This is a genomic window from Pseudomonas sp. A34-9 (assembly GCF_029543085.1).
Lineage (GTDB): Bacteria > Pseudomonadota > Gammaproteobacteria > Pseudomonadales > Pseudomonadaceae > Aquipseudomonas.
Map to the genome: position 1 here is coordinate 3,229,088 of NZ_CP119967.1, position 115,343 is coordinate 3,344,430.

Sequence of the window (115,343 nt, forward strand, 5' to 3'; positions counted from 1 at the left end):
GGTCTGCCGCAACGCGCGCTCGATACCGCGATCCGCGAAGGGCGCTTCGAAGGCGAGGGCTGGCGGGTGCGCAAGGACGGCACCAATTTCTGGTCGCACGTGGTGATCGATCCGATCATTGATCCCAACGGCAAGTTGCTCGGTTACGCCAAGATCACCCGCGACCTGACCGACCGCAAAATGGCCGAAGAAACCCTCAAGCAAAGCGAGCAGCAGTTCCGTCTGTTGGTGCAGGGCGTTACCGATTACGCGATCTACATGCTCAGCCCCGAAGGCCGGGTCAGCAACTGGAACCAGGGCGCCCAGCGGATCAAGGGTTATCTGCCGGAAGAAATCATCGGGCAGCACTTTTCGATTTTCTATACCCCTGAAGACCGTGAACTCGGCGAGCCGCAACGGGCGCTGGAAATCGCCACCCGCGTGGGCCGCTTTGAAAACAAGAGCTGGCGCATGCGCAAGGACGGCACGCGGTTTCTGGCCCATGTGGTGGTCGATGCGATTCGAGGCGATACCGGCACCTTGCTCGGCTTTGCCAAGATTACCCGTGACATCACCGAAGCCCACCAGGCGCAGCTAGCCCTGGAGAAGACCCGTGAAGCGCTGTTCCAGGCGCAGAAGATGCAGGCCATCGGTCAGCTCAGCGGCGGCATCGCCCATGACTTCAATAATCTGCTGACGGTGATTCTCGGTAATCTGGAAATCGTGCAAAAACGCCTCGGTGACGATGCGAAAGTCAGCCGCCTGCTGGAAAACGCCACCCAGGGCGCACTGCGCGGCGTGTCACTGACCCAGCGCATGCTGGCGTTCGCCCGCCGTCAGGAATTGAAGACCGAGTCGGTCGATATCGCGCAACTGGTTCAGGGCATCACGGGTTTGCTGCGCAGCTCCCTCGGGCCGGGCATCCGTATCGATACGCGGTTCCCCGCAGATCTGGAGCCGGTGCTGGCGGACACCAATCAGCTGGAACTGGCCTTGCTCAACCTGGCGACCAACGCCCGCGACGCCATGCCCGACGGCGGTACGGTGATCATCTGCGCTGAACCGCAAGTGGTGCTTGAACTCAGTCATTCGGATCTGCCAGCAGGGCGTTATATCTGCCTCAGCGTGATCGACAGCGGGGAGGGCATGGATGCGCATACCCTGGCCTCGGCCAGAGATCCGTTTTTCACCACCAAAGGCCTGGGCAAGGGCACCGGGTTGGGCTTGTCGATGGTCCACGGTTTTATCGAACAACTCGGGGGCCGCTTCATTCTCAAGAGCGAAAAGGCCCATGGCACCACGGCTGAACTGTGGATTCCGGTGGCCGTCGAGGGCATGGTCAACAAGCCGCTGCCTCTGCCCGCCGCGCCGGTGGTGGTGCCAAGACTCAGCGTGCTGGTGGTGGACGACGATTCGCTGGTGTTGACCAGCACCAGCCTGCTCCTCGAAGACCTTGGCCATCGGGTGATCGGTGCGACGTCCGGTGCACAGGCGCTGGCGCTGTTCGATCAGGGTGAAGTCGTCGACCTGATGATCACCGACATGGCCATGCCGCAGATGACTGGCGCGCAACTGGCCCACGCGGTGCGCCTGCTCAAACCGGATCTGCCGATCATCCTCGCCACCGGTTACGCCGAACGCCTGGAAGGCTTTGCCGCACAACTGCCACGTCTGCCCAAGCCGTTCACGCAAATGAATCTGGTGGCGATCATTGCGCAATCGATGAACTGAGGCGCCGGTCAATCCGGCTGAACTTGCGCGGCAACGGGGGCTTCTAAAGGCTTTCCCCACCCCGGAGCGTGCATCTTTTGCCTCGCATACTGACTGAGCCCACCGCTGAAGAAAGCCTGACCGAACATGACGCGAAAATGTTCGGCTCACCCAAGGAACGGCTGGATTTCTATCGCCGGGAGATCCAGTACGAAACCAGCATCCTCGCCAACCGCACCGATGCCTATCTGGCGGCGCAATCGTTTCTGGTGATCGCCTTTGCGTCCTGCATGGCCAACCTCAACCCAGAGTGGGGCAAGTTGTTCACGCTGGTGGTGCCACCGTTTCTGGCGCTGCTCGGGTTGCTTAGCTCGCTGAACGCCTGGCCGGGGATTCGTGCGGCGTACGACATCATCGATCATTGGCATTTCAAGCAGAGCCATTTGCTGCACAGCGAGCCGTTGATGGGCCTGGCGTACGACGAATCGCCGCTGTTCAGCGAGATGGAGTCGAGCCACAAGGGCTATCGCAAGTCGCTGCTGTTTTCGCTGCGCACGCCTTGGATCTTTGCGACGTTCTGGGTGTTACTGGGGAGTTATGCAGTGTTTATTCAGGTGACCAATCCGGGCGGGTGACGGCAGGTATGGAAAAGCCCGGCTTGTGTAGTCGGGCTTTTTTATTCGTCTGGATGGCTGCGGTGCACATTAGATCGATCCCCCTCACCTGATCTGGCTTAATGATTCTGGACACCCCTGAAGGGCGTAATCTACGCCCAACGACGAGGTGTAATTTTGACTAGACGGTACTTTTCGACAGATTTCAAACGGGACGCGGCTTGCTTGGTACTGGATAAAGATTATTCAGTAAGTGAGGCCTGCGAAGCGATGGGGGTGGGCCCGACCGCTCTGCGCCGCTGGGTTGAGCAGTTGCGCCAGGAGCGCAACGGCAAGACGCCCGAAAGATCCAAGGCCATGACACCCGATCAACAACGCATTCAGGAACTGGAAGCAAAAATCCGACGGATTGAGCGTGAGAAAGAAATCTTAAAAAAGGCTACAGCTCTCTTGATGTCGGATTCCCTCGATCGATAAGGCTGGTCGAGGAGTTAAGCGAGCAATATCCAAGAACCGAGTTGTGTGGTGTGTTTGGAATCAACCGCAGCAGTTTTTACGACCGGTTGAAACAGGGCACAAAAGTTGATGTTGAACGCGATCGCCTCAAGATCAAGGCTGTTGAACTGCATCAGCAAAGTCGCGGTTCGATGGGCGCGCGAGGCCTGTCAGAGGCGTTGCGTAACGAAAAGGAGTCTGTAGGTCGCTACATGGCTCGTAGCCTGATGCGCGAAATTGGATTAAAGAGCCAGCAACGGCGCAGGCATCGTTACAAACCCAGCGGCGCGGAGGCTCAATACGCCCCTAACCATTTGGAGCGTAAATTCAACGTCGAGGCGCCCAATCAAGTGTGGTGTGGCGACGTGACTTACATCTGGGCGGGTACTTACTGGGTTTATCTGGCTGCGGTACTTGATCTGCATGCCCGACGCATCGTCGGCTGGGCGATGTCCCGAAGCCCGGATTCAGCACTAACCTGTCAAGCCTTGAAGGTGGCTTTCGAGTCGCGAGGACGGCCTGAAAACTTAATGTTCCATTCGGATCAGGGCTGTCATTACAGCAGCAAAATGTTCCGTGAAACGTTGTCGGACATGCGGATAAAACAAAGCATGAGTCGACGGGGAAACTGCTGGGATAACGCTCCGATGGAACGTTTCTTTGGCAGTTTGAAATCTGAATGGATACCCAAGGCCGGCTACCGAAACGAAGACGAAGCCAGTACCGATGTGTTGCGCTACCTGACCCACTATTACAATCGGATCAGGCTGCACAGCCACAACGGTTATAGGACTCCGGTAGCCATGGAGGCCCTGGCGGCATGAGAAATGAACAAAACCCTATAACTGTGTCCAGTATCGTTTGACCAGATCAACCCCAACCCTCTCCCCCAAGGGGGGCGAGGGGGAAGGGAGCAGATCTTCGTTGTATTGAAAATCTGCGTTCGACTCGGTATCTCAAGTCGGCGTATCTCGACCATTCACCGCGGTCAGTTCCCTCTCCCTTTGGGAGAGGGCTAGGGTGAGGGGCTGTCAAGGTTCACTCCGCAGTGAGCCGGTCCTCGTTTTATTCAAAATCTGCGTTCGACTCGGTATCTCACGTCGGCGTATCCCGACCATTCACCGCGGTCAGTTCCCTCTCCCTCGGGGAGAGGGTTAGGGTGAGGGGCTGTTCTGGCTCACTCCACGGTCTCAAGTTCTCGACGCAACGCCACCGAATTCTGCGACGACATCGGAATCGGCGGGAAGTCTTCGTTCAACACGCACAAATGGTCGATGGCATCTTCAAACATCGAATCGGCTTTCTTGCGCAGCGCGCGGTAGCGCTCAAACTGTTCAATATCCAGATCAGCCACATCGAGCAGCGCATTGGCCGCTCGATTGAGGGTGTGGGCGTTATCGAACAATTGACGATTGCGTTCCAGAGCCAGTGCTCTGCAAGCCTTGATTTGCGCAGGAGTCGAGCATTCTTTCATGACCGTGACCTTATCCTTCAAAGATTCCATTTCACTGGCTTGACGCCGCAGGGGAACCGAACCTGCCGGGCCCCGCCGGACCTGTCTGGCGAGGGGTTATACGTGTGACTGCCGGCCAGTAATCAGGGATCCATTTTTTTACAGAAAAATCTTCGATCAATTAGTCGATAAAACCCGGGATTAAAAATCAGGTTTTTTGTTTCTTATGCTGCTCGTAGCGAGCGAGGATCGGTTGTGTGCTGATGCCGTGAAGCAAAATGCTCAGCGCCACCACCGACAAGGTCAGGTCGGTACACACGCTGGCCACTGTGTCGGTCAGCCCGTGGTTCAAGGCATAAAACAGATAGAACAGGCTGCCGATCCCGCGAATGCCGAACCAGCCAATCAACAGCCGTTGCCGCCCTTCCAGTAACCTGCCCCAAGGCATCAACGCGACGCAGGCCGGGCGGATCAGGCAGAACAACACGCCGCCGACCCACAACGCACGCCAATCCCAATGCGCCACCAGCACCACGCCAAGCAGGGTCACCAGAAACACTTCCATGGCCCGTTCGACCAGACCACCGAACGACAACATATCGCCCATCATGATGCCGGCGGCGACCTGGCTGCTTTCCAGCCGTTCGGTGTCGCCGTGCACCGCGTGCTGCGGTTCGACGTTCTGATGCCCGACCACCGGCTGCACCAAATGCTCGGCGGGCGGCTGGCTGGCGCCGGTGGATTTGACTTCGACCTGACGCAAGCCGAGGCCGGCGGCGAATACCGAGAGAAAGCCGTAGCCGCCAATGGCTTCGGCGACGACGTAGGCCAACGCGATCAGCGCCAACGCCAGATAATCGTTGGGGCTCAAGGTGCTGTCGTCATTGTGGATGCGCAGTGAAAGGGTCACGCGGCCGATACCGCGGCCCATCCAGTAACCGGTCAACAGCCCTGCGGGCACCGCCCACAACACGTTGCGCAACACCCAGCCCTGCCACTCGGCGGCCGAACCGTCACCGTGAAGCAGCAATAGCCCGAGAATCACAAAAGGAAAGGCGATGCCGTCATTCAGCCCGGCCTCACCGGAAAGGCCGAATCGAACGCCGTCGACATCCCGCGCGTCGTTGACCTGCACCAGTGCGGCGAGCACCGGGTCGGTCGGGGCCAGAATCGCGCCGATCAATAACGCCGGCCCCCACGGTAACTGCAAACCCCAATGCAGCAGCAAGCACACCCCGGCGATGGTCAGCACCATCACCGGTCCCGCGAGGCCGAACGCAATGCGCCAGCGCTTGTCGCGCAGCGGCAGACGCAACTTGAGCCCGCAGACAAACAACGAGAACAGCACCGCCACTTCCGTCAGGTGCTCCATCCACAACGAGGCGTTTTCCAGCGACAGCTTCAGCAGATCGAGGCCGCTGGGGCCGATGCCGACCCCCAGCAGCAAACAAACGGCCGACGTCGTCACTGGCATCCAGCGCAGGTATGACGAGGTCAGTGCCAGGGTCAGCAGCACCGCGCCGAGGACCGCGACCCACACGACAAAACTCATGATGTGCCGCCCTCAAATGGTCGATGTGACGGCAATCGCACCGTGTTCAATGGGTCTTCAGCCTTACTGTAGGCGTTGGCGAAGGGATCATCACAGCATCGGCTTACCGCCCGTCACGCCATAGCGCTGGCCGGTGATGTAACTGGCTTCGTCCGAGGCCAGCAGCACGTAGATCGGCGCCACTTCCACCGGTTGGCCGGGGCGGCCGAGCGGGGTGTTGCCGCCGAAATTCTGCACTTCATCATCGGGCATGGTCGAGACGATCAGCGGCGTCCAGATCGGCCCCGGTGCCACGCAGTTCACGCGAATCTCTTTTGGCCCGAGCATCTGCGCCAGACCGCCGGTGAAGTTGGCAATCGCGCCTTTGGTGGTGGCGTAGGCGAGCAGGGTCGGTTTGGGCAAGTCGGAGTTGATCGAACTGGTGTTGATGATCGACGCGCCGGCACGCATATGTTTGATGGCGGCCTGACACAGCCGGAAAATCGCGGTGATGTTGACGTCGAAGGTCATCACCCATTCTTCGTCGGGGATTTCTTCGAAGGTTTCGTGGGTCATCTGGAACGCGGCGTTGTTGACCAGCACATCGATGTGGCCGAAGCGTTCGACGGTTTTGTCGACCAAGGCCTGGCAGTGGGCTTTCTGCGCGATATCGCCCGGCAACAGCAGGCATTGGCGGCCGGCCTGTTCGACCCAGCGTGCGGTTTCCTTGGCGTCTTCGTGTTCATTCAGATACGCCACCGCCACGTCGGCGCCTTCACGGGCAAAGGCAATCGCCACGGCGCGGCCGATGCCGCTGTCGGCGCCGGTGATCAGAGCGATCTTGCCGGCGAGTCGCCCGGAGCCGACATAGCTTTGCTCGCCGCAGTCGGGATAGGGCTGCATTTTACTTTGCGAGCCGGGCACGGCTTGGGCTTGGGCGGGAAAGGGCGGTTTTGGATAATCAGTCATCGCGGGTCTCCGAGGTCTCAAGGCGGGTATGGGTGGTTGACCCGGTGTGTTTGCCGTGAGTTCGATCGGATTAAGACGCGACGCAAATTCTCTGTAGGAGCTGCCGAAGGCTGCGATCTTTTGATCTTGCTTTTAAAAGATCAAAGTCAAAAGATCGCAGCCTTCGGCAGCTCCTACAGGGGGGGGATGTGCTGCTCTTAGGTAGTGCGTTGTGTCAGGGCGTGTTCCATCCGGGCGATACCTTCTTCGAGCAACGAACGCGGGCAGCCGAAGTTCAGGCGCACGAACTGCCGGTGTTGATCACCGAAGTCCAGACCCGGGCTCAGACCCACTTTGGCCTGTTCAAGGAAGAACTGCTGCGGGTTGTCCAGGTCCAGCGCCGAGCAATCCAGCCAGGCCAGATACGTGCCCTGTGGGACATTGATGGTCACGCCCGGCAAGCGGCTGCGCACCGCGTCAACCAGCCAGTCACGGTTGCCCTGCAGGTAGGTTTTCAGCTCGGCGAGCCACGGCCCACCTGCGCTGTAGGCCACGCGGGTGGCTTCCATGCCCAGTGGATTGACGCTGTCGACCATGCCGCAACGGGCGTGGTTGACGCGTTCACGCAGGGCGGCGTTCTGGATGATCATGAACGAGGTCTTCAGGCCGGCAATGTTGTAGGCCTTGCTTGCCGACATCAGGGTGATGGTGCGCTCGGCGATCTCCGGGCTCAGCGACGCGGTCGGAATGTGCACGCGACCGTCGAAGCACAGCTCAGCGTGGATTTCGTCGGAGATGATCCACGCGTCCTGCGCCGCACAAATGTCCGCCACGGCTTGCAGTTCTGCACGGGCGAACACTTTGCCGATCGGGTTGTGCGGGTTGCTCAGCAGCAGGGCGCCGCCACCGTTCAGCGATTCACGCAGGACATCCAGCGGCGTCAGGTAAGTACCGTCAGCCTGCGGGACGAACTCCAGCTCAACCTTGTTCAACCCCCAATGCCCCGGCGCGTGGCGCAACGGCGGGTAATTCGGCACTTGCACCACGACATTCTGTTGCGGTTGCACCAGCGCTTTCAAAGCCATGTTGAAGCCGGACTCGACGCCCGGCAGGAAGATCAGCTCTTGCGGTTTGACCTTCCAGGCGTACTTGTTCCAGAGGTCGGCGACGATGGCTTCACGCAGGTTGTCCTGCGCCACGCTGTAGCCCACCAGCGGGTGCAGCAAGCGTTGCTGCAGCGCCTCGATCACCACCGGCGGCGCGGCGAAATCCATATCAGCGACCCACATCGGCAACACGTCGGCCGAATAGCGGCTCCACTTGGTGCTGCCGGTGTTATGGCGGTCGAATACCTGATCAAAATCGAAAGTCATGCGCGGTCTCGTGAAGGCGGGAATGGTCCTGTCGGGCATGATAAACCCACAACCCCTGTAGGAGCTGCCGAAGGCTGCGATCTTTTGATTTTGTTTTTAAAGAGCAAGATCCAAAGAACGCAGCCTTCGGCAGCTCCTAAACAGATTTGTGTGTTGCCCGACAAACGGCCGACGGTCGGTTTTCACACAGATCATGTGGCCTTTGTCTACAGTGAAAAGGTCGGCACTCGTTTGCCGCCACCGTGATTGTCCAGACAAAACCCGGCACCAGTACCGGGTCCCACCTGATCAGGAGTGCACGATGGATCTCAGCCGTCGTCAGTTCTTCAAGGTCGCCGGTATCGGCCTTGCAGGCTCGAGCCTGGGCGCGTTGGGCATGGCCCCGACGCTGGCCTTCGCCGAGCAGGTGCGCCACTTCAAGCTTGCCCACACCCATGAAACCCGCAACACCTGCCCGTATTGCTCGGTCGGTTGCGGGTTGATCATGTACAGCCAGGGCGATACCGCGAAGAACGTAGCGCAAAGCATCATTCACATCGAGGGCGACGCCGACCACCCGGTCAACCGCGGCACCCTCTGCCCGAAAGGCGCAAGCCTTCTCGACTTCATTCACAGCCCGGGCCGCTTGCTCTACCCGCAAACGCGCAAGCCCGGCAGCAGTGAATGGACGCGGATCAGTTGGGACGAAGCGCTCGACCGCATCGTCGACCTGATGAAAACCGACCGCGACGCCAACTTCATCGAGAAAAATGCCAACGGGCAAACGGTGAATCGCTGGCTGAGCACCGGTTTCCTCGCCGCGTCGGCAGCGTCCAATGAAGCCGGCTACATCACCCAAAAGGTGATTCGCAGCCTCGGCATGCTGGGGTTCGATAACCAGGCGCGTGTCTGACACGGCCCGACGGTGGCAAGTCTTGCCCCGACGTACGGCCGTGGTGCCATGACCAATACCTGGACCGATATCGCCAACGCGAATCTGATCCTGGTGATGGGGGGCAACGCAGCAGAAGCGCATCCGTGCGGCTTCAAATGGGTGACCGAGGCCAAAGCGCACAACGCCGCGCGGCTGATCGTCGTTGACCCGCGTTTTACCCGGACTGCTTCGGTGGCCGACTATTACGCGCCGATCCGCACCGGCACCGACATCGCCTTCATGGGCGGGTTGATCAATTACCTGCTGACCGAGGACAAGATCCAGCACGAATACGTGCGCAACTACACCGACGTGTCGTTCATCGTCAAAGAAGGCTATGGCTTCGAAGACGGGATTTTCAGCGGCTACGACGTGGCCAAGCGCAGCTATACCGACAAATCCGGCTGGGGTTACGAAATGGGCGAGGACGGCTTCGTCACCGTCGACCCGACCCTGCAACACCCGCGCTGCGTCTATCAATTGATGAAGCAGCATTACAGCCGGTACAGCATCGACCTCGCCAGCCAGATTTGCGGCATGCCGGTCGATGCCATGCAGAAAATCTGGGACGAAATCGCCACCTGCTCGATCCCGGGCAAGACCATGACGATTCTCTACGCCCTCGGCTGGACGCAGCACTCGATCGGCGCGCAGATCATCCGCAGCGCGGCGATGGTGCAACTGCTGCTGGGCAACGTCGGCATGCCCGGCGGTGGCGTCAACGCCTTGCGCGGTCACTCGAACATCCAGGGGCTGACCGACCTTGGCTTGCTCTCCAATGCGCTGCCGGGCTATCTGACGCTGGGCAGCGACACCGAGCAGGACTACAACGCCTTCATCAAAAAACGCACGCAAGTGCCGCTGCGCCCGGGGCAATTGTCCTACTGGCAGAACTACAGCAAGTTCCACGTCAGCCTGATGAAGTCGTGGTACGGGGCCAACGCTACCGTCGAGAACAATTGGTGCTACGACCATTTGCCGAAACTCGACATCCCCAACTACGACGTCCTGAAGATGTTCGACCTGATGAGCCAGGGCAAGGTCAACGGCTACTTCTGCCAAGGCTTCAACCCGATTGCTGCATTACCGGACAAAAACCGCGTGATGGGCGCACTGGCGAAATTGAAATGGCTGGTGGTGATGGATCCGCTAGCCACCGAAACCTCGGAGTTCTGGCACAACGTAGGGCCTTACAACGATGTGAAAAGCGCCGAGATCCAGACCGAAGTCATTCGCCTGCCCACTACCTGCTTTGCCGAAGAGGACGGCTCGCTGGTCAACAGCAGCCGCTGGCTGCAATGGCACTGGAAGGGCGCCGACGGACCGGGCGAAGCGCAGACCGACATCCGCATCATGGCCGAATTGTTCCTGCGCCTGCGCAAGCGTTATCAGGCCGAGGGCGGCAAATTCCCCGATCCGCTGCTGAAACTGACGTGGCCGTACAAGATCCCTGACGAGCCTTCGCCGGAGGAACTCGCCAAGGAAATCAACGGCAGCGCTGTGGCCGATTTCACCGACGCCACGGGTGTCGCGGTCAAGGCCGGCTCGCAATTGGCCGGGTTCGGTTTGCTCAAGGATGACGGCAGCACCGCGTCCGGCTGCTGGATCTTCGCCGGCAGTTGGACCGAGGCCGGCAACCAGATGGCCCGCCGCGACAACGCCGATCCGTACGGCATGCATCAACATCTGGGCTGGGCCTGGGCCTGGCCGGCCAACCGACGGATTCTCTACAACCGCGCTTCGGCAGACGTCGCCGGCAAACCGTGGGACCCGAAAAAACGTCTGGTGTGGTGGAACGGCAAGGCCTGGGGCGGCACCGACGTGCCGGACTACAAAGCCGATGTGCCGCCGGAAGCCGGAATGAACCCGTTCATCATGAACCCCGAAGGCGTGGCGCGGTTCTTCGCCGTCGACAAGATGAACGAAGGGCCATTCCCCGAGCATTACGAGCCGTTCGAAACGCCGATCGGCATCAATCCATTGCACCCGCAAAACAAGAAAGCCACCAGCAACCCGGCGGCGCGGATCTTCGATTCGGTCTGGGAAACCCTCGGCGAGGCCAAGGACTTCCCGTACGCCGGCACCAGTTACCGGTTGACCGAGCATTTCCACTTCTGGAGCAAGCACTGCAAGTTGAACGCGATTGCCCAACCGGAACAGTTCGTGGAAATCGGCGAAGTGCTGGCGAAAGAGAAGGGCATTGCCGCCGGGGATCGCGTGCGCGTCAGTTGCAAACGCGGCTTTATCGAAGCGGTGGCGGTGGTGACGAAACGGATCCGGCCGCTGCAAGTCAACGGCCAGGTCGTGCATCAGATCGGCATCCCGCTGCACTGGGGCTTCACCGGCCTGACGCGTCACGGTTACCTGACCAACACCCTGGTGCCGTTCCTCGGCGATGGCAACACACAGACCCCGGAATCCAAGTCATTCCTGGTCAACGTGGAGAAGCTCTGATGGAGAATCTTTAAATGGCCAGCCAAGACATCATTGCCCGCTCGGCCACCACCACGGTGCCGCCGTCGGTGAGGAATCAGGAGGCGGTGGCCAAGCTGATCGACACCACCAAATGCATCGGCTGCAAGGCCTGCCAGGTCGCCTGCTCGGAATGGAACGAGCTGCGCGACGAGGTCGGCCACAACCACGGCACCTACGACAACCCGCAAGACCTGAGCGCGGAAACCTGGACCTTGATGCGTTTCACCGAACACGAAACCGACGCCGGCAACCTCGAATGGCTGATCCGCAAGGATGGCTGCATGCACTGCGCCGAGCCCGGTTGCCTGGCGGCGTGCCCGAGCCCCGGCGCGATCATCAAGCACGCCAACGGCATCGTCGATTTCGATCAGGATCACTGCATCGGCTGCGGTTATTGCATCACCGGTTGCCCGTTCAATATTCCGCGCATTTCGCAGAAAGACCACAAGGCCTACAAATGCACCTTGTGTTCGGATCGGGTGGCGGTAGGGCTGGAACCGGCCTGTGTGAAAACCTGCCCGACCGGGGCCATTGTGTTCGGCACCAAGGAAGACATGAAGGAACACGCCGCCGAGCGCATCGTCGACCTGAAAAGCCGTGGTTTCGAAAACGCCGGTCTGTATGACCCGGCAGGTGTTGGCGGTACGCACGTGATGTACGTGCTGCACCATGCCGACACGCCGACGATCTATGCCAACCTGCCGCAGGATCCGGCGATCAGTCCGTTGGTGGGCCTGTGGAAAGGCATCAGCAAACCGCTGGGCTTGCTGGCCATGGGTGCGGCGGTGCTGGCCGGGTTCTTCCACTATGTGCGTATCGGGCCAAATCGCGTCGAAGAGGATGAACATCCGACACCACCTGACACCTCAGTGCACGTCGTCGATCCGGCGGTGCACACCTTCGATCCACGCGGGGAGGACCGGCCATGAGCAACAAGACGATCCTGCGTTACACCGCCAACCAGCGCACCAATCACTGGCTGGTGGCGATCCTGTTTTTCATGGCCGGGCTGTCCGGGCTGGCGTTGTTTCATCCGTCGCTGTTCTGGCTAAGCAATCTGTTCGGCGGCGGGCCGTGGACGCGGATTCTGCACCCGTTCCTGGGCGTGCTGATGTTCGTGTTGTTCCTCGGTCTTGTGTTCCGTTTCTGGCGCGCGAATTTCTTTATCGACAACGATTGGAAGTGGTTGCGCCGCATTGACCGGGTGCTGGTCAACGACGAGGAAACCGTCCCGCCGGTGGGCAAATACAACGCCGGGCAGAAGCTGTTGTTCTGGACTTTACTGCTGTGCATGCTGGGTTTGTTGTTCACCGGGCTGGTGATCTGGCGCGCCTATTTCAGCGCGTATTTCGGCATCAGCGTGATTCGCTGGGCGATGCTCCTGCACGCGCTGGCCGGGTTCATTCTGGTGCTGAGCATCATCATTCACATCTACGCCGGGCTGTGGATCAAGGGCTCGGTCGACGCGATGATGCATGGCTGGGTCAGCCGCGCCTGGGCCAGGAAACACCATGAACTCTGGTATCGCGACATCACCCGCGACGAACGCCAACCGGACGTGCCGGAGCGACCGATCACCAAAAAGGGCTGACTTTTGCCAACCATTCTGGAACCCGGGGAAATTGAAGCGGCGGCGAGTTCGCCGCCATTTCTGCATCTGCCGCCGCACAATCTGTTCACGTTGCGCGCGCAACGGCTGGAGCAATTGGCCGCAGGACATCCGCTGGCCGAGTACCTACGGCTGATTGCCGGATTGTGCCGGGTGCAGCAGCAGGTATTCGACGATCCGCCGTTGACCGCGCCGTTTGATCAGCAACGGATCGAGGCGTGTCAGCAGCACGGTTTGCCGCCGTTTGCCGCCGATACGTTAATCCGTGAAGACGCATGGCAGGCGTATCTCGATGCGCTGTTGCAACGTTATGTCCCTGATGAGCAACCCGCCGTCGTCGATGCGCTGACGACGCTGCGGGTCGCCAGTTCCGGCCAGTTACGGTCGTGGGGCGTTGCGTTGGTCAGCGGCCAGTATTCGATGGTGCCGGCGGCGTTGGTGCCGTTCCTCGGTGCGGGCCTGCAAACGGCGTGGAGCCATTGGTTGCTCAGCGCGGCGAATCTGCAACTCAAACCCGCTGACAGCCTCAGCCAATGCCCGGCGTGCGGTTCACCGGCGATGGCCGGGGTCATTCGTCATCGCGGCAAGCACAACGGTTTGCGTTATCTGGTGTGTTCGCTGTGTGCCTGCGAATGGCATGTGGTGCGGGTCAAGTGCGTGTATTGCGAGTCGAGCAAAGGGCTTGATTATCTGAGTGTCGAGGATGATCGCCACGCGGCAAATCAGGCACCGTTAAGGGCGGAGGTCTGTCCGGGCTGTCACAGCTATCTGAAGCTGGTGTATCTGGAAAACGATGCCGATGCCGAGGCGTTGTCGGCGGATCTCGGCAGTTTGTTGCTGGACATGCGACTGGCGCAGGACGGTTACCAGCGTCTGGCGCCAAATCTGTTGCTGGCTCCGGGAGACGAGTGATCACAGCGTCTACACTCTTGTTTTTCACTGCGGGGCGCAGTGAACTGTCTCCAGGAGTGGCTGATGTCCCTGCGGTTACCTTCCATTGATGGTTTGTTGCGTCACCCGGCGTGTGTGCCTTTGCTTGAACGTCACGGACGTGAGTCTCTGCTGGCGAGTTTGCGGCAGTTGCTCGATGAACTGCGTTCCAGTGTGTTGACCGGGCAGTTATCCGCCGTCGAAATCAGCCCTGAAGTGCTCGCCGGCCGCGTCGGTGAACGCCTGGCCCGGCAGCAACGCAGCAACGTGCGCCGAGTGTTCAACCTCACCGGCACGGTGCTGCACACCAACCTCGGTCGCGCCTTGTTGCCGGACGCAGCCATCGACGCGGTGCAAATGGCCGCGCGTTATCCGCTCAATCTGGAGTTCGATCTGGCCAGCGGCAAGCGCGGTGATCGTGATGATCTGATTGAAGGCCTGATCCGCGAACTGACCGGCGCTGAAGCCGTCACTGTGGTCAACAACAATGCCGCCGCCGTGCTGCTGACGCTCAACAGTCTGGGCGCGCGCAAGGAAGGCATCATTTCCCGTGGTGAGCTGATCGAGATCGGCGGTGCCTTCCGCATTCCCGACATCATGGCCCGCGCCGGCGTGCGCCTGCATGAGGTCGGCACCACTAATCGCACCCATGCCCGTGATTACGAAGCAGCGATCAACCCACGCAGCGGTTTGATCATGCGCGTGCACGCAAGCAACTACAGCATCGAAGGCTTTACCGCTCGGGTGCCGACCCCTGAGCTGGCCGAGCTGGCCCATCGTCAGGGTTTGCCGCTGCTGGAGGATCTGGGCAGCGGCAGTCTGCTCGATCTGCAACGCTGGGGGTTGCCGGCCGAACCGACGGTGCGTCAGGCGCTGCTGGATGGCGCGGACATCGTCACCTTCAGCGGCGACAAATTGCTTGGCGGGCCGCAGGCCGGGTTGATCGTCGGGCGTAAAGAGCTGATCGCGAAGATCAAGAAGAATCCGCTGAAACGCGCGCTGCGGGTGGACAAGTTGACCTTGGCGGCGCTGGAAGCGGTGCTGGGCTTGTATCGCGATCCCGATCGCCTCGCTGAACGTTTGCCGAGTCTGCGTTTGCTGACCCGTCCGCAGTCTGACATTTTCGCCCAGGCTTCACGGTTGCAGCCCTTGATGGCTGAGCTGTTGGGCGAAAGCTGGCAGGTCAGTGCAGTCGAGGCCTTGGGCATGATCGGCAGCGGCAGCCAGCCGGTGGCGCGCTTGCCGAGTGCGGCATTGTGCATGCGCCCGCAAGTTTCCAAGCGTTTGCGCGGGCGCTGTCTGTTGAATTTGGAAACAGCGCTGCGCGCGTTGCCGATCCCGGTGCTCGGTCGTATCGACGACGATGCGCTGTGGCTGGATCTGCGCCAACTCGACGATGAGCCGGCGTGGCTCAGGCAATTGCCGCAGTTGCAGGTCGATTCATGATTGTCGGCACGGCGGGGCACATCGACCACGGCAAGACCGCGCTGCTGCAAGCCCTGACCGGACAAACCGGCGACCGTCGCCCGCAGGAACGCGAGCGCGGGATGACCATCGACTTGGGTTATCTCTACGCCGAACTGGAACCGGGCGCGGGCCTGACCGGGTTTATCGACGTCCCCGGCCACGAGAAATTCACCCACAACATGCTCGCTGGCGCGCAGGGCATCGATCTGGTGCTGCTGGTGGTCGCGGCGGATGACGGCGTGATGCCGCAGACCCGCGAGCATCTGGCGATTGTCGAGTTGCTCGGCATTGCGCGCGCTTTGGTGGCGATCACCAAATGCGACCGGGCCGAGGCGGGCAGGGTCGAAGAGGTGCAGCGACAGGTGCTGGACCTGCTCGCCCCGGGGCCGTTTGCCGAGGCGCCGATCTTGACCGTGTCGAGCCTGAGCGGGCAGGGCATTGCGGCACTGCGCGAGGTGTTGCTGCAGACGCAAAGTGCAGTGCACGAGCGCAGCCGTGAAGGTGGCTTTCGCCTGGCCATCGACCGCGCCTTCAGCGTTGCCGGTGCGGGGATTGTCGTTACCGGGACGGCGTTGTCGGGCGCGGTGGCCGTCGGCGACAAACTCATCCTCGGGCCGTCCGGGAAAACCGTACGCGTGCGCGGTTTGCATGCGCAGAATCAACCCGCCGAACACGCCGTCGCCGGCCAGCGAGTGGCGTTGAACCTGACCGGCGAACGCCTCGAACTGGCGCAGCTCCATCGCGGCCAGTGGCTGCTGAGCGAATGGCTGCATGCGGCGACGCAACGGGTCGACATCGACTTTCAACTGCTGCCCGGCGAACGTACCTTCGAACACTTTCACCCGGTGCACGTGCACCTCGGCACGCAGGATGTCATCGCTCGGGTGGCCTTGCTCGAAGGTCCACGGTTGAGTCCCGGCGAGCAAATGTTCGCGCAACTGCTGATCAATGCGCCGGTCCACGCGGTAAAGGGCGATCGCTTGATCCTGCGCGACCAGAGCGCGCAACGCACCTTGGGTGGCGGCCAGGTACTTGACCCGTTCGCCCCGGCGCGACAACGTCGCAGCCCCGAACGGCTGGCGCAATTGCGCACCTTGGCTTCTGGCGACGAGTTCGAACAGGTCCTGCCCGTGCTACTCAACTACAGCGCGGGTGGCCTCGACCCGCTGCGGCTGGAACGCCAGTTCAATCGGCCGCGCTCGACCTGGGCATTAGCGGAAAACGTGCGCCTGATCGACACCCGCCAAGGTTCGGTGTTGTTCAACGTGCAGCGCTGGGCGCAGTTGAAATTCACCCTGCTGGAACAACTCGCGCAGTTCCATGAACTGGAACCCGACCAGATGGGCCCGGACCGCGATCGCCTGCGCCGCTTCAGTGGATTGACGCTGGAGCGTTCGACCTTTGTCAGTTTGCTGGATGAATTGCTCACCGCCGGATCGATTCAGGCGAGCGGGCCGTGGCTGCATTTGCCGGATCATCAGGTGCGCCTGAATGCCGAAGACGAAAGTCTCTGGCTGGGATTACAACCGATCTTCGAACAGGCCGGTTTCGACCCGCCGTGGGTGCGCGATATCGCGACAATGCTCGGTCAGGACGACGCGGTTGTACGCCTGTTGCTGCGCAAACTGGCGCGGCTCGGGTTGATGCACCAAGTGGTACGCGACCTGTTCTTGAGTGACCTGCAACTGCGCCGGATGGCGGACGTGTTGTTAAAACTGGCCAGGGAAAATCCGCAGATCCAGGTGACAACCTTCCGCGATGCGCTAGGCTTGGGTCGCAAACGCTGTATTCAATACCTCGAATACTTCGACCGCGTCGGCCTGACCCGACGCCTCGGCGAATCCCGCCAGATCCGCCCTGAAAACGCGCTGGCCCACGCCGACGCGCAATAAGTTCAAGGAAGGCAATCGCGCCCGGTGGCGCGGCCGGGCTTCAAACCCGGTTGGGGACGGCATCCGTTCCCGGGCAGGTTCGACTCCGGCTGCCTTCCGCCAATTTGCCAAAAGCACAAGATCGCAGCCTTCGGCAGCTTTTGATCGTTCCCACGCAGAGCATGGGAACGATCATCAATACAAGGGGAAGGTGGTCTGGCCCTGATAACGCCTCAAACAGCAAAAGATCGCAGCCTTCGGCAGCTCCTACAGGGATCGGTGCAGGAGCTGCCGAAGGCTGCGATCTTTTGATCCACCGTATCCAGCGAATCGCGACAAATTCGCCATGACCATGCGCTGCCACCCTGAGTATGGCGATCAGTCCTTCGCGAGCGGGCGCCATGAAAAAGGGGCCGTTTCCGGCCCCTTCTGGTGTTACTGCTGCGCGACGCCCACCGGTGGTGCGTCGGGCTTTTTCGGCTTCATCAGGCTGAAGTCGATCAGCGCGCGCTGCTCGGTCTGGTACGGGTCGCCGATCAGCAATGGGCGAGCCTTGAAGCTGTCGCTGACCAGGCTCTTGCTGCGGTCGAGTTCATCGAAGCTCAAACCGGCCAGGTCGGCCCAGGTGTGGATCAGGTGCGAGCTGCTGTACGGGCGATCCAGGTCACCGGCAAAGTTCCAGTCGTGGCTGGCTTTCCACTTCGGCGATGCCCAGGCCATGAACGGGATGGTGTACATCGGCGCGGTCGGTTTGTTTTCGTTGCGGCCCAGGGTTTTGTGGCCGACCGAGTCGAACACGTCTTCACCGTGGTCGGAGAGGTACAACAGGAAGCCGTTCGGATCGGATTTGGCGTAATCCTTGATCAGGCTCGAAACGACAAAGTCGTTGTACAGCACGGCGTTGTCGTAGCTGTTGTAGGTCGGCACCTGGTCATCACGCACGCCCGCTGGCACGCCGGTACGGTCCTGGAACTTGTCGAACGTCGGCGGATAGCGGTACTGGTAGCTCATGTGCGTGCCGAGCAAATGCACGACGATCAGCTTGCGCGGTGCCGCGTCAGCCAGCGCCTTGTTGAACGGCTCGATCACGTCGCCATCGTATTGCGCGGCGTTCTGGTTGCGGTTGTTGTTCAGGTACACCTGCTCGTCGGCCTGTTCGGAGAACGTCGTGAGCATGGTGTTGCGCTTGGTCATGGTCTGCTGGTTGGTGATCCAGAAGGTCTTGTAACCGGCCTGTTTCATCATGCTGACCAGCGACGGTGTCGACAGGTAAAGATCAGGATGCTCTTCGTCAGCGAAGGTCAGCACTTGCTGCAACGCTTCGATGGTGTACGGGCGAGGGGTGACGACGTTGTCGAACACCGCCAGTTGATCCTTGAGCTTGTCCAGTTCCGGCGTGGTATTGCGCTGATAGCCATAGAGGCTCATGCGCTGACGGTTGGTCGACTCACCGATCACCAGCACCAAGGTCTTCGGCTGATCGGCCGAGGCCTCCTTGAGATTTTTCAGCGGCGGGATCTTGCTGACGTTATGCAGCATGCCCTGCATGTCCGCGAGGGTGTCCAGATAACGGTGATAAGCCACCGCCATCTGCCATGGCACTGCGGGTTCGATGCGGGTTTCGAATTTTTCGAAGCCTTGGGCGAAGGTGCCCATGCGCAGCGTCTGTTTGACCAGCGGGTAACCGACTACAGCGATTACGATCGCGGTTGCCGCCACGAGCGCACGACCTCGGGGCATGTACACCGGGCGCAGACGTGTCCACAGGAAATAGGCAAACACGGTATGGGCGAGGAACGCCGGCACCATCCACCAGGCAAAATACTGGGTCATGTACTCGCCCGCTTCAGAGATGTTCGACTCGAACATGATGAAGATGACGCTTTGCGAGAATTCCTGCTGATAGATGAAGAAATAACCCAGACTGGCCATCGAGCAGGCCCACAGCACCACGCCGATCACGGCGGCGAGCACTTTGGTGCGTTTGGGGAAGAGCAGCATCGGCGCCAGCCACAGCGCGCTCATGAAGAATGCCTGACGGAAGCCGCTGAAACCGGAGGTGCCGGTCAGCTGGATCAGCAGTTGGGTGATACCCGAGAAGTACCAGAAGAATACGAACAGCCAGAGAAGTCCGGCCCAGTCGAAACCTGTCGCAGTCGTTTTGCTGCGTTTGAACAATGCCATTCGGCGCTCCAGCTCACTCGTTACAACCACCGCCGGAACATCCATGAAGCCGACGAACGGAGGCCGTACGCACAAGTACGGCCAGAATGGGGCGGAGTATTACGAAGAGAATGTGAAAAGTTTGTGAGATGCCGTTTTTTGGCTTTCGCCAGGCGGGCAGCAGTGCAGCAAGTCGGGAACAGCGGCGGCCGTTCCCGAATCAGGCGGGGGATCAGGCGTGGGGGTGACGCTGAACGACCGGCAAAGGTTGCGGTTGCACACCTTGGGTCAACAGGCGCAGCTGCGCCAGCTCCTGCTTCAACTGGTCGCGTTCGTCTTTCAACTGGCGCAATTCATCGCGACGGATTGTCACGTACAGGGTTTGTGGCGGCATTGCTGTGTGTACTGTGCCCATTGCTCACCTCGCAAATGGCGTGCATCAACTGTAAGGCCCCCGGCTCTGGGGTGCTGACTTACTATCGGCGCCGATTTTGATTTCTTTTGCCTGTGAATGGAACTTTTTTATTTTTCAGGGTCGGTGTGTCTTCGCAACGATTCGGGGCGTTATCAGTCTGGATCGGGCACAATGCCCGGAAACTTCATCGCAACGCTCTGGACTAACCTCCATCAGTCGCGTTGGGCTATAACCAATGACACACATTTATTTGTAGTAAGGAGCATCAGCACATGCAACTCGGGATTATTGGACTGGGCCGCATGGGCGGCAATATTGCGCGACGTCTGATGCTCAACGGTCACACCACCGTTGTTTACGACCGCAATACCGCGTTCATCGATAACCTGGTCGCCGAGGGCTCCACCGGCGTCGCCGACTTGCCGGCACTGGTTGCCGGCCTGGCCAAGCCGCGTGCGGTCTGGGTCATGCTGCCGGCCGGCGCGCCAACCGAAGACACCATCAACACCCTGAGCACGCTGCTCGAAGCTGGCGACACCATCATCGACGGCGGCAACACCAACTATAAGGATGACATCCGTCGGGCCAAGACCCTGGCCGAAAAGGGCCTGCACTACATCGACGTCGGTACTTCCGGCGGCGTCTGGGGCCTGGAGCGCGGCTATTGCATGATGATCGGCGGCGACGCTGAAACCGTGCAGCGCCTCGATCCGCTGTTCGCCGCGCTCGCGCCGGGCATGGGTGACATCCCGCGCACCAAGGATCGCAAGTCCGACGACCACCGCGCCGAACATGGCTACATCCACGCCGGTCCCGCCGGTGCCGGTCACTTCGTGAAGATGATTCACAACGGTATCGAGTACGGCATGATGGCCGCGTTCGCCGAAGGCTTCGACATCCTCAAGACCAAGTCCAGCGAGCGCCTGCCGGAAGATCAGCGTTTTGATCTGAACGTGGCCGATATCGCTGAAGTGTGGCGTCGCGGCAGCGTGGTGTCCTCGTGGTTGCTCGACCTGACCGCTGATGCACTGGCCAGCGATCCGAAACTCGACGGCTTCTCCGGCTCTGTTGCGGACAGCGGCGAAGGTCAATGGACCATCGAAGCGGCCATGGAACAAGCGGTGCCGGTACCGGTGCTGTCGAACTCGCTGTTCTCGCGCTACCGTTCGCGCGGTCAGGGCACCTTTGGCGACAAGATTCTTTCGGCCCAGCGCTTCGGCTTCGGCGGCCACGTGGAGACACCGAAGAAATGACCCATACGATCCGCAGAAAATCCAAGGCAGAACCCGCACCACCGACCACGCTGTTTTTGTTCGGTGCCCACGGCGACCTGGTCAAGCGCTTGCTGATGCCGGCGCTGTACAACCTCAGTCGCGACGGCTTGCTTGACGAAAATCTGCGGATCGTTGGCGTTGACCACAACGCCATTACCGATGAGGCCTTCGCGCAGAAGCTCGAAGACTTCATCCGTACCGAAGTGGCGGCAAAGGTCGGCAAGGGCGATCAGATGCTTGATCCAGCCTTGTGGGCCAAGCTCGCCAAAGGTATCAGCTACGTCCAGGGCGACTTCCTGGACGACAGCACTTATTCCGCGCTGGCGGCGAAAATCGCCGACAGCGGCACCGGCAATGCGGTGTTCTACCTGGCCACCGCGCCGCGTTTTTTCAGCGAGGTGGTGCGCCGACTGGGCAGCGCTGGCTTGCTCGAAGAAACCCCCGAAGCGTTCAGAAGGGTGGTGATCGAGAAGCCGTTCGGCTCCGACCTGCAAACCGCAGAAGCGTTGAACGCCTGTTTGCTCAAGGTAATGTCCGAGAAGCAGATCTATCGGATCGACCATTATCTGGGCAAGGAAACCGTGCAGAACATTCTGGTCAGCCGGTTTTCCAATAGCCTGTTCGAAGCCTTCTGGAACAATCATTACATCGACCACGTGCAGATCACCGCCGCTGAAACCGTCGGCGTCGAAACCCGTGGCAGCTTTTACGAACACACCGGCGCGCTGCGTGACATGGTGCCCAATCACCTGTTCCAGTTGCTCGCCATGGTGGCGATGGAACCGCCGGCCGCTTTCGGTGCCGACGCGGTTCGCGGTGAGAAGGCCAAAGTGGTTGGCGCGATTCGTCCGTGGACGGTGGAAGAGGCGCGAGCCAACTCGGTGCGCGGCCAGTACAGCGCCGGGGAAGTCGGCGGTAAGGCACTGGCCGGTTACCGCCAGGAGGCCAACGTCGCGCCCGACAGCAACACGGAAACCTACGTGGCGCTGAAGGTGATGATCGACAACTGGCGCTGGGTCGGCGTGCCGTTCTACCTGCGCACCGGCAAACGCATGAGCGTGCGCGACACCGAGATTGTCATCTGCTTCAAACCCGCGCCGTATGCGCAATTCCGTGACACCGAAGTCGATGAATTACAGCCGACTTATCTGCGTATTCAGATCCAGCCCAACGAAGGCATGTGGTTCGACCTGCTGGCCAAACGGCCGGGGCCGGCGCTGAACATGGCCAATATCGAGTTGGGGTTTGCTTACAAAGACTTTTTCGAGATGCAGCCTTCGACCGGTTACGAAACCCTGATCTACGACTGCCTGACCGGCGATCAGACGCTGTTCCAGCGCGCCGACAACATCGAGAACGGCTGGCGTGCGGTGCAACCGTTCCTCGACGCCTGGCAGCAGGACGCCAGTGTGCAGACCTACGCCGCCGGTGAAGACGGCCCGCAAGCTGCCGAAGATCTGCTGACTCGCGATGGTCGCGTCTGGCATGGCCTGGGATGAGTGACTTGCCGAAACAACCTGTCCGTTTTCTGCTCAGTGACATGGACGGCACACTGCTGCTGCCTGATCACACGCTGAGCCAACGCACCATCGACGCCGTACGTTCGCTGCGTGAGGCGGGCGTGCTGTTCAGCCTCGCCACCGGCCGGCCACCGAAAGCCATGTTGCAGCAGATCGAGGCGTTGGGCGTCGATTTGCCGACCGCAGCGTTCAATGGCGGCACTCTCGTCAATCCGGACGGCAGTCTGCTGGTTGCGCATTACCTGCCGGCCACCACCGCGCTGATTGCGCTGGCCACGTTCGCCGATCAGCCTGATGTCGAAATCTGGGTGTTCAGCGGAGGAGACTGGCTGCTCAAGGATCCGCACGGACCGATGGTGCCGCGCGAACAACATGGCCTCGGTTATCCGCCGGTGGTGGTCGAGAGTTTCGAGCCGTATCTGGAGCGCATCGACAAGATTGTCGCGACCAGCAACAACACCGAACTGTTGATTGAGCTGGAGGCGCAACTGCTGCACAAGGTCAATGGCATGGCGCAAGTGTCACGCTCGCAACCGGTTTACCTCGACGTCACGGCGCTGGAGGCCAATAAAGGCACCGCTCTGACGACTCTGGCCGCGCATCTGGGGATTCCACTGGAACAGACCGCTGCGATAGGCGATGGCGGCAACGACCCGGCGATGTTTCATTGCGCGGGATTGTCGATTGCCATGGGGCAGGCAGAGGAGGCGGTAAAGCGTCAGGCTGACGTGGTCACCGCGCCGAACACCGAAGACGGCGTGGCCCAGGCGATCGAGAAATACATCCTCCCTCACTGATTCAACGCAAATCCTGTAGGAGCTGCCGCAGGCTGCGATCTTTTGACCTTGATTGATAAAAACAGGATCAAAAGATCGCAGCCTCGTTTCACTCGACAGCTCCTACATGGACCGGGGCGTTATTGATCAGAGCCAGTAGCTCACCGCATACCAGCCCAACAGCCCCATCACAAAGGTGTACGGCAACGCCATCCACACCATCCGCCCGTACGACAACCGCACCAGCGGTGCAATCGCCGAGGTCAGCAGGAACAGGAACGCGGCCTGACCGTTGGGTGTGGCCACGCTCGGCAGATTGGTGCCGGTATTGATCGCGATCGCCAATGTCTCGAAATGCTCGCGGCTCATGTGCCCGGCAAGAAACGCCTGTTTCACTTCGGTGATGTAGATCGTGGCAACAAACACGTTGTCACTGATCGCCGACAACAGGCCGTTGGCGATAAACAACATGCCCGGTTGTTGCTCGACCGGCAGGGCCAGCACCCACTGGATCAACGGCGCAAACAGCTGTTGATCGTGAATCACCGCCACCACGGCAAAAAACACCACCAGCAACGCAGTGAATGGCATGGCGTCCTTGAATGCACTGCCCAGACGATGCTCGTCAGTGATGCCGGTAAACGCGGTGATCACCACAATCACCATCAAACCGATCAGGCCAACCTCCGCGATGTGAAAAGCCAGGCAACCGATCAGGATCAGTGCGGCTGCACCTTGCACCAACAGCGCGGCGCGTTGGCGAGCTGTGCGTTCGGCATTGTCTTCGGCGGCGTAGTTGGCCAGCACCGTGCGAACGTTGTCCGGCAGCAGCGTGCCGTAACCGAACCAGCGCAGTTTCTCCAGCAGCACGCAGGTGACCAGACCCGCCGCCAGCACGGGCAGCGAAACCGGTGCGACCTTCTGGAAGAACTCACCGAAGTGCCAACCCATTTCGTGGCCGATCAGCAGGTTCTGCGGTTCGCCCACCAATGTGCAGACGCCGCCCAGTGCCGTACCGACCGCGCCGTGCATCAATAGGCTGCGCAAGAAGGCACGGAATTGCTCGAGGTCAGCGTGATGCAGTTTCGGCAGGTTCTGGTCGTCAGCAAACTCGCTGTCCTGGCGCGGATCGTTGCCGGAGGCGACGCGGTGATAAACGGAATAAAAGCCGACCGCCGCACTGATGATCACCGCCGTCACGGTCAAGGCATCGAGAAACGCCGACAGAAACGCCGAAAGAAAGCAGAACATCAGCGCCAGTGCCGCTTTTGAGCGCACGCCCAACAGCAGCCGCGAGAACAGAAACAGCAACAAGTCCTTCATGAAATAAATGCCGGCCACCATAAACATCAGCAGCAGGATCACCGGGAAATTGTGCACCAGCTCATCGTAAAGAGCCTGTGGCGTGGTCATCTTCAGCAGCAGTGCTTCGATCAACAACAAGCCACCGGGCATCAACGGATAGCACTTGAGCGCCATCGCCAGCGTGAAGATGAATTCGATCACCAACAGCCAGCCCGCCGCGACAGGGCCAACCGTGAACAGCACCAGTGCATTGAGGATCAGAAAACCGACGATGGTCGCCTTGTACCAGCGTGGCGATTGCCCGAGAAAATTGTGCGCGAACGCCTGGGCCATTGAACCGGACATCGGTTGCTCCTTGTCTTTAGAAGCGCGCAAGTTGCCGGATGCATGGCGGAAGATCAAGTACAGCCCGTGTTTTTCAATGGTTGAGGTAACGCGCCACCATGGCCCGGTAGTTGCCATCCAATGAATAACCGCCGACGAGGATGGCATTGTCCGGTTGCACGGCCAGCGAGTTGGCCGTATCGAGGCTGCGTCCCAGACGCGTGCGCAGCCAGCCTTTGCCATTGCCGAAGCTGTGATCGAGGCCGCCGTCACTCAGGTAACGGGCCACAATAAAATCCGCTTCGAATCCGCCAATGGTTGCACCCACCGCGATGATGCGGCCGTCCGCCATGCGCTGGGCGGCGCTCCACTGGCAGCCGCTGGGGCCGATTTCCAGCAGTTGTGGCTGGCCGCCATGGGTGTGCAGATTCGGCCGGCCATTGGTGTGCAGGCTGTAAGCCATGCAACGGATCGGGTCGCGACTGCTGCCGAAACAATGCAGTGCATCCGTCGAATCAAGCACCTGACTGACCAGGGCGCTTTGCCCGTGTGCCTTGAATGCCATGAAACCGTCCACGGCAAAACGCTCGTCGAGGCGGCCGTTGGGCAGGTAGCGCGCCAGCAAACCCTCCTGCGGAAAGTCGATAGATCCTGCAACGACGATGCGCCCGTCCTTCTGCAACAGCAGGCTGCTGAGCCAGGTGTTTAGCAGCAAGTGGCGAATCATCACGAAGCCGCGGCCGTTGAAGGTTTCATCCAGGCTGCCGTCGGGCTTGAGGCGAATCAGCATGCCGGCATGGTCGGCAAGTTCGAAGTGGTGATTGGCGATCAGCAGGATATGGCCGTCGTCCTGGACCACAAAGTCGCAGGCTTCGGCGCCCGGTACGCCCGGCGGCAGCCACGCATCCCGGCTGCCCATCGACAAGTCACCGGGCAGGCGCACTACCTGGCGGCCGTTGTCACCGAAACCCTGATCCGGCTTGCCCTGTGCGTTGAACATGGCCAGTGCCGGCAGGGTGCGATGAGCGTTTTCATAATGCAGGCCGGCGAGCAGGATGCGCCCGTCGGGGAGTGACTGGACTTTGCCGGCCGTGGCTTCAAAACCCGGGGCAAAGGAGTCGATCACGCTGCCTTGATCACCGAAGGTCAGATCGGCCGAGCCATCGGCAAGCATCCGCGCCAGGCCGAATCGGCTGCCGGTGGCGACGCCAACCTTTGCTGCGACCAGCACACGCCCCTGCGCATCGAGGGCGATGTCCTCGGTCAGGCTGGACACACTGCCAGCGAAATACACTTGAGCGACGCCGGTGGCGGCAAATGTTCTGTCGAGTTGACCGGCTCGACTCAATAAAGACGTCGAAACTGCCGGCAGCGCAAAAGTGTTCAGAGTGGACATGCACGCATCTCCTTGCGAGTTGACCTTGTACCGGGAACCGGACGGGTAACTGCATGAGCGAAACATTCAATCCCTGAACCGGGAGAAGTACAACTGTTAGAACTAACAGGTGGAGGGTCGCACTGTGCCAGAACAGTGTCTTTTTGAACCAATAGCAAGCCGGCCAAGCAATCAGCCCGGATCCGTTGGTATTAGTTGTACAGAAGTACGGGGATGTAAAAAGAAAACAACTAACAGAAGAGGGCGGATGACCTGAGTGTCATCCGCATTGCCCGAATGTTAGTGTGGCATCGACCAGGATTGCAGGCTGTAACCTTCTTCACTGAGCTCAGCGCGCGCCTGCTGCAGCAGTTGCTCGAGTTGCGCCGGATCGGAGTAGGCGCTGCTTGGGATTTGTTTGCGACCGATATGGGAATTGGTCCGGTCGATGACGGTCAGGCTGAGTTCGCCATTGCCGTCTTGTGGTGCCCAGGCTACGCACTGGAAAGGTTTGAACGCGTGGTTGGCAATCAAAAGAGCTTCGTTGATACGGAGCGGGGCGGTCATGGGTTTTTCTCTCTGTCGTGCCCAATCAAGTGATGTGCCGTCGGTTGGGCTTACCGTTCGGCTGGTACTTGTACTGATGCACCGAACCCGCGGGCGGGTCACACATGAAACAAAGAAATTTCAACTTTCTTTCATGGCATTGCTTTACGGACAGGTTTTTGAAAGCTCACTGAAAGGTTAAGGCACAAATTAGTCGATAGCTGACTATCAACTTCTGTTCTTATAACGTGTTTGCTTGTACACCTATAAGCAATCGATACAAGGCGCTGTCAAAATCTTGCTAATGTTACAGTCGGGTCTGCCAAATGACTGTTTTTACAATCATTTCTAATAATTTGGCGCCAAGGAACAGTCATGAGCGAAGCGCCTGCGTTACGACGTTTATTGGTGGTCGATCCTTGCGACGATTGCCACCGCTTATTGCCCGGATTACGCGCTGTAGGTTGGGATGTCGACAGCTGTACCCTGGAAAACGCCGCCGACCGCAGTTGTGATGTCGGCTTGTTGCGATTGCAGCCGTTTCACCTCGAACGCCCCGAAGCCGTGAAGGAACTGATCAGTCGCAGCGGCACCGAATGGATCGCCGTGCTCAATCAGGAAGTCCTGCGTTTACAAAACGTCGGTGACTTCGTTTGTGAATGGTTTTTCGATTTTCACACCTTGCCGTTCGACGTGTCACGGGTGCAGGTTACCCTCGGCCGGGCATTCGGTATGGCGCGTCTGCGCGGACAGGGCACGATTCATGTGGAGCAGCCCGAACACGAACTGCTTGGCGACAGCAAACCGATCCGCGAACTGCGCAAATTGCTCAGCAAACTGGCGCCGACCGAATCGCCGGTATTGATCCGCGGTGAAAGCGGTACCGGTAAAGAGCTGGTTGCCCGCACGCTGCACCGGCAATCCCAGCGTCACAGCAAACCGTTTGTGGCAATCAATTGCGGGGCGATTCCCGAGCACCTGATTCAGTCCGAGCTGTTCGGCCACGAGAAAGGCGCGTTTACCGGCGCCCATCAGCGCAAGGTCGGGCGCATTGAAGCGGCCAATGGCGGCACACTGTTTTTGGATGAGATCGGTGATCTGCCGCTGGAACTGCAAGCCAATCTGTTGCGTTTCCTGCAGGAAAGGCACATCGAACGTGTCGGCGGCAGTCAGCCGATCCCGGTGGATGTGCGCGTTCTGGCGGCGACCCACGTCGACCTTGAAGCCGCCATCGAGAAAAAGCGATTTCGCGAAGATTTGTATTACCGGCTAAACGTCCTGCAAGTGGTCACTGCGCCATTGCGTGAACGGCACGGTGATTTATCGATGTTGGCCAACCACTTTTCCCACTTTTACAGCCACGAAACCGGCCGTCGCCCACGCAGTTTCAGCGAAGATGCGCTGATTGCCATGGGCAAGCATGACTGGCCGGGCAATGTCCGAGAACTGGCCAACCGTGTGCGGCGTGGACTGGTGTTGGCCGAAGGTCGGCAGATCGAGGCCCGTGATCTGGGGTTGATCAGCCAGCATTCGATCGCTACGCCCATGGGCACGCTGGAAGATTACAAGACCCGCGCCGAGCGCCAGGCACTGTGCGATGTGTTGAACCGGCACAGCGACAACCTCAGTGTGGCGGCGAAAGTGCTGGGCGTGTCACGGCCGACGTTTTACCGATTGCTGCACAAGCACCAGATCCGCTAGGGCGGGGAAACGCAAAAGGCCCGTTGCGAGAGGATCGCAACGGGCCTTTTGCGTGGTTGCACACTTAGAAGTAGTACGGGAATTTCAGGCTGAAGGAAAAGTCCGGTGCGTCGTCGGTCAGACCGATCGACAAGTTCGGAACAATGGTCAGGTTGTCGGTGGCCGCAATGGTCATGCCGACGTTGAAGTAACCGGCGTTGGCGTCGCTGGACACTACCGATTGCCAATCGCCGCCATCCTGTTTCAGCTTGCTTTTACGCTGCACCAGGTCAGACATCGAGAACGACATACTCATCTTCTCGTTCAGCGCAAACGCAATACCGGCGCCGACCTGGAAGCTGTCGCCAATGCGCACTTTGCCCGGGGTTTTCTGGTTGACGGTGGAACTGATGTCGTCGAACGACTCCTCCAGGTTATGGGTGTAGGACAAGCTGCCGAACAGGACGGCCGGGTCAAACGTCTTGACCAGCGAGATACCGGGGGTGACCGACCAGACGCCGTTGCCGGTAGGCAGGGTGTCAGGCACGAACAGGTTGGTATTCGCGTCGGTCTGGCGCAGCTTGATGCCGAACGGATCCTTGCCGGTTGGCGCCTTGACCCGCAAGGTGACGACCGCATCCGGAGTATTGACCGACTCGTCGAGGAACTTGTAGGCAATACCGAAGTTGACGTCGCCGATAGTCGGATCGCGTGTGACATCCTGTTCGGTAGTGACGTTGGCTGCGCCCTGGTTGCCGCCACCCGACTGATAAGTCGAATCGCGGTAGACCACCGGTACGTTCAGGTCGAACTGCCAGCGGTTGTCGAAGTTGTAACGCCCCGTGAGGTCGAGGGTCCAGGTATCGGCCTTGATCCGGTCAAGGTTGATGTTGCCGAGAAAGATCGAGTCGAGTGCCAGAAAGCCGTTGAGGATCAACTGACGGGTGTCGTAACGCGAGTAGGTGATACCGGTTTCGAAGCTGAATTTGCCACCGCCGAAGAAGCCACTGGCTTCGTCGTACAGGTTGGACACACTTTGTGCCGGTTGCGAATCATCTGCCAGCGATTGCCCGTAAGAGGCTCCACTGCCTCCGGCTGCGCCCCCCGACGCTGCTGCGGCCCCGGTCCCGGTGGCCACTTTGGGGTTGCCTTTCATATCCGACGGCGACTTGGCCAGCCTTTTGGGTTGGGGTGCCGCCGGTTGATCTTCGACCTGGCGGACCCGTTGTTCGAGCACCGCCAAGGCCTTTTGTTGTACTTCGTATCTTTGCTTCAGCTCCAGAAGCTCTTGTTTCAGGACTTCTACGTCGGCGTCCGGTGCCGCTTGCAACATGGCTGCAGGTAGAAGAGTGCTCAAACAAACAGCGGCACGCAGTGATACTGATCGATACATGAATAAGCCGTCCCTTTAAGCCCAATGATCGAGACTCAGCGTAGTTCAATATCCAATAGTGCGTAGTGCCCTGAGTTGAGTCAGGTTGCAATCCAGTGCGCCGGCGCTCATGCCGTTATTGTTCAGGACGACGTTGAGTTGAGTCATGTTGTTGACCACGTTGGCGCTGCCCAGCAAACGGGTGTTCTGCAGCAAGCCACCCTGGGCGACCTGTTGCAGGGCTGTGCCCTGATTGCCGGCGGCCTGAATGGCCATCTGCACGCCGCCACCGGTCGCCGAAACGGCCACGCTGCCTGCGGCATTGCTGCCGCCGATGGTCTGCCCGGCCATCAGCGCCTGCCCTTGAGCGGGTACCAGTGCCGGTGCCTGATCGGCTTCTTTGACGTTGATGGCAACATTGTTATAGGCGGTATTGCTGTCGCCAGCGGCACGCACGCTTTGTGTCACGCCCTGGCTGCTGTCGAGGCCGGCGCCACCGGTGATCGTGCCGGTGCCCGTTGGCAGGGCGCTGCCGTTGCCGTGCTCCTTGATTGTTTGCACGTAGAATTCGGGTTTAATCGTTGCTGCCTGCAGTTGCATCGAGGTGGCGGCGCCGATCAGATCACCACTGGCGTTGCGCCAGGTACTGCTCATGACAATGCCGAAGCTGATAATCCGCCCCGGCATGACATAACGACCGCGTAGTTCGGACAACTCTTTGTCTTGTATCTCGATGGGTTTGAATCCTGCATTGGCATAGCCTGACGCGCTCGCGGCCAGGCAAGCGGCGACCAGCCAGTATGAGGTTTTCATTTGCTGCTCCCGGGACATCCAGCCCCATTCTTTATAATCGGCGATTAAAAGAAGTCGCTCTGTATGAACCCGAAGTCCATCAATTCAGCATCTCTGACAGGGTTGAAGTTATCCAGCTTGTTCTTGGCCGTCAGCGGTGTCGGCGGGCTGCGCAATGCATTGGTTTTGTCATAACCGGGGCCGACGATGGCGAAGACTATGCCGTTCCAACCTTTGACAAAGTCATCGTGTTTGTAGCGTTTGTGGCCCAAAACCGGGTCTCCGATGTAAACCCAATCCTTGTCCGAACGCTGCAGAACCACGAAATGCTTGTAGCCGCGAATTTCCATCAGTACCACCACCGGGATCGTTACAGCGTCTAGTTTTTCCGGCGGAATCTTGTAACCCCTGGCGCGCATGCCGATGCTTTCTATGTAGCGCTTCATGTCGAGCATGGAAAACCCTTGAGTACGAACAAGGTCCTGGTCTGCGTTGACCAGCATGCCTTTGATGATGTGCTCCTCATCGACGTCGAGCCAATAGGCCTGGCGTAACACCGTGGCCAGTGCAGCAGCGCCGCAGCTGAAATCGGTTTTCTGTTCGACGATGTCGGCAAACTTGCGCTCACGGATGCTTTGCACGTTTTTATAGATGAGTGTGCCGCCGGGGAGGGCAGCCACGGGCATCTGGGCAGCCTGGGTCAGGCCAGACAGACAAAGCAGAGCGATAAGGGCAGTCTTACGCATGATCGATACGCCTTTGCGGACTGAGGAAAAGCCCCGTTTCCGGGGCTTTCGTTTCGATCGCGATTACATGCAGGCTTTGCAACCTGCAGCGATGGACAGCGAGTTGCTTTGTTGGTTGCCAACGCCAGCGGCGTTGTTGAAGCCACCGTTGCCAGACCAGTTGTTGCCTACGTTGGTCATGTTGGCGTTGTTGGTGACAGGGTTTTTCCAGCCGTCTGGCGTCATCACTTGTTGAGTGGTCACGCCAGCCAGACCGAAGACACCCACAGCAACGAAGTCAGAGCTGGATGGTTTGCTGCCACCGTTGCCGCCATGCCCTTTGTCATTGTTGCCATAGCCGCCACCGCCGTGACCATGATCGTCATCTTTGGTGGTTGCAGTACCGGCGGCGACGAACGCGCCGGCGGCGGTAACAGTGCCAGTGAGGGTATCTTTTTTGTAGGTTTGAGTGCCGTTGTTGGCGACAGACAAGCCACTGGAGCTTTGGTTGGCGGCGGCAGCTGCCTGAGCTACGCGACCACCGGAGACAGCGATTGCCAGGTTGTTTTTCTGTTGGTTAAAGTTGCCGGCACTGTTGTTCACGCCGATGTTGCCCGAGCCGCTGTTGCCGACGTTGTTGAGGCTGGCGTTGGCGGTGCTGGAGTAGTTGGCTACGCCGTTGTTGGCGTTGACTTGAGTGGCGCTGGAAGCAGCCACTGCGGTGCCGAAGATGAAGCTTTCGTCAGCAGTCGCCAGAGCCGCGGCGTTGTCTTGTTGGTTGCCGTCGCCTGCGGTGTTGTTCGCACCAATGTTGCCGTTGGCGCCGTTGAGCGAGCCACTCACGTTGGCGTTGTTTTGGGTGCCTTGGTTAAGCACGGCGTTGCCGCCGCTGCTTTGCACGTCGAGCACTGCAGCACCGGCGCCAGCGCCGATTTGCAGGAGTTCCTCAAGGCTTGGGCCTTTAGGTGGAGGAGGCTGGTGACCGTGACCGCCATTGTTACCATGATCATTGCCGCCCGCTTGAGCCGCCATTGCCATTACTGCTGCAAGTGCGAAAACCAGTGGTTTGAGAGCCATTGTAGGTTTCATGGTGTTTCTCCATCGTGCTTATTAGTTGGTTAAGTGTTGGTACTTTCTAATTGCACTGCTTTTGTTGTTTGGGTCAGTCAGCGACCCGGATGCTCAGGGTGTTAGCCATTCGGTTCCCCACCCCGGCACTCTGGTTCACCTGGATTACCCCGCGGCTGCCGGTGAAGGCCTGATCACTTGTCGTGACCTGGCGACTGCCGGGTGAGGTACCAGTTGCTCCTGAGCTCGGTACAAGCGCCACGTTCTGTTGCGAAAGGGCACTGTCGTCAACGCTCAGCGGGGCAGCACTGATGCTGACGCGCGTCACGTTGGCCATCTGGTTGTTGGCGCCGGCACCCTGGTTCACGCCCAGAATCCCGTTGCCATTGCTGAAAGAGTTGCCGCCAATGGTGGCGCTGGCGTTCGTTGACGGATTGCCCGGGGTGTCGATGTGTTGGCGGACAATCGTAGTGGCGCTGGCCGAGGTACCGATGGCGATCGCCTTGGTGTTGGTCTGTTGCATCTGGTCGCCAGCGGCCTGGTTGACGTTGTAATTACCGCGGTACTGGATACCGGTGTCCTGAATGTTCGCGTTGTTCACTGAGCTGGGGTCGGCCGCCATGGCACTGGCGCAGCCGAAGAGGGCAAGCAGGAGCAGGGTGCGATTCATCTTATTGGCCTCCAGCCATGCGGGTCAGCGGCGCAAGACCGGTGCTCAGCGAACGATTGATGGTGTTGGAGATCGTGCCGCCGCCACCTCCGCCGTGGCCGGCACTCATCCCTGGCAGGCCATTGGGGTTGGTCAGAACGTTCATGCCGGGCAGGCTGGAACCGGGCGTCGCGATGTTGCCTCTGATGGTCGCGCCGCTGGCTACACTGGCGAAGTCACCGTCATTGAGTTCGGTGCTGTTCATCGCCTGATTGATGCGACCCGAAGGGTTGGCGTTGACAGTGGTCGGGTAGGGGTCTTTGCCGGGTGCGCTGCGACCGATGGGAATGGGCTGAACATCGCGATTGAGCACAATCACGCCGTTACCCTCTGCCTGCACGTTGAAGCTGATCAACGTACTGGCTGCTGATCCGATCAGCAGAAGGCAGGTCAAACCTTTTTGGATATTCCCCACGGCTGCAATTCCTTCTTCAGTGGGCTGGCCCTAGTCAGCGTTGTGAAGGAGAGAGCGAAAGCTGTGCCGCTTTTTAAAAGTTTATTGTTTTCAAAGGGTTGAGGAATAAACGCGCAGGTCTGATACACAAGCTGTTTCATGCTTGATACACGCACTGGCGCGCCGACCTGTCCGTTGGCTGAACAAAGCTCTGGAACAAGGGTTTGCAGCGGTGTGTATCAGCCGTGTAACAACTCGCATGACAAAGCCGTGAACAGTGCTGAAACGGGCACTTTGCAAGTCACGGAGTGTTTCAGGAACGGACACTTTGTCCCCAAAACAGGGGAAGTGGCGGGGAAGATGACCCGCTGACCGGGTTACGGCGCCAGCAATTGCTCGACGGCGGCAAATGCCTGAGTCTGGCGGTCGGCCCAATTGCCCTGAATGATCTGAAAATGCTGGTGATGGTTTTCCAGCCATTTGCGCGTCGCCTGATAAAACGCCATTCGTTCGTGCAGATCCGGCTGGCAGCGCTGACCGTCATCGGTCCAGTCGATCTGCTCGGGCGAGAGTAAAAGATGCAGGTCGTAATGCCGCCCCAGCAACTCCGATTCCAGCCAGTCCGGGCAGTCGCCAAACAGCGTCTGGCTCCACAACATATTGCTCAACAAATGGGTGTCGAGAATCAGCAGCGGCGGCTGCTGCGCCCGAGCCTGGTCTTCCCAGTGCAGTTGGCCGCGAGCGATTTCCGGGATGTCAGCCAGGCAAGTATCACGGGGATTGAGTTCGATAAAACGGCGCACGTACTCATCCACGCGCAAGCCGCCGAAGCGTTGTTGCAGGCCCGCCGCCAGCCAGCTCTTGCCGGTGGATTCGGGCCCGGTCAGCACCACGACCTTCATGTGCGCAACGCCGGGTCGGCGCGCCATTCGCGAAAGCCTTGAATCGCCAGCAGCGTGAACAGAGCGTACAGCGCAGCGGTCAGGTACAGCCCTTTATAGATGAACAGGCCGACAAAAATCACGTCGAGCACGAACCACAGCGCCCAGCATTGCAGGCGTTTCTGCGCCATCCACAGTTGTGCCACCAGGCTGAAACCGGTGAGCGCTGCATCGAGCCACGGTTGCGCGGCGTCGGTCCAGTGGGCCATGGCTGCACCGAGCAACACGCTGCCGATCGCGCCAACGCCGAGGCCGATCAGGATAGAGCGTTGATCGAGGCGCGTGACCTCACGGCCGTCATGCATCGTCCCGGCACGCGTCCATTGCCACCAGCCATAGACTTGCAACGCGGCGTAGATCACTTGCAGCAACATGTCCGAGTACAGCTTCACCTCAAAGAAGATCCAGCTATAGAGCAACACCATGACCAGCCCGATCGGCCAGCACCACGGATTCTGTTTGACCGTCAGCCAGACGGCGATCACACCGAGGGCGGCGGCAAACAGTTCAAGCCCGGACATGGGGGTTCCTTGGGGGAGTGAAAGAAGGGGGCGGATTGTACCCAAAAACGTGTAGGAGTGAGCCTGCTCGCGATAGCGGTGTGTCAGCGAAATTCATACTGGCTGAAACACCGCTATCGCGAGCAGGCTCACTCCTACAGGGGGGGCTAGACGCGGAACTGGCGCAGGAGGCCGTTGAGTTGTTCGCTCAATTGTCCGAGCCGTACGCTGGCGGCGCTCGACTGTTCTGCAGCGATGGCCGTGCTGTGCGAGAGGCCTGCGGCCTGGGTGACGTTTTGATTGATGTCCTCGACTACGTGCGCCTGCTGCAACGTCGCGCTGGCAATCGAGGCATTCAGACCATTGAGATTGCGCAATGCCTGGCCAATGGCGTTCAGACTGGCGCCGGCCAGCCCGGCTTGCTCGATGGTCAGTTGCGATGCCTTGCTGCTGTCGCCGATCACCTTCACGGCGGCTTCGGAATGGTTCTGCAAGCGTTCGATCATCGACTGGATTTCCGCTGTCGACTTTTGCGTGCGCTGAGCCAGCAAGCGCACTTCATCCGCGACCACGGCAAACCCGCGACCCTGCTCACCGGCCCGGGCCGCTTCGATTGCGGCGTTGAGCGCGAGCAGGTTGGTTTGCTCGGCAATCGAGCGAATCACCTCGAGCACACTGCCGATCTGTGTGCTTTCGGCGGCAAGGGTGCGGATCACTTCAACCGCTTGATCGATGGTGCCGGACAGTTTGTCGATCTGCTGCAAACTGCCATCGATGTTGATCTGGCCCTGTTGCGCCTGTGCTTCGGCATCGCGCATTTCGGCGGCGGCGTGCTCGGCGTTCTTCGCCACATCCTGCACGCCGTAGGTCACTTCGTTGATCGCCGTGGCCACCAGTTCCATCTGCTGCGACTGCTGCTGGCTGCGCTGCTGGGCCTGCGAAGCGTCGTTGCCCAGTTCGCTGGACGACTGGCCTAAGGCGCTGGCTGACACCTGCAAATCACCGATCACGCGACGCAGCTTGGCGGTAAAGGCATTGAAGTGATGGGCAAGCTCGGTGACTTCATCCTTGCCATGGGTATCGAGGCTGCGGGTCAGGTCGCTTTCACCGCTGGCAATGTTGGCCATGGCGTTCACGGTTTCCTGCAGCGGACGCACGATGCTGCGCGCAATCAGGATCACCAGCAATGCCATGATCACGGCAATCGCCAGGCCGATGACCGTGGCTTTGATCACCTGGCCCTGGAATTCCGCCTGTACGTCATCGACGTAAACCCCGGAGCCAAGCACCCAGCCCCACGGTTCGAACAGTTTGACGTAGGAAGTCTTGGCTACCGGCTCACTGGCGCCCGGTTTTGGCCAACGGTAATCAACCATGCCGGCACCTTTGGCTCGAGCGATGGCGACCATTTCGTTGAACACTGCAAACCCGTCCGGATCGCGGATCGCCGAGAGGTTCTGGCCTTCGAGTTTGGGGTTGGTCGGGTGCATGACCATCACGGGAGTGAGGTCGTTGATCCAGAAGTAATCGCTCTGGTCGTAGCGCAAACCGCGAATGGCCGTCAGCGCCTGTTTCTGCGCGGCGTCCTTGCTCAGGGTGCCGGCGGTTTCGAGGTCGTGGTAATAGCTCAGCAGGCCGCTGGCCGTCTGCACCACATGCTGGGTTTTCTGGGCCTTGGCGTGATAAAGATCGTCGTGGATCTGCTTGAGCATCAACATGCCCAAGGTCAGCAACATGACCACCGCCACAATCAAGATGAGCCACAAGCGTCGGCTGATCGACACACTGCGCAAGCTGTTCATAACGCTGTCACTCCGGATTCTTTTTCTTGTAATAAACGACCGCCAGCATCCAACCACGATTCCGCGTGCGGGCATACGCGACCCAAGTCGTATAACGCGGCAGCGCTATTAAGGCTTGTCTGATAGGATTTCGGCCCCGCGCGTGAAAACCTGAATCCAAATTGATATTTCACGGAATTTTGACCGTTTCGTGTGGATCCTGTGCGTGCGGAATCGGTACAGCCTTAACCAGCTACGCTGATCGCAGTGAACGCTAGAAAAATACTATCGGGGCATGCCGACGCGCATCGCTCTTTGGGGGATTGATGGATCTTTGGACGGCCTTGCAGGCACTGATACTAGGAGTTGTAGAAGGGCTGACGGAGTTTTTGCCCATTTCCAGTACCGGACACCAGATCATAGTTGCCGACTTGCTCGATTTCGGCGGCGAACGGGCCATGGCGTTCAATATCATCATCCAGCTCGGCGCGATCCTCGCGGTGGTCTGGGAGTTTCGGCGCAAGATTCTCGACGTGGTCATCGGCTTGCCGACCCAGCCCGGCGCCCGGCGTTTCACTGCCAACTTGCTGATCGCGTTTCTGCCTGCGGTGGTGCTGGGCGTGATCTTCGCCGACCTGATTCACGAATATCTGTTCAACCCGATTACCGTCGCGACCGCGCTGGTGGTGGGCGGCATCATCATGTTGTGGGCGGAAAAGCGTCAGCATGAAGTGCACGCCGAAACGGTTGACGAGATCACCTGGAAGGACGCATTGAAAGTCGGCTTTGCCCAGTGCCTGGCGATGATTCCCGGCACCTCGCGTTCCGGCTCGACGATCATTGGCGGTTTGCTGTTCGGCCTGTCGCGCAAGACCGCCACCGAGTTCTCGTTCTTCCTCGCGATGCCGACCATGGTCGGTGCGGCGGTCTACTCGGGCTACAAATACCGTCACCTGTTTGTGCCGGCGGATTTCCCGGTGTTCGCCATCGGGTTTGTCACCGCATTCATCTTCGCCATGATTGCCGTGCGCGGCTTGCTCAAGTTCATCGCCAGCCACAGCTATGCGGCGTTCGCCTGGTATCGGATTGTGTTTGGTCTGATCATTCTGGCGACGTGGCAGTTTGGCTGGATTGATTGGGCGGCGGCCAAGCCATGAGTGATTCCCGTGCACGCCGCCCTGAAGGGCGACCTTCAGGTGGCAACAACATTCAGCATCTGAAGCTAAAACTGGTGGTTCTGCTGGTGGTCTGTGCGCTGCCGATGTTCGGCTCGCTGTCGATGTGGCTGCGCGGGATTTCCTTGGTGCCGTTGGCCGCTTACGGGATCGTCAGCGTGCTGGCGTTCTTCATGTACTGGGCGGACAAGCGCAAGGCGCGCACCGATGCCTGGCGCACCCCGGAGAACGTTCTGCACGCCGTAGAACTGGCCGGCGGCTGGCCAGGCGCGTTGATCGCCCAGCAAGTGTTCCGGCACAAGACGCGCAAGGTATCGTTTCAGATTCTGTTCTGGGTGATTGTGCTGCTGCATCAGGTGTTCTGGATCGACCAGCTGTTTCTCGGCTCGAACTTGCTGACCCTGTTCTGAAAGATCACCTAAAACCCTTTGTAGGAGCTGCCGAAGGCTGCGATCTTTTGATCTTGCTTTTTAAAAGATCAAAGTCAAAAGATCGCTGCCTTCGGCAGCTCCTACAGGGATCGGTGTCAGAGCAATAAACCGATTTGGGTCTTCTTCGGCAGCTTGCTCACCACCAACTGGTGCGAGCGCTGCAACAACCCGCGCAATTCCTCAGCGCCCAACGGGTAGGGCGGATGCATGATGATCCACTGCGCCCGCGCCAGATACGGCGCCGGGTGAATGCCCGGGCGGTCGCAATGACCGAGAAACAGATCCTTGTCGACCTTGAATGCCAGTGAATCCCCACGCAGCCCCTGCAAGGCAAACATCTTGTTGCCGGCAATGGAAAACACCCGCACGCCACCCCATTTGTAATCTTCCCGAGCGCCCGGCAATGCCAGGCAGAACGCCGCCACGTCGGCTTCGCTCATCTTTCCCTTGCTCATAACAACCGCTCCCCACAGGCATTGAATGATTCGACCAGATGGTCGATCCACGCGCGCACCGCCGGCATCACCCCGCGTCGATGCGGATACACCGCTTGCAGCCAGCCGCCGGGCAACGACCACTCGGGTAGCAGCTGCACCAATGTGCCGTTGTGCAGTTCCTCTTCGCAGTACATCATCGGTAGCAACGTAAAACCCTGGCCGGCCAGTACGCAGGCTTTGCGCACAATAAAGTCATCAATGCCCAACCGTGCTTCCATGTTCAGCTCGAAACTGTTGCCCTGCTGATCGAGCAGACGCACATGAACCAGACGATCGGCCTCCAGCGCACCGAGCACCGGCAGCGTTTTCAAGTCTTGCGGATGGTTAATCGTCTGACCCTGGATAAACGCCGGGCTGGCCACCACGACCATTTGCGCCTGACGCAGGCGCCGGGTGACCAGCAATGGGTCCTCATCACCATGTTCACGCACGCGTAACGCCACATCAAAGCCTTCGCCGACCAGATCGACGCGGCGATTGAGCAGGACGACTTCGAGTTGCACCTGCGGGAATTTACCGAGAAATTCGCTGATCACCCACGGCAACATCTCACGCGCCAAACCGGTAGGGCACGAGACGCGCAGTCGACCGCGCGGCTCGCTGGACATGCTCGCCACCGCCTCATCGGCCATTTCCGCTTCCAGCAACATCGCCTGACAGTGACGCAAATAACGCTCGCCCACCGCAGTGAGGTTGAGTTGTCGGGTGGTGCGTTGCAGCAAGCGTGCGCCAAGACGATCTTCCAGTTCGGCAATGCGCCGTGACAAGCGTGACTTGGGAATGCCCAGCAAGCGCCCGGCCGCCGCAAAACCGCCGGCCTCGACGACTTTGGCGAAATAGTAGAGATCGTTGAGGTCTTGCATCGTTGAATTCCAACTGTTCTATCAGTGGGACAAACTATCGCATTTCAGGCGGCTAATCATCCATTGGTTTCTTGCGTAGGATTGTCTCCATTCCGTCGCCACCGGCGATTCCTTCCAGGAGATTCCACATGAAACTGCTGCATATCGATTCGAGCATTCTGGGCGACAACTCGGCTTCCCGTCAGTTGAGCAGCGAAGTCGTCAAAGCCTGGCAGGCCGCCGAGCCAAGCGCAGTCGTGACCTACCGCGACCTGGCCGCCGACGCCATCAGCCACTTCTCGTCGACCACCCTGGTGGCCGCCGGCACCACTGCTGAGCTGCGTAACGCCGCACAACAGCACGAAGCCGAACTGAGCGCTTCGACCTTGGCCGAGTTCATCGCTGCCGACGCCGTCGTCATCGCTGCACCGATGTACAACTTCACCGTACCGACCCAACTCAAGGCGTGGATCGATCGCGTAGCAGTCGCCGGTCAGACCTTCCGTTACACAGAAGCCGGTCCAGAAGGCCTGTGCGGCGGCAAGAAAGTGGTGATCATCTCCACTTCCGGCGGCATCCACGCCGGTCAGGCCAGCGGCATCGCTCACGAAGAATACCTGAAGCTGGTGCTGGGCTTCCTTGGCATCACCGATATCGAAATCGTCCGTGCCGAAGGCCTGGCGTATGGCGAAGAAGTGCGCAACAACGCCATGACCGCTGCCCAGGCGAAGATCAGCGAGCAACTGTTCGCCGCTGCGTAAGGCTTGCGTAAAGAACAGCTGATGTTCAGGTAACCCCCAAAAAACTCTGTATTCTGGTTCCGCAAGGGGCGAATACGGAGTTTTTTGTTTCTGGCTGTTACATAATCTGGCCCGGGTTATGCAGTCACACAATCAGCGTCTGAGTGCATTGTCGTAACGGAATACCGAATCCCCGGGGTTTCAGGCCCGCAACGCAACGGGACTTTCGATTGAGTAACAACAGGGTGGGGCATCCCATGATGCGTCTTTGTGCAGCGTTACTGATTTGCCTGCTCGGCGGCCTGAATTCAGTGCAGGCTGCGCCTGGGCGACACCCGGTGTGGAGCGTCGGCTACCACGAAATGACCTTCCTCGATCCGCTGGATCTGCAACCGATGCGCGCCATCGCCTTCTATCCCTCCAGCGACCGCGAACACATGAGCCTGCTCGAGGGCTACTCGATCGAGGCCGGCGAAGACACCAAAGTCGCCATCGGCCGCTTTCCGATGCTGATGCTCTCCCATGGCAACACCGGCACGCCGCTGGCGCTGCATGACCTCGCGACCTCGCTGGCGCGCAAAGGCTTTGTCGTGGTGGCGGTGATTCACCCCGGCGACAACTCCAAAGACCACAGCCGATTGGGCACCCTGAGCAATCTCTATGGACGGCCAATCCAGATTTCCGAAGCCATCACCGCAACCCTGGGTGACCGCATGCTTGCGCCGTACGTGAACGCCGATCAGGTCGGGGTGATCGGTTATTCGGCGGGCGGTGAGACCGCGTTGATTCTCTCCGGCGCGCAACCGGATCTGGATCGCCTGCGCCGGTATTGCCAGGAGCGCCCGGACGATCGTGACGCCTGCAATACGCAGGGTGAGCTGATCGTCGATCGCGATGACCTGCAACCGGTGGCTGATCCGCGTGTTCACGCGTTGCTGTTGATGGCGCCGCTGAGCTTGAAGTTCGGTCGTCACACCCTGGCCGACGTGCATGTACCCGTGCTGCTTTACAGTGGCGATGGCGACAAACTGGTGGCTTTCGACAAAAACGCGGCTGCGCTGGCGCGCAAACTGCCGACGGCGCCGGATTTCAAATTACTGGCCGGGGCAGGGCACTTCGTGTTTATGGCGCCGTGCAATGAAGAGCAGATTCGCGCCATGCCGGCGCTGTGCACCGATGCCGATGGTGTGGATCGCGAGGATATCCATCGCAACCTTATCTCGGAGGCGGGGCGGTTCTTCTCCCACGCTTTGGGCAAGCCGACCCGGGCGGGCATGCAAACTGCGGATCAATAGATCAAAAGATCGCAGCCTTCCGTACACCCTGTAGGAGCTGCCGAAGGCTGCGATCTTTTGACTTTGCTTTTCAGGTCAATGCCCGGCGCTTGAGCAACAACGTCAAGCCCAGCCCGATCACCGACAACAGCGCCGCACTGAAGAAAATCCACGAATAACCCAGGTTCAACGCCACTGCGCCCATCAACGGCCCGGCGATCGCCAGCGCCAGATCGAAAAACACAGCGTAAGCGCCCAACCCCGAACCCCGGCTGGAACTGGGCACCTGTTTGATCGCCTCGACACCCAACGCCGGATACACCAGCGACAGGCCAAACCCCGCCAGCCCGGCGCCGATCAAGGCGAACGCGGTGGAGGGAGCCAGCCACAACATCACCAGCCCCACGGTTTCGATGGTCATGCAAGCGATGGCCGAAGTGAAACCGCCGAAGCGACTGATCGCCGAGATAAACATCAGGCGCGACAGGATGAAGCACACACCAAACACCGTCAGGCAGTAAGCTGCGCCGGTCCAGCCACGGTTCAGGTAATACAAGGTGATGAACGTGGTCAGCGTGCCGTAGCCGATCGAGGCCAGGGTCAGGCTGGCGCCATACGGGGCGATCCGCCCGAATACCGCCCAGAACGGCAGCCGTTCGCCGCGTATCACCGGCACCGAGGGTTTGTTGCGGATCAGCAGCAGCGCGCCTGCCGCCAGTACCGCCAGCGCGCTGCCGAGGCTGGTAAAGCCGTAATCGGCGACCATCACCACACCCAACGGCGCACCAATGGCAATCGCGCCATACGAAGCGATACCGTTCCAGCCAATCGATTTCGCGGTGTGTTCGACACCCACTTGGCCCATGCACCAACTGATGGTGCCGACGCCGATCAAGCCCTGCGCGATACCGAGCAGCAAACGGCCGATGATCAGAATGATCAGGCTGGTCAGCGGGAAGTCCTGCAGCAATGTGGAGAGCAACGTCAGCAAGCCGCTGAGGACAATCCCCCACAAGCCATAAATGATCGCCCGTTTGGTCCCGACCGTATCGGACATGCGCCCGGCCATCGGCCGGCTGAGCAGGGTGGCCAGGTATTGCGAGCCAATCACCAGACCGGCAATCACCGCGCTGAAACCCAATTGTTCGTGCACATAACCAGGCAACACCGCAATCGGCAAACCGATGCAGAGGAAGGCAATAAAGGTATAGAAAACGATTGAGACGATCTGCAGGGTGATCGCCATGGAGCTTTGCGGTGGCAGTTGCTGCGCAGACATGAGGACTCGTTCGCGGGCGGCGGTGGGAGAGTTCGCATCATGGCGTGGGTGTCAGATAAAAGAAAGCAGGCTAACTATTTTCCCTGAGGATTGATGTAGCGGCTGATGGCCCCTTCGCGAGCAGGCTCGCTCCCACCTTTGGAATGCATTCCCCTGTGGGAGCGAGCCTGCTCGCGAAGGTAGCCGCACCCGCAAATCCCTCACCTTGGAATGCAAAAAGCCCCGTCACATGGACAGGGCTTTAGCTTGAAGCTAGCAGCTCAATACTTGAAGCTGCTTTTAGAACACCACACCCTGACTACGCAGGTAGTCATCGTAGGTGCCGCTGAAGTCCGTCACGCCGTCCGGGCTCAGCTCGATAATGCGCGTGGCCAGGGACGATACGAACTCACGGTCGTGGCTGACGAAGATCAGCGTGCCCGGGTAGTTTTCCAGCGCCAGGTTCAGCGCCTCGATCGATTCCATGTCCAGGTGGTTGGTCGGTTCGTCCATGATCAGCACGTTCGGCTTTTGCAAGATCAGCTTGCCGAACAGCATGCGACCTTGCTCACCACCGGAAATCACTTTGACCGACTTGAGGATCTCGTCGTTGGAAAACAGCATGCGGCCCAGAGTGCCGCGAATCATCTGCTCGCCTTGAGTCCACTGACCCATCCAGTCGAACAGGGTAACGTCGTCTTCGAAGTCGTGTGCGTGATCCTGGGCGTAGTAGCCCAGTTCGGCGGCGTCGGTCCACTTGATGCTGCCGGCGTCCGGGGTCAGTTCGTTGACCAGGGTGCGCAGCAGGGTGGTTTTGCCGATACCGTTCGGGCCGATGATCGCCACGCGCTCGCCGGCTTCAACCTGGAAGCTGAAGTCTTTGAACAGTGGTTTGCCGTCGAAGCCTTTGGCCATTTTTTCGACGATGACCGCCTGGCGGTGCAGCTTCTTGTTCTGATCGAAGCGGATGAACGGGCTCACGCGGCTCGAAGGCTTGACCTCGGCCAGCTGGATCTTGTCGATCGCCTTGGCACGGGAGGTGGCCTGCTTGGCTTTCGAGGCGTTGGCCGAGAAGCGGCTGACGAACGATTGCAGCTCGGAAATCTGCGCTTTCTTCTTGGCGTTGTCCGACAGCAGTTGCTCGCGCGACTGGGTCGCCACGGTCATGTACTCGTCGTAGTTGCCCGGGAACAGGCGCAGCTCGCCGTAATCCAGGTCAGCCATGTGCGTGCACACGCTGTTCAGGAAGTGACGGTCGTGAGAGATGATGATCATCAGGCTGTTACGCTGGGTCAGAACGTTTTCCAGCCAGCGAATGGTGTTGATGTCCAGGTGGTTGGTCGGTTCGTCGAGCAACAGCACTTCCGGATCGGAGAACAGCGCCTGCGCCAGCAATACGCGCAGTTTCCAGCCTGGCGAGACTTCGCTCATCGGGCCGAAGTGCTGCTCGATGCCGATACCCAGGCCCAGCAACAGTTCACCGGCACGGGACTCGGCGGTGTAGCCGTCCATTTCGGCGAATTCGGTTTCCAGCTCGGCCACGGCCATGCCGTCTTCTTCGCTCATTTCCGGCAGCGAGTAGATACGATCGCGCTCGGCCTTGACCTTCCACAGCTCTTCGTGACCCATGATCACCGTATCGATCACGGTGAATTCTTCGTAGGCGAACTGATCCTGGCGCAATTTACCCAGACGCACGTTCGGCTCGAGCATGACCTGACCGCCGGACGGGTCGAGATCACCGCCGAGGATTTTCATGAAGGTCGACTTGCCGCAACCGTTGGCGCCGATCAGACCGTAGCGATTGCCCGCACCGAATTTGACCGAGACGTTTTCGAAGAGCGGCTTGGCGCCGAACTGCATCGTGATGTTAGCTGTAGAAATCAAGAGTTTTTCCTGCGAAGCATTCTTAAAAAGCGAGGGTGCGGCTGCAGCGCGTGGCCCGAGTCAAAGTGCGCTGAAGCGGGAAAGTCCCGTCATCAACCAGGGGGGCGCGTAAAGTTTGGCGGCGATTGTACTGGTCTGGCTCTTTAAACGATAGGGCGATCACGCCACGATCGCCGATTGGCAGGATCACGGGACAGTTTTTCACAGTTGAAGATTCACTATCGGTTACAAACTGTGGCTAAAATGCCACCTTTCACCGAGCGTCCGGTTACGGCGCGGGCCAGGGACGTGCCATGTGTATTCAGACCACTGCATAAGACGCTGGGCCTCAGGCCGCCGGGCGCGCAGTTTGTTCACTTTCTGACGTGTGACGATTTCCGTGAAACTCATCATTGCTGCTATTTATGTCATTTCCATTGCATACGTTCATTTGCGTGGACGTGTGCGCCACAAGCTCGGTCGACAACTGAGTGACCATTCGACGTTTCTCGCGCCGATCAACTGCTTTCTTTATCTGTTTTCGAAGAAGCCGAACAAGCCGTACCTGGACCCGAGCGAGTTTCCTGACCTGAGCCCGTTGCAGGCGCACTGGGAAGAAATCCGCGCAGAAGGGCAGAATTTGCTGCGCGCCGGCGAGATCAAGCGCTCTAACCAGTACGACGACGTCGGTTTCAACTCCTTTTTCAAAAGTGGCTGGAAACGTTTCTATCTGAAGTGGTACGGCGAAAGCCATCCGTCGGCGATGAAGCTGTGCCCGCGCACCACCGAACTGGTGCAAAGCATTGGTTCGATCAAGGCCGCGATGTTCGCCGAGCTGCCACCGGGCTCGAAACTGGTGCGTCACCGTGACCCGTATGCCGGTTCCTATCGCTATCACCTGGGCCTGGACACGCCGAATGACGCTGGCTGCTATATCAACGTGGATGGTGAGAGCTACCACTGGCGTGACGGCGAAGCGGTGATGTTCGACGAGACGTTTATTCATTACGCGGAAAACACCACCGACAAGAATCGCATCATCCTGTTTTGCGATATTGAGCGTCCGATGAAGTACCGCTGGGCCGCCGCGTTCAATGCCTGGTTCAGCCGTACGGTGATGTCGGCTGCCGGCGCGCCGAACGATGCTGGCGACCGCACCGGTGGGATCAACCGGTTGTTTACCCGGATCTACAAGATTCGTCTGCGGGGAAAAGAGCTGAAAAAGCGCAATCGCAAGCGTTACTACATGGAAAAGTGGGCGATCTTCGGTGGTTTGCTGGCGGTGTTCATTCTGATCTGAATGCTATGCAGTGGCCACGCGACCCTGTAGGAGCTGTCGAGTGAAACGAGGCTGCGATCTTTTTATCCTGGTTTTTAAAACAGAATCAAAAGATCGCAGCGTGCCGCAGCTCCTACAGCGCGAGTGTCGATACGAAGACTCTCGCATAAATAACCTGTCAGCCGCCTGACGCTTTCTTCGGTTTCCTCGCCGGAGCAGTCTTCTCTTTCGCCTTTGGCTTCGCCGGCGCTTTCCCACCCAGACTGCGTTTAAGCAGCTCGGTCAAGTCGATCACATCAGCGGTTTTGCGCTCTTCCTCGCCACCCACCGTTTCGACATCCTCGATCTTGCCTTCATGGGCCTTTTTCTCGACCAGCGCCATGATCTTGTCTTCGAACTCATCCTTGTAATCCTCGGGCTTCCAGTCCGCGCTCATGTCCTGCACCAAGCGTTTGGCCATATCCAGTTCGCCCTTGGCCAACTGCGGCTTGGTCACTTCGCTGCCCAGCTCCAGCTCATCGAGGCTGCGCACCTCTTGCGGCCAGCGTAACTTCACCAGCACCAAGGCAGAGTCGAGCGGCATCAACGCTGCGAGGTACTGGCGCGTATGCAACACCACGCGGGCGAGGGCGACTTTGTTGGTTTTGCTCAGGGTTTCACGCAGCAGTGCGTAAACCTTGCCGCCGCGTTTGTCGGGTGCCAGGTAGTAGGGCGTGTCAATGTTCTGCAGGGGAATCTGTTCGGCGTCGACGAAAGAAAAGATGTCGATGGTCTGCGTCGATACGGGATGCGCCGAGCGAATCTCTTCCTCGCTCAGCACCACATAACGGCCCTTTTCATAGGCCACACCTTTGACGATGTGCTCCTTGGTGACTTCCTTGCCGGTGACCTTGTTGACCCGTTTATAACCCACCGGGTCCATGCTGCGGCTGTCGAGCCAATCGAAATCGACGCCCTGCGACGAGGTCGCCGAGACCAGTGCGACAGGGATGTGCACCAGTCCGAAACTGATTGCGCCTTTCCAGATTGCCCGAGCCATGGTGAGTTCTCCGAGTGATGATCGGATGACCTGCGGCCGTGACTGAAAGTTTCCCCGGAATGCGCGGGTTTCGAGTAACTCGGTCAAACCGAGTTACATGTTGTTTAAGGCTGGCGGGTTAACAAATCCGAACCCTGAGCGTAGCGTGGACTCGAACGCTCTATCCCCGGCCCATCGAGAGGCAGCGTCATGAACCGCATTCTGCTTGGCATCGTCGTCCTGACCCTCAGTGGTGGTCTGGTTCATGCCGACGTCCTGTTGGCGCAAAGCCCGACGGGCAACAGCAATAATCCCTACAACAGTCCGATCCGCCGGGCCAATCCCAACAGTATGCAGGGCACTCAGCCCAGCGCTCCGCCCGTTCGGGGGCCGAACACTGTACCGACGCCGCGTCAGCCTACGGTCGAGAACCGGGGCATTGGTAACGGCCAGCCGCTCCGCTCGGTGCCGAGCACGCCACCCACGTTCATTCCCAACCCACCTTCGCGCAGCGGAGACAGCAACCGTTGAGCGGCAGGACTGAGGTTCTGCCGGCCCTGCAAACGAACAAAAGGAATCGTGCATGTTGCGTAAAACCCTTCTAGCCACACTGTGTGCCGGTGCGCTGATCAGCGCACCGGCTTTTGCCGTCGCTCCCAAAGAGTTGCAAAGCGAACAGGGCACCCTTGAAGTCACAACCATTGCCGCCGGCCTTGAACATCCGTGGGCGCTGGCGTTTCTGCCGGATCGCCAGGGCATGCTGGTCACTGAACGCCCTGGCAATCTGCGCGTGGTCGCCGTCGACGGCAAACTGTCGGCGCCGATCTCCGGTGTGCCGCAGGTCTGGGCCAAGGGGCAGGGCGGGTTGCTGGATGTCGCGCTGTCACCGGACTTCAAACAGGATCGTATGGTCTATCTGTCCTACGCCGAAGGTGGCGGTGCCGGCGACAAGGCCGGCACCGCGGTGGGGCGTGGACGGCTTTCGGATGACTTGAAGACGCTGAAGGATTTCAAAGTGATCTTCCGCCAGGAACCGAAGCTTTCGGTCGGCAATCACTTCGGCTCACGGCTGGTGTTTGATCGCGACGGTTATTTGTTCATTACCCTGGGCGAGAACAACGACCGGCCGACGGCGCAGGATCTCGACAAGCTGCAAGGCAAAGTCGTGCGCATTTACCCGGACGGCAAGGTGCCGGATGACAACCCCTTTGTCGGCCAGTCCGGCGTTCGGCCGGAGATCTGGGCTTACGGCGTGCGTAACCCGCAGGGCGCGGCGCTCAATCCGTGGACCGGCACGCTGTGGGAGAACGAGCACGGCCCGCGCGGTGGCGATGAGGTGAACATCATCGAGCGCGGAAAGAACTACGGCTGGCCGCTGGCGACCCATGGCATCAATTACTCGATGCAGCCGATCCCGGAAGCCCAGGGTCAAACCGCCGAAGGCACTGTCGCGCCGCACCATGTGTGGGAGAAATCGCCGGGCGTTACCGGTATGGCGTTTTACGATGCCGATCGTTTCAAGCCGTGGCAACACAATGCGTTTATCGGCGCGCTGGTGACTCAGGAACTGATCCGCTTGCAGTTCGATGGTGACAAGGTGGTGCACGAGGAGCGCTTGCTGGGCGAACTCAAGCAGCGGATTCGCGATGTACGGCAAGGGCCGGATGGTTACTTGTATGTGCTGACGGATGAAGAGAAGGGCTCTTTGTACAAAATCGGCCTGAAGCCCACACCTTGACGGGTATTCCCCTGTAGGAGCTGTCGAGTGCAACGAGGCTGCGATCTTTTGATCCTGTTTTTTTCAATCAAAAGATCGCAGCCTCCGGCAGCTCCTACAGGTGGGTGTTCACGTTTCTCGGGTATACAAAATCACCGCCGCACGCAATTTTCCCCGGCCAAACCGGCACATTTTCTCGAACTCCCCGTGACTCACCGGCACATGTTGGCAATCCATGGGCTGTCGATGCTGGCTGTGGTCAACATCCGGGTCATGCAGGTAAACGAAGTCTTCGTCACAATCGGTCACGACCACCCAGTGCGGCGATTTGGAGCGCGTCAGTCGATAGCTGCTGATCAACACCAACGGCTGCCCACCGGCATCCAGCAGTCGCGGCAGATCCAGCAACGCACCGATCACACACTCGACATCGGTCTCCTGCAATTGCGCCGTGAACTCTTCGTGTACCAAGCGCATGACGTCTTTTTTATGCGCGTCACGCACACCGTCGAGGAACAGCGGCCCACTCATGCTCAGCGCCATACGCACGCGAAACCCCCGACGCCACGCCGCCAATGCCAATCCCTGCGGGCTGCAACCGCCATGGCCGGAGGTCATGAACACCGTGGTCGCTTCCCGCCAGACCTGCAGTTCCTCTCGACGCTCCAATGAGCGATCCGCTTGCAGCGCACCCATCGCCATCAACAGACACGCCGGCCCACAGGTGAAGTCGGTGGTTTGCGGGTAGTAAGGCACCTTGATGCTGCGCGAATCACGGTGCTGAAGAATGCGTTTCTCCAGCCGCAGCGCATCGGCGTGGTCTTCGTAGTAATCGTGAATCAGCGCAAAACGCCGGTAGCCATTACGCTCGTACAGCGCGATGGCCGCAGGGTTGTCGAGGCGCACCTCCAGGCGCAGGTACGCGCAGTCATGCTCCAGGGCCATCGCTTCAATGCGCTGCAGCAATGCCTTGCCCAGGCCCGTGCCGCGCGCCTCAACGGCGATCGCGATGGAATACAGCCGCGCGAGCGAAGTGCCGCGATGGAACAACACCAACGCGTAACCCAGCAGTTGGCCGTCGCACTCTGCCACCAGCAACTGCCCGTGGGCGCGGGTGATCATCCATTGAAAGCTGCGACTGGTGAGCCGGTCCGTGGTGAAACATTGCATTTCCAGTGCCAGCAGCGCCGGCAAGTCTTCAACTACCGCCAAACGAAAAACAGCTTTCATATGACCACCGTAAAAGTTGCGTAACGAAACGAGACTTTCAAAAAACTTCGTGCTTAATAGAAATGGTCTTGTTCTCCAACGGATCAATCTCTATGTCAGCGGTACAGGGTCATTGGCGCGAAGTATCCGAGCAAAGTTTGCCGGCGGCAACTTATTTAAAATCAGCGATTAAAACATCCAGTCAGGTTTTGATTATTGTTGAGCGCAAGGAAGACTGGGCCTCCTATTTCCCCAGCGAAGACATCCTGACGGCGCAGGAATACCTCGAGCACAGCTGTGACAGCGAGCCGGGCAAGCGCGTGCAGGTGATCAATCTGTGTCGCAGCTACAAGTACCTGGGCCACGGTTACTACTGCTCGTTGCTCGCCGAGGCACGCGGACACAAAGTGATCCCATCGGTGCGGACCATCAGCGAACTGACGAAAAAATCACTGTACGGTCTCGCATTGGACGATCTCGATAAAACCCTTGAGAAAGCCCTCAGTCATCACCTCTACAGTGATACCGAAGGCTTTACGCTGACGCTGTATTTCGGTCGAACCCACATTGAGCCATTACAGGATCTGGCCCGACAATTGTTTGAAGTGTTTCCCTGCCCGATTCTGTTAGTTGAGTTTCGCAGAACTAACGGCTGGCACATCGAAGGCATAAAGTCTGGTGCCTTGCACAAGTTGCGTGATGATCAGGAAGATCAGTTTGCCAATGCGCTGGACGGTTTCAGTCGTAAAGTCTGGCGTGTGCCGCGCTCGCCGCAAGTGGCGCGCTACGACCTGGCAATATTGCACGATCCACAGGAGGCGTTGCCGCCGTCCAACGCCAAGGCACTGACGAATTTCGTCCGGGTCGGTAAAACCATGGGCATCGACGTCGAACTGATTGAACGCAAGGATTACGCACGTCTCGCCGAGTACGACGGCTTGCTGATCCGCGAAACCACCAGCGTCGACAACCACACTTATCGCTTCGCCAAGAAAGCCGAGAGTGAGGGACTGGTGGTGATGGATGACCCCACGTCGATTCTGCGCTGCACCAACAAGGTCTATCTGACCGACCTGCTCAACAGCCATCAACTGGGCATGCCCGCCACCGAAATTCTCTACAAGGAGCGACCCGAAGACTTCGAGCGAGTGGGTGAGCGCCTTGGTTTTCCGTTGGTGCTGAAGATTCCCGACGGCTGTTTTTCTCGTGGTGTGATCAAGGTAGAAAGCCAGCAGGCCTTGCTCGAAGCCACTGCTGAACTGTTTGAACACTCGGTGTTACTGCTGGCTCAGGAGTTTTTCTACACCGAGTACGACTGGCGCATCGGCGTGCTCAATCGCAAACCGATCTTCGCCTGCCAATACTTCATGTCCAAGGGTCATTGGCAGATCTACAACCACAAGGCCAAAGGCCAGGACGTCAACGGCGAATGCCGCACGATGGCGATCCACGAGGCGCCGCGTGCGGTGGTTGAACTGGCGGTAAAGACCGCCAACCTGATCGGAGACGGCCTCTACGGTGTCGATCTGAAGCAGGCCGGCGACAAAGTGGTGGTGATCGAAGTCAACGACAACCCCAACCTCGACGCCGGTATTGAAGACGCTTATTTGCACGACGATCTTTACTCATTGGTGCTGGAGGAGTTCGTGCGGCGCCTGGAACTCAAACGTCGCGGTCAGGCCTGGTGACGCACCGATGATCAACAGCTTCGCACTGAGCCACGGTGCCTTGCAGCGTGTTGAGCGACTGGATGCCGAGGTGATGCTGTTCAGCAACCCCGATGCCGCCGAGCGCGACTTGCTGCACAGTCATTTCAAGGTCGATGAACATGCATTGGCGTCCGCGCTGGACCCGGACGAGGTGTCGCGCATCGAATTCCATCCCGACCATTTGTTCCTGATCTGGAAGCGTCCGGAAAATTATTCCGGTGGCGGCAGCCTGGCATTCGAGGTGTCATCCTGCGGCTTGCTGTTCGCGCCGGGACAATTGCTGGTGATCGCCACTGACGACACGCCGCTGCACGGCCTCGGCACCCGCCAGCCGTTGAACACGCCGCTGGATGTGTTGCTTGACCTGCTGTTCAACAACATCCATCACTACCTCGGGCACCTGAAAGTGATCAAACTGGTCGCCCGTGAACTGCAACAGAAATTCAACGCCTCGATGCAAAACCAGCATCTGGTGCAGATGTTCAACCTCAGCGAAAGCCTGATCTATTACATCAACGCGCTGCACAGCAACGGCGCGGTGCTTACGCGGCTGCGCAATCATGCCGAGAAGCAGCATTTCGCCAGTGAGGCGATCGGCCTGATCGACGATCTGATCATCGAGAACAACCAGTGCTACAAGCAGGCAGAGATCTACTCCACGGTGTTTTCCGGCCTGATCGATGCGCGTGGCAACCTGATGAACAACAGCATGAACAACCTGCTGCGCAAACTGACGCTGATCAACGTGGTGTTTCTGCCGTTGAACCTGATTGCAAGCATTGGCGGCATGTCGGAATTCAGCATGATGACGGCGGGCACGCCTTGGTGGATTTCCTATCCGGTGTTTTTGCTGGCGATGTTGCTGGGGGCAGGGGGGATGTTGTTGGGGCTGCGGCGTTTGGCCAAATAATCGGCTAGTGCAAGCTACCTATGTAGGAGCTGCCGAAGGCTGCGATCTTTTGATTTTGTTTTTAAGTGCCAAAATCAAAAGATCGTCCGAACGCGGCCCGAGCCTTCGGCAGCTCCTACCGAGAACGCGCGCTGCAGTCCCGCATTTGGCCGAACCGCCACCGTGATGCCTTGTTATAGTTCGGGCCTTATTTCAGCCCGGTAAAGGATCACTGCCATGACTCAATACTCCGCCTTCAGCGTCGAACTGGCCGACAACATCGCCCATGTGCAGATCAATCGCCCGGAAAAGATCAACTCGATGAACGCCGCGTTCTGGAGCGAGATCGTCGAGATCTTCCAGTGGATCGACGACACCGACGAAGTGCGCGTGGTGGTGCTCAGCGGCAACGGCAAACACTTTTCCTCCGGCATCGACCTGATGATGCTCGCCAGCGTCGCCAATGAACTGGGCAAGGACGTCGGCCGCAATGCTCGCCTGCTGCGCAAAAAGATTCTGACCCTGCAAGCCTCGTTCAACGCCGTCGACAACTGCCGCAAACCCGTCATCGCCGCCATTCAAGGTTATTGCCTGGGCGGCGCCATCGACCTGATTGCCGCTTGCGACATGCGTTATGCCGCCGAAGACGCACAATTCTCGATCAAGGAAATCGATATCGGCATGGCCGCCGATGTTGGCACTTTGCAACGGTTGCCACGGATCATCGGTGACGGCATGCTGCGTGAACTGGCTTACACCGGGCGTACCTTTGGCGCTGACGAGGCGCGCAGCATCGGCCTGGTCAATCGCGTCTACAGCGACAAGGACGCGCTGCTCGAAGGCGTACTGGATATCGCCCGCGAGATCGCTGCGAAGTCGCCGATCGCGGTCACCGGTACCAAGGAAATGATCAGCTACATGCGCGACCATCGCATCGACGACGGTCTTGAATACGTTGCCACCTGGAACGCCGCCATGTTGCAATCCACCGACTTGCGCGTGGCCATGGCCGCCCATATGAGCAAACAGAAACCCGAATTCCTGGACTGAGAAACCATGACATCTCGCTGGACCACTGCAGTACTGGACACTGATCAACCGGGCGGCTGGGCCGTGGCGCGCAGCCCGGAAGGCTTTCTGTTTGACGACAACGGCGCGTTGTTCCCGCGCGAATGGCTCAAGCGTCAGGACTTGTCGGTCCTCGCCGAGCATGGCATCGGCCATCTCGATGGCGAGCCGGTGTATCTGCTTGAACTGCGCAGCGCCAGCGAGGTACCGGGCTGCAACTGGAAAGGCCTGCGGGCGTTCATGCTCGATGGCGATCACACGATTTACAAAGTGCTCGGTTATGCCGCGCAGATTGGCACCTGGGCCCGCGAGCACCGGTTCTGCGGTAACTGCGGCCAGGCGATGACACAGGTGCCGCGTGAGCGGGCGATGTATTGCCAGCCGTGCGATCTGCGCAGTTATCCGCGTATTTCGCCGAGCATGATTGTACTGATCACCCGTGGCGACGAGATTCTGTTGGCGCGTTCACCGCGTTTCGTCACCGGGGTTTACAGCACGCTGGCCGGGTTCGCCGAACCGGGCGAGTCGGCCGAGGATTGTCTGATTCGCGAAGTGCGTGAGGAAGTGCAGATTGAGGTGCAGAACATTCAGTACATGGGCAGCCAGTGCTGGCCGTTCCCGCATTCGATGATGCTCGGCTTTCATGCCGAATACGCCGGTGGCGAGATTGTCTGTCAGGAAGACGAGATCGAAGACGCCCAGTGGTTCAACGTGCACGACCTGCCGCCGTTGCCGGCGTCCAAGTCGATTGCCCGTTACCTGATCGACGTCTACGTGGCGCGGCGCTTAGGCCACGCTGAACCAGTGCTGCCAGGCTAGGCGCACGGTCAAACCCAACACCACGGTGATGAACACCGGGCGTATGAACTTGGCGCCACCGCTGATCGCGGTGCGCGCGCCAAAGAAGGCGCCGACCATCACCGACAGGCCCATGCTCAGGCCGATGATCCAGTCCACCTGCCCGGAAAACACGAACACCGACAGCGCCGCAATGTTGCTGACGAAGTTCATGCTACGCGCCACGCCACTGGCCTTGACCAGGTCGATCGGGTAGAGCAGCAGGCTGCTGACTGTCCAGAACGCGCCCGTGCCGGGACCGGCCACGCCGTCGTAGAAACCGAGGCTGAAGCCTTGGGTCGACTGCCATTTCTTTTTGATCGGGGCGTCGCTGTCCAGCGGCGCTTTTGGTGTGCCGCCGAACAGCAGATACAGACCGCAAGCGAAGACGATTACCGGAAGCATCTTGTTCAGCCATTCCGCCGGCAGGTAATGCGCAACGATGGCGCCGGTCAATGCGCCGACCAGCGTGCCGACAATCGCGTGCACCCATTGCCGAGGGTGGAACAGCTTGCGGCGGTAGAAGGTGAAACTGGCGGTGGCCGAGCCGAACGTCGAACTCAATTTGTTGGTGCCCAGCACCAGGTGCGGCGGCAGGCCAGCGGTCAACAGCGCAGGCGTGGTCAACAGACCGCCACCGCCCGCGATGGCGTCGATGAAACCGGCAATGAAAGCGACAAGGGCCAGTATGGCGAGGGTGGTGAGGTCAACGCTGAGTTCGAAAGGCATGGAATCGGCTTATTCGGCAGGGCGCAGAACATGAGCTGCGGGGAGGGCGGTCATGTTACCTGTATCGAACTGTTGCGGCGACCCGTAAGGCCCAATCGCGAGCAGGCTCACTCCTGCAGTTTTTGGGTTGTTCGCAATATCTATATTCACTACAAATCCCCTGTGGGAGCGAGCTTGCTCGCGAAGGCAGCTTACCTGCCACTGCAAAACTTACTGTTGCACACTCAACATCCCGCCAACAAATCCCCCTTAAAAAAACATCTGAATAACCGGGAAACCCAACAAAACCGGGCATTCCAGCCCTGGCACGCTTGCTGCTCTACCACTCCCACTTCCACAAATGTCCCGAGGACACGCCAATGAGTCAGCAAGCCGTGAAATTTGCCTACTGGGTGCCGAACGTCAGCGGTGGGCTGGTGGTCAGCAAGATCGAACAACGCACCGACTGGGGCATCGACTACAACCGCAAACTGGCGCAGATCGCCGAGGCGGCCGGGTTCGAATACGCGCTGACGCAGATCCGTTTCACTGCCGGTTATGGCGCCGAATTCCAGCACGAGTCCGTCGCGTTCAGTCACGCATTGCTTGCGGCCACCAGCAAACTCAAGGTGATCGCAGCGATCTTGCCCGGTCCGTGGCAACCAGCATTGGCGGCCAAGCAACTGGCGACCATCGATCAACTCACCAATGGCCGTATCGCGGTGAATATCGTCAGCGGCTGGTTCAAGGGCGAGTTCCAGGCCATCGGCGAGCATTGGCTGGAGCACGACGAGCGTTATCGTCGTTCCGAAGAGTTCATTCGCTCATTGCGAGGCGTGTGGAGTCAGGACAACTTCAGCTTTCGCGGCGACTTCTACCGCTTCGACAATTACAGCCTGAAACCAAAACCGCTGGGGCGTCCGGAGATCTTCCAGGGCGGCAGCTCCCGGGCGGCGCGGGACATGGCTGCGCGGGTTTCGGACTGGTATTTCACCAATGGCAACAGCGTTGAGGGGATCAAGGCGCAGGTTGACGATATTCGTGCCAAAGCAGCGGCGAATAATCATTCGGTGAAAGTTGGCGTCAACGCGTTTGTCATTGCTCGTGATACCGAAGAAGAGGCAAGGGCCGTGCTTGCACAGATCATCGATCAGGCCGATCCAGAAGCAGTGAATGCTTTTGGCGACGCGGCGAAACAGGCGGGCAGGTCGTCGCCGGAAGGTGAGGGCAACTGGGCGAAATCGACGTTTGAGGATCTGGTGCAGTACAACGATGGCTTCAAGACCAATCTGATTGGTACGCCGCTGCAAATTGCCGAGCGGATCGTGGCGTTGAAAGCGGTGGGTGTGGATCTGGTGCTGGCGGGTTTTTTGCACTTTCAGGAGGAGGTGGAATATTTCGGGCGGCGGGTACTGCCACTGGTGCGTGAGCTGGAGGCCGAAAAGACCGCCGCCGTCGCCTGAACCCCACATCCCCTGTAGGAGCTGCCGAAGGCTGCGATCTTTTGATGTTGTTTTTTAGGATCAAGATCAAAAGATCGCAGCCTTCGGCGGCTCCTACAGGGTCGATTGTTACAGACCGAGGTCAGAAAGCCCCGGATGATCATCCGGGCGCCGGCCCAGCGGCCAGTGGAACTTGCGTTCGCTTTCCTTGATCGGCATGTCATTGATGCAGGCATAGCGCTGGAACATCAGGCCCTGCTCATCGAATTCCCAGTTTTCATTGCCGTAAGAGCGGAACCAGTTACCCGAATCATCGTGCCACTCATAGGCATAACGCACGGCGATGCGGGTATCAGAGTAAGCCCAGAGTTCCTTGATCAAACGGTAATCCAGTTCTTTCGCCCATTTGCGGGTCAGAAAGGCTTTGGCTTCTTCGCGGTTGGTGGCGAACTCGGCGCGGTTACGCCATTGGGTGTCGAGGGTGTAAGCCAGCGATACCCGTTCCGGATCGCGAGAGTTCCAGCCATCCTCGGCCAAACGAACTTTCTCGATGGCCGATTCACGGTTGAAGGGCGGCAATGGCGGACGTACATGGGCTGCAGTAGACATATCAGTCTCCCGATCTAATTAATAATTGAACAACAAGTCCGGCTTATTAAGGCGTTACAGGTCCAATAACTTTCGCGCCATGCATTGCGCATTATCGGCGGCACTGTGATCACCCATCACAAGCGCTACGGTAATGGCACCGTCAATCAGGATCAGCAACTGGTTGGCCAGCAGTTGCGGGTCCTCGGCGCCATGTTCGGTACACAGCTCGCACACGTAGTCGAGCAGCTTCTGTTTGTGTTCTTTGGCGACCAGGCGCACCGGATCCTGTGGATCGCCGGTCTCGCCGCTGGTGTTGATGAAGGCGCAGCCACGGAAACCTTCCGAGGCGAACCAGCTCCTGAGCACCGTGAACAGGTTGAGCAGGCGATCTGCCGGGGTTTCGGCCTGATCGACAGCGCTTCGGTACCAGTGCATCCAGCGTATGTCGCGGCGTTGCAGCGCAGCGACGGTCAAGGCGTCCTTGTCGGCAAAGTAACGGTAGATACTTTTTCTGGAAACACCGGCGGTTTTCACCAGAAGGTCCATGCTGGTGGCAGCGATGCCACTTTTATAGATCAACTTTTCGGTGACATCCAGGATGATGTCGCGTGTGTCGTTGCTAGTGATTTCGTTCATGTGGCAAACAGTAGAACGATTGTTCTCCTTGGTCAAGCGGGTATTTTTGTCGACTGTGAAATCGTCTTCGCGAGCAGGCTCGCTCCCACAGGGGAATGCGTTTCAAAGGTGGGAGCGAGCCTGCTCGCGAAGACGCCATTACAGACACTAACAAGACCCGAAGGATGCGATGGTGTAAGCTCTCGGGTTCTTCGGATTCGACCCTTTGCGAGCCCTATGCCGTTGCTTTTCAAACGTTCCCTGCTGCCCAAATTGCGCAGCTTCCCGCTGACCGCCGAGGCCGTGACCATTCTGTCCGGCGCCGCCGAGTTCCGTCGTTGCCTGCTGGAGAAAATCGCCACTGCGACCCAGCGCATCTACATCGTTGCGCTGTATCTGCAGCAAGACGAAGCCGGTCAGGAAATCCTCGATGCCTTGCACGCCGCCAAGCTCAAGCGCCCAGAGCTGGAAATCGCTGTGGTGGTCGATTGGCTGCGTGCCCAGCGCGGGCTGATCGGCGCCGGCAAGCAGCCGGGCAACTCGGCGTGGTATCAGGAAATGACCCGCTCGCACCAGAGCGAAGTGCCGGTGTACGGCGTGCCGGTGCAGACTCGCGAGTTGTTTGGTGTGCTGCATTTGAAAGGCTTCGTGATCGACGACTGCGTGGTCTACAGCGGCGCGAGCCTGAACAACGTCTATCTGCACAAGTTCGACAAGTACCGTTTCGACCGTTATCACGTCCTGCAAAGCCGCGAACTGGCCGACTCGATGCATCATTTGGTCAAGCACGGCCTGATCGAATCGAAAGCGGTGCACCGCCTCGACCTGCCGAACCTGCCGACCACGCGTAGCTTGCGCAATGACATCGGTGATCTGCGCAGCCGTCTCAAATACGCGACGTACGACACCGCCACCGGCAGTACCGCCAGAGAAGGCCTGTCAGTCACTCCGTTGCTCGGCGTCGGCAAAAACAACCCGCTCAACCGCGCCATTCTCGAACTGATCGCCAGCGCGCAAAAGCAACTGACCATCTGCACGCCGTACTTCAACCTGCCGCTGGGCGTGATTCGCGAGATCAACCGTGCGCTGGCGCGTGGCGTGAAGATCGACATCGTCGTCGGCGACAAGACCGCCAACGACTTCTATATCCCGCCGAGCGAGCCGTTCAAGGTGATCGCCGCGCTGCCGTATCTGTACGAGATCAGCCTGCGCCGCTTTGCCAAACGGCATCAACGCAACATCGACAGCGGTCAGTTGAACCTGCACCTGTGGCGTGACGGCGACAATACCTATCACCTCAAGGGCATGTGGATCGACCAGCGTTATACGCTGCTGACCGGCAACAACCTCAATCCACGGGCGTTCCGCCTGGACCTGGAAAATGCGTTGTTGATCGATGACCCGAAGGGCGAATGGCTGGAGCCGCGAGCGAAGGAGCTGGAGGAGATCTTCCGTCATACCACGCGGATCGAGAGTTTTAATACTCTGGAGACGTTGCCTGAATACCCGGCGGGCGTGGCCAAGTTTCTCAAACGGGTGAGTAGGGTGCGGATCGAGCGGCTGCTCTACCGGATTCTCTAACGATTAAAAGCAAAAGATCGCAGCCTCCGGCAGCTCCTACACGGTGTACACCGCCCAATGTAGGAGCTGCCGAAGGCTGCGATCTTTTCTACTGACGAATCAAATCTATCAGTTCAGACCCAGCTTGCCACGCAACGTGGACAGGTCTTCCGCCAGTGTATTCACCGGCCCGACCAGCGCCTTGCGGTCGTTATCCTTGACCTTGTCATACGTCTCGAAACCACCGTCCTTGGTCTTGTACTTGGCCAGAATCTTGTCGACCGTGGCAAAGTTCTTGTCGACCTTCGCGACGAAAGCCTTGTCCTGCTTCTCGATCTGCGGACGGAACAGATCAACGATTTTCTTCGCGCCGTCGATGTTGCCCTGGAAGTCGTACAGGTCCGTGTGGCTGTAGCGGTCTTCTTCGCCGGAGATCTTGGTCGCAGCCACTTCTTCCAGCAGCGCAGCAGCACCACCGACGACTTTCTCCGGCGGGAAGGTCAGGCCGGCGACGCGGGTCTGCAGGTCTTTGACGTCGCTGTTGAGCTTGTCTGCCAGCTCGTTCAGACCCTGGGTGCTTTTCTCCGAGAACAGCGTGTATTCGATGCGGTGGAAACCGGTGAAGTCATCGGCTTTCACGCCTTTCTCGTGGTCGTCGACGCGGGAGTCGATGGACGCATCGAGGTCACTGAACAGTTCGGCAATCGGCTCGATCGACTCGTAGTAAACGCGGGTCGGTGCGTAGAGCTTTTGCGCAGTGGCCAGGTCGCCTTTCTTCACGGCGTCGGTGAACTGCTGGGTGTGGCTACCCAGTTCATCCAGTTGCTCGGTAACGTAAATCTTGTAGTCCGAAACCGGCCCCACCAGATCCAGCGGTGCTGTGGCGGCGAACGCCGACAGCGGGGTGTTGAGCAAACCAAGGGTCAGCAATAACGCGAGTGGCGTCTTTTTCATGGGGGCGGCTCCAGTGTTGGGATGTTGTTTTATGCAGCTGTTTTCGGTTGAGTGGCGTTGAGCAGCGAGCGACCGATGAAGTCCTTGTCGCCCGTGACACCCGGCAGGGTGAAGAAGTAACCGCCGCCGACCGGCTTGAGGTATTCCTCAAGCGGCTCGCCGTTGAGGCGGGTCTGTACGGTGATAAAGCCTTTTTCCAGATCGGCCTGGTAACAGATGAACAGCAGGCCCATGTCGAGCTGGCCGTTCTTGTTCACGCCGTTGGAATAGTTGAATGGCCGGCGCAGGATCAGGTTGGCCTGACTCGCGGCAGTACGCGGGTTGGCCAGGCGAATGTGCGCGTCGAGTTTGGTCAGTTTGCCTTGCGGGTCTTGGCTGTAATCCGGGACTTCACTCTCATGCTGCGCACCCATCGGCGCGCCGCTGGTCTTGACCCGGCCGATGATGCTTTCCTGTTCCTGCAACGGCGTGCGGTCCCAGCGCTCGACGAAATTGCGGATGATCCGCACCGCCTGGTAACTGCCATGGGCAGCCCAGGCCGGCTCATCGCTGCCCGGTTGCACCCAGACCAGACGATCCATGGCTTTACTGTCGTTGGAGTCGGGGTTGGCCGAACCATCACGGAAGCCGAGGAAATTACGCGCCGATTGCGCTGGCACACCCGGTTTCGCCGGGGCTTGCGGCGGCACGCTGCCTTCCTGCTTCCAGCGCACCAGCAACAGGTCGGGCAGGTTTTTGACAATGTCGCGCAGGGCGTGAATGTTGGTGTCGGCGGTGTTCGAGCAGAATTGCAGGCTCAAGTCGCCGTGGCAGCAATCGGCTTCCAGCGCATCGTTGGGAAAACCGACCATGCGCATCAGACGCTTGGGCTTGGCCTCGGCCAGACCGAAGCGCTCGTCGAACAGCGATTCACCCACCGAGACGGTGATGGTCAGGTTGTCCGGCGTGACGTTGGGGCCGAGGATGCCGGAGTCCGGCGGCGGCAGTTTCGGATCGATCTGTGCGACCGGGCCACCCTTCATCAGGAACGCGATGCGTTCATTGAGCGTGCGGAACAACCGCTCCAGATCTTCACGGTCACTGGCCAGCACGTCGAATGAAACCAGCATGCCCGAGGCCGGGCGCGGGGTGACGATGCCGGTCTGGTGCACGCCGTGGAAATCGTGGCGGTCTTGGGTCTTGTCGCTGCTCGGTGCTTCGGTGACCTGCGCGGGCGCGGCGGCCATGGCCGGGCAGCTCAGGGCGGACCCGGCCAGAGCGACGCCGGCGGCGCCCATGCCCATCAGGACACGGCGACGTTGCAGGTTGAGCGTTTCTAAATCTTTCATCGGGAATGGGTCTTCTGCTTACAGGCCGGAAAGGCCGAGGGCGGGATCGATGCCATCCAGTGCGTCGGCCAGAGCCTGGGCCTTGTCGGCGATCTGCTTGCGTTGTTCGCCGCTGACTGAGTCGTAGCTGGCGTAGCCGTCCTTGATCTTGTAGCTATTGAGTTCTGTGTCGAAGTCCGCCAGTGCCTGATCGATTTTCGGCAACAGGTCGGCGGCAGACTTGTTCAGCAGCGGCCGCAGCAGATCGACGACTTTGCGCGCGGTCTGCGCGTTGGCGGCGAAACCGTTGAGGTCGCTGTGGCTGTAGCGTTCTTCTTCACCACTGGCGGCGCGCACATCGGCCAGGGTGTTGAGGTTGCGCACAATAATGCTGACCAGTTGCTCGGGTGGCAGGCTCTGCGCGAGCAGTTGTTGTTTGAGCGTGGTGACGTCGCTGAGCAGGCCTTGGGCCACCGGTGTCAGCGCGTCGAGTTTGCGTTGCTGGAACAGCGCGTATTCGAGGCGGTGGAAACCAACGAAGGCCGGATCCTGCTCGCGTTTTTCGAAGTAATCGGCGCGGGCGTTGATGCGGTTGTCCAGTTCCGCCAGACGCTGAGCCGCCGGGGCCAGACGTTGATAAGCCGCGCGCGCCGGCAGGTACAGCGCTTGCGCCTGACTCAAGTCGCCGCTGTCGATGGCTAGATTGAGCGCGGTCACGGCTTTGATCAGCGCACTGCTCTGACTCGCCAGGTAAACACGGAATTCCGACAACGGGCCGACGAAAGCGACCATTGATGGCTTGGCTTTGGCGGCAGCATCGGAGGCAGCCGTCGGCGTCACATGCAGTGTGCCGCGCGGGTTGCTGAGCAATCCGCAGGTGATGGCGTAGTCGCCCGGCTGCAGATTGGCGTTAATCACTTGGCTCAGGCCTGGGGCAATGTTCTCGCGCTCTTCGACAACCAGCACGCCGTCGAGGATTTCCCATTCCACCGCGCGATCAGAGCGGTTGACGATGCGGAAACTGGCGCGACCGGCCGGTACCGTCAGCGCATTAGGCTCGCAACTGCCCGGATGAATGTTCACCACCACTTCATCGTGGTTGTGCTGACGCTTGGCCGCAGCCAGTTTCGAGGCGTAATAAAACAGACCACCGGCGGCGATCATCACCACCACCGAACCGGCCACCGCCCAACGCAAGGCGCGAGGAGGGGAGGCCTGAGGAGTATTAGGCTTTGACATGGATGCCCTTATTGGCTGGAAACGGAAGACGTTTGTGCGGGAGGCTTTGGCGCCGGGAAAAAGAACATCACCAGCGCCACCAGCAGATAAAGCAGATACGCGCCGAGGGTGCTGACGGTCGGCGCATCCTGATAACCGAACATGCCGGCCAGCACCGAGCCCAACGGGCCATCCATCGGCAGCGTCGCACTGAAGTCGAACAGCACGGTTTGCAGGTGATTCCACAGCCCGGCTTCATGCAGGGCCTGCACCGAGTTGGCGAGGATCCCGGCGGCGACCACCAGAATGAACAGGCCGGTCCACTTGAAGAACGCCGAAAGATTGAGGCGCATGCTGCCGCTGTAGATCAGGAAACCGACGATGATCGCCAGAATCAGCCCGAGCAGGGCACCGATCGGCGCGCCCGGGCCTTCGCTCTGCTGGAATACGGCGAGGAGGAAAAACACGGTTTCCAGACCTTCACGGGCAACGGCGAAGAAGACCATGGCGATCAGCGCAATGACCTGATGCTTCGAAGAAGTCAGCGCGTGATCCAGCGAGGCTTGCAGCGAATGCTTGATCGAGCGCGCAACCTTGCGCATCCAGAACACCATGGAACTGAGAATACCCACGGCTACCAGGCCGACGATGCCTTCGAACAGTTCCTGCTGTTTTTGCGGGAATTCGGCGCTGACCAGTTCCAGGCCACCACCGACCAGCAGCGCCAGCGCAGCGGCGAGAAACACGCCGATCCACACAGCAGGCATCCACTGGCCACGGCCGGTCTGTTGCAGGTAGCTGGCGATGATGCCAACGATCAGCGCGGCTTCAATGCCTTCGCGCAGCATGATCAGAAAGGGAACGAGCATTCGGTGTCCAATGAGTCATGTGAAGAGGTTACAAGTTGTAACATAATGACAAGCATTCTCACATGACATTGATTGACAAGAACCTGAACACAGGCTGAACAAGTTAAAAACAACCATTCTCATCTCTACGCCGGAACCGGGTAAGCTGCCGAAGGCTGCGATCCTTTGATTTACAGAATCAAGATCAAAAGATCGCAGCCTTCGGCAGCTCCTGCATGGGCATTTGTGTTGGCTGGGTTAAGATGCCTGTCACTCAAAAACCACAAGGTTCACCGCGTTCCATGTCGGAAAAAGACACCATCGCCGTTCAACTGGTGCGTGAAGCACTGCTGCAAAGTTGTGCCCCGGGCGTGGCCACGGAAGAAGTCTTGAACAAGGTCGGCATTGATCCGGCGCTGCTGCAAACAGGGCACGGCCGGGTGGCGGCCTCGCAATACGCCAGGCTTTGGCGCCTGCTGGCCCGGCGCGGTGATGACGAGTTTTTCGGCATGGACCCGCGCAAGCTCAAGTCCGGCAGCCTTGAGTTCCTGTGCCGCAGCGCCATGGCGCAACCGACGCTGGCGGCGGGTTTGAGTACGGGGTTGAGCTTTCTCTCACTGATGCTCGAATGCCTGCCGGCGCAACTGGTGCACCAGCAAAGTCTGGCGGAAATCGTCCTGCTGGAAGATGACCGCGAACCGCGCCGCGCCTTTACCTATTTCACCTATTGGATGATCGTCCACGGTGTGGCCTGCTGGCTGGCGGGGCGGCGAATTCCGATTCTGGCGATTGAACTGCGCTGCCCCGAGCCGGATTTCACCGATGACTATCGGGTGATGTTCTCGGAAAACCTGCGGTTTGACCGGCCGCGAACCCGGATGATTTTCTCTGCCGATTGCCTCGATCTGCCGATCAAACGCACGGCCGAAGAGCTGAAACGCTTTCTCGCCCTGGCCCCCGCCAATATCCTGGTGAAGTACCGCGACCCGGAGAGCCTCGCCAGTCGGATCAAGCAGGATTTGCGGCTACTGCCGGCTGAGCAATGGCCGGAAACCGAGGCTTTGGCACAACAATTGTGCATGTCGGCCTCGACCTTGCGCCGGCGTCTGGCGGAGGAAGGGCAGACCTATCAGGGGCTTAAGGACAGTGTGCGCAAGGAGTTGGCTATTGTCTGGCTGGCGGAACCTTCGATCAGTTTTGTCGAGATTGCCAGTCGCTTGGGGTTTGCTGATGCCAGTTCGTTCTACAAGGCGTTTCGCAAGTGGTCGGGATCGAATCCAGGCCACTACCGCACGCTGATCCTGACTGAGGTTGTCTGAACGGGCCTCTTCGCGAGCAAGCTCGCTCCCACATTTGGAATGCATTCCCCCTGTAGGAGCTGCCGAAGGCTGCGATCTTTTGATTCTGTTTTTTTAAACATCAAAGTCAAAAGATCGCAGCCTTCGGCAGCTCCTGCACCGATTGCGCCAGTATGGCCAAACCAGTCAGCCACATTGATAGCTTTGACCATTGCCCCAACCCCCTCACAGCGCGACTATCCCTCTGTTGTTTACGGTTCCCGGCCTAATAAAAACACAGAGGGATTCTGGCAATGCGCGATTACTTGTCTGCTACCCAACAGTTCAACTATCAGCACACCGTGGATGCCGCGCTCAGCGGTACGCTTGCGGCGCTCAACGCCTGCGTCGAATGTTGTGACCGTCATGCCTTGCCTGGGCGCATTGCCTTGTTCTGGGAAGGCCGCGACGGTGCCAGTGCGACGTATACCTTCAGCGATCTGCAAGACAAAGCCGCGCGTTTTGCCAATTTCCTCCTCGCCCAAGGCGTGCAGAAGGGCGACAAAGTCGCCGGCCTGCTGCCGCGTAACATCGAATTGCTCATCACCGTGTTCGCCACCTGGCGCATCGGCGCGGTGTATCAACCCTTGTTCACCGCGTTCGGCCCCAAAGCCCTCGAACATCGCCTGAGCAGCTCCGGCGCCAAAGTCGTGGTGACCGATGCGGTCAATCGGCCGAAACTCGCTGAAGTCGCCGATTGCCCAACCCTCGTCACCGTCGGCGGCGCGAAAGGTCAGGGCATCGTCCGTGGCGACTTCAGCTTCTGGGCCGAACTGGCCAATTATTCCAATGTGTGTGAACCGGTACTGCTGACCGGCGAAGACCCGTTTCTGCTGATGTTCACCTCGGGCACCACCGGCCCGTCGAAAGCGCTGTCAGTGCCGCTCAAAGCCATCGTCGCGTTCCAGAGTTACACCCGCGACGCCGTCGATCTGCGCCCGGAAGACTCGTTCTGGAACGTCGCCGATCCGGGCTGGGCCTACGGCATCTACTTCGGCGTCACCGGCCCGCTGTCGATGGGCCATCCGATCACCTTTTACGATGGCCCGTTCACCCTCGAAAGCACCTGCCGGGTGATCAACAAGTACGGCATCACCAACCTCACCGGTTCGCCAACGGCTTATCGCTTGCTGATTGCCGGCGGCGACGCGTTCGCCAAGTCGATCAAAGGCAAATTGCGCATCGTCAGCAGCGCCGGCGAACCGCTGAACCCGGAAGTGATCCGCTGGTTCGCCGACAACCTCGACGTGGTCATTCACGACCATTACGGCCAGACCGAACTGGGCATGGTGCTGTGCAACCACCACGGTCTCGACCACGCGGTTCACGTCGGCGCCGCCGGATTCGCATCGCCGGGCCATCGCATCGTCGTGCTCGATGACCAGTACAACGAACTCGGTGTCGGTCAGCCGGGCATTCTTGCCATCGACCGGCCGCAATCGCCGATGTGCTGGTTCGGTGGCTACGAAGGCGCGCCGACCAAAGCCTTCGTCGGCGATTACTACCTCAGCGGCGATACCGTGGAATGGAACCCGGACGGCAGCATCAGCTTCGTCGGCCGCAGTGATGACGTGATCACGACCTCCGGCTATCGCGTCGGCCCGTTCGATGTTGAAAGTGCGTTGATCGAGCACCCGGCGGTGGTCGAAGCGGCGGTGGTCGGCAAGCCCGATCCGGAGCGCACCGAACTGGTCAAAGCCTTTGTGGTGCTGAGTGCGCAATACCGCGCCGCGCCGGAGTTGGCCGAAGAACTGCGCCAACACGTACGCAAGCGTCTGGCCGCGCATTCATACCCGCGTGAAATCGAATTTGTCAGCGAATTGCCCAAGACCCCCAGTGGCAAATTGCAGCGCTTTATCTTGCGCAACCAGGAAATCGCCAAGGCTCAAGAGGCTGCGGCGCATAACGTTTCAGCTTGAATCAGGAAAGACAGTCATGCAGATCGAGAACAAGGTTTTTATCGTCACTGGCGGCGCCTCCGGCCTCGGTGCCGCCACCGCTGAGTTGCTGGTCAGTGCCGGCGCCAAAGTGATGCTGGTGGACATGAATGCCGACGCGGTCGCCGCGCAGGCCCAGCGTCTGGGCGCACAGAGTGTCGTCGCCGACATCAGCAACGAAGCCGCCGCCGAAGCCGCCGTGCAGGCGACGGTCGCAGCGTTTGGCAGCGTCAACGGTCTGGTCAACTGCGCCGGCATCGTCCGTGGCGAGAAGATCCTCGGCAAAAACGGCCCGCATGCGCTGAGCAGTTTCGCGCAAGTGATCAACGTCAACCTGATCGGCAGCTTCAATATGCTGCGCCTGGCCGCTGCGGCGATTGCCGAATCCGAGGCGAACGCAGACGGCGAGCGCGGTGTGATCATCAACACCGCATCGGTCGCGGCGTTCGACGGTCAGATCGGGCAAGCCGCGTATTCTGCTTCCAAAGGCGCGATCGCCAGCCTGACGCTGCCCGCCGCCCGCGAACTGGCGCGCTTCGGCATCCGCGTGATGACCATCGCCCCGGGCATTTTCGAAACGCCGATGATGGCCGGCATGACCCCGGAAGTCCGCGAATCGCTGGCCGCCGGCGTACCGTTCCCGCCGCGTCTGGGCAAGCCCGCCGAGTACGCCGCACTGGTTCGGCATATCATCGAAAACAGCATGCTCAACGGCGAGGTGATCCGTCTCGACGGTGCCTTGCGCATGGCCGCCAAGTAAGGAGCAATTGTCATGACTATTTCCAACGATCCGATTGTTATCGTCAGCGCCGTGCGCACGCCAATGGGCGGTTTTCAGGGCGAATTGAAAAGCCTCACTGCACCGCAATTGGGTGCTGCCGCGATCAAGGCTGCGGTTGAACGCGCCGGTGTCGCCAGCGACGCGGTTGATGAAGTGCTGTTTGGTTGCGTGCTGCCGGCCGGCCTCGGTCAGGCACCCGCGCGTCAGGCCGCACTGGGCGCCGGGCTGGATAAATCGACACGTTGCACCACGGTCAACAAGATGTGCGGTTCGGGCATGGAAACCACCATTCTGGCTCACGACATGCTGGTGGCTGGCAGTGCCGACGTGGTGATAGCCGGTGGCATGGAAAGCATGTCCAACTCGCCGTATCTGCTGGATCGCGCGCGTGCCGGTTACCGCATGGGCCATGGCCGTGTGCTTGACTCGATGTTCCTCGACGGCCTCGAAGACGCCTACGACAAGGGCCGCCTGATGGGCACCTTCGCCGAAGACTGCGCCGAAACCAACGGCTTCAGTCGGGAAGCGCAGGATGCCTTTGCTATCGCTTCGACCACGCGCGCGCAGCAGGCGATCAAGGATGGCAGTTTCAAGGACGAAATCGTCCCGCTGACCGTGACCGTCGGCAAAGAACAGGTGTTGATCAGCCATGACGAGCAGCCACCGAAAGCCAAACTGGACAAGGTCGCCTCGCTGAAACCGGCGTTCCGCGAAGGCGGCACGGTGACTGCAGCGAACTCCAGTTCGATTTCTGACGGCGCGGCGGCGCTGGTGCTGATGCGTCAGTCGCAGGCGCAGAAGCTCGGACTGAAACCGTTGGCCGTGATCCATGGTCATGCCGCGTTCGCTGATACTCCCGGTCTGTTCCCGGTGGCGCCGATTGGCGCGATCAAGAAGCTGATCAAGAAAACCGGTTGGTCGCTGGGTGATGTCAATCTGTTCGAAGTGAACGAAGCGTTTGCCGTGGTCGGCATGGCGGCGATGACGCACCTGGAAATTCCCCACGACAAGTTGAATGTGCATGGCGGTGCCTGTGCCCTGGGCCATCCGATCGGCGCATCGGGGGCGCGGATTCTGGTGACGTTGCTGTCGGCGCTGCGCCAGAGAAAACAAAAACGCGGCATTGCGGCGATTTGCATCGGCGGCGGCGAAGCCACGGCGATGGCTGTGGAATGCCTCTACTAAACACACTCCCTCTGTAGGAGCTGTCGAGTGCAACGAGGCTGCGATCTTTTGATCTTGTTTTTAGATCAAGATCAAAAGATCGCAGCCTTCGGCAGCTCCTACAGGGGACCGTGTGTAACCCGGATTAAGGATTCACCATGATTCCCGACGAAGACCAAACCCAGATCCGCGACATGGCCCGGCAGTTCGCCGAGGAACGCCTCAAGCCGTTCGCCGCCGAGTGGGATCGCGAGCACCGTTTCCCCAAGGAAGCCATCGGTCAAATGGCTGAGCTTGGCTTCTTCGGCATGCTCGTGCCGGAGCAGTGGGGCGGTTGCGACACCGGTTACCTGGCGTACGCCATGGCCCTGGAAGAAATCGCCGCCGGTGACGGCGCCTGCTCGACGATCATGAGCGTGCACAACTCGGTCGGCTGCGTGCCGATCCTCAAGTTCGGCAACGACGATCAGCGCGAACGCTTCCTCAAGCCGCTGGCCAGCGGTGCCATGCTCGGTGCCTTTGCACTGACCGAACCGCAGGCCGGTTCCGACGCCAGCAGCCTGAAAACCCGTGCACGGCTGGAAGGTGATCACTACGTGCTGAACGGCTGCAAACAGTTCATCACCTCCGGGCAAAACGCCGGGATCGTGATTGTCTTTGCGGTGACCGACCCGAGTGCCGGCAAGCGCGGCATCACTGCGTTTATCGTGCCGACGGATTCGCCGGGCTACAAAGTCGCTCGCGTCGAAGACAAGCTCGGCCAACACGCCTCCGACACCTGCCAGATCCTCTTTGAAGACGTCAAAGTACCGGTGGCCAACCGCTTGGGCGAAGAGGGCGAGGGCTACAAGATTGCCCTGGCCAACCTCGAAGGCGGCCGTGTCGGCATCGCTTCGCAAGCGGTGGGCATGGCCCGCGCCGCATTCGAAGCGGCGCGTGATTACGCCCGTGAACGTGACACTTTCGGCAAGCCGATCATCGAGCATCAGGCAGTGGCTTTCCGCTTGGCTGACATGGCCACGCAGATCGCCGTCGCCCGGCAGATGGTGCATTACGCCGCCGCCCTGCGTGACAGCGGCCAACCGGCACTGGTCGAGGCGTCGATGGCCAAACTGTTCGCTTCGGAAATGGCCGAGAAGGTCTGTTCAATGGCGTTGCAAACCCTCGGTGGTTACGGTTACCTCAACGACTTCCCGCTGGAACGCATCTACCGCGACGTGCGCGTCTGCCAGATCTACGAAGGCACCAGCGACATTCAGCGCATGGTCATTTCGCGCAACCTATAAACCCAACCCCTTGTAGGAACTGCCGCAGGCTGCGATCTTTTGACTTTGATTTTTTAAAACAGGATCAACAGATCGCAGCCTGCGGCAGCTCCTACAGGGGGCGAATTGAGGAGTTATGTATGACTTACGAAACCATTCTGCTGGAAACCCACGGCCGCGTTGGCCTGATCACCCTGAACCGCCCGCAAGCGCTGAATGCCCTGAATGCGCAACTGGTCAGCGAAGTGAACCAGGCCCTTGATGCGCTGGAAGCCGATGTGAACATCGGTTGCATCGTCCTCACTGGCTCGAAAAAGGCCTTTGCCGCCGGCGCCGACATCAAGGAAATGGCCGAGCTGACCTACCCGCAGATCTACATGGACGACCTGTTCAGCGACAGCGATCGCGTGGCTAACCGCCGTAAGCCGATCATCGCGGCGGTCAACGGTTTCGCCCTCGGCGGTGGCTGTGAACTGGCGTTGATGTGCGACTTCATTCTGGCCGGTGACAACGCAAAATTCGGTCAACCGGAAATCAATCTCGGTGTGTTGCCGGGCATGGGCGGCACCCAGCGCCTGACTCGCGCCGTCGGCAAGGCGAAAGCCATGGAAATGTGCCTGAGCGGGCGCTTGATTGATGCGGTTGAAGCTGAGCGGTGCGGCATTGTCGCGCGGATTGTACCGAGCGATGAGTTGCTGGACGAAGCGCTGAAGGTGGCGACGGTGATTGCCAGCAAGTCGCTGCCGATTGCGATGATGGTCAAAGAGAGCGTGAATCGTGCCTTTGAAGTGAACCTGACTGAGGGCGTGCGCTTTGAGCGTCGGGTGTTCCATGCGGCGTTTGCCACGCAGGATCAGAAGGAAGGGATGGCGGCGTTCATTTCCAAGCGTGAGGCTGAGTTCAAGGGCAAGTAACGCCGTCAACAGCGAAGAGCCCCTCACCCTAACCCTCTCCCGGAGGGAGAGGGGACTGATTGGGGGATGCTTGAAATTTACGCCGACCTGATCCTGCTTAAGCGAATCCATAATCGACTCGATCTTTCAGGTCGATGTCTCACGCCATACACCTCGATCGGCTCCCTCTCCCGGAGGGAGAGGGACTGCTAGGGGATGCTTCAGAGATACGCCGACCTGAAAGAGCTTTACCGAATCCATAATCGACTTGGTTTATCCAATCGATAATCGACCCGGTCTCTCAGGTCGATGTATGACGCCAGACACCTCGGTCGGCTCCCTCTCCCTCTGGGAGAGGGCTGGGGTGAGGGTAAGGGGCCGACACCATCACAACTGATAGTTCTTCAGTTCCCGCGCAATGACCATCCGCTGAATCTCGCTCGAGCCTTCATAGATCTGTGTAATCCGCGCATCACGGTAGTACTTCTCCACCGGATAGTCCTCCAGATACCCATACCCGCCATGAATCTGAATCGCCGACGAACACACCTTCTCGGCCATTTCCGAGGCAAACAGCTTGGCCTGCGAAGCCTCCGACAGGCACGGTTTGCCCGCCGTTCGCAGACGCGCCGCGTGCAGGATCATCAACCGCGCCGCGTTGATTTGCATGTGCATGTCGGCCAGCAGGTTGGCGATGCTCTGGTGCTCATTGATCGGTTTGCCGAACTGAATACGGTCGCGCGAATACACCAGCGCCGCTTCAAACGCCGCGCGGGCAATGCCCAGTGCTTGCGCGGCGATGCCAATGCGTCCGCCTTCAAGGTTGGACAGGGCGATCGCCAGACCTTTGCCGCGTTCGCCGAGCAGATTGGCCTCGGGAATGCTGCAGTTGTTCAGCGTCACCGCGCAGGTATCCGAAGCGCGGATGCCCATCTTGTGTTCGGTGCGATCGACGATGAAACCCGCCGTATCGGTAGGCACCAGAAACGCCGAAATACCTTTCTTGCCCAAGTCCGGATCCGTCACCGCAAACACAATCGCCAGCTTCGCCCGTTTGCCATTGCTGACAAATTGCTTGGCGCCGTTGATCACCCACTGGCCGTCACGCAGTTCGGCGCGGGTGCGCAGGTTGTGCGCTTCCGAACCGGCCTGAGGTTCGGTCAGGCAGAAGCAACCGATGGTTTGCCCACTGGCAAGATCCGCCAGCCAGGTCTGTTTCTGCGCTTCGCTGCCGTAGTTGAGCACCGGGCCGCAGCCGACCGAATTGTGGATGCTCATGAAGGCGCCAGTCGCGCCGTCACCGGCGGAAATCTCTTCCACGGCCAAGGCGTAAGCAACGTAATCGACGTAGGTGCCGCCCCATTCTTCGGGTACCACCATGCCGAGCAAACCGAGTTCGCCCATCTTCGCGACGAGGGCGTCGTCGATCCAGCCAGCCTTTTCCCAGGCCTGCGCGTGCGGCGCGATTTCGCCACGGGCAAAGTCCCGGGCCATGTCGCGGATCATTACTTGTTCTTCAGTCAGTTCGAGATCGTGCATGGCTCAGCTCCCGCTCTCGGCAAATTCGTCAAAGAAACTCGCGACATGGCCTGCGTCCAGCGCAGCCAGGGTCGGCGGGTTCCAGCGCGGTGTCTTGTCTTTATCAATCAGCAGGGCGCGCACGCCTTCGATCAGGTCGCCACGGGCGAACCACTGGCGATCCAGATGCAACTCGAGTGCGAAGCACTGTTCCAGGCTCAAGTGCCGGCCACGACGAAGCATCTCCAGCGTCACGGCCATGGCCAGCGGTGAGCGGGTTTCCAGCAGATCAGCCGTGGTGGTCGCCCATTCGTGGCTGTCGGCGACAGTCACCGCGCGAAGCTGCTCAACCATGCTCGGCACATCCGCCAGGGCGAAGAAGTGGTCGATCGCCGGGCGCAAGGCCTCAAGCGGCGCATCGGGCAGGGTTTGCACGGCGTGTTTGGCCAGCAGGTTTTGCAGCGCCTTGAGCGGCGTGTCCTGCCATTCCATCTGATCCAGTCGTTCGTCGAGCAGCGCCAGTTTGCTGCTGTCCAGATACCAGTCGGCCAGCCCGCAATACAGCGCATCGGCCGCACGGATCTGCACGCCGCTGACACCCAGATAAATCCCCAGCTCACCGGGAATACGTGGCAGGAAATAACTGCCACCGACATCCGGGAAATAACCGATGGCCACCTCCGGCATCGCCAGTCGGCTCCGCTCGGTGACCACGCGCAGATCGGCGCCTTGCACCAGGCCCATGCCGCCGCCGAGGACAAAACCGTCCATCAAGGCCAGTACCGGTTTGCGGTAGTGATGAATCGTCAGGTCGAGGGCATATTCCTCAACGAAGAAATCTTCGTGCAGCGTGTCGCCGCTTTTGAAACTGTCGTAAAGGGAACGGATGTCGCCACCGGCGCAGAAGGCTTTTTCACCGGCACCGCGCAGGACCACCGCATGCACATCGGCGTCAGTCGCCCAGGCATCGAGTTGCTGTTGCAGCAGACGCACCATGTCGAGGGTGATGGCATTGAGACCGGCGGGGCGATTGAGGGTCAGGTGACCGATGTGGTTGCGAACCTCGGCCAGCACTTCGTGTTGCGTGGCATCCATGGACGGTGTCCGCTGGGATGAAGCCTGAGCTGTCATCAGTAACTCCCTGCTTTTATTGTCTTTATTCGAGAAGCTCGCGCGCGAGCGTTAACCGATCGTAACAGTGCAAATTTGCCCTGTACAACCGGGATATTCGCAGGGGGAGTTTGCGTTTTTACCTTGGTCGAAAATGTGCGCGCTCATGTAGGAGCTGCCGAAGGCTGCGATCTTTTGATCTTGCCCTTAAATGAAAAAATCAACAGATCGCAGCCTGCGGCAGCTCCTACACAGGGGATCAGGTGAAGGTTTGGGTAATGCTGCGGCGCTTGGCGTGCAGTTCGCTGGTGTGGATCAGTTGTTCGAGGTCTTCGGGGGTGATGTCGATGAAGGCTTCCATATCGGCCAACGCGAGTTTGAGGTCTTCAGCGGTGATCGCCTGACTGTCGACCGCGGCCACCATCGGCGCTGGGTCAGCGGGGCGTTTCGGGTAACGAATGCGTGTCAGGTTGTTGTAGGCGAGGGCACTGAGCAGCATGCACGCCGCGCCGAGCATCACCGGTTCCATGGCTTTCCAGTCCAGGGCGATGGTCGCGGGGTCCGCCAGTACCAGCGTCAGTGCCAACGCCCCGGCCGGTGGATGCAGGCAACGCAGCCAGCACATCAGAATCAGCGCCGTGCCCGCCGCCAGGCACGCGCTGCCGAGCGTCCGCCCGAGCACATGGGCCACCAGCAACGCGACGACACCCGCACATAAATACCCGCCAAGAATCGACCACGGCTGAGCGAGAGCGCCAGAGGACACGGCAAACAGCAGCACGGCTGATGCCCCCAGCGGGCCAATCAGGTGATAGGCGACTTCATGGCCAAACACCTGCGCGCACAACCACACGCTGAACAATGTGCCCAGCGCCATGCCGATGGCGGCGCGGCTCCATTCGGTCGGGCGGGTATTGATGGCGGCAGGCAACCAGCGAGCGAGCATGTGAATCCAATCCTTGCAGCAAATTCGAGGCAAAAAAAAGGACTTGTCCGGCATATCCGGAAAGCCCTCGAAGCGTTCCAACATTGGGGGAGGAACGTGCACAGTGTGCCGATCAATCACGATGCTGACAAATTCATATTAATGAAGACTTAGTGCATTAATTTTGCACTGAAGCCGCTCGCCGTCCACTGAGGAAACACAGGGTGCCGCCAAACGCGGTGAGTGCGCTCAAGGCGTAGAACATCGTCGGTGCCGGTGTGTGCATCAACAGGAAGCCGCAGATCACCGGGCTCAGCGCGCCGCCCAGCGCGGCCAGATTCTGCGCGCCGTAGTAGCTGCCGCGCAGTTCGTCCGGGGCCAGGGTGTCGACGAAGAGGAACTCCGACGGGTAAATGATCATTTCGCCAAGGGTGAAAACGAACATGGCGATGCACCAACTGAGCAAGCTGTCGGCAAGGCTGAAACCGATCAAGCCGAGGATGAACAGGCTGGTGCCGGCGGCGATCCAGTAGCGCAGTTTTTCGCGACTGAGGAAACGGCCGATCTGATATTGCAGGAGGATCACCGTGATCGCGTTGCAGGCGAGCAGGGCGGCCATGACTTGCAAGGCGCGCCTGGAATCACTGACCACCAGCAGGTATTGCGACAGATACAGGGTGAATCGCCCGTGCACCACGGTGCTGAGCAGGCAACCGCAGGTGAACATGATCAAGGTGCGATCGTTTTTCAGGGTCACCAGGGTTTTCAGGAAGCTTTGCGGCTGACTGATCACGGCGACCGCTTCGGCGTCTTTCGGTATGCCGATCATCAGGAAGATGCTGCCGAAGGCGATCGCCGCCGCAATCAGAAACGGCGCAATCGGATAATGCCCGGCGATTACCACGCCGAGCATCGGCCCGGTGGCGTAGCCGATGTTGGTCAGCGTGTAACGCAAGGAAAACGCCTTGGCTCGTTGGCTCATCGGCAGTTTTTCACTGAGGATCGCCTTGGAGCCGATGAGGAACAGCGCCGACGCGGTCTCGGTGATCACCAGTGTGGCGGTGGTCAGGTACAGATCTTTGGCAAACGTCAGCAGGACGAAACCGATGGCGCTGGAGAGCATCGCGACAATCAGCAGCCGACGTTTTTCCAGGCGATCGATGATGTAGCCGCCGTACAGCGCGAGCAGGGTGGCGATAAACACCGCAATGCCCAGCAGCAGCCCGACGTCCTGTTGGTTGAGGCCCAGTTTGGTGCTCAGAAACAGCGTCAGCAGCGGACTGGTGATGGCGCGGCTGACGACGATGGTCAGCGAGACGATCATCAGACGGCGGATGACGAGCGAGTAAGTGGCCACGGGGAATCGAATGTCCTTATTTCAGTTGTTTGTGTGTTCGGCTTTAGACCGGGTCGCATCCTTCGCGAACAGGCTCGCTCCCACAGGGAATGCCTGAACACTGGAGATCCAATGTGGCAGCGAGTCGCTCATGGCAGATAGTCCCGATAGTGCCGCTCATAAACCGCCGCCGGATGATCTTCGCTGACCGGCGCTGCGGTTTCTGCCCACCATTGCGCAACCTCGGCGCCGCTGGCGATCCACACATCATCGTGCTGTTGAATGCCTTGCAGCAACTCGCGCAGCACGCCGATGCGCCCCGGGGTGGCGATGATTTCCGGGTGCAGGCGCAGCACATAGCACAGGCCAAAGCGATGGAACCCGGCGAAGTCCATTTGCAGATTGCCGAGGGTGTGGCTGTACGAGGCAATCCGCGATTGCGCCGGCGGCACGGCGGGGCTGAGGTTGAAGGCGAAGTACGGCTCGTCTTCCAGTTCGTAATGCAGCGGCAGTTCGATCACCTCGGGCGCCGTCGGGTGGGCGAACGGCAAATCATCGCCGCGCCACGAAGACGACCAGACGATGCCATGGTCTTTCAACGCCTCAATGAAACCCGGCGCACCGTTGCCGGCGGGGATGCGAAACCCGGTCGGGCGTTGACCGGTCAGGGCCTCAAGCGCTGCACAACCTTTGCCGACTTCAGCACGTTGTGCGGCCAGATCGAGACCGTCGTAATCCTGATGCCGATACCCGGCGCAGGCGATCTCATGCCCACCGGCGAGTATCGCGGTGATGTGCTGCGGGTTTTCTTCGGCGACGATGCCGGGGACGAACCAACTGCTGCGCACTCCCAGTTCCGCGAACAGTTCGAGCAGGCGCGTAACGCCACGCTCGGTGCCATAACGCCAGACCGACAAGGTCTTGTCACGACCGGCCACTTCGGGGGCCTGGGTGAGAATGCCGTGGATGTCGTTGTAGTCGACCGTCAGCACCACCGCGCAGCGTTTGCCGTCGGGCCAGCGCGTGGTTGGCAAAACCTCGGAATCAGCCATGGTGATACTCCTTCAGCCACCAACGGGCGACATCGCGGCAGGTGGCGAACCACACGTCATCGCGCTGGCGCATGTGTTCGAAGAGTTTTTCCAGCAACAGGATGCGCCCCGGTTTGCCGGTGATCTTCGGGTGAAACAGCGTGGTCAGGCACAGGCCTTCGTCCATCGCGCCGTCGTATTCGCGTTGCCAGTTGTCGAGGGTCAATTCATAACTGGCGGTGCGGTCGAGGCCCGACGGGAAGTTCGGCGCGCGGGTGTAGGCGAGGGAGGCGTAGTCGTCCATTTCCCAACGCCCGGGGATTTCCACCAGCGGTGTGCTGTGCCCGGGAACGTTGACCAGATACGGACGATCGTCGCCGCGCATGCTGCTCGAATAGATCACGCCGTTGTCGGCCAGCATCGCCGGGGTTTCGGCGCGCCAGTCACCGGACGGGGTGCGGAAGCCTTCGGCGCGAATGTGCAGGTGTTGCCAGAACACGTCTCTGGACTTGGCCATGACGGCTTGCTGCTGGTCCAGCGTCAGGGCGTAAAAGGATTCGTGTTTGTAGCCGTGGTACGCGACTTCATGGCCGCGTTCGACGATGGCCTGGCATTGTTTTGGCCAGTTCTCGACGACCCATGCCGGGACGAAAAACGTCGTGGGAATGTTGAACGCGTCGAGCAGGTCGAGCAGACGTGGCAGGGCACGATAAGGCCCGTAGCCGCCGAAGCCGAAGTACTCGGGTTTGCGCCAGATCGAGCCGTTGAGCATGGCGTCGCCGGTCGGGCCATCGAGGTCGAAGGCCAGGGCGAGGCAGGCTTTGTGCGGGTCGGGCCAGGTGGGTTGGCACGAAGACATGGTTGTCGCTCTCCGGTGTTGAATCAATAGAAACCCTCACCCCAGCCCTCTCCCAGAGGGAGAGGGAGCCGACCGAGGTGTTCTGCCGCCTTGCATCGACCTGAAAGATCGCGGCGAACTCAGGCGCTGCGTCGTCGAACTCAGGTTTCGAACACTTGAAGATCAGCTCCCTTTACCCCTTGAGGGAGAGGGAGCCGACCGAGGTGTTCTGCCGCCTTGCATCGACCTGAAAGATCGCGGCGAACTCAGGCGCTGTGTCGTCGAACTCAGGTTTCGAACACTTGAAGATCAGCTCCCTTTACCCCTTGAGGGAGAGGGAGCCGACCGAGGTGTTCTGCCGCCTTGCATCGACCTGAAAGATCGCGGCGAACTCAGGCGCTGTGTCGTCGAACTCAGGTTTCGAACACTTGAAGATCAGCTCCCTTTACCCCTTGAGGGAGAGGAGCCGACCGAGGTGTTCTGCCGTCTTGCATCGACCTGAAAGATCGCGGCGAACTCAGGCGCTGTGTCGTCGAACTCAGGTTTCGAACACTTGAAGATCAGCTCCCTTTCCCCCTCGCCCCCTTGGGGGAGAGGGTTGGGGTGAGGGGGGATCGATCTCGACAGTTACTTGCCCGCGTTGACGGTCACTTCCTTGATTGCGCCCAGTTCCACGTCCCATTTCTTCAGGATCGCGCCATAGCTGCCGTCATCGACCATGCTCTGCAACGCCACCTTCACCGCCTCACTCAGCTCAGGCTTTTTCTTGCTCACGCCCAGACCGGTGAACTGCACGGAGATCGGCTGGCCGACAGTCTTGTACATGTCCTTTTCCTGAGTTTTCAGGTACGACAGGGTCTCGCTGCCTTGCATCGCCGCGTCAATGCGGCTCTGGCGCAGTTGCGCGCGGGCGTCGGCCGAGCCTTCGGTGCCGATCACGTTGATTGCCGGTTTGCCGGCGGCTTCACAGTTGGCTTTGCTCCATGCGGCGATTTCCGCCGGGAACGTAGTGCGGCGGCTGGTGCCGACTTTCTTGCCGCACAGGTCGATGATCTCGTTGGTCGCCGCGTTCTTCTGCAAGGTGTAGAACTGCGGGCCGCTGGTGAAGTAGTCGACGAAGGTCACACTGGCCTGACGCTCGGCAGTGTCGGTCATGCCCGACAGCACCAGGTCAACGCGGTCAGTGGTCAGCGCGTTGATCATTTGCTCGAAGCCGGTTTCCTGCCATTTGATCTTCACGCCCAGACGTTCGGCCAGGGCATTGCCCAGGTCGTAGTCGAGGCCGGTGAGGGTGTTGGTGGCCGGGTCCTTGAAATCCATCGGCGGGTAGTTCGGCATGATCGCGACAACGATCTCGCCTTTGTCCTTGATGCTGGCCGGCAAATCGGCGGCCACGGCGAAACCGCAAGACATGACGGACGCGAGTACAGCGGGGATAACGAAATTCTTCATGGTCGTTCTCTTATGAGTGTTGTGGCACCAAGCGGTGCTTAGGTTCGAACGGCAGAAATGAAGCTTTGGGTGCGCGGGTTTTGCGGACTTATTAGAATTTCTTCGGGGCTTCCAGCCTCCACGATCTGCCCGCCGTCCATGAACACCATGCGATTGGAAACCTCGCGGGCGAAGCCCAGTTCATGGGTGACGACGATCATGGTCATGCCGGTCTGCGCCAGATCGCGCATCACCGACAGCACCTCACCGACCAGTTCCGGGTCGAGTGCCGAAGTGGGTTCATCGAACAGCATCAACTTGGGCCGCATGGCCAACGCCCGGGCAATCGCCACACGTTGCTGCTGACCGCCCGACAGTTCGATCGGGTAGCTGTCGCGTTTGTCGGCCAGGCCAACGCGGGCCAACAGTTCCAGGGCTTCTTCGTGCGCTTCTTTCGGCGAACGTTTGAGCACCTGGCACGGGCCTTCGATGATGTTTTGCAGCACAGTCATGTGCGGGAACAGATTGAAACGCTGGAACACCATGCCGGTGGCCAGACGTTGCCGGGCGATCTGCGACTCGTTGAGCTCGTGCAGTTTGTTGCCAACCACGCGGTAGCCGACCAATTCGCCGTCAACCCACAGGCCACCCTTGTCGATCTTTTCCAACTGGTTGACGCAACGCAGCAGGGTGCTCTTGCCCGAGCCGGACGGGCCGATGATGCACAATACTTCGCCTTGCTCGACTTCGATGTTGATGTCCTTGAGCGCGTGGTACTGGTCGTAATACTTGTTCAGGCTGACGGCCTTGACGATGCTTCTCATGTTCGATTCCTCAAGAACGCTTGCCGGCGCCGCGAGCGAAACGACGCTCCAGACGGCTTTGACCGAAGGACAGCACGGTGACGGTGGCCAGGTACCAGATGCCGGCGACGATCAGCAGCTCCATCACGCGGGCGTTGGCGTAGTAGATGTTCTGCGCGTTGTAGAGCAGTTCCGAGTACTGGATCACGCTGGCCAGCGAGGTCATTTTGACCATGCCGATAAACTCGTTGCCGACCGGCGGAATGATGATGCGCATGGCCTGCGGCAGGATGATCCGGCGCAGCGCTTGCAGGCGCGGCATGCCGATCGACTTGGCTGCTTCGTACTGGCCGGTGTCCACCGACAGCAGGCCGGCACGCACCACTTCAGCGGTGTAGGCGCCCTGGTTGATGCTCAAGCCGAGCAGGGCAGCCACGAACGGTGTCATCAGGCTGACGGTGTCGAGCTCGACCAGACCGGGAATGCCGATGGTGGGGAAAATCAGCGCCAGGTTGAACCACAACAGCAGCTGCAAAATCAGCGGCGTGCCGCGAAACAGCCAGGTGTAAGTCACGGCCACGTAGCGCAGGATCGGGTTGGCCGACATGCGCATGATCGCCGTGATCACCCCGAACACGATGCCCAGCGCCATCGCCAGCACGGCCATGATGATGGTGTTGAACAGGCCCCACATGATCGCTTCAGAGGTGAGGAACTGGCCGATGTACGACCATTCGATTTTGCCTTCGGCGAAGGCGCGCACCAGGCCGAGGATCGCGATGACTATCACGGTGGCGAAGAAGATCCGCCCGTAATAACGCCGAGGCACGTGCTGGTACTGGGTGATATCGAACTGGTTTTCCGCCAGTTTGCGCTCCGCCTGGAGTCGTTCTGCCTGAGTCTGGCTCATGGTGTTTCTCCGTACTGATCTTTCAAATCCAACACATTCCACTTGTAGGCCTTCGCCTGCTCGCGATTGCGATAGCCCATGCAACATTGGTGCTGGCTGACCCACCGCTATCGCGAGCAGGCGAAGGTCTACAGGGTTATGCGTGTGGCGGCCGTTAGAGGCGGAAGCCCTGGTAGTTTTCCGTCCACTGTTGTTGCGCGGCGAGGGCAGCTTTCAAGCGGCCGATCTGCTCGCGCACCTGTTGCGGTGCGGTGCCGCCCCAACCGCTACGGGCCGCAATGGCGGCTTCCAGGGTCAGGCTGTCGCGCACATCGGCGGTCAGGCGTGGATCGATTTCGGCCAACAGCGCCGGAGACGCTTCCCACAATTCGATGCCGTGCTTTTCACAGGCCTGCACCAGCGCGCCAGTGATTTCGTGGGCTTCCTTGAACGGCACGCCGCGCACCGCCAGCCAGTCGGCGACTTCGGTGGCGAGGGTGAAACCCAGTGGCGCCTGTCGGCGCAGCTCTTCGACGTTGACGGTCATGGTCGCGACCATGCCGGCCATCGCTGGCAACACCAGCAGCAGGGTGTCGACGCTGTCGAGCACGCCGTGCTTGTCTTCGCTGAGGTCGCGGTTGTACGACAGTGGCAGGGATTTCAGCGTCGAGAGCAAACCGGTCAGGTTGCCGATCAGCCGTCCAGCCTTGCCGCGCGCCAGTTCAGCGATGTCCGGGTTTTTCTTCTGCGGCATGATCGAACTGCCGGTGGCATAGGCATCGTCGAGATCGACCCAGCGGAACTGGCGCGACGACCACAGGCAAAACTCTTCGGCGAGGCGCGAAATATTGATGCCGAGCATGCTGGCGATAAACAGGAATTCGGCAACGTGATCACGGCTGGCGACGGCGTCGATGGAGTTCTCGCACACCCCGGCGTAACCCATTTCCCTGGCCGATTGCTGCGGCTGGCGGGCAATCGCCGAACCGGCCATGGCGGCGGCGCCGAGTGGCGACAGCGAGGTGCGCGCGTCCCAGTCCACCAGGCGTTGTACGTCGCGCAGCATCGATTGCGCGTGTGCCAGCAAGTGGTGAGCGAATACGATCGGTTGCGCCTGCTGCAAGTGAGTGAAACCCGGGCAGATGCTTTCGACGTGTTGCTCGGCCTGAGTCACCAGCGCTTGCTGCAAGGCGAGGACTTCGACGGCGAGGGTGCGTACGTGATCGCGCAGAAACAGGCGCAGGTCGTTGGCGGTCTGGTCGTTGCGCGAGCGGCCGGCGCGCAGCTTGCCGCCGAGGGCGCCAAGGCGTTCGGTCAGCAGGCGTTCGATAAAGGTGTGGACGTCTTCGTCGTCCAGCGTTGGCGCAATACGTCCGGCGCGGAAGTCGGCACCGATACCGTCCAAGGCTTCCAGCATGGTGCGGGTTTCCTGCTCGTTGAGCAGACCGGCCCGCTGCAGTTCGCCGGCATGGGCTTTGGAACCGGCCAGATCGTACGGCGTCAGGCGGAAATAGCGCTCGGGGCACCGGGACAGGGCGGCCAGGGCGGCGGAAGGGCCGCTTTTGAAACGGGCACCCCAGAGACGGTCGGTGGCTTGAGACATGTGTTGTTTTCCTCGTCGGTAACGCGAACTGAAATCGTTGTGCATGGCCGTGATCGCTGCTGGAAAGTCAGCAGACGGATTCAGGCCAAAGCAGTGTTCAAGAGGGCAGTTGCTAGAGAGCGAGAACTGATCGAAGTGTCAGCTTTTAATGTTTCGAGATCAGTGAGTTGGCACTGATGTTCGAGATTTTTTGGCGGTTGCCAAGGCTTGTTTTCTGTGATCATTATTATTAGCCGGCGATGTTTTTGTTGTTGGACACAGATTGTTGAACATTGCGCCAGAGGTAAATCAGCATTATGGAAACCCCACTTTCCAATTCCGGAAACCCGCCACCGAAAACGGCCCACCGAGCACTGCTGACCCTCAGCGGACTGGATTTCAAACTGCTCAAGGTGTTCAAGGCCGTGGTCGAGGCAGGAGGCTTCAGCGCCGCGCAAAACGAGCTGAACGTGGGCCTTGCGGCCATCAGCAAGCAGATCTCCGACCTGGAAATCCGCATCGGCATGCGTCTGTGCACACGCGGCCGCGAGGGGTTTCACCTGACCGAAGAAGGGCGTCTGGTGTATCAGGCATCGATTGATCTGTTTGCTTCGGTGGACAACTTTCGTGATCGGCTTAGTTCTGCGCAGAATGAACTTATCGGCGATCTGGGTGTGGGCGTTATCGACAATACGATCAGTGATGAAAACTCACCGTTAGTTGCCGCGCTAAAACAACTTAACGAACAATCGCCGAAGGTCAGGTTTCAACTTCAGGCATCGCAACTGGATGAGGTGGAAAGAGGCGTGGTGGAGGGGCGCTTAGTTGCCGGCATAGTGCCGGTTTATCAACGCCGCGAAGAATTCGATTATTACCCGCTGTACGAGGAGCGCTCGGAAGTCTACTGCGCGGTCGGGCATCCGTTGTTCGATATGCCCGAGGCGCAAATGGGCAGCAACGTGTTGCAGGAATACGAGTGCATCAACCACCGCTACGCGATCCATCGCGACAAGCTCAACTATGCGCGCTATGACAGTTTTTCCGCGTCGGCGACCCAGGTTGAAGCCGTGGCTTTGCTGATCAAGACTGGCCGTTTCGTTGGTTTTCTACCCCGGCATTACGCGGCAGCGCTGGTGGCAGCAGGGCAGATGCGTGCGGTGCTGCCCGAGCGGATCAACATCATGACGCCGTTCAATCTGATCCTGCGGCACAACACCGTGCGCAGTCCGCTGGTGAAAGCATTCGCTGAGGCATTGGGCGTCGATCTGAAAGCCACGATCTGATTTCAAGGCAACGTCAGGCGCATGGCGCAGCGCCGGTGGCCGGGTAAACCGTGGGCAATTTCATCGTTCAAGGCGTCGACTAAATACTGTGTGGTTTCTTCGCCATTCACGCGTTGGAAACCGATCTTCTGATAGAACGGCGCATTCCACGGCAGATCAGTGAAGGTGGTCAGTGTCACCGCGCAAAGTTGTTGCGTCCGGGCATGCTCGATGACCGCCGAGAGCAACTTGCGGCCAATGCCCTGACCCTGAAAGTGTTGGCTGACGGACAGCTCCTCTATATGCAGTTGGTTATCGACAGACGCCGCGCGCAAGAACCCGGCAAGTTGCCCTTCAGGGGATTGTGCGACCCAGACCCGGGCCTGCTCGATGGCTTGTACATGCAACTCGGCGCCGGCTACTTCGGCGTCGGCCAGCCAGGCCAATTGCGGATCAAGGCGAAACAGCCCGGCGGCCGAGCGTTCGATGGCGGGGAGGGCGGCCGCGTCGCAGGGACGAGCGCGGCGTACAAGAGACGTCATTGTGACAAGTTCCGTGGCGGCGATCTTGATTTGGGACGCAGAGCGTCCCCGGCGGCATTCCCACGCAGAGCGTGGGAACGATCAAGATCGCAGCCTTCGGCAACACCTACAAGGGTTTCAGGTAAAGCAGAACATAATCGTTCTTGTCGAATTGACCGCTCAACGTCGGCTGCAATGCACCGATGGGCGTGCCGTGCAGGGCCAGAAAATCGCTGCGGTCCATCATCAACCACGCCGGCCCCTTGATTGCTTCCAGTTGCTGGATCGAATCGCTGAACTGCGGTTGCAGATCCTGCTCGATATTGACCATGAACTTGATCGCTTTCGCATCCTTGCCCATGCCGTGCAAAACCAGTGGCACCGGGTTCTGCTGAACCTGAGCGAACACCGCGTGACTGAATGTCCGGGTGTCGTACAAACGTCGTTCCACCGGTTCGAACACTGCCGCGTACACCGTCCACAGCGCCAACACCGCAGACAACGCCAATACCTCGACGCGCCCACGCGGGATCAACAATCGCGACAACGCCAAGAGTTGCAGCACGCCCAGCGCGATCAACACCCAAGACACTTCACTCAATGGCTCGGGAAACCGCCGTCGCGCGACCAGTAACACAACCATCAACAATCCCGGCGTAACCAGCCACAAGCCCAGCATCAACCCGCGCAACCAACGAAACACCCAGCCATGCGCCACCTGAAACGGATACGCCGCAATGATCGCCGCCATCGGCAGCATCGGCAGCAGATACCGGGCCTTCTTCGCCTGTGGAATCGACAGCCCGACCATCACGATCAACCCGGCCGCCGCGCAATACTGCACCAGGCGCAACGCCGGGCCACGCTGCTGCGGTTTGCTCAGCCATGCCGCCGCCAGTACCAGCAATGCCAGCGGGTAGGCCAACGCATAGTTGCCGAGCGAACTGCTGAAGTAATACAGCGAACCGCTGACGCCTTCGCTGCCGTCCATGCGCCCCATGAACTGCATGCGGATCACGTCCTGCATGAATGCCGGACCACCGCTGAGCTGCGCCAACCACAACAGCAGCCCGACACACGCGGCCAGCAACGCCGATGCCAGCACCCCGAACACCAGTAACCGCGACCACTCACGGTTGAGCAGGTAATAGCTGCACAGCATGCCGGTCGGCACCACCAGACCAATCGGCCCGCGAACACCGAAACCGAGCAACAGCAAAACGAAGATCAGCGGCCAGCGCCGGCCGCCGCCAAAATGATCATGGGCATAGCCCAGATAAAACACCGCAAACGCCAGCGCCGCGAGCATCAAGTCCTGCGACACCGCGCGCACTTCAGTGACAAAACCACTGGTGAGCATCAGCAGCGCGATACTGATCAACGCCCAGCGCCGCGAGTACGGCGCCAACAGTCGATACATCAGCGTCACGATCAGCGCGCCGGCGATCGCGCTCGGCGCCCATGCGGTCAACGCATTCACCGCGCCGAACGGTAACGACAGCAGCCAGATGAACAACGTCGACACGGCGGAATAGTCGGCGTACGGCTGACCATAAGTGGTGGGAAACACCGTCGGCCCGTGACGCAGCATTTCCTCTGCGAACAACACAAACCGCGAATCGAAACCGATAGGGGCCTGCCCATAGACCCCGGCCATGAATAATAAAAACGCCAGCAGCCCTGCGATCAGGGACTGCCGGCGAATCTCGGGCGATAACGCGATCAAGCGACGTCGGACGCGTGTGGCCACTGTTGCAGCGGGATCGGCAACTTGCGCGATTCGCCACGGCCCATCGGGAAGTAATGGAAACCGTTGCGCGCCAGACGCTCGGCGTCATACAGGTTGCGCCCGTCGAAAATCACCGGCGTGTTGAGGCGCTGTTTGATCAGGTCGAAATCCGGTGCCTTGAACTGCTGCCACTCGGTGCAGATGATCAAGGCATCGGCGCCGGGCAATACCGATTCCGGCGTGCCCATCAGCATCAGTTTCGATTCGTCCGGGTATAGGTTCTGGGTTTCCTGCATGGCTTCCGGGTCGAACGCGCGCACGCTGGCACCGGCCGCCCACAATTCCTCGAGCAGGACACGACTCGGTGCATCGCGCATGTCGTCGGTGTTCGGTTTGAATGCCAGGCCCCACAGGGCGAAGGTTTTGCCGCGCAGGTCACCTTTGTAGAAGGCGTTGATGCGTTCGAACAACTTGTGTTTCTGCCGCTGATTGATCGCCTCGACCGCTTGCAGCAAGTCGCTGGAACAGTGCGCTTCTTCGGCGCTGTGGATCAGCGCGCGCATGTCTTTGGGAAAGCACGACCCGCCATAGCCGCAGCCCGGATAGATAAAGTGGTAGCCGATGCGCGTGTCGGCACCGATGCCCTGGCGCACCGATTCGATGTCGGCCCCCAGGTGTTCGGCAAGTTCGGCGATCTGGTTGATGAAGCTGATCTTGGTCGCCAGCATGCAGTTAGCGGCGTACTTGGTCAGCTCGGCGCTGCGCAGGTCCATGAACATGATGCGGTCGTGGTTGCGATTGAACGGCGAGTACAGATCACGCATCACGTCGCGCACCTCATCACCTTCGCAGCCGATGACGATACGATCCGGACGGCGGCAGTCGGCAACGGCAGAGCCTTCCTTGAGGAATTCCGGGTTGGAGACGATATCGAACTGCAGCAGACGACCGACCTTGATCAAGGCTTTTTCAATGTGCGTGCGCAGGGTGTCGCCAGTGCCCACCGGCACCGTGGATTTTTCCACGAGAATCAATGGCTGCTCACGATGGCGGGCAATCGCGTCACCCACCGACAGCACGTAACGCAGATCCGCCGAGCCGTCTTCACGGGACGGCGTACCCACTGCAATGAAGGCCACCCGACCGTGCTGCACGGCGAGTTGTTCGTCGGTGGTGAATTGCAGGCGTTTCGAATCCAGACCTTCGCGCACCAGGCTGGCCAGCCCCGGTTCGAAAATGCTGACATGGCCCTGGCGTAACAAGTCGACCTTCTTCTGGTCGACGTCCATGCACACGACATCATGGCCGACTTCGGCCAACACAGCCGCTTGCACCAGACCGACGTAACCGCTGCCAAATACTGTGATTTTCATGGAGCACTCCTGAATTCGGGCGCACGAGCCGGACGAGTGTTGATGGTGATGACCCCGAGCATGACCAGCGCCACGCCCAGTGATTTAGTGAAACTGAAGGATTCGTTGAACAACGGCAGGCTGGCCGCCAACAGGTACACCAGCGCGTAGCTGATGCTCAGCAGTGAATAGGCCCGGCCCAGCGGCAGATCGCGCAGGGCGGCGAGCCAGCAGAGCATCGACAGTGCGTAGGCGAAGATCGCCGCGACAACAACCGCCAGCGCACGCAGGTCGAGACTGCCGAAGGTCAGCCAGTGCTCCGGTGCCGGCAGGCGCGTCATGCTCCAGCGCATGCCCAGTTGCGCGGCGCTGACCAGCAACACGCTGGCCATGGCGAAGGCGATTCCACGACGCTGATTCATGATTGTTGCCCCAGCAAAACCACGCCGCCGATCACCAGCGCCACGCCGAGCCAATGCTGGCGGTCGATGGGTTCACGAAAGACGAAGCGCGCGATCAGGGTGATCAAGACGAAATTGAGGCTGAGCATCGGGTAGGCGATGCCGACTTCCAGACGCTGCAACACCAGCAGCCAGACCAGCAGGCCCGAGCCCAGCGCCAGCAGCGCCAGCCACAACCACGGCGAGCGCAGTTTGTCGGCCCAAGTGGACTCGACGCCGCGCCAGCTCTCCACGGCGTACTTTTGTGCGACCTGACCGAGGCAGGTCAGCAGGCAGGCGAGCAACAGCAGCAACAGGCTCATGACGCCTCCTTGGGCAGAATCATGATCACCAGGTTGCCCTGCTCATAACGCACGCCGTCCTTTGGCAGTCTGTCGATTTCGTCCAGTTCGTCTTGCCCCTTGACGCGCATCACCACGCCGACCGAACCGCTGCGGCGCGCCTCACGCATCCACTGTTGAACGTGTTCGGGATCGACCCGCTGTTGAATGCCGTCAGGATAGGCAAGGCCATATTTCAATTCGCCTATCGTGTTGTACAACGCCACTTGCGGGCGTTTCAGGCGCCAGGCCAGCGCCGATGCGGCGCCCAGATCGTTGCTCAGCAGATGATCGGCCTGCGCCAGTTCGCTGACGTGATGCTTGATGAATTGATCAGGGGTTTTGTTGGCGATCACCGATTTCGGCAGCGCTGCCGGCAACACCGCAATCAGCAACAGGCTGCCGAGTGCCGGTGCTGCCCAGCATTGCAGCGGCAGAAAGGCTTGCAGCAGGTTGGCGATGATCCAGCCGATCAACGCGATGAACACCAGCACCATGCTGTGCAATTCGTGGTCATAAATTGGCCGCGTCAACTGCACATACACCAGCGCAATCAGCACAGCGACACCCAATAGCAGGTTCAGCAAACCATTGATGCTCAGCGCCCGGCCTTGCTCCAGTCGCAAGCGATCGGCCAGCGCATTGCCCAGCAGCAACGCCATTGGCAACAGGCACGGCAGGATATACGTCGGCAGTTTGCCGTTGCTCAGGCTGAAAAACGCCAGCGGCATCAGCAACCACAGCAACAGGTACACCATTTTGGGCTGAGCACGGCTTTGCCATGCCTGCTTGAACGCAGTCGGCAACAGCCCCACCCACGGCAGACTGAACGCCACCAGCAGCGGCAGGTAAAACCACCACGGTGCATCGTGTTGCGCGTCGTCACCGGCAAAGCGGCGGATGTGTTCGTGCCAGAAGAAGAACCGCCAGTAATCCGGTTCCTGCGCATGCACCGCCATTACCCACGGCAGGCTGACAAGGATTGCCACAGCAATCGCCACCGGGCCAAACAGCAGCAGTTCACGCCAGCGTTTTTGCCAGAGCATCCACGGCAGGGCGATCAACACCGGCAGCAGCCAGGCGAGAAATCCCTTGGTCATGAAGCCCATGCCACAGGCCAGCCCCAGCACTGCCCAGGCGGCCATGCGTTTGCCGCCGGTTTGGCTGTCGGCGGCAAACCACAGCGCCACCAGACTGAGGTTGACCCAGAAGGTGAATTGCGGATCGAGGTTGGCGTAACCGGCCTGACCGGCGACCACGGTGAAACTCATGTAGAGCAGGGCGCAGACGAAGCTTTTGCGCGGCTCGTTCCACAAGCGACGGGCAATCAGGTAGCAGAGCAACACGCTCAAACCCGTGCTCAGCGCCGACGCAAAGCGTACGCCGAACAGGTTCTGCCCAAACAATTGCTGACCCAGCGCGATCATCCAGTAACCGGCAATCGGCTTCTCGAAATAACGCAGGCTCATGAAGTGCGGCGACACCCAGTTGCCGCTCAGCAGCATGTCCTGGCTGATCTGCGCGTAACGGGTCTCGTCGGGAATCCACAAGCCGTGCGTGGCCAATGGCAGCAGATAGGCCAGCAGACAAATGCCCAGTAAAAGGATCGGCAATGCCCAGCGGTTCGTCATGCGCCTTGCACTCCCAGCCAGCCTTCACGGCCGTCGAGGGCGCCGCGTTGCACGCGACCTACGGGCAAGGTATTGAAAAACTCGGGCAACAAGTCGCCCAGCGGGGTGAAGTCGATGTGGCGCTGGCGGGCATCGGCCAGCAATTGACGAAAATCCTCAGCCATCAGAATCCCTTCTACTTCGGCATGAATGGTGTAGACGTTGAGTTGTTGCGGGCGAAAGTGGTCAAGGATGAAACCGTTGAAATCCCGCGCCGCGACAATCGGCCCGACGACCTCGTCGAAGGTCGGCAGGTCCACGGGAATCTGTGGTGTGCCCGGCGTGCCGTCGGCCAGCAGCGGACGAAACAGGCGTTGCCCCCGGCAATCGCTGTTGTAGCGAAAGCCGAAGGCTTGTTTGGCCTCGATTACACGCTCGTCCGCACGCCAACCGGCGGCGGCGGAACACTCGACTTTTTCGCCGAGAATGTCGCTCAAGGTGTCGACGCCCTGACGAATCTGCTCGATCAGTTGTGCGTTGCTCCAGCGCCCGGCGTTGGCCTGCCAACCGTGGTGATCCCAGGCATGCAAACCCACTTCATGCCCGGCATCGCGGGCCTGACGCATCAGGTGCCCGAGATCACGGCCAATCGGCTTGCCCGGCCACGCGGTGCCGGCCAGCAGAATGTCCCAGCCATACAGCCCGGCGGCATTGGAGCGGAGCATCTTCCAGAGAAACTGCGGGCGGATCAGGCGCCACAGATGCCGGCCCATGTTGTCGGGGCCGACACTGAAGAAGAACGTTGCCTTGATCTGCGCCTCGTCGAGCATTTCCAGCAACCGCGGCACCCCTTCACGGGTGCCTCGGTAGGTGTCGACATCGATACGAAGGCCTGCCTGCATTAGCGCTTGTCCGCTTGTTCGAGCATGGCTTCACGCAAGAAGAAATCGAGCGTGTTGCCAATGGTCTCGCGCATTTCCACGGTCGGCGTCCAGTCGAGCAGGCGCTTGGCGTTGGCGATGCTTGGTTTACGGTGTTCGACGTCCTGGTAACCGGCGCCGTAGAACGCCTTGCTCTCGACGTCGCGGAAACCGGCGAACGGCGGGAAGTTGTCACGCAGCGGATGCGCTTCGAACTGACGCAGCAACTCTTCGCCCAACTGACGAATGCTCGCTTCGTTGTCCGGGTTGCCAATGTTGATGATCTGGCCGTTGCAGACGTCGTTGTCGTTATCGATGATCCGCGCCAGTGCCTCGACGCCGTCAGCGATGTCGGTGAAGCAACGCTTCTGTTCGCCGCCGTCGAACAGGCGAATCGGCGTGCCTTCCACCAGGTTGAGGATCAATTGGGTGATGGCGCGCGAACTGCCGATACGGGCCGAATCCAGACGGTCGAGACGCGGGCCCATCCAGTTGAAAGGACGGAACAGGGTGAAATTCAAACCCTTGGCGCCGTAGGCCCAGATCACCCGATCCAGCAGTTGTTTGGAGACGGAGTAGATCCAGCGCTGCTTGTTGATCGGGCCGACCACGAGGTTGGAGGTGTCTTCGTCGAAGTGCTTGTCCTGGCACATGCCATAGACTTCCGAGGTCGACGGAAAGATCACGCGCTTGTTGTACTTGACGCAGTAGCGCACCAGTTTCAGGTTTTCTTCAAAGTCGAGTTCGAACACGCGCAGCGGGTTGCGGGTGTATTCGATCGGCGTGGCGATGGCCACCAGCGGCAGCACCACGTCGCACTTCTTGATGTGATACTCGATCCACTCGGAGTGAATGCTGATATCGCCTTCGACGTAGTGGAAGTGCGGGTGACTGCGCAGACGGTCGATGGCATCGGAACCGATGTCCAGGCCATAGACTTCGTAGCGGTCGTCACGCAGCAGGCGTTCGGACAAGTGATTGCCGATAAAACCGTTAACGCCAAGGATCAGCACGCGCGTGCGACGTGGCGCGCGGCCCGATTCGGCGCCGCGCAGCAGCGAGCCGTCGACCAGACCGAGTTCATTGGCCAGTTGCGGGCCACTGAGGAACAGGCCGTTGTCGTTGCGTTGGCCGGAGAGGATCAGCAGCGAATCTTCGCCACAAGCAATGCGCAGCGGATCGACGCTGATCACGCGGCCCGGTGCCTGGCCGTCGTTGCCCTTGACGACTTCGGCGCTCCACACGATCAGTTTGTGCTCACCGACAGCGCAGAAGGCGCCCGGATACGGCTGAGTCACGGCGCGAACCAGGTTGAACAACTGCTCGGCAGGTTTCGCCCAGAGCAGTTTGCCGTCCGCCGGGGTACGGCGACCAAATACCGTGGCTTTCGATTCATCCTGCGCGGTTTCGCTGACTTTGCCTTGCAGCATTGCTGGCAAGGTGTCACGCAACAGGTCAGCGGCGGCGGTGCGCAACTTGCCGTGCAGGCTCAGCGCGGTGTCGCTGCGTTCGATGGCCACGCGTTGCTGGGCGACAATGGCGCCGGCATCGGCACGTTTGACCATGCGGTGCAAAGTGACGCCGGTTTCGGTTTCGCCGTTGACCAGCACCCAGTTGGCCGGGGCGCGGCCACGGTAGCGTGGCAATAACGAGCCGTGCAGGTTGAACGCGCCTTTTTTGGCCAGGGCCAGCAGCGGCTCGCTCAGCAGGTTGCGATAGTAGAACGAAAAAATATATTCAGGATCGAGCTTGGCAATGCGCTCGATCCACAGCGGGTGGTTGACGTCTTCCGGGGCATGCACCGGGATGCCTTTGCTGGCGCACAGTTGGGCGACCGAGCCGTAAAAAGCGTTTTCTTTCGGGTCATCTGCGTGAGTGAACACCGCGGCAATGTCGTAGCCGCTGTCGAGCAGGCCTTGAATGCCGGCGCAGCCAATATCGTGGTAAGCGAAGACAACAGTTTTTGCACTCATGAGTGAACCTGACCGGTAGTAGAAGTAGAAGAGAGACCATCAACGGTGACGGCAGGCGCCGGTTCGGCGGCGTGGCTGCGCAAGACTTTTTCGATGAAGAAGCGCGGGCGGGCACGCACGTCGCTGTACATGCGCCCCAGGTATTCGCCGAGCAGGCCCATGCCGATGAACTGGCCACCGGTGAACACGAACAGCACGGCGAACAGCACGAACATGCCGTCACCGGCCCAGCCGGAACCAAAGGCCAGACGCAGGACGATCAACGCCACTGCAAACAGCACGCCGAGCCCGGCCATGGCGAAACCGACGATGCTCAGCAAACGCAGCGGTGTGGTGGTCATGCAGGTGATCAAGTCAAACATCAGGTTGATCAGGCGCATCGGGCTGTATTTCGAATCGCCGTGTTCACGCTCGGCGTGGGCGACGACGATTTCGGTGGTGTGGCGGGCGAAGCTGTTGGCCAGAATCGGGATGAAGGTGCTGCGCTCACGGCAGGCGAGCATGGCGTCGATGATCGTCCGGCGGTAGGCGCGGAGCATGCAGCCGTAATCGCTCATGGCGACGCCGGTGGAGCGCTGCACGGCGAGGTTGATCAGCTTCGACGGATAGCGGCGCAACGCCGAATCCTGGCGGTTGCCGCGCACGGTGCCGACGACGTCGTAACCCTTTTCCGCTTCGGCAACCAGGCGCGGGATTTCTTCCGGCGGATTCTGCAGGTCGGCGTCGAGGGTGATCACCACATCGCCCTTGCACTGCTCGAAGCCGGCCATGATTGCCGCGTGCTGGCCGTAGTTGCGGTTGAGGATGACCGCCACGAACGGGCTGTCTTCGCGGGTCGCGGCTTCTTCCAGAATATTGGCGGATTCGTCACGGCTACCGTCGTCGACGAGGACGATTTCATAGTCGTGGCGCAGCATCCGGCAGGCCGCTTCGGTGCGGCGCAACAGTTCCGGCAGGCTGTCCTGTTCGTTGTAGACCGGGATGACGATCGACACACAGCGGATCGGATAAGGTTTCACAGGCGTTTGTCCATAAGGGTGGCGATGGCGCCGACCACGCGATCAAGGTCTTGATCGCTCATGTCGGGGAACAACGGAATCGAGCACAGCCGCGCCGAGTTCCATTCGGTGTTGGGCAGATAAAGGTCGGGATCACGCTGGCGGTACCAGGTGTGCAAGTGGGTGGCGATGAAATGGATGCCGGTGCCGATGCCCTGATCCTGCAAACCTTTCATGAAGGCTTCGCGGTCCATGCCGCAGCGCTCGCTGTCGATGCGCAGGATGAACAGGTGCCAGGCGTGGGTCTGGGCGTAGGCGGGCACGGCCAGCGGTTGCACCGGCAGGCCTTCGAGTTTTTGCCGGTAGGCGGCGGCCAGTTCAGTGCGGCGCGCGTTGATCGCGTCCAGACGCTGCAGTTGCACCAAGGCAATCGCGGCGTTGATGTCGGCGAGGTTGTATTTGAACCCCGGCTCCATCACTTGCGCCTGCGGCTTGCGGCCACCGGTCAGCCGGTCGTAGGCGTCAACGCCCAGCCCATGAAACTTGAGCATGCGCACGCGGCTGGCCAACGCTTCGTCGTCGGTGACGAACATCGCGCCTTCGGCACAGGTCATGTTCTTGATCGCGTGAAAAGAGAAAATCGCCGTGCCTTGCGCGCCGACGTGACGGCCCTTGTAGCGGGTGCCAGCGGCGTGGGCGGCGTCTTCGATGACGGCGATACCGTGCTTGTCGGCCAGCGCGTACAGCGGATCGAGATCAAACGCGGCGCCGGCGTAATGCACCGGGATGATCGCCTTGGTGCGCGGGGTGATGGCGGCTTCGATGCGCGCGGCGTCGGTCATCAGGGTGTCGCGATCAACGTCGACGAACACCGGTGTGGCGCCGAGCAGCGAGATCATGTTGGCGGTCGAGACCCAGGTCTGCGACGGGGTGATGACTTCGTCACCCGGGCCAACGCCCAGGGCCAGCAGAGTGATGTGCATGCCGCCGGTAGCTGAAGAAAGTGCTACCGCGTGACGGCAGCCAACGTACTGCGCGAATTGCTCTTCGAGTGCCTGATTCTTCGGTCCGGTGGTGATCCAGCCGGAACGCAATACTTGCTCTACGGCTGCAATTTCTTCATCGCCGATACTGGGACGAGAGAAGGGGAGAAACGCCTGACTCATGAACACCTCATCACAAACAATCAGAAGAAAACCAAGTCACCAAACAGGATCCAATCTCAGCGTAGACGCAAAAAACACCTTTGCATCAATAAGTTGCTGATACGACTTACCGTCGGGGTTCGGTTGACTTTTGTGGCTTCGCGCGGCAGTTTGGACGGCGCCGACACGGGATCTGTTGGAATTAAGGTTATGCCCGTTTTTGTGAAAGGAACATGAAAAACCGGTCGGCGAATCGTTTATCTAGAACTCATACAGCCGCTGTTCAGACTTCTACCGTTTATCGTCGTTTTTAGTAGAAAAGTCCTACGGAAGTGTTCCCTTTATAGGCGAAATGTTGCAGTTGTTAGTTGCTGTGTTGAATTGTTTTTACTCAAGGCCTTTACGTTTGACTGACTTGTCCGTTGTACCGCTGCAAACCCGCCAAACCAATCCGATGACCCTGTATCTGGCGCGCCTGGCTCCCTCCAGTCAGTTGACCATGCGCTACGTTTTGCAGGATGCGGCCGACCGTCTCGGCTTTGAAGACATGAATGTCGAGGATATTCCCTGGCACGCGTTACAACCTGAAGATGTTGTTGCGCTGGTCGCCGCTTTGCGCGAAGACAACTACGCGCCGAACACTTCTTCGCTTTATGTAAACGCTGTGCGCGGGGTGATGAATGAAGCGTGGCGCATGAGCCTGATCTCTCAGGATCACTTGTTGAAGATGCGCTCGGTCAAAGCCATTGCCGGCACGCGTCTGTCCCGAGGGCGCAACTTGAAGCGCACCTTGATCCACGAATTGATGGAAGTGTGCGCCGCCGATCCGCGTCCGCAAGGCCTGCGCGACGCGGCAGTGATTGCGCTGTTGTACGGCACCGGCATGCGTAAGTCGGAGTCGGTGGACCTGGACTTGAACCAGGTCGACTTCACTGAACGCAGCCTGACCGTCACCGGCAAAGGCAATAAACAACTGATCAAATACGCGCCGGCGTGGGCGTTCGCCAAACTCGATGCGTGGCTGGAACTGCGTCGTTCGCAACTCAAGGAAGGCGAGAGTGACGATGCCTTTCTGTTCAACCGCATTCGTCGCGGCAGCCACATCACCCGTGAGCGCATCACCAAACACGCGATCTATTACATCGCCCGTCAGCGTGGCACGCAGGTCGGCGTGAAAATCATGCCCCATGACTTCCGGCGCTCGTTCATCACGCGGGTGATCGAGGAACATGATCTGTCGATCGCGCAGAAGCTCGCGCACCACAGCAACATCCAGACCACCGCCAACTACGATGTGCGCGATGACAACGAGCGGCGGCGCGCGGTGGATCGTTTCGATCTCTGATCAGGAAACCGCGAAGACGTGCGCCGCACCGAGCACCGATAACTGCACGTCGCTGCCGGCCGGTGGCGCGTGCATGCCGGAGCTGCGAACCAATAGCGACCTTCCGGTGGCCTGATGGAGTGGCGAGCGCAGTTCGACGGTGAGGGTGCAGGTGTTGCCGGCGAAGTCGCGTTCGGTGACCACGGCGGGACAGCCCTGGGTGCCGGACATCGCGTCGGACAGTTGCAATTGTTCGGGCCTGAGCATGATCTGCGCGTTACCGATGAAACCGTTGCTGTTCACCGGCACCTGGCCGAGATCGCAGTGGGCCAGACCGGACTCGATCCGCGCTGGCATCACCACGGCCTCGCCGAGAAAGTGCGCGGTCTGTTCGTCGTCGGGATAGCGGTAGAGGTCCATCGGATGCCCGGACTGCACCAGTCGACCGCCGCGCATCACCGCCAACTGATCGGCGAATGACAGCGCTTCGCCCTGATCATGCGTGACCAGAATCGTCGTGACACCCGCGTCCTCGAGCAAGCGCGCAACCATTTTGCGCATGGCGCTGCGCAGACCGGTGTCGAGGGCCGAGAACGGCTCATCGAGCAGCATCAGTCGCGGTTGTTGCGCCAATGCCCGGGCGAGGGACACCCGTTGCTGCTGGCCGCCGGACAGCTCATGGGGCCAACGGTTGGCCATGGTGGCGTCCAGCGAGACGCTGTCCATCAACTCCTGGATCCGTTGCTCTCTGGCGGTGCCGGTCAGCGCAAGGCCAAAACCGATGTTGGCGGCGACGGTCATGTGCGGGAACAGCGCGCCGTCCTGCGGTACGTAGCCGATCTGCCGTTGATAAGCGGGCACGGCGTGAGTGCTGTCGACCAGCACCTGACCATTGAGCGTGAGGCTGCCGGCATCGGGAAATTCGAAACCGGCAATCATCCGCAGCAGCGTGGTCTTGCCGGAGCCGGACGGACCGACAATGACCGTGCGGCTGCCGGTCGGCACCGACAGGCAAATGTCATCCAGCGCTTTCTGCGCGCCAAAGGACTTGTTCAGGGAAATCAGTTCGAGTGCGTTCATCGGCCAGCGGTGCGCCTGGATTGGTGATAGAGAATGGCCGTCAGCGGCAGCGAAAGCAGGACCATCAACAGCGCGTAAGGCGCGGCTGCGGCGTAATCGATTTCGCTGGTCATGGCCCAGAAACCGGTGGCCAGGGTGCGGGTGCCGTTGGGCGCGAGCAGCAGGGTCGCGGTCAGTTCATTGGTGATCGCCAGAAACACCAGCGCGGCACCCGCTGCAGCACCCGGCGCGGCCAGACGCAGGGTGATCAGCCACAAGGCGCGCAGCGGTGAGCGGCCGAGGCTTTGCGCGATGTTTTCCAGCTCGACCGGTGCCTGGGCGAAACCGGCGCGCAGACTGACCAGCGCACGCGGCAGGAACATCAGCAGATAGGCGAGCAGCACGGTGATGGTGGTCTGGTAGATCGGCCGGGCGAAGTGGATGGTCACGGTGACCAGTGCCAGCGCCACAACAATTCCCGGCAAGGAACTGGTGATGTAGTTGCAGCCTTCAAGCAAGCGCTGCAATTTGCCCGGCGCACGAATCGACAGCCAGGCAATCGGAATCGCCGCCAGACTGGTCAGCAGCGCACCGGCGAGGCCGAACGACAGGGTCTGCAACAAGGCGGGCAACAGTTCGCCACCGCCCCAGACCTCAACGCCTCCGGCAATCAGCCAGCGGCCCAGCGTCAGCAAGGGCACGCCGAGGGCGAGCAGGCAGGTCAGCCCTTGCAGGCTCAGCCCGAGAATCACGGTGTAACGACTCAGCAGTACGCTGCGTTGTTCGCGCGCGCTGCCGGAACCCACGCGGGCATAGCGCGCCTTGCCCCGGGCGGCGGATTCGACGGTGAGCATCGCCAGGCAGCACAACGCCAGAACGCCCGCCAGCATGTTTGCCGCCGGGCCGTTGAAGGTCGATTTGAACTGATCGAATATCGCCGTGGTGAACGTGTCGAAGCGAATCATCGCGTACAGGCCGTATTCGGCCAGCAGATGCAACCCGACCAGCAATGCACCGCCACAGATCGCCAGACGCAACTGTGGCAACACTACGCGGAAAAACACCGCCCAAGGCTTGAGGCCCAAGGATTCGGCAACGTCCTCAATCGCCGGGTCGAGGCGACGCAACGTCGCCGCCACCGGTAGATAAAGGAACGGAAAATACGCGATCACCGACACCAGCACACCGGCCGGCAATCCGTGAATGGAAGGAATCAGGCTGACCCACGCATAGCTATGGACGAATGCCGGCACTGCCAGCGGCGCCACGGCCAGCAATGACCACAGGCGTCGACCGGGCAGGCTGGTGCGTTCGGTCAGCCAAGCCAATGCGGTGCCAAGCAGAATGCACAGCGGCAACGTGATCAACACCAGCAGCACGGTGTTGATCAGCAGTTCAGCCACCCGTGGGCGAAACACCAGCGCCTGGATAGTCGCCCAGCCCGTCGCCCATGACACACCGAGCACAAACGCGATCGGCAGCAGTGACAACAGCGAAACACCGATCGCCAAAGCGACCACCCACGACCCCCCGCGCCCGGTGAGGGCGCGGGTTTTCAGTGGCAGGCGGACGGACGAGGCCACAGCGACCTGCGCAGGAAGGGTTTCAGGCAGCACTTACAGGATTCCCGCCTGGGTCATCAGCTCGACGGCTTTCTTGCTGTCGAGTTTTGACGCATCGACTTTTGGCGCGTCGAGATCCTTCAGCGGCGTCAGTTTCGGATTGGACGGCGCGCCCTTGCCGACGGCGTATTCAAACGAGGTGCCGCTGTGCAGGATCTCCTGACCTTCTTTGCCGGTGATGTATTTGACGAACTTCTGCGCCTCTTCCTGATGTTTGCTGGAGGCCAGCACGCCAGCGCCGGAGGTACTGACAAACGCCCCCGGATCCTGATGCTTGAAGTAGTAAAGCTGGGTGTTCTTGCTGTTTTCGCCGGTCTTGGACTGATCGACGAAGCTGTAATAGTGGTAGATCACGCCGCTGTCGATCTGCCCGGCGTTCACCGCTTTGAGCACGGCGCTGTTGCCGCGGTACATGGTGGCATTGTTTTTCATGCCTTTAAGCCAATCGAGGGTGGCGGCTTCGCCTTTCTGCTCCAGCACAGCCGCGACGATGGCCTGGAAATCAGCGCCGGCCGGTGAGGCAGCCCAGCGGCCTTTCCACTCCGGTTTGGCCAGATCGAGCAGGGATTTGGGCAGGTCTTTTTCCGCCAGTTTCGCCGGGTTGTAGACGAACACGGTCGAACGCGCGGCGATGCCGATCCACTGGCCATGGGCCGGGCGGTATGCCGCATCGACTTGTTCCAGCGTGGCTGGCGCGATCGGGGCGAACAGCCTGGCGTTGTCGACCAGCACCATTGCCGGGGAGTTTTCGGTGAGGAACACGTCTGCCGGCGAGGCCGTGCCTTCCTGAACGATCTGGTTGCCCATTTCGGTGTCGTCGCCATTGCGAATCGTCACCGGAATACCGGTTTCTTCGGTGAAACCGGCCACCCAGGCTTTGGTCAGGCTTTCATGCTGGGCGTTGTAGACCAGCAGGCCAACGCTGTCGGCGGCAAACGCCTGACCGGCACCGAGCAGGGCGGTGGCGAGCAATGCGCGTTTCAGAAAGGATGGGACCTTTGCATTCATAACGGTGACGCTCCTGATTTTTTAGACGTTATGGGCAGGCATTCGCCGGCAGACTTCAATGCGAATGATTTGCAGATATTCAGCCGCAGGCAATGTAGAGAGGCAAATGAGAAAAAAACGTCAAACAAACCGTTAATACATGTCATTGCCATTCAGATTAGCAGCGACTCGGTGACGCGCGGTGGCCGTGCGTCATTCCGCGTCAGGTGTTCAGGAGGGATTGGGCAGGTAGGCGACGCTCTGGTCCTGGTGGCCATGGAAAAGCTGTTCGCCGCGGGTGGGCGTGGTGGTGATGACGCGGTGATCGGCGCTCAGGTAGGCGAGTGGCAGCGGATCACCACTGCGGTACTGGGCAACGATGATGGTGCGTTGCGGGTCCCAGTGTTGACCGCTACTGCGTTCCAGCCATGCCAATAGCGTCGCGCTGTCACCGTTGCGTGGGAAGTCGGCGGTTTCAGGGACGTAGTAGAAAGGCGCACCGCCGGTTTGCAGGTACATCGGCACTTTGTTGTCGACCTCGACCATGACCATTCGCCACTGATTCAACGGCGCCTGCCGACTGGCCTGTTCACGCACGACTTCGCCGAAGCGGATCACGCCGCCTCCGCTGTTGGTCCACGGATACAGCACGCCGAGCACACCGGCCATCATGACCGTGGCGACCGCAAAACCGACTTTCAATCCACGCCCTTCGAGGTTGCGCGCGGCCATGCGCCGGGTGATCCACCACGCACCGAGCAGTTGCGCAAATGGCACCAGAGGCAACACGTAATAACTGCGCCGGCTGCCGCTGGCGGTGAAAAACAGCAGTAACAGGCCAAGGCCTTGAATCAGCCTGCGGGTGTCTGGCTCGATGTCTCGCCAGTTGCGCAGCGCCACCCATAGCGCAATGAGCCAGCACGGCGCCCACGGCAGGGTGTAGACCGGCAGATACAACAAATAGGTGTAAATCGGGCCGATGTTGTCGAACGGCTGGAAAAACCGCACGACGTTTTCCCGCAACACCAGGCCCAGACCGCTTTGCCGATAGTCCGGGGATCCATAAATATGCGAGAGCAGAAACGGCAATCCATAGAACGCTCCGGCGATCAGCAGCGCGGCACACAGACGCAGGTTGAGGTGGCGTTTCCAGCGGCCGTTTTGTAAAAGATGCGGCAACAGCAGCAGTCCCGGCAGGATGAAACCGATCAGCCCCTTGAACAGCGATGTCAGCGACAACAGGCCGAAAAACACCACATAGCGCCAGAGTCGCGTGTCGTCCGGCCCTCGCCAATACCACCACACCGCTGCGAGAACACCGCAGACGGTGAGGATGTCGGCCGTCGCAACCCGCGCCCAGAAGATGAAATAGAACGTGGTCGCCAACATCCATCCGGCAATCAGCCCAGTGCCTTTGCGAAACAATTGCTCACCCAGCAGATACACCAGCCATACGCTGAACCATGCCGAAATCACCGACGACAAGCGCAATGACCACGGCCCCAGGCCTGCGGTCAGCCAGGATAACGCGGTGATCAGCCAATACGACAGCAATGGCTTGTCGTAGTACGGATCGCCCTTCAGATACGGGTCCAAGTAATCACCGCTTTGCAGCATCTGCAAAGCGATATTGGCCCAGCGGGTTTCCGCGCCCCAGAGTTCACGACTGCCCAGCCCGAGCAGCAGCATCAGCGCAGTCGCTGCGAGGAGAATCCATAACGCCCTGCGTTCTTTGGCCGTCGAAGTCATGGCTGACGCTTGGCGAAAATGTAGATCTGCAGATTGCCGCGCTGGTAATGCTTGCCGTCTGCCGGCAACAACTCGATTTCCTGGGCCTCCTGAGTGCTGTTAACGCGCATCACCACGCCGACCGAGCCTTTTTTGCGCGCTTCATTCATCCATTGGCCGACGTCGTCCAGACCGACTTTGCGTGCGGCCATCGCCGGATCCTCGAGGCCGTATTTCAGTTCACCGACGGTATTGAACAGATCCACTTGCGGCCGCTGCAAACGCCACGCCAGCGCCGACGCTGCGCCGAGGTCGTTACTCAACAGCGAGGACGTTTCGCTCAAGGCTTGCTGATGCTCGGCAATAAACTGGTCGGGCATTTTGCTGTCGACGATCTGCGCCGGCATGGCGGCGGGCAACAGGGCAATCAACAGGCCGATGCCGAGTGCCGGCATGGCCCACATCGTCAGCGGCCGCATGATCTGCAGGGCATTGGCGATGATCCAGCCGATCAGCACGATGAACACCAGCGACAGGCTGAACATCTCGGTGTTTGCATAGAGTTCCTTGCGCGCTTGCAGATAGATCAGCGCAATCAGGGCAACGCTGCCCAGCACGGTATTGATCACCCCGTTAAAGCGCAGAACCTGCGGGTTGCGCTGCTCCAGCCAGTTGACCACGGTGTAGCCCATCAGCAGTCCCAGCGGAAACAGGCACGGCATGATGTAAGTCGGCAGTTTGCCGCTGCTCAGGCTGAAAAAGATCAGCGGCAGCACAAACCACAACGCCAGAAACGCGGTTTTTGCCTCGCGCTTTTCACGCCAGGTACGAATCAGCGTCGACGGCAACAGCAGCGCCCATGGCAACGTCGCAGCGAACAGCAACGGCAGATAGAACCACCATGGCCGTGCGTGCTGGGCATCATCGCCGGCAGCAAAACGGCGGATGTGTTCATGCCAGAAGAAGAATCGCCAGAAGTCCGGTTCGCGCACGTGCACGGCCAGCGCCCACGGCACGCTGACCAGCGCGGCGACCAGCACAGCCACGGGGCCATAACGTAGCAGTTCGCCGAAACGCCGTTGCCAGATCATGTAGGGCAGGGCGATCAGCACCGGTAACAGCAGGGCGAGAAAGCCTTTGGTCATCAGGCCCGTGCCGCAGGCCGCGCCCAATAATGCCCAACTGCCGAGACGCGCCCGGGTCGTGGAACTGTCGATGGCAAACCACACCGCCACCAGACTGAGGTTGACCCACAAAGTGAACTGCGGATCGAGGTTGGCGTAGCCCGCCTGGCTGGCGATCAGGCCAAAGCTCATGTACAGCAAGGCGCAGGCAGCGCTGATGCGCGGGTTGTTCCAGAGCCTGCGCGCCAACAGCCAGGCGAGCCAGATGCTCACGCCCGTGCTGACGGCCGAAGCGATGCGCACACCGAACAGGTTGTCGCCGAAGATCGCCTGACCGATGGCGATCATCCAGTAGCCGGCAATCGGTTTCTCGAAGTAGCGAATGCCCATGAAATGCGGCGCGACCCAATTGCCGCTCAGGAGCATTTCCTGACTGATCTGGCCGTAGCGGGTTTCGTCGGGGATCCACAAACCGTGGGTCATCAGCGGCAGCAGATAGAACAGCACAAAGGCCAGGATCAGCCCGGGGATCGCCCAGCGTTCGATCAACGATGGGGATTGAATCAAATGACGGGCAGCGTGGCGCAACGGAGGGGTATCGGACGTCATGACTGGGCCTTGTGGCGAATACAAAGAATCCGGCTTAAATTCTCGCGTTAGTGGGTGCTGTTTATTACTTGTGAGTAACGTTTAATGCCTGCCAGTACTGCGTATTGATAATGCCCAGCACGGTAAGTTTTTTCTGATGATCAATTCTTACGAGTAAGGTACTGCCGTATTCGGCGGCAATCGCATGGGGGAAGCCGGTCTGCTTTTCAAAGTCACTGATGCAGCCACTGTGGGTGACCAGAACAAGATTTTGCTGCGCAACTTTGCGCGCGACGATTTCATCGCGCAGTGTCGGGCCGCACGTGGCCAGCCAGTCCTCGGCGCGGGCGTCGTGGCCGAACATGTAATGCGCGGTTTGCGCTGTGCGCGTCAGCGGGCTGCTCAACACCACGGCTTGCTGCATGCCCAGTTTCACGAAGCCTTGGCCGACTACATGCGCCGCAGTACTGCCCACTTCGGTAATGCCATCTGCCGGGCCCAGACAGGTATTGCTCGAACGATCGCAACGTTCGGTGTGCCGCACCAGGGCAACGACTTCACCCGCCTGCCAGGCATTGACCCATTCGGCGGTGGTGTTATGTCCGGCGTGATCAAGGTCGGTCGGCGAGCGAGGCCACCAGACAAAACCGCTGACCAGAATGGCCATCGCCATGACGCAGGCCAGCGCAATCCATAGCCGAAAACGTGGCGTACGCCGATACCGCAATAAATGTTTCAACTGAAATAATTGCGCCACAATGTTGCCTCTTTAAACGCCAGATAGTTCATTCAATGCAACGCAAGGCTTGGGCAGCGAGCAACTTTACGATTGTTTACTTGAATGCAGGCTGAACACTACGTTCAAGGTCGTCGGGGCGCGGTGAAGAACATGTGAAAAAATTGCCAGAAGTTGTTGCGGGTAACTAAAGCGGCTATTTGATAAATAAACTCAAATGCTGTTTTTGTTTATCCGGGGTCTTACCAGGGCGCCACCATTGCGGTGAAGCTCAACGCTGTCGAACAACGGAGCCACGCAAACGCATGGATCTCAAGCAAAGCCTGACAAAACGGATCGTGATCGTGTTTGCGTTGATGAGCGCGCTCGTCGCCGGTGTGTTTGCAGCGGGAATCGTCGCGACCGTGCATGTGGTGGAACGCAAGTTGACCACCACCACGCTGAGCGGCGGCCTGCACCGCTTATTGGCGATGGACGACATCAGCCTCTGGAGCCACACGCCGGAAAAAAGCGAATTGTTTTTTTTCGAGGGCGGCCAGGGGCCGTTGGCGCTGACCCGGCAACTGGCGGCGCTGCCCTTGGGCTTTCAGGAAATCAAATTCCACGGTGATGCCTTCTACGCCATGGTCGAAGCCGTCGGCGGGCGCAAATACGTGCTGCTGCGCGATCAGGAAAGCCTCGAACAGCGCGAGCATCTGCTGTTTATCGTGGTGATTGTCGGGTTCATCCTCAGCGTGATTCTGGCGATTGTTCTGGGCCGCTTGCTGGCACGACGGGTCATGGCGCCGGTGATTCGTCTGGCCCGACAGGTGCGCCATCGCGATCAACTCATTGAGGTGGCGCCGCCATTGCACCCTGATTACGCCGCCGATGAAGTCGGTGAGTTGGCGCTGTCGTTCGATCAGACGCTTGGACGCCTGCGTGCTACCTTGAGCCGCGAAAAACTTTTCACCAGCGACGTCAGCCATGAACTGCGCACGCCGTTGATGGTGCTGACGACGTCCTGCGAGTTGCTGTTGGCCAATCCGTCGCTCGATCCCCGCTCTACGGCGCAAGTCAGCCGGATTGCCCGGGCCAGCCACGAGATGCGCCAATTGGTCGAAACCTTTCTGATGCTGGCGCGCAAGCCTGAAGAAGTCCGCGTGCAGTCCACGTGCACCCTGAAGGAAATCGCCGATGCCCAGGTTGAAGTCTGGGGGCGATTGATCGGCGAAAAAGGTCTGGAGTTTATCTACGATCCGCAATACGTCGGCGTGGCGCGCTTCAATCTGACCTTTCTGCAGTCAGTGATGGGCAACCTGTTGCGCAACGCCTGGCATTACACCGACCACGGTTTTGTGCGACTGACTGTGCAGGAAAACAGCTTCGTGGTCGAAGACAGCGGCATCGGTATCCCGGAAGAACAGCGCCATGCGATGTTCCAGCCCTTCGTGCGCGGTGACGAACAGCGCGGAGAAGGACTCGGTTTGGGGCTTTCGCTGGTGCAGCGGATCTGCAGCCAGCAACACTGGCAGGTGCAGCTCACCCCCCGTGAACCCAATGGCTGTCGTTTCACGGTGACGCTGATTCAGGAGGAGGGCGGACAGCCACGCGGATTGCCGGCGGCCTGACTGATCAGCGCAGCCAGGCGTTTGACGTTGTTCTGCTGGGCGTTGACCAGTTCATCGATGCTCGGACCCGAGGGGGTTTGCAAGATCGAGCGGCAGGTCAGCAGGCCACTATCGGTCGCCCCTGATGGACGCAGGCGCCATTTGGCGTCGATCAAGGCGTATTGACCCGGAAGCGAATCGAAGCGCTGCACCTCGATGCGTACCGAGGTAGTGCCCTGGCCGCCGGTATTGCTCAATTGATCGCTCAGCGCACCGCGCAGCTCATCGGCAAGTGTCGCGCCCCACCAATCGGTTTCCAGAATCGCCAGGCCGCTGCTGCCTTGGCGGATGACGATTTGCGCACGGTCGACCTGTGGCGGAACACTGAGGGCTTCGATCGGAATCTGCGCGCCGGCGCCCTTACTGCTCAGTTGCACCGGGGTCAGCGTGTGAAAGCTGATCGGGTCGCTGCGGCACGCGCCCAGCAACATGAAGGCAGCGAGCACGGTGATCTTCAGCGGTAAAGCCATGGGTTAGCTCCTGTGCTCAATTGCGTGGCGGTCCTTTCAGATCCAGTGGCGCGGCGTTATCGGGGCGACCGCGGATCAGCGACTCAGGATGCCGGCCCAGGTAATCCGACAGCTCACGCAGAGAACGCGACATGCGCCCGAGTTCATCGAGGGTTTCCGTGAGTTTTTCGCGTTGCGGCGAATCTTCGGCCAGGGTCGAACTGGCGGACTGCAAGGTCTTGCTGACGTCGGCGAGGGTGCTCTGCACACCCGGCAGGGTCTTGGCGTTGAACTGGGTCAGGCCTTTGCGCAGCTCGATCAGATTGCTGTCGAGGTTGTTGGCGATGCGATCAACCGGCAGCTTGTTGAGCTTGTCGACCACGGCTTCGAGTTTTTCCTGCAGTTGTTCGAGGCTGCCAGGCACGGTCGGGAGAACCACCGGGCGAGCGGTCGGATCGAACGCGACTTTCTCCGCTTTCGGGAAGAAGTCCAGTGCCACGTACAACTGGCCGGTCAGCAGGTTGCCACTGCGCGCCTGGGCACGCAGGCCATTATCGATGAAGGTGCCCAGCAGGCGGATGCCGGCGGCTTCGTCGTTGGGGTCGTGCTTGAATTCGGTGAGCATTTTTTTGTAGGCCTGACCGAGACGCTGCGGGTAAATGACGATGCCGACGTTAAGCGGGAAGGTGCGTTTTTTTGCATCGAAATCCAGGTTGATGCCCACGACTCGACCGATTTCCATACCGAGGAACTCGACCGGCGCATCGACCTTGAGTCCGCGCAGTGACTGTTCGAAACGCAACACCATGTATTGCGCCTTGCCATTCGGTGGGGCGAGGGCGCTCTGCTGGTCGGCGAACAGTTCGAAATCCTTGTCGTCGGCGGCGGCCACATCGTTGGGACTGTAATCCGGAGCACGGAACGCAATACCGCCCACCAGCAGGGTCGACAGCGATTCGGTCTTCACGGCAAAGCCATTGGCACCGACATTGATGTCGATGCCGCTGGCATTCCAGAAGCGGGTGTTTTCGGTGACGAACGCGTCGTTCGGCGCGTGAATGAACACCTCGATATCGACCCCTTTGCCTTCGGGGTTGAGGGTGTAAGTGACGACCTGGCCGACCGGAATCTTGCGGTAATAAACCGGCGAACCGATGTCCAGTGAGCCGAGATCCGGCGCGTGTAGCATGAAGCGCTTGCCGGGTTCGCCATAGGTGATCGGCGGAGGATTTTCCAGACCCTTGAAGTTCTTTGAGCGGCCATTGGACTGGCCGACGTCGGCGCCGATGTAGTCACCGGATAGCAGGGTGTCGATACCCGAAACGCCGCCGGCGCCAATGCGCGGGCGCACCACCCAGAACTGTGAATCTTCGCGGGTAAAGGTTTCCGCCTGTTTGGACAGTTTGATGGTGGCGTCGACGCTTTTCTGGTCGCCACTCAACTCGACATCCGTCACTTGACCGATGACCACATTGCGATATTTGACTTCGGTCTTGTTGGCCGTCAGGCCGCTGCCGGTCTTGAAGTTGACGATGATCGCCGGGCCTTCCTGCATCAGGTTGTGCACCACCAGCGAAATGCCTACCAACACCGCCACGATCGGTACGATCCAGACGAGTGAAATGCCGAACCGGTGGGTTTTGACGGGGGCTTGGCCTGGCGCTCGTGGCTCGTCGGCGGCTGACGACTTCATCCATGTCCTCCTCGATTGAATGGGCACTGAGCGTCAGGAACGCAAAAGCACCCCATCAATATAGAAGTGCTTGGCGATAGAGCAAATTCTCGGAGGATGTGAGCCCTTGCCCGTTGATCGTTCCCACGCTCTGCGTGGGAATGCAGCCCGTGACGCTCCGCGTCACTGGACGCAGAGCGCCCCTTGAGGCGTTCCTTTGCTGCGTGTGGGAACGATCAGATTGAGCTGTCAGTGCGGTTTTGCGCTGTCAGCCCAGCATCTCGCGCAGGCGATACCAGAACATCCCCAAGGCCAGCAGCGGCGAGCGCAGGGCGGGCCCGCCGGGGAAGGTCATGTGCGGCACGCCGCTGAACACGTCCATGCCTTGGCTGTGACCGGCATGAATCGCCTCGCCGAGCAGTTTCGCGCACCAGTGCGTGACGTTCAGGCCATGGCCGGAGTAGCCCTGCGCATAGAACACGTTCGGATGTTGCTTGAGGCGACCGACCTGCGGAAAACGGTTGGCGGTGATGCCGATCTTGCCGCCCCATTGGTAGTCGATGCGCACGTCGGCCAGTTGCGGGAACACCTTTAGCATTTTCGGGCGCATGTACGCAGCGATGTCCGCCGGATCGCGCCCGGAATAGTGGCAGGCACCGCCGAACAACAAGCGCCGGTCCGCCGAGAGCCGGTAGTAATCGAGGCCGACTTTCTGGTCGCACACCGCAAGGTTCTGCGGGATCAGTTGCGCGGCGCGTTCCTCGGACAATGGCTCAGTGGCGATGATATAGCTGCCGGCCGGCAGCACCTTGCCACTGAGTTGTTGTTCGAGTTCGTCCAGATGCGCATTGCAGCCGAGCACCAGACTGCCGGCGCGCACCGTGCCGTGGGCGCAGCGCACTTGCACCGTCGCGCCGTGGATGATTTCCAGCACTGCGCTCTGCTCGAAAATCTTCACGCCGAGCGCCGCCGCCAGTCGCGCTTCGCCTTGCACCAGATCGAGCGGGTGCAGGTGACCGGAGCCCATGTCCACCAGCCCACCGGCATAAATGTCGGAATTCACCACTTGCTGGCGGATCTGCTCCGGGCCGATCAAGCGGGTTTCATGGGCATAGCCGAGTTCGGCGAGGTCGACCAATTCATCCTTGAACGCAGCGTACTGCGCCGGGGTGTTGGCCAGGTCGCAGAAGCCCCAGCGCAGATCACATTCGATGCCGTTGTCGCCGATGCGCTGACGCACCAGGTCCACCGAATCGATGCCGGCGCGCTGCAAATAGCGCACGCCTTCCTGACCGACATATTTGGCGAAGCCTTCAACCTCATGACCGATCCCGCGAATCAACTGGCCGCCATTGCGCCCACTGGCGCCCCAGCCAATACGCCGGGCTTCGATCAACACCACCGACAACCCGCGCTGAGCGAGTTCGATGGCAGTGTTGACCCCGGTGAACCCGCCGCCGATCACGCAGACATCGGCCGTCAGGTCACCGTCCAGGACCGAATAAGGTGTGGTCGCCCGAGCCGAAGCGGCGTAATAGGAGCGGGCGTGTTCCTGGGTGTACTGATTCATTTGTTCGACTTCACTTTGCTCCAGGACCGGGTCATCAGACGCATGATCGCTTGAGGCGGGGTGGTAGAGATGTAGAGCTTGTCGAGGACTTCTTGCGGCGGATACACCTCAGGATTGTTGACCAGCTGCGGATCCATGTATTGCTTGGCCGCCGGGTTCGGGTTGGCGTAACCGACCGAGGCGCTGACCTTGGCGATCACTTGCGGATCGAGCAGGTAATTGATGAACGCATGGGCTTCCTTGACGTTGCTGGCGTCGGCCGGGATGGCCAGCAGGTCGAACCAGAGGTTGGCGCCTTCTTTGGGAATGGCGTAGGCGATGTTCACGCCGTTCTTGGCTTCCTTGGCGCGGTTGGCGGCCTGAAATACGTCGCCGGAATAACCGAAGGCCACGCAGATGTCACCGTTGGCCAGATCGGACACGTATTTCGAGGAGTGGAAATAGGTGATGTACGGACGGATGCTCAGCAGTTTTGCTTCAGCCTTTTTAAAGTCTTCCGGATTTTCGCTGCGCGGATCCATGCCCATGTAATTGAGCACGGCCGGGAACACTTCGTCGGCCGAGTCCATCATCGACACACCGCACTGGGTAAGTTTCTTCAGGTTCTCGGGTTCGAACAGCACGGCCCAGGAATCGATGTGGTCGATGCCCAGCACCTGCTTGACCTTGTCGACGTTGTAGCCGATGCCGTTGGTGCCCCACAGGTAGGGCACCGAGTGCTGGTTGCCCGGATCGTTTTTCTCCAGCAGCTCAAGCAGTTTCGGGTCGAGGTTCTTGAAGTTCGGCAGTTGCGAACGGTCAAGTTTGAGGAACGCGCCGGCCTTCACCTGACGGGCAAGAAAGTGGTTGGACGGCACCACCACGTCGTAACCGGTGCGACCGGCGAGAAGTTTGCCTTCGAGGGTTTCGTTGGAGTCGAAAACGTCGTAGATCACCTTGATCCCGGTTTTGGCCTGGAAGTCGGCGAGGGTGGTTTCGCCGATGTAGTCGGTCCAGTTGTAGACGCTGACTTGTGGCTGGGCCAGTGCGGCGGTGCTGCACAACAGCGCCAGTGCGGCGGGAACCATGGATTTCAATAGACGCATTTCGACACCTCTTAAATTATTGGATTTTTCAGGTGGTTCGCTAATCCCTTGTGGGAGCGAGCCTGCTCGCGAAGGCGTCGGCACAGTCACCATTGATGTTGCCTGACCCACCGCTTTCGCGAGCAGGCTCGCTCCCACAGGGATTTGTGCAGATTTGGATTAGACGCTCAGCATCAGGAACTCACGCTCCCACGAGCTGATCACGCGCTTGAAGTTTTCATGCTCGGCACGCTTCACCGCGACATAGCCACGGACGAATTTGTCGCCGAGGTATTGCGCAACGGCCTCGCACTCTTCCATCTGCGTCAGCGCTTCTTCGATGGTGATCGGCAAACGCAGGTTGCGACGCTCGTAAGCGCGGCCCTGGACCGCAGCGCTCGGCTCGATGCCTTCGACCATGCCGATGTAACCACAGAGCAGGCTCGCGGCAATCGCCAGGTACGGGTTGGCATCGGCGCCCGGCAAGCGGTTTTCCACGCGCATGGCTTCGGGACTTGAGGTCGGCACACGCAAACCCACGGTGCGGTTTTCTTCGCCCCATTCGACGTTGACCGGCGCCGAAGTGTCCGGCAGGAAGCGGCGGAACGAGTTGACGTTCGGCGCGAACATCGGCAGCACTTTCGGGATGTACTTCTGCAAACCGCCGATGTAATGCAGGAACAGTTCGCTCATCTGCCCGTCAGCGTTGGCGAAGATCGGCTTGCCGGTAGCGATGTCCACCACGCTCTGGTGAATGTGCATGGCGCTGCCCGGCTCATCGCCGATTGGCTTGGCCATAAAGGTCGCGGCGACGTTGTGCTTGAGTGCGGCCTCACGCATGGTGCGTTTGAACACGGTGATCTGGTCGGCCAGATCCAGTGCGTCGCCGTGACGGAAGTTGATTTCCATCTGCGCCGGACCGTCTTCGTGGATCAGCGTGTCGAGGTCCAGACCTTGCAGTTCGCACCAGTCGTAAACGTCTTCGAACAGTGGATCGAATTCGTTGGCGGCATCGATGGAGAACGACTGACGACCGCTTTCAGCACGGCCCGAGCGGCCCAGCGGCGCTTTGAGTGGCAAGTCCGGGTCTTCGCAGCGTTGGGTCAGGTAGAACTCCATTTCTGGCGCCACAATCGGCTTCCAGCCTTTGTCGGTGTACAGCTGCAAGACTTTTTTCAGCACGTTGCGCGGCGACAGTTCGATCGGGTTGCCGAACTTGTCGAAGGTGTCGTGGATGACGATGGCGGTCGGTTCGATCGCCCATGGAATCACGTAGACCGCGTCAGCCACTGGCTTGCAGACCATGTCGATGTCGGCTGGATCGAGCAGGTCGTAGTAGATGTCGTCGTCGACAAAATCCCCGGTTACCGTTTGCAGCAGCACACTTTCCGGCAGGCGCATGCCTCGCTCATGCAGGAACTTGTTGGTCGGTGCGATCTTGCCGCGGGCAATGCCGGTCAGGTCGCTGACCACACATTCGACTTCGGTAATCTTGTGATCTTTCAGCCACGTGAACAGCTGATCGAAAGGGGCATTCATAGAGACCTCGTTATTGGTTTTATAGACGCCGGGGAGGGCGGGTTTCATCTTCCGCCCCTTCCCCTGTGGCGCGTTGACGACTATCTTGGGCGAGCCTTGCAGTTCCATCTATCCACTTTAAGCAGCACCAAAGCGCACCAAAAGAGTGCGCAAGGTCACCCCATGACAACGTGCAATTCGCTCCAGGTTCAAGCGTTCAACACCGCCGATGTGGCCGAGCAAGTCCGCGCCACACCGGGCTGGGTCCAGCATTACCAACAGATGTCGCCGGGCCATTTCGCCGGGCAGATCCGCTATCTGGATCTGCAGGGTGTCGAGGTCTATGAAGAGCAGATGAACACCCGCGTCGAGCAAAATTTCAGCGCGCCGTCCGGTGCCCTAGCGTTCTGTTTTGATCGCAGCGACAACGCGCTGTACCTGCTCAATGAAGAGAGCCGCAACATCTGGATCACTCCGGAGAACTATCAGGAAATCGCCGTGGTGTTCGGTCCGGAGTTTGTCCGTCAGCACGGTCTGAATGTGGCGAAACTCGAAGGGTTGTTCATGACGCAACTCAATTGCGGGCAGAACGCCTTATTCAGTCGCTGGTTAAGCTCGACTCTTACGAAGTTGTCGCAAGCTGTTGATCCTCTTGATAAAGATTCGCTGACCCAGCAGCTGCTGGAAGACTGCCTGTTCATTCTCGACAACGCTCACACCAGCCTCGATCGCGGAGGCTTACAACGGCGCAGCGAAGAACGGATGATCATGAAACGGGTAGGGGAGTGGGCGGCGGATTCGCCGGAAGACACCGTCAATCTGCTCGAGTTGGCACACGTAGCGGGAGTGCCGTTGCGCCAATTGCAGCAGGCATTCAAGGCCTACACCGGAATGACACCCAGTCACTGGCTGCGCCTGCGCCGGTTGAACAGCGCACACCGCGAATTGCTCAAGCGCCGGCCCACGGAAACCACCGTCGCCGAGGTGGCGATGCACTGGTCGTTCTGGCATCTGGGGCGGTTTTCCAACAGTTATCGGGCGCTGTTCAAAGAGTTGCCGAGCGAGACCTTGAAGCGCTCATGAAAGGCGTGGCGGTTAAAAAGGCTTTGTGTCGTCGCTCAAGTTAAATAGAATCACTCTCATTTGAAACTGACTTCGCGCAGGACTCTTGAGATGACTGAAGCAGCGACGCCATCGCCGCAGCACCTGCACGAACTGTATCGCGATCACCGAGGCTGGCTGGAAACCTGGTTGCGGCGGCGCATGGGCAACGCGTGGGATGCGGCTGACCTGAGTCAGGACACCTTCTTGCGCGTACTGTGCAGCGCGCAACCGATCGCCGAGATGCGCGAGCCGCGCGCGTACTTGCTGACCGTGGGCAAACGCCTGCTGAGCAACTTCTACACCCGCCGCAGTCTGGAAAAAGCCTACCTCGAAGCCCTCGCGCAATTGCCCGAGGAGTGCGTGCCTTCGCCTGAACAGCGCTGGTTGCTGCTGGAAACCCTGCAAGCGCTGGACGAGTTGCTTGATGGTTTGCCCCGAGCAGTGCGCCGGGCGTTTTTATGGAGTCAGCTTGAAGGCCTTGGTTACCGCGAAATCGCCGAGCGCTTGCAAGTCTCAGAACGCACAATAAAACGTTATATGGCGCAGGCTTACGAGCATTGCTTGATGTTGGATCTAGCATGAACGTCGCGCCCGACGCAGAAGTGCGCGAAGTGGCACGCGCCGCCGCGCAATGGCTTGCGCTGCTTGAATCGGGCGATGCCACGGATGATGATCACGCGCGGCTGCAGCACTGGCGTAACAGTGACAGCCGTCACGAGAACGCCTGGCAGAAAATTCAACTGCTGCGCCAACGCTTTTCCGACGTTCCAGCCGCGCTGGCCATGGCCACGCTGGATCGTCCCGATCTGGCACGGCGCGCCGCACTGAAACGTGCACTCGGTTTGGCCGCACTGGTGCCAGCAGCGTGGCTGATCAGTCGACAATTGCCGATGGATGCATGGCGTGCTGACCTGCAGACCAGCACCGGGGAGCGCCAGCGTTTGCCGTTGGCCGATGGCAGTTCGTTGCAACTCAACACCGCCAGCGCGGTGAATGTCGATCTGCCGGCACGGCAATTGACGCTGATACGTGGCGAGATAGCGCTGAACGTTCCGGGCCGTTCGGCGCTGACGATCAACGCGCCTTACGGGCGAATCATCGTCAGTCGCAGCGAGGTGTGCGTGCGTCTCAATGAGCGTGACTGCAATGTTTCGGTCGTCAGCGGCACGGTGCAGTTGCAGCCGTTGCACGGGCCAGCATTGGTATTGAATCAAGGACAGCAAGTCAGCCTGCAAGCGTCTGGCGCAGGTTTCGTCAAAGCATTCGATGCGTTGATGCCGGGCTGGCGCGACGGTGTGTTGATGGCGCAGAACCAGGCGCTGGGGGACTTCTTGCGCGAGTTGAGTCGCTACCGTTCGGGACTGTTGCGCTGGGATCCGGCCCTGGAAGCGCTGCGCATCACCGGCAGTTTCCGCCTCGACAATACCGATCAAATCCTCGCACTGCTCGCGGCGAGCCTGCCGATAGACGTTCATACGCGAACGCGGTTCTGGGTGTCTCTCACGCCTCGAAACATTCTTCCCTCAGAAAAAACTGGCTGAAGCCTGTCCCTTTTTTTCGCCTCGCTGGTCATTCCAGGCAAGTGAACAAAATCGAGAGCTTCTTCCAATGCCCGCAGTATTCCCAAGTCGTTTGCGTCCGTTGTTGCAGTTGAGCCTCCTGTTGAGCCTGAGTGCCAGCCCTGTGTTGATCCCGTCCAGTTGGGCCGAAGACGCCCGGCGCAGTTATCAGGTGCCGGCCGGCAGCCTCAGTGCCGCATTGACACGATTCGCCGGATTGGCCGGGGTCAACCTTTCGGTCGATCCGGCGCTGGTCAGCGGGCGCAACAGTCATGGTTTGTCCGGCGAGTTTGGTGTGGAGGAGGGGTTTGCCCGGTTGTTGCTGGGTTCTGGCTTGCAACTGCAACCGCTGGGTGAGCACGCTTACACCTTGGTGCCG

The 115,343-nt window shown here is 59.8% G+C and carries 101 protein-coding genes and 1 tRNA gene (2 of these 102 running past the window's edge); 40 read left to right on the forward strand and 62 right to left on the reverse strand.

The genetic code is table 11. The annotated features are described in order from the left end of the window. From P3G59_RS14325 to P3G59_RS14335, 3 genes are all read left to right on the forward strand, one after another. Positions 1–1,710: the 3' portion of a PAS domain-containing sensor histidine kinase gene (locus P3G59_RS14325; protein WP_277762075.1), read on the forward strand. 210 nt of this gene lie to the left of the window's left edge; the window shows 1,710 of its 1,920 coding nt (coding positions 211–1,920); its start codon lies beyond the left edge, outside the window; its stop codon occupies positions 1,708–1,710. Positions 1,711–1,787: 77 nt separating this feature from the next. Beyond that, positions 1,788–2,324 carry a hypothetical protein gene (locus P3G59_RS14330; RefSeq protein ID WP_277762076.1) on the forward strand — a complete coding sequence of 179 codons (537 nt, stop codon included), beginning with the start codon at positions 1,788–1,790 and terminating at the stop codon, positions 2,322–2,324. A gap of 156 nt (positions 2,325–2,480) precedes the next feature. Next, a protein-coding gene (locus tag P3G59_RS14335) for an IS3 family transposase (protein WP_277758129.1) occupies positions 2,481–3,622 on the forward strand; the annotation gives its coding sequence in 2 pieces (ribosomal slippage) (positions 2,481–2,730 and positions 2,730–3,622; 1,143 coding nt in all). Positions 3,623–3,975: 353 nt separating this feature from the next. Here the strand turns inward: P3G59_RS14335 and P3G59_RS14340 are convergent. The 4 genes from P3G59_RS14340 to P3G59_RS14355 form a co-directional block, all read right to left on the reverse strand. Further along, entirely contained in the window at positions 3,976–4,272 is a 297-nt protein-coding gene (locus P3G59_RS14340; RefSeq protein ID WP_141125586.1) for a hypothetical protein, read from the reverse strand. A 187-nt stretch (positions 4,273–4,459) separates the two neighbouring features. Beyond that, positions 4,460–5,803 (reverse strand): cation:proton antiporter, encoded by a 1,344-nt coding sequence (locus P3G59_RS14345; RefSeq protein ID WP_277762077.1) that lies wholly within the window; start codon positions 5,801–5,803, stop codon positions 4,460–4,462. Between the two features lie 90 nt (positions 5,804–5,893). Beyond that, the gene (locus tag P3G59_RS14350; protein WP_277762078.1) at positions 5,894–6,751 is read right to left on the reverse strand and encodes a glucose 1-dehydrogenase; all 858 of its coding nucleotides are present in this window, start codon (positions 6,749–6,751) and stop codon (positions 5,894–5,896) included. Positions 6,752–6,948: 197 nt separating this feature from the next. Further along, on the reverse strand, positions 6,949–8,103 hold the full coding sequence (locus P3G59_RS14355) for a PatB family C-S lyase (RefSeq protein ID WP_277762079.1): 1,155 nt from the start codon (positions 8,101–8,103) through the stop codon (positions 6,949–6,951). A gap of 301 nt (positions 8,104–8,404) precedes the next feature. Here P3G59_RS14355 and fdnG point away from each other — a divergent pair, with 301 nt between their 5' ends. From fdnG to P3G59_RS14390, 7 genes are all read left to right on the forward strand, one after another. Next, positions 8,405–11,470 (forward strand): formate dehydrogenase-N subunit alpha, encoded by a 3,066-nt coding sequence (gene fdnG, locus P3G59_RS14360; protein WP_277762080.1) that lies wholly within the window; start codon positions 8,405–8,407, stop codon positions 11,468–11,470. A 14-nt stretch (positions 11,471–11,484) separates the two neighbouring features. After that, entirely contained in the window at positions 11,485–12,420 is a 936-nt protein-coding gene (gene fdxH, locus P3G59_RS14365; protein WP_008082738.1) for a formate dehydrogenase subunit beta, read from the forward strand. Continuing rightward, a complete protein-coding gene (locus P3G59_RS14370; protein ID WP_277762081.1) occupies positions 12,417–13,082 on the forward strand; it encodes a formate dehydrogenase subunit gamma in 666 nt (221 codons plus the stop codon). Before fdxH ends, P3G59_RS14370 begins: the two co-directional genes overlap by 4 nt. 3 nt (positions 13,083–13,085) lie before the next feature. Continuing rightward, positions 13,086–14,012 carry a formate dehydrogenase accessory protein FdhE gene (gene fdhE, locus P3G59_RS14375; RefSeq protein ID WP_277762082.1) on the forward strand — a complete coding sequence of 309 codons (927 nt, stop codon included), beginning with the start codon at positions 13,086–13,088 and terminating at the stop codon, positions 14,010–14,012. A gap of 60 nt (positions 14,013–14,072) precedes the next feature. After that, complete coding sequence (gene selA / locus P3G59_RS14380) at positions 14,073–15,476, forward strand: L-seryl-tRNA(Sec) selenium transferase (RefSeq protein WP_277762156.1); 1,404 nt, start codon at positions 14,073–14,075, stop codon at positions 15,474–15,476. Beyond that, a complete protein-coding gene (gene selB / locus P3G59_RS14385; RefSeq protein WP_277762157.1) occupies positions 15,473–17,389 on the forward strand; it encodes a selenocysteine-specific translation elongation factor in 1,917 nt (638 codons plus the stop codon). The genes selA and selB overlap by 4 nt, the downstream gene beginning before the upstream one ends. A gap of 6 nt (positions 17,390–17,395) precedes the next feature. Beyond that, positions 17,396–17,491: transfer RNA gene (locus tag P3G59_RS14390), tRNA-Sec, on the forward strand. Between the two features lie 312 nt (positions 17,492–17,803). Here P3G59_RS14390 and P3G59_RS14395 read toward each other — a convergent pair. Next, a complete protein-coding gene (locus tag P3G59_RS14395; protein WP_277762083.1) occupies positions 17,804–19,552 on the reverse strand; it encodes a phosphoethanolamine transferase CptA in 1,749 nt (582 codons plus the stop codon). A 211-nt stretch (positions 19,553–19,763) separates the two neighbouring features. Further along, positions 19,764–19,946, reverse strand: coding sequence for a DUF6026 family protein (locus tag P3G59_RS14400; RefSeq protein WP_007914840.1), 183 nt, complete (start codon positions 19,944–19,946; stop codon positions 19,764–19,766). Positions 19,947–20,218: 272 nt separating this feature from the next. Between P3G59_RS14400 and gnd the strand changes: the two genes are divergently transcribed. Genes gnd through P3G59_RS14415 form a run of 3 tightly spaced genes read left to right on the forward strand, consistent with a single transcriptional unit; the run spans position 20,219 to position 23,537 of the window. Beyond that, on the forward strand, positions 20,219–21,199 hold the full coding sequence (gene gnd, locus P3G59_RS14405) for a phosphogluconate dehydrogenase (NAD(+)-dependent, decarboxylating) (protein WP_007914838.1): 981 nt from the start codon (positions 20,219–20,221) through the stop codon (positions 21,197–21,199). Further along, positions 21,196–22,719, forward strand: coding sequence for a glucose-6-phosphate dehydrogenase (zwf, locus tag P3G59_RS14410; protein WP_277762084.1), 1,524 nt, complete (start codon positions 21,196–21,198; stop codon positions 22,717–22,719). The genes gnd and zwf overlap by 4 nt, the downstream gene beginning before the upstream one ends. Beyond that, positions 22,716–23,537, forward strand: coding sequence for an HAD family hydrolase (locus P3G59_RS14415; protein WP_277762085.1), 822 nt, complete (start codon positions 22,716–22,718; stop codon positions 23,535–23,537). The genes zwf and P3G59_RS14415 overlap by 4 nt, the downstream gene beginning before the upstream one ends. Positions 23,538–23,663: 126 nt before the next feature. On the opposite strand, the gene nhaB is transcribed toward P3G59_RS14415, so the two are convergent. From nhaB to P3G59_RS14430, 3 genes are all read right to left on the reverse strand, one after another. After that, a complete protein-coding gene (gene nhaB / locus P3G59_RS14420; protein ID WP_277762086.1) occupies positions 23,664–25,166 on the reverse strand; it encodes a sodium/proton antiporter NhaB in 1,503 nt (500 codons plus the stop codon). A gap of 73 nt (positions 25,167–25,239) precedes the next feature. Next, on the reverse strand, positions 25,240–26,541 hold the full coding sequence (locus P3G59_RS14425) for a hypothetical protein (RefSeq protein WP_277762087.1): 1,302 nt from the start codon (positions 26,539–26,541) through the stop codon (positions 25,240–25,242). Positions 26,542–26,820: 279 nt separating this feature from the next. Beyond that, entirely contained in the window at positions 26,821–27,087 is a 267-nt protein-coding gene (locus P3G59_RS14430) for a hypothetical protein (protein ID WP_016983763.1), read from the reverse strand. A 354-nt stretch (positions 27,088–27,441) separates the two neighbouring features. Here P3G59_RS14430 and P3G59_RS14435 point away from each other — a divergent pair, with 354 nt between their 5' ends. After that, complete coding sequence (locus P3G59_RS14435) at positions 27,442–28,767, forward strand: sigma-54 dependent transcriptional regulator (protein WP_277762088.1); 1,326 nt, start codon at positions 27,442–27,444, stop codon at positions 28,765–28,767. Between the two features lie 64 nt (positions 28,768–28,831). Here P3G59_RS14435 and P3G59_RS14440 read toward each other — a convergent pair whose 3' ends face one another. The 9 genes from P3G59_RS14440 to P3G59_RS14480 all read right to left on the reverse strand — a co-directional run bounded on the left by P3G59_RS14440 (position 28,832) and on the right by P3G59_RS14480 (position 37,049). Beyond that, complete coding sequence (locus P3G59_RS14440) at positions 28,832–30,139, reverse strand: hypothetical protein (RefSeq protein WP_277762089.1); 1,308 nt, start codon at positions 30,137–30,139, stop codon at positions 28,832–28,834. Between the two features lie 45 nt (positions 30,140–30,184). Then, positions 30,185–30,931 carry a hypothetical protein gene (locus P3G59_RS14445; RefSeq protein WP_277762090.1) on the reverse strand — a complete coding sequence of 249 codons (747 nt, stop codon included), beginning with the start codon at positions 30,929–30,931 and terminating at the stop codon, positions 30,185–30,187. 44 nt (positions 30,932–30,975) lie between these two features. Continuing rightward, the gene (locus P3G59_RS14450; protein WP_277762091.1) at positions 30,976–31,656 is read right to left on the reverse strand and encodes a C39 family peptidase; all 681 of its coding nucleotides are present in this window, start codon (positions 31,654–31,656) and stop codon (positions 30,976–30,978) included. Positions 31,657–31,719: 63 nt separating this feature from the next. After that, on the reverse strand, positions 31,720–32,724 hold the full coding sequence (locus P3G59_RS14455; RefSeq protein WP_277762092.1) for a heme utilization protein: 1,005 nt from the start codon (positions 32,722–32,724) through the stop codon (positions 31,720–31,722). Between the two features lie 73 nt (positions 32,725–32,797). Further along, positions 32,798–33,373, reverse strand: coding sequence for an adhesin (locus P3G59_RS14460; protein ID WP_277762093.1), 576 nt, complete (start codon positions 33,371–33,373; stop codon positions 32,798–32,800). Between the two features lies 1 nt (position 33,374). Next, the gene (locus P3G59_RS14465; protein WP_277762094.1) at positions 33,375–33,827 is read right to left on the reverse strand and encodes a hypothetical protein; all 453 of its coding nucleotides are present in this window, start codon (positions 33,825–33,827) and stop codon (positions 33,375–33,377) included. A gap of 356 nt (positions 33,828–34,183) precedes the next feature. Further along, complete coding sequence (locus P3G59_RS14470; protein ID WP_277762158.1) at positions 34,184–34,708, reverse strand: AAA family ATPase; 525 nt, start codon at positions 34,706–34,708, stop codon at positions 34,184–34,186. Continuing rightward, a complete protein-coding gene (pnuC, locus tag P3G59_RS14475) occupies positions 34,705–35,268 on the reverse strand; it encodes a nicotinamide riboside transporter PnuC (RefSeq protein ID WP_277762095.1) in 564 nt (187 codons plus the stop codon). The genes P3G59_RS14470 and pnuC overlap by 4 nt, the downstream gene beginning before the upstream one ends. Before the next feature lie 146 nt (positions 35,269–35,414). Beyond that, positions 35,415–37,049, reverse strand: a complete 1,635-nt coding sequence (locus tag P3G59_RS14480) for a methyl-accepting chemotaxis protein (protein WP_277762096.1) — start codon at positions 37,047–37,049, stop codon at positions 35,415–35,417. A 305-nt stretch (positions 37,050–37,354) separates the two neighbouring features. Between P3G59_RS14480 and P3G59_RS14485 the strand changes: the two genes are divergently transcribed. Beyond that, entirely contained in the window at positions 37,355–38,185 is an 831-nt protein-coding gene (locus P3G59_RS14485) for an undecaprenyl-diphosphate phosphatase (RefSeq protein ID WP_277762097.1), read from the forward strand. Further along, positions 38,182–38,613, forward strand: a complete 432-nt coding sequence (locus tag P3G59_RS14490) for a DUF1294 domain-containing protein (protein WP_277762098.1) — start codon at positions 38,182–38,184, stop codon at positions 38,611–38,613. Before P3G59_RS14485 ends, P3G59_RS14490 begins: the two co-directional genes overlap by 4 nt. A gap of 116 nt (positions 38,614–38,729) precedes the next feature. Here the strand turns inward: P3G59_RS14490 and P3G59_RS14495 are convergent, their stop codons facing one another. Together P3G59_RS14495 and P3G59_RS14500 are read right to left on the reverse strand one after the other, a co-directional pair. Beyond that, positions 38,730–39,089 carry an MmcQ/YjbR family DNA-binding protein gene (locus P3G59_RS14495; RefSeq protein WP_123596121.1) on the reverse strand — a complete coding sequence of 120 codons (360 nt, stop codon included), beginning with the start codon at positions 39,087–39,089 and terminating at the stop codon, positions 38,730–38,732. Further along, the gene (locus P3G59_RS14500) at positions 39,086–39,994 is read right to left on the reverse strand and encodes a LysR substrate-binding domain-containing protein (RefSeq protein ID WP_277762099.1); all 909 of its coding nucleotides are present in this window, start codon (positions 39,992–39,994) and stop codon (positions 39,086–39,088) included. Before P3G59_RS14500 ends, P3G59_RS14495 begins: the two co-directional genes overlap by 4 nt. 128 nt (positions 39,995–40,122) lie before the next feature. Between P3G59_RS14500 and P3G59_RS14505 the strand changes: the two genes are divergently transcribed. Together P3G59_RS14505 and P3G59_RS14510 are read left to right on the forward strand one after the other, a co-directional pair. Beyond that, on the forward strand, positions 40,123–40,734 hold the full coding sequence (locus P3G59_RS14505; protein ID WP_277762100.1) for an FMN-dependent NADH-azoreductase: 612 nt from the start codon (positions 40,123–40,125) through the stop codon (positions 40,732–40,734). Positions 40,735–40,970: 236 nt separating this feature from the next. Then, positions 40,971–42,008 (forward strand): dienelactone hydrolase, encoded by a 1,038-nt coding sequence (locus P3G59_RS14510; RefSeq protein ID WP_277762101.1) that lies wholly within the window; start codon positions 40,971–40,973, stop codon positions 42,006–42,008. 70 nt (positions 42,009–42,078) lie between these two features. Here P3G59_RS14510 and P3G59_RS14515 read toward each other — a convergent pair whose 3' ends face one another. Continuing rightward, positions 42,079–43,266 carry an MFS transporter gene (locus P3G59_RS14515; RefSeq protein WP_277757758.1) on the reverse strand — a complete coding sequence of 396 codons (1,188 nt, stop codon included), beginning with the start codon at positions 43,264–43,266 and terminating at the stop codon, positions 42,079–42,081. Between the two features lie 279 nt (positions 43,267–43,545). Beyond that, positions 43,546–45,132, reverse strand: a complete 1,587-nt coding sequence (locus P3G59_RS14520; protein ID WP_007914779.1) for an ABC-F family ATPase — start codon at positions 45,130–45,132, stop codon at positions 43,546–43,548. A gap of 379 nt (positions 45,133–45,511) precedes the next feature. On the opposite strand from P3G59_RS14520, the gene lpxO reads away from it, so the two are divergent. Further along, positions 45,512–46,411, forward strand: a complete 900-nt coding sequence (gene lpxO / locus P3G59_RS14525) for a lipid A hydroxylase LpxO (RefSeq protein ID WP_277757759.1) — start codon at positions 45,512–45,514, stop codon at positions 46,409–46,411. Positions 46,412–46,568: 157 nt separating this feature from the next. Here the strand turns inward: lpxO and P3G59_RS14530 are convergent, their stop codons facing one another. Continuing rightward, on the reverse strand, positions 46,569–47,429 hold the full coding sequence (locus P3G59_RS14530) for a Ku protein (protein ID WP_277757760.1): 861 nt from the start codon (positions 47,427–47,429) through the stop codon (positions 46,569–46,571). Positions 47,430–47,618: 189 nt separating this feature from the next. Here P3G59_RS14530 and P3G59_RS14535 point away from each other — a divergent pair, with 189 nt between their 5' ends. Together P3G59_RS14535 and P3G59_RS14540 are read left to right on the forward strand one after the other, a co-directional pair. Further along, complete coding sequence (locus P3G59_RS14535) at positions 47,619–47,939, forward strand: hypothetical protein (RefSeq protein ID WP_277757761.1); 321 nt, start codon at positions 47,619–47,621, stop codon at positions 47,937–47,939. 52 nt (positions 47,940–47,991) lie between these two features. Then, positions 47,992–49,146, forward strand: a complete 1,155-nt coding sequence (locus tag P3G59_RS14540; protein WP_277757762.1) for a PQQ-dependent sugar dehydrogenase — start codon at positions 47,992–47,994, stop codon at positions 49,144–49,146. Positions 49,147–49,254: 108 nt separating this feature from the next. Here the strand turns inward: P3G59_RS14540 and P3G59_RS14545 are convergent, their stop codons facing one another. Beyond that, positions 49,255–50,355, reverse strand: a complete 1,101-nt coding sequence (locus tag P3G59_RS14545; RefSeq protein ID WP_277757763.1) for a peptidase C39 family protein — start codon at positions 50,353–50,355, stop codon at positions 49,255–49,257. A gap of 92 nt (positions 50,356–50,447) precedes the next feature. Between P3G59_RS14545 and P3G59_RS14550 the strand changes: the two genes are divergently transcribed. The 4 genes from P3G59_RS14550 (at position 50,448) to nudC (ending at position 54,819) form a co-directional block, all read left to right on the forward strand. Further along, positions 50,448–52,022, forward strand: coding sequence for a RimK family protein (locus P3G59_RS14550; RefSeq protein ID WP_277757764.1), 1,575 nt, complete (start codon positions 50,448–50,450; stop codon positions 52,020–52,022). Positions 52,023–52,029: 7 nt separating this feature from the next. Then, positions 52,030–52,953: a CorA family divalent cation transporter gene (locus P3G59_RS14555; RefSeq protein ID WP_277757765.1), complete on the forward strand. Its 924-nt coding sequence runs from the start codon at positions 52,030–52,032 to the stop codon at positions 52,951–52,953. Positions 52,954–53,169: 216 nt separating this feature from the next. Continuing rightward, complete coding sequence (locus P3G59_RS14560) at positions 53,170–53,982, forward strand: crotonase/enoyl-CoA hydratase family protein (protein WP_277757766.1); 813 nt, start codon at positions 53,170–53,172, stop codon at positions 53,980–53,982. 6 nt (positions 53,983–53,988) lie between these two features. Next, entirely contained in the window at positions 53,989–54,819 is an 831-nt protein-coding gene (nudC, locus tag P3G59_RS14565) for an NAD(+) diphosphatase (protein WP_122598156.1), read from the forward strand. Here the strand turns inward: nudC and P3G59_RS14570 are convergent. Continuing rightward, positions 54,787–55,566, reverse strand: coding sequence for a TSUP family transporter (locus P3G59_RS14570; RefSeq protein WP_103302453.1), 780 nt, complete (start codon positions 55,564–55,566; stop codon positions 54,787–54,789). The genes nudC and P3G59_RS14570 overlap by 33 nt on opposite strands. A gap of 359 nt (positions 55,567–55,925) precedes the next feature. On the opposite strand from P3G59_RS14570, the gene sfnG reads away from it, so the two are divergent. Then, positions 55,926–57,008, forward strand: coding sequence for a dimethylsulfone monooxygenase SfnG (gene sfnG, locus P3G59_RS14575; RefSeq protein WP_277757767.1), 1,083 nt, complete (start codon positions 55,926–55,928; stop codon positions 57,006–57,008). Between the two features lie 108 nt (positions 57,009–57,116). On the opposite strand, the gene P3G59_RS14580 is transcribed toward sfnG, so the two are convergent. Continuing rightward, complete coding sequence (locus P3G59_RS14580; protein ID WP_277757768.1) at positions 57,117–57,596, reverse strand: nuclear transport factor 2 family protein; 480 nt, start codon at positions 57,594–57,596, stop codon at positions 57,117–57,119. Between the two features lie 54 nt (positions 57,597–57,650). Further along, positions 57,651–58,214 (reverse strand): TetR family transcriptional regulator, encoded by a 564-nt coding sequence (locus P3G59_RS14585; protein WP_277757769.1) that lies wholly within the window; start codon positions 58,212–58,214, stop codon positions 57,651–57,653. A gap of 216 nt (positions 58,215–58,430) precedes the next feature. On the opposite strand from P3G59_RS14585, the gene pssA reads away from it, so the two are divergent. Then, complete coding sequence (gene pssA, locus P3G59_RS14590; RefSeq protein ID WP_277757770.1) at positions 58,431–59,774, forward strand: CDP-diacylglycerol--serine O-phosphatidyltransferase; 1,344 nt, start codon at positions 58,431–58,433, stop codon at positions 59,772–59,774. 108 nt (positions 59,775–59,882) lie between these two features. Here the strand turns inward: pssA and efeO (P3G59_RS14595) are convergent, their stop codons facing one another. The 4 genes from efeO (P3G59_RS14595) to efeU are packed head-to-tail and all read right to left on the reverse strand — an operon-like array spanning position 59,883 to position 64,101. Next, a complete protein-coding gene (gene efeO / locus P3G59_RS14595) occupies positions 59,883–60,707 on the reverse strand; it encodes an iron uptake system protein EfeO (RefSeq protein ID WP_277757771.1) in 825 nt (274 codons plus the stop codon). A 29-nt stretch (positions 60,708–60,736) separates the two neighbouring features. After that, positions 60,737–62,035, reverse strand: a complete 1,299-nt coding sequence (efeB, locus tag P3G59_RS14600; protein ID WP_277757772.1) for an iron uptake transporter deferrochelatase/peroxidase subunit — start codon at positions 62,033–62,035, stop codon at positions 60,737–60,739. 18 nt (positions 62,036–62,053) lie between these two features. Beyond that, complete coding sequence (gene efeO / locus P3G59_RS14605; protein ID WP_277757773.1) at positions 62,054–63,253, reverse strand: iron uptake system protein EfeO; 1,200 nt, start codon at positions 63,251–63,253, stop codon at positions 62,054–62,056. A gap of 8 nt (positions 63,254–63,261) precedes the next feature. Then, positions 63,262–64,101: an iron uptake transporter permease EfeU gene (gene efeU / locus P3G59_RS14610; protein WP_277757774.1), complete on the reverse strand. Its 840-nt coding sequence runs from the start codon at positions 64,099–64,101 to the stop codon at positions 63,262–63,264. 281 nt (positions 64,102–64,382) lie between these two features. Between efeU and P3G59_RS14615 the strand changes: the two genes are divergently transcribed. From P3G59_RS14615 to P3G59_RS14640, 6 genes are all read left to right on the forward strand, one after another. Beyond that, complete coding sequence (locus P3G59_RS14615; RefSeq protein ID WP_277757775.1) at positions 64,383–65,399, forward strand: AraC family transcriptional regulator; 1,017 nt, start codon at positions 64,383–64,385, stop codon at positions 65,397–65,399. 272 nt (positions 65,400–65,671) lie between these two features. Next, positions 65,672–67,336 (forward strand): AMP-binding protein, encoded by a 1,665-nt coding sequence (locus tag P3G59_RS14620; protein WP_277757776.1) that lies wholly within the window; start codon positions 65,672–65,674, stop codon positions 67,334–67,336. 16 nt (positions 67,337–67,352) lie between these two features. Then, the gene (locus P3G59_RS14625; RefSeq protein WP_277757777.1) at positions 67,353–68,114 is read left to right on the forward strand and encodes an SDR family NAD(P)-dependent oxidoreductase; all 762 of its coding nucleotides are present in this window, start codon (positions 67,353–67,355) and stop codon (positions 68,112–68,114) included. Positions 68,115–68,126: 12 nt separating this feature from the next. After that, the gene (locus tag P3G59_RS14630; RefSeq protein WP_277757778.1) at positions 68,127–69,320 is read left to right on the forward strand and encodes an acetyl-CoA C-acyltransferase; all 1,194 of its coding nucleotides are present in this window, start codon (positions 68,127–68,129) and stop codon (positions 69,318–69,320) included. 137 nt (positions 69,321–69,457) lie between these two features. Continuing rightward, positions 69,458–70,585, forward strand: coding sequence for an acyl-CoA dehydrogenase (locus tag P3G59_RS14635; protein WP_277757779.1), 1,128 nt, complete (start codon positions 69,458–69,460; stop codon positions 70,583–70,585). Between the two features lie 119 nt (positions 70,586–70,704). After that, positions 70,705–71,478: an enoyl-CoA hydratase gene (locus P3G59_RS14640; protein WP_277757780.1), complete on the forward strand. Its 774-nt coding sequence runs from the start codon at positions 70,705–70,707 to the stop codon at positions 71,476–71,478. A gap of 366 nt (positions 71,479–71,844) precedes the next feature. Here the strand turns inward: P3G59_RS14640 and P3G59_RS14645 are convergent, their stop codons facing one another. From P3G59_RS14645 to argH, 10 genes are all read right to left on the reverse strand, one after another. Further along, complete coding sequence (locus tag P3G59_RS14645; protein ID WP_003224706.1) at positions 71,845–72,996, reverse strand: acyl-CoA dehydrogenase family protein; 1,152 nt, start codon at positions 72,994–72,996, stop codon at positions 71,845–71,847. A gap of 3 nt (positions 72,997–72,999) precedes the next feature. Continuing rightward, on the reverse strand, positions 73,000–74,106 hold the full coding sequence (locus tag P3G59_RS14650) for an enoyl-CoA hydratase/isomerase family protein (RefSeq protein WP_277757781.1): 1,107 nt from the start codon (positions 74,104–74,106) through the stop codon (positions 73,000–73,002). A 238-nt stretch (positions 74,107–74,344) separates the two neighbouring features. Further along, a complete protein-coding gene (locus tag P3G59_RS14655) occupies positions 74,345–75,031 on the reverse strand; it encodes an HPP family protein (protein WP_277757782.1) in 687 nt (228 codons plus the stop codon). Positions 75,032–75,188: 157 nt separating this feature from the next. Continuing rightward, positions 75,189–76,367 carry an MFS transporter gene (locus tag P3G59_RS14660; RefSeq protein WP_277757783.1) on the reverse strand — a complete coding sequence of 393 codons (1,179 nt, stop codon included), beginning with the start codon at positions 76,365–76,367 and terminating at the stop codon, positions 75,189–75,191. 128 nt (positions 76,368–76,495) lie between these two features. Further along, positions 76,496–77,398, reverse strand: coding sequence for a polysaccharide deacetylase (locus P3G59_RS14665; RefSeq protein ID WP_277757784.1), 903 nt, complete (start codon positions 77,396–77,398; stop codon positions 76,496–76,498). Then, positions 77,391–78,236 (reverse strand): polysaccharide deacetylase, encoded by an 846-nt coding sequence (locus P3G59_RS14670; RefSeq protein ID WP_277757785.1) that lies wholly within the window; start codon positions 78,234–78,236, stop codon positions 77,391–77,393. Before P3G59_RS14670 ends, P3G59_RS14665 begins: the two co-directional genes overlap by 8 nt. 606 nt (positions 78,237–78,842) lie before the next feature. Next, entirely contained in the window at positions 78,843–79,667 is an 825-nt protein-coding gene (locus P3G59_RS14675) for an ABC transporter substrate-binding protein (RefSeq protein WP_277757786.1), read from the reverse strand. 38 nt (positions 79,668–79,705) lie between these two features. Next, positions 79,706–80,470 (reverse strand): amino acid ABC transporter ATP-binding protein, encoded by a 765-nt coding sequence (locus P3G59_RS14680; RefSeq protein WP_064587499.1) that lies wholly within the window; start codon positions 80,468–80,470, stop codon positions 79,706–79,708. Between the two features lie 10 nt (positions 80,471–80,480). Continuing rightward, entirely contained in the window at positions 80,481–81,359 is an 879-nt protein-coding gene (locus tag P3G59_RS14685) for an amino acid ABC transporter permease (RefSeq protein ID WP_277757787.1), read from the reverse strand. A gap of 154 nt (positions 81,360–81,513) precedes the next feature. Beyond that, a complete protein-coding gene (gene argH, locus P3G59_RS14690; protein WP_277757788.1) occupies positions 81,514–82,941 on the reverse strand; it encodes an argininosuccinate lyase in 1,428 nt (475 codons plus the stop codon). A 296-nt stretch (positions 82,942–83,237) separates the two neighbouring features. Between argH and P3G59_RS14695 the strand changes: the two genes are divergently transcribed. Then, positions 83,238–84,203 (forward strand): LysR family transcriptional regulator, encoded by a 966-nt coding sequence (locus P3G59_RS14695; RefSeq protein WP_277757789.1) that lies wholly within the window; start codon positions 83,238–83,240, stop codon positions 84,201–84,203. A 2-nt stretch (positions 84,204–84,205) separates the two neighbouring features. Here P3G59_RS14695 and P3G59_RS14700 read toward each other — a convergent pair whose 3' ends face one another. From P3G59_RS14700 to arnB, 10 genes are all read right to left on the reverse strand, one after another. Further along, entirely contained in the window at positions 84,206–84,724 is a 519-nt protein-coding gene (locus tag P3G59_RS14700; protein WP_277757790.1) for a GNAT family N-acetyltransferase, read from the reverse strand. A gap of 106 nt (positions 84,725–84,830) precedes the next feature. Continuing rightward, positions 84,831–86,429, reverse strand: coding sequence for a glycosyltransferase family 39 protein (locus P3G59_RS14705; RefSeq protein ID WP_277757791.1), 1,599 nt, complete (start codon positions 86,427–86,429; stop codon positions 84,831–84,833). Next, entirely contained in the window at positions 86,426–87,805 is a 1,380-nt protein-coding gene (locus tag P3G59_RS14710) for a UDP-glucose/GDP-mannose dehydrogenase family protein (protein WP_242208109.1), read from the reverse strand. The genes P3G59_RS14705 and P3G59_RS14710 overlap by 4 nt, the downstream gene beginning before the upstream one ends. After that, positions 87,802–88,206, reverse strand: coding sequence for a 4-amino-4-deoxy-L-arabinose-phosphoundecaprenol flippase subunit ArnF (arnF, locus tag P3G59_RS14715; protein WP_277757792.1), 405 nt, complete (start codon positions 88,204–88,206; stop codon positions 87,802–87,804). The genes P3G59_RS14710 and arnF overlap by 4 nt, the downstream gene beginning before the upstream one ends. Next, the gene (gene arnE, locus P3G59_RS14720) at positions 88,203–88,547 is read right to left on the reverse strand and encodes a 4-amino-4-deoxy-L-arabinose-phosphoundecaprenol flippase subunit ArnE (RefSeq protein WP_277757793.1); all 345 of its coding nucleotides are present in this window, start codon (positions 88,545–88,547) and stop codon (positions 88,203–88,205) included. Before arnE ends, arnF begins: the two co-directional genes overlap by 4 nt. After that, positions 88,544–90,196: a lipid IV(A) 4-amino-4-deoxy-L-arabinosyltransferase gene (gene arnT, locus P3G59_RS14725; RefSeq protein ID WP_277757794.1), complete on the reverse strand. Its 1,653-nt coding sequence runs from the start codon at positions 90,194–90,196 to the stop codon at positions 88,544–88,546. The genes arnE and arnT (P3G59_RS14725) overlap by 4 nt, the downstream gene beginning before the upstream one ends. Beyond that, positions 90,193–91,077, reverse strand: a complete 885-nt coding sequence (gene arnD / locus P3G59_RS14730) for a 4-deoxy-4-formamido-L-arabinose-phosphoundecaprenol deformylase (RefSeq protein ID WP_277757795.1) — start codon at positions 91,075–91,077, stop codon at positions 90,193–90,195. The genes arnT (P3G59_RS14725) and arnD overlap by 4 nt, the downstream gene beginning before the upstream one ends. Further along, positions 91,077–93,068 carry a bifunctional UDP-4-amino-4-deoxy-L-arabinose formyltransferase/UDP-glucuronic acid oxidase ArnA gene (arnA, locus tag P3G59_RS14735; RefSeq protein ID WP_277757796.1) on the reverse strand — a complete coding sequence of 664 codons (1,992 nt, stop codon included), beginning with the start codon at positions 93,066–93,068 and terminating at the stop codon, positions 91,077–91,079. The genes arnD and arnA overlap by 1 nt, the downstream gene beginning before the upstream one ends. Next, entirely contained in the window at positions 93,065–94,087 is a 1,023-nt protein-coding gene (arnC, locus tag P3G59_RS14740) for an undecaprenyl-phosphate 4-deoxy-4-formamido-L-arabinose transferase (protein ID WP_277757797.1), read from the reverse strand. The genes arnA and arnC overlap by 4 nt, the downstream gene beginning before the upstream one ends. Further along, positions 94,084–95,232, reverse strand: a complete 1,149-nt coding sequence (gene arnB, locus P3G59_RS14745) for a UDP-4-amino-4-deoxy-L-arabinose aminotransferase (RefSeq protein WP_277757798.1) — start codon at positions 95,230–95,232, stop codon at positions 94,084–94,086. Before arnB ends, arnC begins: the two co-directional genes overlap by 4 nt. A gap of 433 nt (positions 95,233–95,665) precedes the next feature. Between arnB and P3G59_RS14750 the strand changes: the two genes are divergently transcribed. Then, positions 95,666–96,556 carry a tyrosine-type recombinase/integrase gene (locus P3G59_RS14750; protein ID WP_277762159.1) on the forward strand — a complete coding sequence of 297 codons (891 nt, stop codon included), beginning with the start codon at positions 95,666–95,668 and terminating at the stop codon, positions 96,554–96,556. Here P3G59_RS14750 and P3G59_RS14755 read toward each other — a convergent pair whose 3' ends face one another. From P3G59_RS14755 to P3G59_RS14780, 6 genes are all read right to left on the reverse strand, one after another. Continuing rightward, positions 96,557–97,615 (reverse strand): ABC transporter ATP-binding protein, encoded by a 1,059-nt coding sequence (locus P3G59_RS14755; RefSeq protein ID WP_277757799.1) that lies wholly within the window; start codon positions 97,613–97,615, stop codon positions 96,557–96,559. Continuing rightward, entirely contained in the window at positions 97,612–99,159 is a 1,548-nt protein-coding gene (locus P3G59_RS14760; RefSeq protein WP_277762160.1) for an iron ABC transporter permease, read from the reverse strand. The genes P3G59_RS14755 and P3G59_RS14760 overlap by 4 nt, the downstream gene beginning before the upstream one ends. Positions 99,160–99,210: 51 nt before the next feature. Beyond that, positions 99,211–100,224: an iron ABC transporter substrate-binding protein gene (locus tag P3G59_RS14765; protein WP_277757800.1), complete on the reverse strand. Its 1,014-nt coding sequence runs from the start codon at positions 100,222–100,224 to the stop codon at positions 99,211–99,213. Positions 100,225–100,434: 210 nt separating this feature from the next. After that, positions 100,435–101,952, reverse strand: coding sequence for a glycosyltransferase family 39 protein (locus P3G59_RS14770; RefSeq protein WP_277757801.1), 1,518 nt, complete (start codon positions 101,950–101,952; stop codon positions 100,435–100,437). Next, positions 101,949–103,664, reverse strand: coding sequence for a lipid IV(A) 4-amino-4-deoxy-L-arabinosyltransferase (gene arnT / locus P3G59_RS14775; protein WP_277757802.1), 1,716 nt, complete (start codon positions 103,662–103,664; stop codon positions 101,949–101,951). The genes P3G59_RS14770 and arnT (P3G59_RS14775) overlap by 4 nt, the downstream gene beginning before the upstream one ends. Positions 103,665–103,728: 64 nt before the next feature. Next, positions 103,729–104,316, reverse strand: coding sequence for a histidine phosphatase family protein (locus P3G59_RS14780; protein ID WP_277762161.1), 588 nt, complete (start codon positions 104,314–104,316; stop codon positions 103,729–103,731). Positions 104,317–104,684: 368 nt separating this feature from the next. On the opposite strand from P3G59_RS14780, the gene P3G59_RS14785 reads away from it, so the two are divergent. Further along, positions 104,685–105,989: a HAMP domain-containing sensor histidine kinase gene (locus P3G59_RS14785; RefSeq protein WP_277757803.1), complete on the forward strand. Its 1,305-nt coding sequence runs from the start codon at positions 104,685–104,687 to the stop codon at positions 105,987–105,989. Here P3G59_RS14785 and P3G59_RS14790 read toward each other — a convergent pair. The 5 genes from P3G59_RS14790 to P3G59_RS14810 all read right to left on the reverse strand — a co-directional run bounded on the left by P3G59_RS14790 (position 105,947) and on the right by P3G59_RS14810 (position 112,322). Further along, a complete protein-coding gene (locus P3G59_RS14790) occupies positions 105,947–106,498 on the reverse strand; it encodes a PqiC family protein (RefSeq protein WP_277757804.1) in 552 nt (183 codons plus the stop codon). The two genes, P3G59_RS14785 and P3G59_RS14790, sit on opposite strands and share 43 nt — an antisense overlap. Positions 106,499–106,514: 16 nt before the next feature. Further along, positions 106,515–108,170: an MlaD family protein gene (locus tag P3G59_RS14795; protein ID WP_277757805.1), complete on the reverse strand. Its 1,656-nt coding sequence runs from the start codon at positions 108,168–108,170 to the stop codon at positions 106,515–106,517. 247 nt (positions 108,171–108,417) lie between these two features. After that, the gene (locus P3G59_RS14800) at positions 108,418–109,719 is read right to left on the reverse strand and encodes an FAD-binding oxidoreductase (protein WP_277757806.1); all 1,302 of its coding nucleotides are present in this window, start codon (positions 109,717–109,719) and stop codon (positions 108,418–108,420) included. Continuing rightward, a complete protein-coding gene (locus P3G59_RS14805; protein ID WP_277757807.1) occupies positions 109,716–110,804 on the reverse strand; it encodes a polyamine ABC transporter substrate-binding protein in 1,089 nt (362 codons plus the stop codon). Before P3G59_RS14805 ends, P3G59_RS14800 begins: the two co-directional genes overlap by 4 nt. Before the next feature lie 159 nt (positions 110,805–110,963). Next, positions 110,964–112,322 carry a glutamine synthetase family protein gene (locus P3G59_RS14810; protein WP_277757808.1) on the reverse strand — a complete coding sequence of 453 codons (1,359 nt, stop codon included), beginning with the start codon at positions 112,320–112,322 and terminating at the stop codon, positions 110,964–110,966. A gap of 162 nt (positions 112,323–112,484) precedes the next feature. Here P3G59_RS14810 and P3G59_RS14815 point away from each other — a divergent pair, with 162 nt between their 5' ends. From P3G59_RS14815 to P3G59_RS14830, 4 genes are all read left to right on the forward strand, one after another. Then, the gene (locus tag P3G59_RS14815; RefSeq protein ID WP_277757809.1) at positions 112,485–113,384 is read left to right on the forward strand and encodes a helix-turn-helix domain-containing protein; all 900 of its coding nucleotides are present in this window, start codon (positions 112,485–112,487) and stop codon (positions 113,382–113,384) included. A 90-nt stretch (positions 113,385–113,474) separates the two neighbouring features. After that, positions 113,475–113,987 (forward strand): sigma-70 family RNA polymerase sigma factor, encoded by a 513-nt coding sequence (locus P3G59_RS14820; protein WP_277757810.1) that lies wholly within the window; start codon positions 113,475–113,477, stop codon positions 113,985–113,987. After that, positions 113,984–114,946, forward strand: a complete 963-nt coding sequence (locus P3G59_RS14825; protein ID WP_277757811.1) for a FecR domain-containing protein — start codon at positions 113,984–113,986, stop codon at positions 114,944–114,946. The genes P3G59_RS14820 and P3G59_RS14825 overlap by 4 nt, the downstream gene beginning before the upstream one ends. Positions 114,947–115,013: 67 nt before the next feature. Then, positions 115,014–115,343: the start of a TonB-dependent siderophore receptor gene (locus P3G59_RS14830; RefSeq protein ID WP_277757812.1), read on the forward strand. It continues 2,070 nt past the right edge of the window; only the first 330 of its 2,400 coding nucleotides appear in the window; the start codon lies at positions 115,014–115,016; the stop codon falls past the right edge of the window.

What these genes read in the sequence shown, in the direction of transcription:
- P3G59_RS14340 (WP_141125586.1), bottom strand. Translation starts at nt 4,272, where the DNA reads ATGAAAGAATGCTCGACTCCTGCGCAAATCAAGGCTTGCAGAGCACTG.
- P3G59_RS14345 (WP_277762077.1), bottom strand. Translation starts at nt 5,803, where the DNA reads ATGAGTTTTGTCGTGTGGGTCGCGGTCCTCGGCGCGGTGCTGCTGACC.
- P3G59_RS14350 (WP_277762078.1), bottom strand. Translation starts at nt 6,751, where the DNA reads ATGACTGATTATCCAAAACCGCCCTTTCCCGCCCAAGCCCAAGCCGTG.
- P3G59_RS14355 (WP_277762079.1), bottom strand. Translation starts at nt 8,103, where the DNA reads ATGACTTTCGATTTTGATCAGGTATTCGACCGCCATAACACCGGCAGC.
- fdxH (WP_008082738.1), top strand. Translation starts at nt 11,485, where the DNA reads ATGGCCAGCCAAGACATCATTGCCCGCTCGGCCACCACCACGGTGCCG.
- P3G59_RS14370 (WP_277762081.1), top strand. Translation starts at nt 12,417, where the DNA reads ATGAGCAACAAGACGATCCTGCGTTACACCGCCAACCAGCGCACCAAT.
- selB (WP_277762157.1), top strand. Translation starts at nt 15,473, where the DNA reads ATGATTGTCGGCACGGCGGGGCACATCGACCACGGCAAGACCGCGCTG.
- P3G59_RS14395 (WP_277762083.1), bottom strand. Translation starts at nt 19,552, where the DNA reads ATGGCATTGTTCAAACGCAGCAAAACGACTGCGACAGGTTTCGACTGG.
- P3G59_RS14400 (WP_007914840.1), bottom strand. Translation starts at nt 19,946, where the DNA reads ATGGGCACAGTACACACAGCAATGCCGCCACAAACCCTGTACGTGACA.
- gnd (WP_007914838.1), top strand. Translation starts at nt 20,219, where the DNA reads ATGCAACTCGGGATTATTGGACTGGGCCGCATGGGCGGCAATATTGCG.
- zwf (WP_277762084.1), top strand. Translation starts at nt 21,196, where the DNA reads ATGACCCATACGATCCGCAGAAAATCCAAGGCAGAACCCGCACCACCG.
- P3G59_RS14415 (WP_277762085.1), top strand. Translation starts at nt 22,716, where the DNA reads ATGAGTGACTTGCCGAAACAACCTGTCCGTTTTCTGCTCAGTGACATG.
- nhaB (WP_277762086.1), bottom strand. Translation starts at nt 25,166, where the DNA reads ATGTCCGGTTCAATGGCCCAGGCGTTCGCGCACAATTTTCTCGGGCAA.
- P3G59_RS14425 (WP_277762087.1), bottom strand. Translation starts at nt 26,541, where the DNA reads ATGTCCACTCTGAACACTTTTGCGCTGCCGGCAGTTTCGACGTCTTTA.
- P3G59_RS14430 (WP_016983763.1), bottom strand. Translation starts at nt 27,087, where the DNA reads ATGACCGCCCCGCTCCGTATCAACGAAGCTCTTTTGATTGCCAACCAC.
- P3G59_RS14435 (WP_277762088.1), top strand. Translation starts at nt 27,442, where the DNA reads ATGAGCGAAGCGCCTGCGTTACGACGTTTATTGGTGGTCGATCCTTGC.
- P3G59_RS14440 (WP_277762089.1), bottom strand. Translation starts at nt 30,139, where the DNA reads ATGTATCGATCAGTATCACTGCGTGCCGCTGTTTGTTTGAGCACTCTT.
- P3G59_RS14445 (WP_277762090.1), bottom strand. Translation starts at nt 30,931, where the DNA reads ATGAAAACCTCATACTGGCTGGTCGCCGCTTGCCTGGCCGCGAGCGCG.
- P3G59_RS14450 (WP_277762091.1), bottom strand. Translation starts at nt 31,656, where the DNA reads ATGCGTAAGACTGCCCTTATCGCTCTGCTTTGTCTGTCTGGCCTGACC.
- P3G59_RS14455 (WP_277762092.1), bottom strand. Translation starts at nt 32,724, where the DNA reads ATGAAACCTACAATGGCTCTCAAACCACTGGTTTTCGCACTTGCAGCA.
- P3G59_RS14460 (WP_277762093.1), bottom strand. Translation starts at nt 33,373, where the DNA reads ATGAATCGCACCCTGCTCCTGCTTGCCCTCTTCGGCTGCGCCAGTGCC.
- P3G59_RS14470 (WP_277762158.1), bottom strand. Translation starts at nt 34,708, where the DNA reads ATGAAGGTCGTGGTGCTGACCGGGCCCGAATCCACCGGCAAGAGCTGG.
- pnuC (WP_277762095.1), bottom strand. Translation starts at nt 35,268, where the DNA reads ATGTCCGGGCTTGAACTGTTTGCCGCCGCCCTCGGTGTGATCGCCGTC.
- P3G59_RS14480 (WP_277762096.1), bottom strand. Translation starts at nt 37,049, where the DNA reads ATGAACAGCTTGCGCAGTGTGTCGATCAGCCGACGCTTGTGGCTCATC.
- P3G59_RS14485 (WP_277762097.1), top strand. Translation starts at nt 37,355, where the DNA reads ATGGATCTTTGGACGGCCTTGCAGGCACTGATACTAGGAGTTGTAGAA.
- P3G59_RS14490 (WP_277762098.1), top strand. Translation starts at nt 38,182, where the DNA reads ATGAGTGATTCCCGTGCACGCCGCCCTGAAGGGCGACCTTCAGGTGGC.
- P3G59_RS14495 (WP_123596121.1), bottom strand. Translation starts at nt 39,089, where the DNA reads ATGAGCAAGGGAAAGATGAGCGAAGCCGACGTGGCGGCGTTCTGCCTG.
- P3G59_RS14500 (WP_277762099.1), bottom strand. Translation starts at nt 39,994, where the DNA reads ATGCAAGACCTCAACGATCTCTACTATTTCGCCAAAGTCGTCGAGGCC.
- P3G59_RS14505 (WP_277762100.1), top strand. Translation starts at nt 40,123, where the DNA reads ATGAAACTGCTGCATATCGATTCGAGCATTCTGGGCGACAACTCGGCT.
- P3G59_RS14510 (WP_277762101.1), top strand. Translation starts at nt 40,971, where the DNA reads ATGATGCGTCTTTGTGCAGCGTTACTGATTTGCCTGCTCGGCGGCCTG.
- P3G59_RS14515 (WP_277757758.1), bottom strand. Translation starts at nt 43,266, where the DNA reads ATGTCTGCGCAGCAACTGCCACCGCAAAGCTCCATGGCGATCACCCTG.
- P3G59_RS14530 (WP_277757760.1), bottom strand. Translation starts at nt 47,429, where the DNA reads ATGGCTCGGGCAATCTGGAAAGGCGCAATCAGTTTCGGACTGGTGCAC.
- P3G59_RS14535 (WP_277757761.1), top strand. Translation starts at nt 47,619, where the DNA reads ATGAACCGCATTCTGCTTGGCATCGTCGTCCTGACCCTCAGTGGTGGT.
- P3G59_RS14540 (WP_277757762.1), top strand. Translation starts at nt 47,992, where the DNA reads ATGTTGCGTAAAACCCTTCTAGCCACACTGTGTGCCGGTGCGCTGATC.
- P3G59_RS14545 (WP_277757763.1), bottom strand. Translation starts at nt 50,355, where the DNA reads ATGAAAGCTGTTTTTCGTTTGGCGGTAGTTGAAGACTTGCCGGCGCTG.
- P3G59_RS14550 (WP_277757764.1), top strand. Translation starts at nt 50,448, where the DNA reads ATGTCAGCGGTACAGGGTCATTGGCGCGAAGTATCCGAGCAAAGTTTG.
- P3G59_RS14555 (WP_277757765.1), top strand. Translation starts at nt 52,030, where the DNA reads ATGATCAACAGCTTCGCACTGAGCCACGGTGCCTTGCAGCGTGTTGAG.
- P3G59_RS14560 (WP_277757766.1), top strand. Translation starts at nt 53,170, where the DNA reads ATGACTCAATACTCCGCCTTCAGCGTCGAACTGGCCGACAACATCGCC.
- nudC (WP_122598156.1), top strand. Translation starts at nt 53,989, where the DNA reads ATGACATCTCGCTGGACCACTGCAGTACTGGACACTGATCAACCGGGC.
- P3G59_RS14570 (WP_103302453.1), bottom strand. Translation starts at nt 55,566, where the DNA reads ATGCCTTTCGAACTCAGCGTTGACCTCACCACCCTCGCCATACTGGCC.
- sfnG (WP_277757767.1), top strand. Translation starts at nt 55,926, where the DNA reads ATGAGTCAGCAAGCCGTGAAATTTGCCTACTGGGTGCCGAACGTCAGC.
- P3G59_RS14580 (WP_277757768.1), bottom strand. Translation starts at nt 57,596, where the DNA reads ATGTCTACTGCAGCCCATGTACGTCCGCCATTGCCGCCCTTCAACCGT.
- P3G59_RS14585 (WP_277757769.1), bottom strand. Translation starts at nt 58,214, where the DNA reads ATGAACGAAATCACTAGCAACGACACACGCGACATCATCCTGGATGTC.
- pssA (WP_277757770.1), top strand. Translation starts at nt 58,431, where the DNA reads ATGCCGTTGCTTTTCAAACGTTCCCTGCTGCCCAAATTGCGCAGCTTC.
- efeO (WP_277757771.1), bottom strand. Translation starts at nt 60,707, where the DNA reads ATGAAAAAGACGCCACTCGCGTTATTGCTGACCCTTGGTTTGCTCAAC.
- efeB (WP_277757772.1), bottom strand. Translation starts at nt 62,035, where the DNA reads ATGAAAGATTTAGAAACGCTCAACCTGCAACGTCGCCGTGTCCTGATG.
- efeO (WP_277757773.1), bottom strand. Translation starts at nt 63,253, where the DNA reads ATGTCAAAGCCTAATACTCCTCAGGCCTCCCCTCCTCGCGCCTTGCGT.
- efeU (WP_277757774.1), bottom strand. Translation starts at nt 64,101, where the DNA reads ATGCTCGTTCCCTTTCTGATCATGCTGCGCGAAGGCATTGAAGCCGCG.
- P3G59_RS14615 (WP_277757775.1), top strand. Translation starts at nt 64,383, where the DNA reads ATGTCGGAAAAAGACACCATCGCCGTTCAACTGGTGCGTGAAGCACTG.
- P3G59_RS14620 (WP_277757776.1), top strand. Translation starts at nt 65,672, where the DNA reads ATGCGCGATTACTTGTCTGCTACCCAACAGTTCAACTATCAGCACACC.
- P3G59_RS14625 (WP_277757777.1), top strand. Translation starts at nt 67,353, where the DNA reads ATGCAGATCGAGAACAAGGTTTTTATCGTCACTGGCGGCGCCTCCGGC.
- P3G59_RS14630 (WP_277757778.1), top strand. Translation starts at nt 68,127, where the DNA reads ATGACTATTTCCAACGATCCGATTGTTATCGTCAGCGCCGTGCGCACG.
- P3G59_RS14635 (WP_277757779.1), top strand. Translation starts at nt 69,458, where the DNA reads ATGATTCCCGACGAAGACCAAACCCAGATCCGCGACATGGCCCGGCAG.
- P3G59_RS14640 (WP_277757780.1), top strand. Translation starts at nt 70,705, where the DNA reads ATGACTTACGAAACCATTCTGCTGGAAACCCACGGCCGCGTTGGCCTG.
- P3G59_RS14645 (WP_003224706.1), bottom strand. Translation starts at nt 72,996, where the DNA reads ATGCACGATCTCGAACTGACTGAAGAACAAGTAATGATCCGCGACATG.
- P3G59_RS14650 (WP_277757781.1), bottom strand. Translation starts at nt 74,106, where the DNA reads ATGACAGCTCAGGCTTCATCCCAGCGGACACCGTCCATGGATGCCACG.
- P3G59_RS14655 (WP_277757782.1), bottom strand. Translation starts at nt 75,031, where the DNA reads ATGCTCGCTCGCTGGTTGCCTGCCGCCATCAATACCCGCCCGACCGAA.
- P3G59_RS14665 (WP_277757784.1), bottom strand. Translation starts at nt 77,398, where the DNA reads ATGGCTGATTCCGAGGTTTTGCCAACCACGCGCTGGCCCGACGGCAAA.
- P3G59_RS14670 (WP_277757785.1), bottom strand. Translation starts at nt 78,236, where the DNA reads ATGTCTTCGTGCCAACCCACCTGGCCCGACCCGCACAAAGCCTGCCTC.
- P3G59_RS14675 (WP_277757786.1), bottom strand. Translation starts at nt 79,667, where the DNA reads ATGAAGAATTTCGTTATCCCCGCTGTACTCGCGTCCGTCATGTCTTGC.
- P3G59_RS14680 (WP_064587499.1), bottom strand. Translation starts at nt 80,470, where the DNA reads ATGAGAAGCATCGTCAAGGCCGTCAGCCTGAACAAGTATTACGACCAG.
- P3G59_RS14685 (WP_277757787.1), bottom strand. Translation starts at nt 81,359, where the DNA reads ATGAGCCAGACTCAGGCAGAACGACTCCAGGCGGAGCGCAAACTGGCG.
- argH (WP_277757788.1), bottom strand. Translation starts at nt 82,941, where the DNA reads ATGTCTCAAGCCACCGACCGTCTCTGGGGTGCCCGTTTCAAAAGCGGC.
- P3G59_RS14695 (WP_277757789.1), top strand. Translation starts at nt 83,238, where the DNA reads ATGGAAACCCCACTTTCCAATTCCGGAAACCCGCCACCGAAAACGGCC.
- P3G59_RS14700 (WP_277757790.1), bottom strand. Translation starts at nt 84,724, where the DNA reads ATGACGTCTCTTGTACGCCGCGCTCGTCCCTGCGACGCGGCCGCCCTC.
- P3G59_RS14710 (WP_242208109.1), bottom strand. Translation starts at nt 87,805, where the DNA reads ATGAAAATCACAGTATTTGGCAGCGGTTACGTCGGTCTGGTGCAAGCG.
- arnF (WP_277757792.1), bottom strand. Translation starts at nt 88,206, where the DNA reads ATGAATCAGCGTCGTGGAATCGCCTTCGCCATGGCCAGCGTGTTGCTG.
- arnE (WP_277757793.1), bottom strand. Translation starts at nt 88,547, where the DNA reads ATGAGCCTGTTGCTGCTGTTGCTCGCCTGCCTGCTGACCTGCCTCGGT.
- arnT (WP_277757794.1), bottom strand. Translation starts at nt 90,196, where the DNA reads ATGACGAACCGCTGGGCATTGCCGATCCTTTTACTGGGCATTTGTCTG.
- arnD (WP_277757795.1), bottom strand. Translation starts at nt 91,077, where the DNA reads ATGCAGGCAGGCCTTCGTATCGATGTCGACACCTACCGAGGCACCCGT.
- arnA (WP_277757796.1), bottom strand. Translation starts at nt 93,068, where the DNA reads ATGAGTGCAAAAACTGTTGTCTTCGCTTACCACGATATTGGCTGCGCC.
- arnB (WP_277757798.1), bottom strand. Translation starts at nt 95,232, where the DNA reads ATGAGTCAGGCGTTTCTCCCCTTCTCTCGTCCCAGTATCGGCGATGAA.
- P3G59_RS14750 (WP_277762159.1), top strand. Translation starts at nt 95,666, where the DNA reads ATGACCCTGTATCTGGCGCGCCTGGCTCCCTCCAGTCAGTTGACCATG.
- P3G59_RS14755 (WP_277757799.1), bottom strand. Translation starts at nt 97,615, where the DNA reads ATGAACGCACTCGAACTGATTTCCCTGAACAAGTCCTTTGGCGCGCAG.
- P3G59_RS14765 (WP_277757800.1), bottom strand. Translation starts at nt 100,224, where the DNA reads ATGAATGCAAAGGTCCCATCCTTTCTGAAACGCGCATTGCTCGCCACC.
- P3G59_RS14770 (WP_277757801.1), bottom strand. Translation starts at nt 101,952, where the DNA reads ATGACTTCGACGGCCAAAGAACGCAGGGCGTTATGGATTCTCCTCGCA.
- arnT (WP_277757802.1), bottom strand. Translation starts at nt 103,664, where the DNA reads ATGACGTCCGATACCCCTCCGTTGCGCCACGCTGCCCGTCATTTGATT.
- P3G59_RS14780 (WP_277762161.1), bottom strand. Translation starts at nt 104,316, where the DNA reads ATGGCGATGGCCATTCTGGTCAGCGGTTTTGTCTGGTGGCCTCGCTCG.
- P3G59_RS14785 (WP_277757803.1), top strand. Translation starts at nt 104,685, where the DNA reads ATGGATCTCAAGCAAAGCCTGACAAAACGGATCGTGATCGTGTTTGCG.
- P3G59_RS14790 (WP_277757804.1), bottom strand. Translation starts at nt 106,498, where the DNA reads ATGGCTTTACCGCTGAAGATCACCGTGCTCGCTGCCTTCATGTTGCTG.
- P3G59_RS14795 (WP_277757805.1), bottom strand. Translation starts at nt 108,170, where the DNA reads ATGAAGTCGTCAGCCGCCGACGAGCCACGAGCGCCAGGCCAAGCCCCC.
- P3G59_RS14800 (WP_277757806.1), bottom strand. Translation starts at nt 109,719, where the DNA reads ATGAATCAGTACACCCAGGAACACGCCCGCTCCTATTACGCCGCTTCG.
- P3G59_RS14805 (WP_277757807.1), bottom strand. Translation starts at nt 110,804, where the DNA reads ATGCGTCTATTGAAATCCATGGTTCCCGCCGCACTGGCGCTGTTGTGC.
- P3G59_RS14810 (WP_277757808.1), bottom strand. Translation starts at nt 112,322, where the DNA reads ATGAATGCCCCTTTCGATCAGCTGTTCACGTGGCTGAAAGATCACAAG.
- P3G59_RS14815 (WP_277757809.1), top strand. Translation starts at nt 112,485, where the DNA reads ATGACAACGTGCAATTCGCTCCAGGTTCAAGCGTTCAACACCGCCGAT.
- P3G59_RS14820 (WP_277757810.1), top strand. Translation starts at nt 113,475, where the DNA reads ATGACTGAAGCAGCGACGCCATCGCCGCAGCACCTGCACGAACTGTAT.
- P3G59_RS14825 (WP_277757811.1), top strand. Translation starts at nt 113,984, where the DNA reads ATGAACGTCGCGCCCGACGCAGAAGTGCGCGAAGTGGCACGCGCCGCC.